The sequence below is a fragment of the Roseivirga sp. YIW32 genome (assembly GCF_057219245.1).
In genome coordinates, this window is record NZ_JBXVVG010000002.1 from 230,686 (window position 1) to 346,028 (window position 115,343).

Consider the following 115,343-nt stretch of genomic DNA (forward strand, 5'->3'; position numbering starts at 1 on the left):
GAAAGGTTTTCAAAATTGTACTCATTGGTGAAGTAACGCTCAAACATTTCCTGTGACTTGCCGTGTCCACGCAAATCGATCAACAACACATTAAAATTGCTTTTGAATGCTTTGATCTGTTTGAACCAAATAGACGAGCTACCCCCTGCACCATGGATAAAGGTGACCCACTCCTTGGAAGTTTTATGCTCATATGTCTTGAAGTACAACATTCACCTAAGAAACGGAAAACATAAAAATTAGTTCATAAAAAAAGCCCATCCAAGGATGGGCTTTAGTTTTATCTAAATCAGGTATTAATTTCCGAAGATATATCTGATACCCAATTGCATTTGCCATCTAGAGCTTTGCAATCCAGAATCGTCAATGTTATTAGTCGATGGATCATTTCCTTCAACACCGTCAAAGGTGAATGTAGGTGTTGTTCCATCAGCTTGGAAACCCTCAAAGTTCAACAATTGGAAGTTAGAAGGCACAAAGTATCTTCTACCCCAATCGCTATTCAACATGTTACCAAAGTTGTAAATGTCAGCAGTGAACTGAAGTGTGTGAGACTTACCTCCTGCGTCAATGGTAAAGTCTTGAATGAATCTCAAATCGAAGACAGAAATGAATGGAGCTCTGCTAGCATTTGTTTCAGCATACTGACCTCTTCTTTCACTCAAATAATCGTCGCTGTTAATGAAATCATTCAATGCAGCCCACTGTTCAGCGGCAGTTCCAGCATTTGCATCATCAACTAGAATGATGTCGCTTTGATCCGCAGGCACATACAATAGGTTGAACTCTCGAGTATCTTCATTGGTCAATCGACCGCTGTCATTGTAAGTGTAAGAGAATGGTCTACCAGATCTACCTTCCCAAACCAAACCGATCTGCGATGCCAAATTCTTGGTCCACTCTTTTCTGTATGACACTTGAGCAATGAATCGGTGGCCTTGTGAAAAGACTGATCTTGTCAATTGCTGATCGAAGTTCTTACCTCCTACAGTATACAAGCCCCTCCATTGTGAAGAGTTCTGTGAAGATGTTCCATCGAATACAGCAAAAGCATCACCATAGTTGTAAGAAATACTTCCTTGGAATCCACTCGTCATTGGCAATGTTAAGGTAGTAGACAGGTTGTAAGTATATCCTTCAGAGGTGTTTGAAGTCAAAATAATTCGACCATACTGAGGAGCTACTTCATCTCTTCTATCGTAAATAGGTCGATCATCTCCTGTTCCTGTCAAACTCTCAGTAGAACGCTTTAAGTTCAAGTTTTCATATCTCAAAGCTTGAATGGTTTTAGTATACAAGGCATCAACTGACCAGATCAGTCCATTACCTAAACGCTTGTCAAATGCCAAGTTCACTTTTGCTACTTGAGGGATCTTAAAGTCCTTTGCATAAAGGTCGATATTTCCAGACTGTAAATTTGGATCTCTTTGTCCTGGCTGATTGAATGGATCAGGAATGAAACGAGCATCAAAACCTCGCTCGTCAATAGAACCCAAGTTTACCCCGTTGTTATTGTATGCACCCCCAGGCCATACTAATGGAATTCGAGAAGTGAAGATACCAGCACCACCACGTAATTGGAAAGAACGGTCACCGTTCACATCCCAGTTGAAACCAAATCTTGGTGCAAATGCCCAGTAGCCATCGATGAAATCACCCACAGTCGCTCCTTGTAGATCATAACCTGCAGCTTCTAAATCAGGAATCACATTGTTATTGAATTCAGGGTTATTTGGGGTATCATCAAATAGTGGACGATCAACACGCAAACCAAGCGTCATTTTTAGGTTGTCATTCACCTGGAACTCATCTTGAACATAGATACCAAAAAGAGATGAGTTGAATCTAGCTGCAGCAGCAGATCCGTCACCAGTGATGTCGTCAACGTTCGAGAACAAACGGAAGTAATCGATAGCCGGCTGGTTGGTGATGAAATCATCAATGCTGGCAAACAAGTAACGTCCGTAGTTCTGTGCAATGAACAAGTTTTCTACTTTGTAGAATTCTGCATTGACACCAAAGGTCAAGGTGTGTCTTCCTTTGTACCACTCAAAGTTGTTGTTAAGCGTCAATACATCTTGATTCAACAAGTTAGCCGTTGAAAACTCCTCAGCACCGAGTCTTAGGAATCCACGACCATCTTCGATATTTACTGTTGGAAAATCCTCAAAAGGATCACGATCATCTCTTACCGTTACATAACCCACAGTGAATTTATTGGATTTATCAGCGCCAAGTGTCGCCGCCCACTCTGCAGAAAGCGAGTTAGTTGTTGATTGGAAGGTCTCCGATCTTTTGTAAAAATTCAGTGTTCTTGGGCTAGAACGAACACCTTCGATATTGAAGGCATCAACAAACGAATAACGTGCTGTGATCTTGTGATTTTGATTGATGTTGTAATCAAAACGAGCAGTGATCTTATCAGACTCTAAAACGACTGGGTTTCCGTCGATGGTGCCTGGGTCGTAATTGAATGTGCCTAAGTAATTCCTCAACTCGTTGAGTTTTGCAGCATCCGCATCTCCCTCGTAGTCATTAAAATTAAACGGCTGTGGTGTTTCATCTTCTTGTCTTTCGTAGTTCACGAAGAAGAACAATTTGTCCTTAATGATTGGACCACCCACACGTACACCATAGGTCTGTGCACTAAATTCTGCTAATCGCTCACGATCTACTCCTTCAGTATCAGTAGGAGTTTTACCAGCAAAGCCTTCATTTCTCCAAAATCTGTACACTGAACCTTCGATATCGTTCGATCCAGAACGGGTCACTGCGTTGATGGCACCACCAGCAAAACCTGAAACCCTTACATCAAAAGGAGCAACCTGAATTTGGAATTGCTCAATGGCATCTACTGAAATTGGTGACACACCAGTCTGTCCACCGTTGGTTCCAGAACCGGCCAATCCGAATACGTCGTTGTTAACAGCACCATCGATATAGATCGAGTTGTATCTGTTATTCTGTCCACCAATTGAGATGGAGAAGCCATCGCTTCCTTCATCAATGATCGCCTGTGGTGTAAAACGAGCAAAATCACCAATAGCCCTGGCTACTGTTGGAGTTGCATTGATCTGGGCAATGCCTACAGTAGTTTCTGCACCGGTTCTGTTTCCATCAAAAACACCACCTCTATCGGCCACTACCTCAACTCCTTCAAGTGTCACAGCATCTTCCTGCAACTCTACATTGATTCTGAAAGCCTGACCCAATGTCAAGAACACATTTTCTTGAGTGAACTCTTTGTACCCAATAAAGGTGACAGTCACCGTGTAAGGACCTCCCACTCGCATGTTCGGTATTCTGTAGAATCCGTCTGCATTCGTGACGTTTCCATAACGAGAACCGGTTGGTGTGTGGACCGCAACCACAGTTGCACCCGGTAGAGGCTCTCCGTTCGCATCTGCAACTCTTCCGTTCAAAGAAGAAGTTGTGTTCCCCTGACCGAATGCCATGTTAGTCAACATTAACATGAATGCAGCCATGAAGATCGATTGTAACAATTTTTTCATAGAATTTTTGTTAAGTAAGTTTGATTTAGATTTTAATCGGTTGCCTTTTGAGCTTTATTTCCTGCAAAAATAATTTTTAAAGTCCCTTGAGCCAATACCCACTCTGTTAACTTTCAGCGAAGAAAATTGGCTAAGATTACCTTGATGTTAACAAATGTTAATTCAATGGAAAAATAAGTAAAAAATATATCTCGTTGAAATTAAACGAGTTGAAAAAACAAGGCCTTGGTTAATCCAACCAAACCCCCACTTTTGGAAACGCTGCCAACGGTAAGCCATTCAAAGACAGCGCCTTTTTAGATTATGCGGTAATCCCTATATTGACTGCAATTTTAATTGAAGAAACGAATGAAGCATATCATCTCAACAGCTTGCCTATTGCTGATTAGTTTTCACATTACTCAAGCCCAGGTAGACCTTTCATACTATCTACCGACCAATGTGACCTACAATGAAAATATCCCAAAACCAGAAGAAGTTATTGGCCATGAAGTAGGGGAATGGCACATAACACACGACAAACTCGTGTATTATATGCGTGCTTTGGCAGAGGCCTCAGATCGCATCATGATCGAACAGATCGGAACGACCCATGAAGACAGGCCTCAATATATTCTAACGATCTCTCACCCGGACAATCTAGCCAATATCGATAAACTTCGCAGCGACCATGTTTGGCTGACCTATCCCAATGAAGCAGACAAATTTGATGTTGAAAAAATGCCTGTGGTCACTTACATGGGTTTTAGTATCCATGGCAATGAACCCAGTGGTTCGAATGCCGCCTTGGTGGCTGCATACTACTTGGCTGCTGCGCAAGGCCCGGCTGTCGAAGACGCTTTGAGAAAGAGTGTTTTGTTGTTCGATCCTTCATTCAACCCTGACGGATTGACTCGTTTCAGCACTTGGGCCAATATGCACAAGAGCGACAACATCAATCCGGATCCAAACGACAGAGAATACGACGAGGTATGGCCCGGCGGTCGTACGAATCATTATTGGTTCGATCTCAATCGCGACTGGCTACCGGTTCAACAACCTGAATCTAGGAATCGAATCGAAGTCTATCATAAATGGAAACCTAATGTGTTAACAGACCACCATGAGATGGGAACCAATTCAACCTTCTTTTTCCAACCTGGTGTACCGTCAAGAACGCATCCACTGACACCAAAACAAAATCAAGAATTAACAGGTAAAATTGGTGCTTTCCATGCAGACGCATTGGACAGCATAGGCTCACTTTACTACACAAAGGAAGGTTATGACGACTTCTACTACGGTAAAGGATCTACTTTTCCTGACATCAACGGAGGCGTGGGTATTCTCTTCGAACAAGCCAGCTCAAGAGGGCATGCGCAAGAAAGCAACCACGGCATTCTCACCTTCCCATTCACCATTAAAAACCAATTCAATGCAGTGCTCTCCACATGGAAGGCAGCAGTAAGCCTACGCGTTGAATTGCTCAAGTACCAAAGAGATTTTTATAAGAAGGCGCTACGCGAGGCAGACAACGACGATGCCCAGGCCTACATTTTCAAAGCTGAAAAAGATCCAGCACGTGCCTTCCACTTGGCTGAGATACTCAGTCGACAGGAAATCGACTTTTATCGACCCTCTCGCAACATTGAGTTGGACGGGGAAGAATACAAACCCGAAAACAGTTACATCATTCCGCTGAAGCAGCGCAACTACAAACTGGTAAAGGGCATGTTTGAAAAAAGAACACAGTTTGAAGACAGCCTCTTTTATGACATCTCCGGATGGACCTATCCGATGGCCTTCAACGTAGAATATGCTGAAATGTCAGGTAGAGATTATGGGAGAAGTCAATTGGGTGAAAAGGTAGAAGAACTTACTTTTCCTCAAGGACAAGTCTATGGTGGCAAAAGCAGTTATGCCTATGTATTCGAATGGCACGGCTACTACGCTCCTCGCGCGGCCAATAGGCTCCTGAACAAAGGGCTTCGTTTGAAAGTGGCCACATCCAAATTTAGCTTATCGAAAGAGCAAGAATTTGATCGAGGCAGCATTTTGATTCCTGTCGAGGGTCAACCATTAAGCCCTGATGAGATCTTCCAAGAAATGTTGGTGGTTTCACAGCAAGACGGAATTGACGTACACGCCATGAAGACTGGCCTGACCCAAGGTGTCTCTCTAGGAAGTAATTCATTCCTCTCTTTAAAGAAGCCGGCAGTCGCATTGGTTGTTGAAGGTGGAAGCTCCTACGATGCCGGAGAGGTCTGGCACCTGCTTGACACCCGAATGGACATGAAGGTAACCAAACTGCCGCAAGATCGCTTAGGCTCAAGCAACATTGACCGCTACAACGTCATGATCATCACCGGTGCCTTGCGTTTGTCAGATGGACAACTCAATAATTTGAAAAGATGGGTAAGAAATGGTGGAACATTAGTGGGTACAACCTCTGGAGTCGCCTGGATGGCTCGAAATGACTTAAGCAATCTGCAAATGGTCGACGTGGAAAGTCCTGATCCAAGTGAGATCACCTATGATAACCTTTCCAACTATCAAAGAGGACAGTACATTCCGGGTGGTGTGTATTTATCGAAGTTGGAACTTAGCCATCCTCTAGCCTTTGGTTACTACAGAGAAACCCTACCTACTTTTAGAAGAGGAAATGTCATGGTGGAGGCCTCAGAAGCCATGTTCGCTAGCCCTGGGGTCTACACCGAAGAACCGTTAATGAGCGGTTGGATCAGCAAGGCCAATCTTGAGGCTCTCAAGGGCACTTCTACCATAAGAGCAAGCGCTTTCGGAGGTGGAAGGGTCATTTCATTGGTGGACAACCCTAACTTCCGCGCCTTTTGGTATGGAACCAATAAACTGATGATGAATGCCATTTTCTTTGGAGACCTCATCAGTGGATCAGCAGCAAGATAAGATAACGGAGTCCAATCACGGACTCCGTTTTTCTCAAAACTCATTTTTCACTACTTTTGACAAACCCTTGTTGGATTGGACAATAGACTTTTCCTTTTAGATAAGAATTACCTCCTCAAGCAAGTTCAGGCTGATCTTAGGCTAGAACTACAAGCACTGCTCGTTGAAAGAGTCAAAGAAGGGTATTTTTTGCTCTTTAATCCATTGCGCTTGGTCGATGAGAAAACCAGCCTAATTGAAGAATTCAGGCCCATCCATTTTACTTGTTTTGACGAGCTCTACGATGCACTTAGTGGCATCTACCGATACCAAATTGGGGACAATCAGTTAGAGCTTTTATTTGATGGAAGAAGCCATTATGAGAAATACGTCGAAGACTGGAAGGATGCTTTCAACAATTACCTCAATGAGTTGATGCGGAAGAAAAACTTTGTGCTCGCTGGATTAGAATTGTCCGTATTTCATTCCCCTGAAAACCGCATCGAGCTTGCTCAAAACCGAATGAAAGTCTGTGTATTTGAACACTTCGGCCTTAAGATCTACAAGTACAAAGGCATTCAGCGCTACAGCAAACAAGCCTAATTAGAGGTCTTCGCTTCTTGCACAATTTGAACACCCGCCGAGAGCCCTAAACGGTCAGCGCCTGCTTCCACCATCTTTCTTGCCGTAGCAAGATCTTTGATGCCACCAGAAGCCTTAATGCCAACATGTGAAGGAGAATGCTTCCGCATGAGTTTGACATGATGCTCCTGAGCACCTGTGGAAGCAAAGCCTGTGGACGTCTTTACAAAATCAGCACCTGCATCTGATACGATTTTGCAGGCTTGGATGATTTCATCATCCGCTAAATAGGCTGTTTCAATGATAACTTTGAGTAATGCTTCATGGTCGTGTGTCAATTTGGCACATTTGGCGAGCTCAATTTTCGTCCAGGGCATTCCACTTTTAAAGGCTGAAATGTTCATGACAATGTCTACCTCGTTAGCGCCATCTTCCAATGCCTTTTCGATCTCTAACAATTTGACCTCTGTGCGTTGATAACCTAGTGGAAAACCAATTACAGTGACCAATTGGATGGTCTCTGTCCCAATCTCTCTGGCCGCTCTCTTCACCCAAAAAGGAGGAACACATACACCAAAAAACCCATGTTCCTTGGCTTCCGCAACAAGCCTATCGATCTGATCACCAGTTAGATCAGGCTTTAGATTAGTATGTTCTATAAAACGACTAATGTCCATGAACAAAGTCTTGTAAGTAGTGATAGTGCTTGGTGAGCTCCCCATCTTTCGTAATGGTTGCTCTCTCAAGAACCGCATCTTTGTCCTCACCGATCAAATTGGGTAAAATACTTTTCACAAACTCCTTACCGAAGTCTTCCGAAGCATTTCTTGGCAATTCACAGGGCAAATTATCAACAGCCATCACAGTCAGATTTCCCTCGTCCACAAACGGCGGTTCCACTCGATCATTGCTTGGGTTATAATCATAACATGGGTCTTCGATAGTACTCGGTTGTTTTGTCGAAGGAATAGAACCTTCAATATCACAAGTAATGTCTGCAATCACCCGGATATTAAAGTCTTGTTGAGAAGCATTCTCTTTTGTGAACAAAACAGGGGCCTTTGGATCCCAAAATGCACCGGCGATCAGAATATCAGCCTTTTGAGCAAATGGCAAAAAGCTCGACTCATAATTCTCAGGGTCATCATAAAACTCATCTCGATCAAAGCCTCCGCCATTTACCCGGCGGTTATAATCCCTTGTATTGAGTTGTGTGAAAACGGGTTCATTAAATCGTTCCGCTAAAAAATCAGCTGGACTCACTCGACGGATTCCCATACCAAACAGTACTTCCATTGCCCCTTTGGCAACCCGTCCTCCTCCAGTCAAAGCGATCTTGATATTTGGCAGCTTAACTTTTTCATAGTCAGACCGCATGTCCTCCAGATCGAAGCAGGTATGCGCCGGCCGAAGGTTGAACAGGTTGTACCGTTTGCCATAAGTCAAAATGCCATTGTAGGCACCTACAATCCCTGCATAACGACCAAAAGCGATCAATCTCCTACCCGCAGCATCAGTGAGACATTCCCAGTCGATCAAGGTGATCTTCTTCTCAAGTATGGCTTGTAACAAGTGTCGGTTATATTCTTGCTTCTTGATGGTATGTGAAAAAAAGAAATGCATTTTCCCATCAACCAGCATCTCAAGTGGCACTTCTTTCACCCCTAGGATCACATCGCAGTCCTCAACAGAATCGACCAATTTAGCCCCCGCCTTTTCGTACTCGCTATCTTCAAAACAACGAATATCGCTACGCTGGCATTTGATGGTCACTCCATCATGAAGTTTAAGAATCTCTTTTACTTGTGACGGGGTGATTGGTACTCTCCTATCTATAGGGACCTTTCCTTCTTTTATGATTCCGATTTTGATCTCTGACATATTCAAAAATAAGCATTAAGTAGTCGTTGAGTGGAAATCTCGCATCAAATCTTGCGCAAGACCTCTCACATGCTTGTCAGAATTTGACATGGCATCTTCAAGGTCTTTCGCTTTGTGTATGACTTGATAGATGGGTACTCCTTTCCATTCATTGATCTCGGACTTGCCACAGATGATCGCGAGAGATTTCCCCTCCTCGTCACAAATTTTCTTCAGGCCATCAATCACCTTTCCCTGCAACGATTGCTCGTCTAGACTTCCTTCGCCGGTAATCACCAGATCAGCCTTTCGGACCTTTTCCCTCATTTCCGTCATGTTGAGGACAAATTCAATTCCAGAAGAGATCTGTGCATGTAAAAATGACAAGGCACCAAAGCCTAAACCACCCGCTGCACCGGCCCCCTTTTCATTCTCAAACCCATTACTCAACAGTGTCGCCAAATGCATTGCCCCACGTTCCAGCTGCTCAATTACCTCTTGGCTTGCTCCCTTTTGTGCAGCATAGTATTGAGCACAACCCGTAGGACCTAGTAAAGGATTTTGCACGTCGGTCAGGATGTTAAAACGAGCTTCTTTTAATTCAGGTAATGCGCTATTCTTTTCCATAATATGGATCTTGATCAAATCGGCCCCCGTTCCCGCCAAAGCATTTCCTTGTTTATCGAAGAACGCATAACCCAACGCTTTTGCCATTCCCAAGCCGCAGTCATTTGTAGCACTCCCTCCGACAAAGAGGTTCACCTCATTAAGCCCTTGCAGTAAAGCATGTCGTATCAATTCACCTGTGCCATAGGTACTTGTCTTTAATGGGTTTCTTTTCGCCAAAGGAACTAGCTGCAAGCCTGAAGCAACAGCCATTTCAATAAAAGCCTTCTCCCCATCGGTCAAATAGTAAGCAGCGCTGCTAATGAACAATGGACCTTGTACTTCAACACTAACGCGTTCTAAATTCAATGAGGCTTCCAATACATCCAGCGTACCCTCACCCCCATCAGCCAAAGGCTGTGAAATTACCTCTGCAGTTGGTAGCTCTTGCAACAGGCCCGAGGAGATTGCTTCGATCACTTCGACACTTGTCAATGACCCCTTGAATTTATCCGGTGCAATTAGAACTTTCATTAGAACCAATAAGGCAAGCTCACCGAGACGGCGACAATTAGCAAAAAGAAAATAAGGAGAAGGTAAACGCTCGATTGGCGAAAATTCACAAGCTCAATTGGGATCATACTTTTCTGGGACTCCATTGGTCGTATTGCACTCAAGACAAGGGCAACTGACAAGGTGACAAGGGCCCCGATGGCATTCCACCAAAACCAAAAGATCTGTGGAACGAATAACCATAGGTACACATTGATTGCCACACCACTCAGCAACCCAATATTCACCGCTTGGGTATTCACCCGTTTAAAAAGCAACGCTAAAATAAAGGTGGCTAATATGGGTCCGAAGGACACCGAACCCACCTTGTTGATGGCTTCAATCACCGTATCAGCAATGTCTCCCACAAAAAAGGCAATAACAACGCAAACAACACCCCAAAAAAGGGCTGTCATACGAGAGAGCTTTGTGTATTGCTTCTCAGTCATTTCCTTGCCTCTGGCAAAGAGATCTTCAACAGAAGCTGCCGAAAGTGAATTAATGGCTGAGCTCAACGACGACATCGCTGCCGAAAAGATGGCAACGATCAATAGACCAATCACCCCATTAGGTAAAAAATCGCGAATAAAAATGGGGATAAGGCGATCAGGCTGATCAGCTGGAATCTGCGTCATTAAACCTGAATTCGAGAACGCCAATGTACCCAAGACTAGCCCCATGATGCAGTAGGCAAAGGTGATCGGGAACCTCATCAAACCATTGCATAAAAGGGTTTGTCTCATGGTCTTCATGCTACTGGCCGACAATAATCGTTGCACCTGACTTTGATCCGTACCATAGTAAGCGGAGTAAAGAAAAAAACCGCCGATCAGCATAGGCCAAAAACCAAATTCATCATTGCTGAACCCTAACTTACTGAAGTCCACCGCCACCAAACGGACCGGATCCACTTGATCAACAAAATTACCCCAGCCCCCCAGGGCACTTAATCCAAAGACAAAACAAATGATGATACCGATAAAGAGAATAATCATTTGGATCATGTCACCGTAAACCACCGCTTTCATTCCTCCTTGATAGGAATAGATCATGGTAACAATTCCAATAAGAATGATGCTTTGCCACATGGGGATACCCATTACGCTCTCGAGAATAATGGCCACTGTGTAGATCATGACTCCGGTACCAAAAGCCCTTGAGACTTGAAAAACAATGCTCAAAAGTATTCGTGTGCTAGCGCCAAAACGCCTTTCCAAGAACTCATAGACACTTACGATACCTGATTTATAGAACGTGGGAACAAGCACCACCATAAGAAATATCATCGCCAAGGGAACGGCGAACTCGTAGGTCAACCAGATCATTCCGCCACCTTGTTTTAACCCCACAAATGCAGGTGCCGAAATAAAGCTGACAGCAGATAATTGGGTTGCTGCGGTACTCATGGCCAATGGAAACCAGCCAAAGCTTCTTCCGCCTAAGTAATAATCGCTTTTACTCGTTTGGTTCTTGAAGTGGTAACCCAGATAAAGAAACCCACCGATATACAGTGTGATGATGATATAATCTAAAACATTCATTCGTCCATAATAAAATCCAGCACTACAGCTGCGGTCCATGAAAAATTATCGCCTCCATACCCATGTGGAAGCCCATCAGCAACTGCTCTTCGAGGATCGAAGTATTCGTGAAAACCTAATTTATCAACTAATTCAAGAAAATCCCATTTCACTCGATCGGCTGTTTCATCCATGGTGTATCGTTTCAAGCCTTGATAGAGCAACCAATTCATTTGCGGCCATATGGGACCTTTCCAATACCTTCTCCCATCAAAAACAGGATGTTCGGGATCAAAACTTGGCATAACACGATACGCATCAGGCGATTGGGCAATATGCAAAACCTGTTCCTCTATGAGCCTTGCCCGCTGATCATTCGGGATCTGCGCATATAGTGCCGTAAACCCTCCAATTTCCTTCATGCCAATGTGCCGTTCATTGCGCAAGTCATAAGGAGCATAAAGCCCTAATTCCTCTACCCAAAGCTTCTCATCAAATTGCCTTTTGCTTTGACCCTGCCACTCCTCGACCTGCTTGACATCCAAACCAAGGGCTGTGCCCACTTGAATCAAGGCCTCATTCGACCGAATTAAAGTGGCATTGAAAAGAGTATCCTGTACCATAAAAGGAGATTCTTTGGCAATAAAGCGACCGTCATAGTCATGGCGCTTGGCCAACTCCATCAAATACACAAAAACATCATAATCACGATCAGATGGCCGTTCAGATGGGTCAGCTTTCAAGTTGTCCACTCGCTGATAGGAAGGAAGTTCATTCTTGTCAAATGAGATCGTTTGAATCAACTCATCCCATAAAGGAGAATTGTCACGACCAGAGGCCCAAGGGTGAAAAATCGACACTAGCCCTTCGTTCTTGGGATCTCGATAGGTATAGTAATACTGATGCAGTTTGACAATTTTGGGGAATAAGGTTCTTGCAAAATTTTTAACTTCCTCCGAATCTGGGGTTTGATTAAGCATTTTTTCCAGAATAAATCCATGAACAGGGGGCTGAGTTATTCCTGATGTTGCCACATTGCCGGGAGCTCCTTTTACAAGATCAGACCGCCAGAAGGTAGGTCCTGGAAAATAGCCTTCGCTCTTAGGGTCATGAAAAATGATATGGGGAAGCATGCCATTCTCCCATTGTCCCTTGAATAAGGTGTTTAACTCCAATATGGCTCTTTTCAGGTCAAAACGAGCAAAACCCATCGCTGCGAAACCCGAATCCCAATTCCATTGATAAGGGTAAAGCCTGGAGCTCGGTACGGTATAACAACCTTCCCGGGTGTTGTCTATCAAGATCTTCTTTGCACGATCGACCATCACCTGATGTCGATTTGGTGGTACTGTACTATTTTCCATAGTGAATGTCTTAGGTTTTGAAAATACGGAGGCGATGCTGAATTAAAAATTGACTTTCTGCATTCCCTCTTTATTCCTTAACATTGCAGCATGGTTATCGAACATGTCGTGCCTTTCGTTGCCTGGATGTTTTACTACTTCCTACATAGCCTGCTGGCTACCACACAAATCAAATCACGCATTGGACTTAGCCCTCGGCACTATCGAATTGTGTACAGTTTGATCGCCACTGTTTTATTCATCTTTCTGATGCTCTATACCGCTTCCATCTATAGTTCACTAATTTACGCGCCGAGTGCGGCCACCAACTATGCAGGTCTTATGCTCACGACAGTTGGTATATTTATTTTGAAACGGTCTTTTAGAAACTATTCGCTCAAAGAATTCATTGGCCTCAAAAAGGAGGAGGAATCTGCCCTTAAAACGTCTGGAGTTCAAGCCAAAATTAGACACCCTCTGTACAGCGGAACTCTGCTGATCTTTATCGGGTATTTCATTTTTAACCCTCAGCTGTCCAGTCTTGTATTACTCCTTAGCGTAGTCGTTTATCTCCCATTCGGTATTCGGTTGGAGGAAAAGAAACTAATCGAGTTGTTCGGCGATGAATACCTAGCATACAAAAAGCGAACACCCTCTTTAATTCCTAGACTTAAACCCAAATCGGTATGAGAAAATTTACAGGAATAACTGCTCTGCTGGGTTTGTCATTAGTGGCTTGCAGTTTCCTCTCAAGGTATTTTGACATCATTCCGGATAGGGCTCGAACAACGGTCATGATCGTGGGATTCACCATCATGTTTTTATCGAGCCTGTGGCGGGTAGTGATCGACATGAACGCTGGAGAAGATAAAAGAGAGTAATTATTCCTCTTCACTACCTCCCTTGATAGCATCAAGGTCTTCCCGGTCTCTCAGTTTTTTATCGTCAACATTCTTATTTAAAAATTCATTGATGCGGTCAATCGACAATGAATTACTGATCTCTCCAAATGAGTCTACGTTAAGCTCAAGGCCGTCAAGCTCCTTCGCCACTTTAGGCTTTTGGTTTTTATCCTCTTTCTTCTTTTTTGCCATAATCAATCAAGGGATATTGTGTTGATAGCGAGTTCAATTCTCTTTTTGACCTCGACAGGACCCAATATGGAGATGATCTCCATTAAATCTGGTCCTCCAGCCTGTCCCGTCAAAGCTAGCCTAAGTGCTGGCATTACTTTGCCAAATGGTGTTCCATCTTTGGCTAAGAAAGCAGAAAACAACTCTTTTGCCTCATCCACATCAACGGAATCATGCTTAGAAAGTTCCGAGGCAAAGCCCTGCAGTTTTTCAACAGCCATGGAATCCCACTTTTTTCTAACAGTCTTGGCGTCATATGCTTCAGGGGGAGTAAAGTAAAAACTTCCCGCCTCAACCATCTCAGCAATAAATGTTACTCTTTCTTTCAGACTTGCCACCACTCGTTCGAGCTTCTCCTCTGCGTCGTCGAGAGGCAAAAGTTCTTTCAGTTCATTTACAATTTCATCGTTGGCCTTTGCCTTAAGGTATTGCTGATTGAACCATTTGGCTTTATCAATGTCAAACTTTGCGCCTGCTTTATTGATCTTCTCCAACGAGAACAAGTTGACCAACTCATTCATTGAAAACAGTTCTTGGTCACCTCCGGGATTCCAACCCAATAAGGCCAAGAAATTGATGAAAGCATCCGGCAAATAACCGGCCTCTTTAAAGCCTACGGATAATTCGTTCGTTTCAGGATCACTCCAATTCAATGGGAATATCGGGAACCCTAATTGGTCTGCAGCCCGTTTGCTTAGCTTTCCATTTCCATCGGGCTTAAGCAAAAGAGGCAAGTGTGCAAATAGTGGTGGTTCCCAGCCAAAGGAGTCGTAAAGCAACACATGCAACGGTGCAGAAGGAAGCCATTCTTCCCCACGAATAACGTGACTAATCTCCATCAAATGATCGTCGACAATATTGGCCAAATGATAAGTAGGCATCCCATCAGATTTCATTAGGATCTTGTCATCAAGGGTCGTCGTGTTGACCACCACCCATCCTCTAACTTGATCTTCAAACCTGACGTCCTCATTTTTCGGCATTTTGAATCGAATGACATAAGGCTCCTTTTTCTCCAACAGCGCGTTGACCTCCTCTTCTGACAAGGTCAATGAATTTTTCATTTGTGTGCGAGTAACTGCATTGTACTGGGGGTTCGCGATACGGTTTGCCTTTAACCGTTCCCGCATTTCATCCAGCTCTTCTGGTGTATCAAAAGCATAGTAAGCTTTTCCTTCATCAACCAAATGTTGCGCATACTTCGCATACAATTCCTTACGTTCCGACTGTCTGTACGGGCCAAAATCTCCACCTTCAGCCACTCCCTCATCGGGTCGAATCCCTGCCCATTCCAATGCTTCTCGAATGTAGTCCTCTGCTCCTTCGACAAAACGAGTTTGGTCCGTATCTTCAATTCGAAGTATAAAAGCACCTTTCTCCTTCTTTGCAAATAGATAATTGTACAGGGCGGTTCTGACTCCTCCAATATGCAATGCACCGGTTGGACTTGGTGCGAATCGTACACGTACGCTCATTCTTTCTTGTTTAGGGCGCAAATATAAAAATTGTTACGCCAAGTCTTGGTTCATTCCTTACTCAACCGCGATGCAAGAGATTTCCACATTCACATCTTTCGGCAAACGGGCTACCTCAACACATTCGCGAGCGGGCGGCTGTTGCTTGAAATACATCGCATAAGCTTCATTCACCGTATTGAATTGACCAAGATCTTTCAAAAAAATTGAACACTTCACCACATTGGCAAACGACATCCCAGCGGCCGATAATACGGCCTCAAGATTCTTCATGACTTGATGTGTTTCTTCCGTGATGTTCTCATTGATCATTTCACCGGTCAGCTGGTCAAATGGTATTTGGCCAGAAACATAGAGTGTATTTCCTGCCTTAATTGCCTGGCTATAAGGGCCTATTGGCGCAGGAGCTTGATCGCTTTTAATAACTGTTTTTGACATCTTGATTACGATTAAGATTATTCAATAGATTTGTCACAAATTACACAATATGAAAATCGCTGTTGTCGGAAATCAATTAGAATTTGATGAGTTCAGTCAAAAATTTGGATCAATGCACGAATGCCTGTGCTTTACTGACCATCACTTTTTAGATGACGAGCTCAATGTAGATTGTGTTTTTGATTTTACGATTAGCGATAGTCCTGAGCACTTTTCTTTCTATGAGGATAGGTTATCCGTACCAATATTCCTCAATACGATCAAAATGACCTTGGCTGAGTTAGCTGCCTACTATCCACTAAATACTGAGCAGGTCTATGGTTTCAATGGAATGCTGACGTTTATCAATAGAGAAGTGTTAGAAATCACGTCTCTTTCCGATAGTCCCTCATTCACCATTTTCGAAGATTTAAAAACTGCTTTTCAATTGGTTGATGATCGAGTGGGCATGGTAACCCCGAGGATCGTATGCATGATCATCAATGAAGCATTCTATACCATGCAGGAAGGAACAGCCAGCCCTGAAGATATCGACTCGGGCATGAAACTCGGAACCAATTATCCTTTCGGCCCATTCGAATGGCTCGAAAAAATAGGTGTATCGGATGTTTATGAATTACTAGAAGCGCTGTACGAAGACACAAAAGAAGAGCGCTACAAAATTGCTGCAGCGCTCAAAAAAGGTTACCTCAGCGTACAACGAATTACTCCACAGTAACTGATTTGGCTAAATTTCTAGGTTGGTCCACATTACATCCTCTCATTACGGCGATGTGATAAGACAATAATTGCAAAGGAACAACAGATACCAATGGCATGAATGACTCATTGGTATGTGGAACTTCGATGATGTGATCTGCCATTGGCGCGATCTCTGTATCACCTTCCGTAACAATGGCTATGACTTTACCTTTTCTTGCCTTTACCTCTTGGATATTGGATACAATCTTCTCGTATGAGCTATCCTTGGTAGCAATGAATACCACTGGCATGTTCTCGTCAATGAGCGCAATTGGGCCATGCTTCATCTCCGCAGCCGGATAACCCTCTGCATGGATATAAGAAATCTCTTTCAATTTTAAGGCACCTTCTAAAGCTACCGGGAAATTGTATCCTCTTCCCAAGTAAAGGAAGTTAGAAGCATCCTTAAATTTTTCAGCGATGGTTTCTATCTGAGCATTCAAATCCAAGCACTTGGCGACCTTGTCAGGAATTGCGTCCAGTTCATGAAGCAAGTTTCTGAATTTGCTCTCGGTCAAAGTCCCTTTCTTATGCGCAAGCATTAATGCCATCATGGCAAGAACAGATATTTGAGCCGTAAAAGCCTTCGTACTTGCTACTCCAATTTCCGGGCCTGCGTGGGTATAACTACCGGCATGTGTGGTTCGTGGTATCGATGATCCTACTACGTTGCAAACGCCCAAAATCGTAGCGCCTTTGGACTTTGCCAATTCAATAGCGGCCAGCGTATCCGCTGTCTCACCTGATTGAGAAATGGCGATCACTACATCTTTTTCTCCCACTACAGGGTTACGATACCTGAATTCAGAAGCGTACTCTACCTCCACAGGCAATCGACAAAACTCTTCAAATATATATTCTGCCACTAAACCGGCATGCCAAGAGGTACCACAAGCAATGATAAGAATCCGGTCAGCATTAGAGAATTTATTGATGTAGTCCGAAATACCTCCAAGATGAAGAGTCCCTTCGGAGGCTCTTAGTCTTCCTCTAAGACAGTCTCCGATAGATTTCGGTTGCTCGAAAATTTCTTTGAGCATAAAATGTTCATAGCCACCCTTCTCTATGGCTTCAAGTTCCATATTGACTGTCTGCACATAAGGAGTCATTTCGACGTCATCAATATTCTTGATGGTAAAGTCACCATCTTTGATGATGGCAATCTCCTTGTCGTCTAGGTAGACAACCTCATTGGTATATTCAATGATTGGCGTGGCATCAGAAGCCAAAAAGAACTCTCCTTTGCCCAATCCAATAACCAATGGACTTCCTTTTCTCGCAGCAATAAGTGTATTGGGTTCATCTAAGGACAGAATACCAACGGCGTAGGCACCAACGACCTTTGTAAGCGCTTGACGAACCGCTTCAGCCAATGTCGTTACACGGCTATTGAGATAAATATCCTCTATGAAATTAATGAAGACCTCGGTATCCGTTTCCGATTTAAACGTATAGCCTTTCTTCTCCAATTCAGTTTTTAACGCAGCATAGTTTTCTATGATACCATTATGAATGATAGCCAATTTGCCTGATTGACTCAGGTGTGGGTGTGCGTTGGCATCATTGGGTTCACCGTGTGTTGCCCAGCGGGTATGTCCTATACCTATAGTCGCTTTCTTGTCGCTATTTTTTGCAAACTCTACAAGATCAGCAACCTTACCCTTCTTTTTATAAACGTTTAAGTCTCCGTTTAACAAGGCTACACCAGCACTATCATAACCTCTGTATTCAAGTCGTTGCAATCCTTTGATAATGATTGGATAAGCCTCTCGATGACCAATGTACCCTACAATACCACACATAATTTTTAATTTTTTGAAAAGTAAAAAGAATAACCTAGCTATCTGAGTTGAGAATAGAAAATCTTGATCTTCACATTATCCGGTGATACTTCAAAACCGCTAGCCGAAGCATTCATGTCCGTTGGATAAAGTAAGATCTTCTCTCTTCTAAAAACATCATTGTAATAGGTTTGAGCGAAGGTTGTGATCGAATTTTTATAGGTTTTGGTCACCGGATTGTAGGTTAAACGTACTGGAAATTGACTACTTAGTACCGGTGCAGTGTCTACCTGAATCCCCCTAAATGCATTATTATCGGCAATTGTGGTATTCTCATCATCAGTAAAGTACATATACAAGGCTTCCGGTGGGTCCACACCCTCAGGTAAATCTAGAATAGGCCCTACCTCAAATTCTACCAGATTCACGATTGAATTAACCTCTTGCTCTGAAAAATCTGTTAGCCCACTAATGTCCAACTTGGCAACAACTCCGGCTCCTGAATGAACAAGTAGGTTGTTGGAGGTTGGATACTCAATGGCTGGGTCTTGAACTTGACTATATGCTGTAGTTGAACGATCGACATTCAAATTGTAGAAATGAGGCGATATCCTTCCACTCATCACAAACTCTCTGTTGTCCGTTAGTCCACTACCATCCGCAGCAGGTTCACTGTAATAAAAGACAATCTCCAGGTTTTCACCCGGTTCAATGCCAAATATATTGTCCACAGGTTCGTCCGTTTGGAAGGCTAATCCAGGAAAGAATGACCTGAAGTTGGCCAAAGACTGAAATAAAGGATTGCTGGCATCGCCTAGGGCATCAAAAACCAAATCAGACCATGCCTGATCAACGGCAAGGCTGTATGTTGAGTCAAAGTCCGTTATTAAGAGGTCGTTTTCGGCAATCAGCACATCCGAAACCGATACAGAACTACTTGTAAAATAAATAGTTGTGTCCTTTATCTCTGCGTCAACTTGATAGGCCTTAAGGTCTACATCTATGCCATCTGCATTATTTTCAAAGAGATAGTTGAACCGAACATTCAATTTGACCGAATCAAGCTGCGCCTCATTGCTTGGTCTTCTTAACCCGACTACATCGAAATTAAACGCTGAGTACGCTTTTGCGCTCATTTCTGCAAAAGGCATGCTGCGATCTCCTGTCAATAAAGTACCCGTGCCAATAGACACAATAGAATCCACCAATACGATACCACCACTTGTAGAGACTTCTGTGGTTAAGAACTCTAAGGGGGCAATATCATCTTCTCCTAGCCCAAAAGGACCAAGCTCTTCGCAAGAAAAAAGTAAAAAGAGGCCTAAGAATAAGGCCCCCAAGTTTTTGCTCTTAGCCGACAAGTTCATTATACAGATTGTAATAAGAGTCTAGGAAATTGTCATCTTTCTCAATGGTACTCACCGTTTTCTCCTGCTCTATTTCTCCTAACAATTTGTTCAAACTCTCATTGACATCTTCTTCTGCCCTGATCACAGCATCAGCATATTGTGCACCCGTTTTTATAAATCCACTAAAGTCTGCTGTTTTTAAGTTTTCCAGCATACTATCGTCAATGTCCATCATTTTCACCTTATCCAACAAGCCATTATCAAATTGGTGAGAAAACACATTATTGTAAATGGTGAAAACTGATTTTGTGTTCTGAAAAATCGGGTCGTTTTTATACGTAGTCTTTAGGTAAAGCGGAATTAAGCTTGTTACCCAATCGTTACAGTGAACGATATCTGGTGCCCATCCCAGTTTCTTCACAGTTTCCAAAACGCCCTTACAGAAAAAGATAGCGCGCTCATCGTTGTCTTCATAGAAATTATCCTCCTTATCATGAAACACATATTTACGATGGAAGTAGTCTTCATTGTCAATGAAATACACCTGAAGCTTCGCATTTGGAATGGACGCCACCTTGATGACCAATGGCTTTTCTTCATCGCCTACGGCAATATTGATCCCAGAAAGCCTCACCACTTCATGCAACCTATTCTTTCGTTCATTGATCAACCCAAAGCGTGGAACCAATATTCTGATTTCCATGCCTCGCTCTTGCATGGCCTGAGGTAATTTTCTAACAAAGTCGGATACTGCTGACGTTTCCAAGAAAGGTTGAATCTCACTTGCAACGTACAGAACTCTCAATTTTGACATATTTAATGGAATTTAATGAAACCTATACTCTTGTAAAAAGAAGCACAAAAGTAGCGTATTTTTGTCAAAAAACCTCCAATTTTAAGGAAAATCCCTTTGGTTTGCAGATTAGCACCGTTAATCTTAGTTAAAGTCCCATGCAGGTAATTCACACCGTACAAGAGATCAGAAAATATCTGCAAGACCAGCCGAAAGAGCAATCCACCGGGTTGGTCCCTACCATGGGGGCTCTTCACGAAGGCCATCTTCAATTGATCAATGCAGCGAAAGGTGCATGTGACTTAGTAGTAGCGACCATTTTTGTGAATCCTGCCCAATTCAACAATTCGAAAGACTTTGAGAACTACCCTATTCAACTAGAAGAAGACTTAGAAAAGCTAGAAAAAGCAGCCTGCGATCTTGTGTTTATTCCCCATCGTCAAGAATTGTACCCACAAGCACCTAGTCTGCAGATCAATTTTGGCAGCTTGGAGACCTCTCTCGAAGGCAAATTTAGACCGGGTCATTTTGCAGGTGTAGGGCTCATTATCTCGAAGTTCTTCAATATCATCCAACCAAGCCATGCTTTTTTCGGACAGAAAGACATTCAACAATTCTACGTTATCAAAAAGCTAACCGAGGAACTCAATTTTCCAGTACAGCTCCACATGGTGCCCACTGTTAGGGAAATTTCTGGCTTAGCCATGTCCTCGAGAAACCTAAGATTAAAACCAGAAGAGCAGGAAGAAGCCGCATTGATCTATCGTTCGTTGAAAAAGGCTCAGGAAGAATTGCAACATGAGGTAAGTATTACTGAGGTCAAAGAAAACCTGTCACGCAAATTTTCAGATTCACAAACCCTTGACCTTGAATACTTTGAGGTGGTCGATACCAACAGTTTCCAACCTTTGACTGCAATCACGTCACCTGATCAAACAGCACTGTGTTTAGCTGCAGTGATAAACGAAGTCAGACTAATAGATAACTTGCCTTTAATTGATTAAATTTGCGCCCATTTTGGTAGAACGCAATGCAAATAGAGGTATTCAAATCAAAAATTCATAGAGCGAAGGTTACCCAAGCCGAATTGCACTATGTCGGTAGCATCACATTAGACGAAGCACTGATGGAAGCGGCAAATATTTTGCCACACGAAAAAGTGCAGATCGTCAATGTCAATAATGGCGAGCGCTTTGAAACCTACGTCATCAAAGGTGATCGAAATTCTGGCACGGTGTGTCTAAATGGCCCTGCCGCTCGTAAAGTACAGGTGGGAGACATCATTATCATCGTATCTTACGGACTTATGGACTATGAGGAGGCCAAATCACATGAACCAAAGGTGGTTTTCCCTGACGATAAGAACAAAATAAACTAGTCAATTGACCCTGAACGTAAAAAGTACCCTACGCTTTTCCGTCATGATACTCATCACGACGGTGATCGTTTGGTACCTGTTCAAGGACATCGATTGGTCTGAGGTTTGGCTACTATTAGCACAATTTAATTACTGGTGGATCGCCCTGAGTATGGCTCTAGGCGTAATTAGCCATCTTTTACGTGCCTGGCGGTGGAAATTGTTGATGGATGCAGGAGGGCATAATGTTTGGTTCTGGAACAGCTTTTTTGCTGTCATGATCGGTTACTTGATGAATTCTGTCTTTCCTCGGTTAGGAGAAGTGAGCCGCTGTGGGGTGATGAATCGAAAAGAAAAAGTCCTCCTACCCTTTGCTTTGGGTACTGTGGTCACCGAAAGGATCATCGATCTCCTCATTTTGATCTTGATCTCTTTTATGACTCTTGCCCTTCAATTCAATCTGTTGAAAGACTATTACATCAAAGCAAAAGACTTTGTCTTCAACTCCCTCCAATCCAACTGGTGGCTTTTGATCATTCTTGGCCTTGTCGGCCTTTTGATCATTTGGTTTTGGAGAACCAGTCGTTTTCAGAATATTCCCATCATTAAGAAGCTGCAAGTATTCATTGATCAAGGTTTTCAAGGCGTTCGCAGCCTAAACAGCATTAAAAACAAAAAAGGGTTTTGGCTCGCCACCTTCAGTATTTGGGTGCTCTACTTCTTTATGTTGTACGTCATCACTCTTGGTTCTGAAGAAACAAAATACCTCGGTCCATTGGCCGGACTCTCGATCTTAGTAACCGGAAGTTTTGGCATGGCCTCGCCCACTCCTAACGGTATCGGGGCTTTTCATGCCTTAGTGGCAGGAGTACTCGTACTTTATGGCATAGCGTATGACACTGGAATAATTATTGCCACCATCTTGCACACATCCCAATTCGTCAGCATATTGGTGATGGGGGCCATGAGTTTACTTTTGGTCAACGTTTTGAATAAAAAAAGAAGTGCCGACAGCGCAAAAAATCAAAGATAGGAAAGAGGCAAAAACCTGGGCAGCAGAGATGCAGTCTGCAGGTAAAAAAGTCGTTTTCACAAATGGCTGCTTTGACATTCTTCATTTAGGCCACATCGACTATCTTGAAAAAGCAAGAAGTTTAGGAGATGCACTCATTGTTGGTCTAAATAGTGATGATTCGGTAAGAAGACTCAAGGGTTCTGAACGGCCCGTCAACAGCGAGCATGCGAGAGCGAGGCTTTTGGCAGCTCTTTCATTCGTCGACGCCGTTTGTCTATTCAAAGAAGACACTCCAGGCGAATTAATTGAAACCATTTTACCTGATATTCTCGTAAAAGGTGGAGACTACACCATTGAGACCATTGTGGGTGCAGAAACAGTCATACAAAATGGTGGAAAAGTAGAGACCATCACTTTAGTGGATGGTTTTTCAACAACAGGTATTATAGAAAAATTAAAAGGATAAACATGTTATTCGTACTAGTTATAGGCATAATGATCATCAGTTTTGTGGTACAACAACGACTGAAAGGCAAGTTCAAAAAGTATTCTCAAATCGGCTTGCAGAATGGACTAAGCGGAAGGGAAGTGGCGGAATTGATGTTAAAGGATAATGGCATCTATGATGTGAACATTGTTTCGGTTCAAGGAAGACTTACCGATCATTATAACCCGACGGATAAAACCGTTAACCTAAGCCCTGAAGTCTATGGAGGTCGATCTGTTATGGCAGCGGCGGTGGCGGCCCACGAATGTGGGCACGCTATTCAGCATGCCAAAGCCTACCGGCCATTAGAGGTGCGTTCTGCCCTAGTCCCAATTCAACAATTCGGGGGTAAAATGATCAACTTCATGTTCATGGCCCTACTATTAGGTGCTTTTGGTTTACAATTGATAAGCCCAACATTCGCCATTCTTGGCATTATTGGAGCCTATACCATCTTCACTCTTTTTGCTTTCATTACACTCCCGGTAGAATACGACGCCACTAAGCGAGCCCTCGCTTGGGTTGAGCAACGTAACATCACGACAGGAGAAGAGCATGCCATGGCCAAAGATGCACTCAATGCTGCCGCCAATACCTATTTAGTGGCTGCGCTGGGTTCACTTGCCATGCTGCTGTATTACGTGACCGCATTCTTAGGAAATGACTAGCATTTCAAGGTAAAATCACTACTTTTGCCTAACAAACGTTAGTTATGTTTTACCTATGAATTTTGAATTAACCGAGGAACAACTGGCGGTGCGCGATGCAGCCAGAGAATTTGCCCAAACGGAGCTTTTTCCGGGCGTTATAGAAAGAGACGAAAAACAACAATTCCCTGCCGAGCAGATCAAAAAAATGGGAGAGCTCGGTTTTATGGGAATGATGGTTGACCCTAAATATGGAGGTGGTGGAATGGACACCATATCCTACGTGTTGGCCATGGAAGAGATCTCAAAGATAGATGCCTCTGCCAGTGTCTGCATGTCGGTCAATAACAGCTTAGTATGCTGGGGACTTGAAAAGTTTGGTACTGAGGAACAAAAAAAGAAATACCTTAAGCCCCTTGCTTCAGGTGAAAAAATTGGCGCTTTCTGTTTATCTGAACCGGAGGCTGGTTCTGATGCTACTTCCCAAAAGACAACCGCTGAAGATAAAGGCGATCACTACCTCTTGAATGGAACAAAAAACTGGATCACTAACGGCAACAGTGCATCGGTTTACTTGGTCATTGCACAGACGGATCGCGAGAAAGGACACAAAGGAATCAATTGTTTGATCGTTGAAAAAGGAATGGACGGTTTCGTTGTGGGCAAAAAAGAAGATAAACTTGGCATCAGAGGTTCAGACACGCATTCATTGATGTTCACCGATGTGAAGGTTCCAAAAGAGAATCGTATTGGTGATGACGGATTTGGCTTCAAGTTCGCCATGTCGACACTCAATGGTGGACGAATTGGAATTGCTGCTCAAGCCTTAGGGATCGCTTCTGGTGCTTACGAATTAGCACTTGCTTATTCTAAAGAAAGAAAAGCCTTCGGCAAACCCATCAACCAACACCAGGCCATTCAATTCAAATTAGCCGACATGGCCACTGAAATTGATGCGGCACGCTTGCTTTGCCTAAAGGCGGCCTACTTGAAAGATCAAAAGCAAGACTTTGGAAAGGAAAGCGCCATGGCGAAGCTTTATGCTTCGAAAGTGGCAATGGACGTGACCATCGAGGCCGTTCAAGTACATGGAGGCTATGGTTATGTAAAAGAGTACCATGTTGAACGCCTTATGAGAGATGCAAAGATTACGCAGATCTACGAAGGCACATCAGAAATCCAAAAGATTGTTATCTCAAGAGAGTTAATCAAATAATTAGTATAGTTCTATATTTATGGCCATTGGTATAATTAATATTACCAATGGTCATTTTTTTTGCCCTAGTCCTAGATTAATACTAGTTTTGTAACACACTTTTTAAACTTTTAGCAACTCAACTATGGAAGATTACAATAAAATTATAGAATCCTTAGGGGTTCGATACATCAAAAGTCGTAACATGAAAGTGGTGAAACCTGTCACCATTGATAATTTTTACGATGTAGAAAATACCATCATCGTTGTCAACAACGGAGACGTTTATTTCGGAGACGATCAGGAAAAAGTGAGCGAAGGAGACATGCTCTTTATTCCCGGTGGCAAGCCGGTTCAAATCACCTTCGGATCGCTGACAGCTCACAAGATCAACAACGAGGATTTCATTTCTAACAAGAAAAAGTACCTCCAGAACGCCAGTGATACTGAGGTAAATGACTTCGACATTAATGGCTTCAGCCAGGTCATGTTCGAAGCCAAGGTGTTTGATTCGGTCAATTTCTTTTCGTCTTTGAACATCACTCCATTTGCCATCCGTTCGTCCAGTCACATTGCAGATCTGATCAGGTTGATCATAGAAGAAGATGGCTCTACAAAGGCGGGTAAAGGTCGTGTGATCAAAAACAACACCGATTACCTTGTTGTGGAGATCATTCGTTACATCCTTGATAATCGATTATTTGTAGAGCAGCTGGTAACAAACAGCACTTACTTTAAAGATCCTCGATTGATTGACATTTTCAACTACATCAAAGAGAACTTGGGTGGAGACCTGTCAAACAAGGTACTTGCCAAAGTAGCCAATGTATCTGAAGACTATGTAGGACAATATTTCAAAATGCTAACCGGCATCAACCCTCAAGATTACATTGAATACCAACGAATGGAAGCTGCGGTTGATCTTTTGAGAACAACCAAGAAAAGCATCCGTGACATTGGTCATGAGGTGGGCTATAAAGACACGGCATACTTCTGTCGAAGATTCAAGATGATGTTCGGAATTCCGGCAGGTAAAATGAGACGAAGAGAGAGCCTAATTAACGTTTAACGGCTCGTTCAACAGATGAACTAATTCAGAAACCTCGTTTAGAAAAGCGAGGTTTTTTTGTGCACCATTGCCCACAACTACTATGTCTGCACCTGCATTGAAGGCTTCTCTGGCTTTGTTCAACGTCGTTATTCCTCCACCTACGATCAGCGGACAGGCAACGGCAGCACGTAAGGCCCGAATAACTTTGGCCGAAACCGGGGCCTCTGCACCACTTCCGGCGTCCAAATACATTAAAGCCATCCCGAGCATTTCGCCGGCTAGCGCCGTGCTTGCTGCTATGCTGGGTTTGTCATTGGGGATGGGAATGGAATTGCTGATATAGGACGCACTGGTCGGCTTACCCGAATTGATCAAAAGATATCCTGTCGATAGCACCTCTAGCTTACTTCTTTTGAGGACTGGGGCCGCAATGACATGCTGGCCAATCAACAATTCCGGGTTTCTACCCGATATCAAACTCAAAAACAAAATAGCGTCTGCATTGCCATCGACCTGCATGGCATTTCGGGGAAAAATAACACATGGAATTTGTGTAGAAGACTTGATGAGATTGACGACAAAACTCATGCGGTCTGAAGTGACTAATGAGCCTCCGACAAAAAGAAAGTCTACTTTATTCTCGATTGCATGATTCAAGACCAGCCGAAGCTCTTGATCATTCAGGTCGTCCGGATCGATCAAGAATGCAATGGCTTTTCTTCCACGCTCTACCTGTTGTTTAATCTGGTCAATTACCTTAATCTTCATCACTAAGTCCTTGAAGAAACGCTTCTAACTTTGTTGACGCGAGTTTAAGTAGTGCTACTGTCGCCTTTTCGGTGACTTCATCTGTTAAAAAAGCACCATTAGTTTGGATTGGCTTGAAATTAGTCTTTTGATCATCATCGCTAAAAAAAGCCTTTTGCAAAAGACTAGCCACAACGGCCAATGACCCTGCGATCAGGGCATTTCGTACAATCTTCGACACTTCACCTTGTGCATGATCAACCTCGGCTTTTAAGGCCTTTTGATACGCTTCATTCTTTGCCAATAACTCTTCTCTATTCTTCATCATCAGAATCATTCAATGCATTCAAACTTTGCATCACTACATCGTAGATCACAGCTCTTTTAGCATACGCCAACAGTGCAAAAAGTAAATAGATCACGGCAACGATAACAAACCCTAAATAATCATTTGAAAGCAAATAATTAAGAAAACTTGCTAAACCAATCGACAATAAAAAAACAGCCATGGAAACGGCCAAGCCGATGAAAATGAAAATCACACCACGCGCAACTATCTTCTTAACTTCCGCCTCAACATCAAGCTTGATCAACTCAACCTTGGTTTCAATAAGGCCGGTCAATGAGGCTACTAACTTGTCAAAATCAAATAGTTTCAAACGGGGTTCTTTACCCGTAAAATTAATTAAAATTATTGGACGCCCACGAGCTGAGTGGTTTGTACCATTTTATTTTTGACTTCATAAAGCACAGATCGCACAAGCACCTTGTCCGTTGGGTCAAAGAGGTAATCTACTCTGGTTCCATCGCTCCTTCGAACGTCAAGCATAATCAATTTTTTTAGCCTTTGGTCACCCACTTTGTATTCACGATTTTCCAGACGGCTCTTGATCGTATCCTTCCTGTTGATCAGTGCGTTTTGAAAATTGTAGTAAACCACTTCATTGGGTGTACTAAATGCGGCAGATGTCTTGGCCAACAAATAAGACGTATCGGGAACGGATACACTTCCACCCTCCTCAATTTCATGGTAGATCAAAAAGCGTTTATCCCCATTAACACCTTCAGAGTTAAATGCCACCACACCTTGATGTCCACTACTTTCAGTTGTCGTGATCTGATAGGTATACGTTCTTCGCTGCGCATTATCTTTATTAATGTAAATCAATGTAAATGGCATCAAAAAGAAGGTGAAAATAATATAAGAGAAACCAAAGATCCTAGAGTCAAGCGTCAGCGCACCAAACTTGTAGGCTACTAATACTGGAAGTCTCCTTAAAAATGGAAAGGGTAAGAAAACCAGCACACCAATCAAATTGAAAAGCAGATGAACAAAAGCCAAACTTATGGCCGCTTCCGATTGACTGAAGGCCGCAATCAAAGCCGTAATGGTAGTCCCGATGTTCGCTCCTAAAATGAAGGGAAATGAACGTTTCAGTGTAACCCGGCCTGAAGCCACCAACGGAACGATCAATGACGTGGTAATCGAACTGGATTGTATAGCCGCTGTGATCAATGTGCCCCATCCAAATGACTTGTAAGGACTGGCAAAGATGAACTTCCGAAGTTTGAATTTAGATGTTCCAATAATCCTGTTCGAAATGGTTTTCGAAATCAATTTGATACTGACGAAAAGCAAAATCAAAGAGAGCGCCAAGGCTAGTAGAGGATTCGGCAGCCAGGTCAGGATATATTCAGCAATGCGTCCGAGGCCTACATTAAGTGCTTCCATTTCATTATTCGCGTTGAGTGCATCACCAAAAATACTGGTCAGGTAATTGGCACTCTTGCTCAAAACACCATAGTAATACTCCAAAGGAAAAAGAAGTATTACGGTGAAAATATTGAAAAAATCGTGTACTGAACCGGCAGAAATGGCCTTTCGGAATTCATTCTTATTTGTAATAAAACCTAGAGAGACCAATGTACTGGTCAATGTGGTACCAATGTTAGCTCCCATCACAACCGGTATTGCACTACCCAAGGATAAATAGCCTGTTGAAACAACGGCTACCGTCATCGCTGTAACCGTCGAACTGCTTTGAATGAGCGCTGCCGCTAATAATCCAATAAAGAGACCGATAAAAGGATTGGACGTGGCCAAGAGGATTCCCCTTGCGGTTTCCTGGCCCAACGAAGTAACGGCTTCACCTACCAAGTCGATGGATAATAAGAAAAGAAAGACCACAGGCAAAAAGGAAAGAATGGTGACATACCATTTCCTTGAATTCTGCCCGCTAACAATTTCTCTGACCACTACCCGATTAGATAAGGATTACCAAAAAATTCATAAATGCAAAAATAGCTCAATTGTCCACGCACAATTTGCTTTACATGTAAAGGCTTTGTTAACAAAAAACAACTTTAACGAATAGTAGAAATATTTTAACTCCTTATTAATCAATTTTTTACAAGATATAAGGTCTGCTACTCTTTACATCCAAATTACGACATGATTACGTGAACTTCTGTTTATTCAAAAAGAGTTTTACTTTTGTGGAGCTTACTATTGATTGTGACATCATTCAACCCATTCTGAAACTCCGATCGTGTCCTTTGAACTGATCTTAAACATTATCAAAATTCTTGGTGCACTTGGCCTCTTCATCTACGGTATGAAGGTGATGAGCGAGGGTATCCAAAAAGTAGCAGGCAACAAACTTAGGAGCGGATTGGCCTCGATGACAAATACGAGGCTTGGTGGAATTGTCACTGGTTTTATCACTACTTCGGTCATTCAGAGCTCTTCGGCCACCACCGTGATGATCGTGAGTTTTGTCAATGCCGGCTTGCTCACTTTAAGACAAGCCATTGGTGTGATCATGGGTGCCAACATTGGAACCACTGTCACTGCCTTGATCATTGTGATCTTCGGTTTTAAATTCAAAATTAGTGAATTTGCACTACCGGTCTTGGCACTAGCCATTCCTTTACTGTTTTCCAAGAAAGACAAATTCAAGTACTTCGGTGAATTTTTAGTAGGCTTTGCCATTCTCTTTATTGGCCTAGGTGCGTTAAAAGATCTAGTTCCCAACGAACTCTCTGCAGAAACACAAGCCTTCATTGGCCGGCTAGGCGAATTTGGCTTTATGTCTACGATCCTAATGGTAGTCGTTGGCACCTTGGTGACGATTGTCGTTCAATCTTCGAGTGCCGCCATTGCCATTACGCTAACCCTCTGCAACAAAGGCATTATTCCTTTCGAAATGGCTGCTGCCATAGTTTTAGGAGAAAATATTGGTACCACCATTACGGCTAATATTGCAGCGGTCGTAGGGAATACGCATGCCAAAAGAGCAGCTAGGGCACACTTGATCTTTAATGTGATTGGGATCATCTGGATGTTACTGGTCTTTACACCATTCCTTAATCTGATTGATAAAATTGTTGTTGGCTTAGGGCTGGGGTCACCTTTTGACAATGTTTCCTCCATTAAGGATGGCCTAACTGCCTTTCACATGTCCTTCAACATCATCAACACCCTATTTTTAGTGTGGCTTGTGGACCTGATCGCTAAGATCGTTACTCGAATGGTTCCTTCAAAAGAAGGTGACGACGAAGTTTTCAAATTGAAATACATCAGTTCTCCATTAGTCAAAACACCACAGCTCTCTTTACAAGAAGCTAAACTCGAAATTGCTCAATTCGGAGACATTTTGCGCGAATTAGGCAAAACTGGCAAAAAGATCTTGCAGAATAAGGATCCGAAAAAAGCCAGAGCCTACAAGACAAAAATTAATGAATTAGAACAAGTGACCGATCGTTTTGATGAAGAGGTCATCGAATTCATCATACAGATCACAAGTGAAGAGATGAGCCGTAGCAACTCTAGTGAAATTCGAAACATCATTAGCATATGTTCTACTTTCGAAGAGATCGGGGATGAATTTGTAAGACTGTCCATGAACCACGAGCGTCTCCAGAGCAAAAAAATTACACTAACGCAAACGCAGCTTACTCAATTACTCGCCCTCTATAAATTGCTGGAGGAAGCGATTGAGGTTACGGCAACCAACCTGAAACAAGACTTCGATACCTTAAACATCAAAAAGGCGCAAGATATTGAAGAGAATATCAACGCGAAGGTGATGAAGCTTCACAAGCAAAACTTGAAGGCTATTGAAGCCCAAGAATATCAGGTAAAATCAGGTGTAGTTTATAAAGATTTGATCACTACAATTGAAGTGATTGGAGACCATCTTTTGAATATTAGCGAGAGCGCTACTGGAAAGTACAGTGAGGAAGACCTAATTTAACCCAAGGCCTTAATTGCATTCCACGCCATAAAGCCAATCCCAATTTCTATAGCTTCCTCATCGACATTGAACTTCGGTGTGTGAACCCCTAATGTGGTGCCCTTAGCTTCGTTACCTGTTCCTAGGCGATAAAAACAAGAAGGTACCTTTTGGCTGTAATAGGCAAAATCCTCTGCGCCCAACCACAGGTCGAGGTCAACAATGTTTTCTTCACCCACATACGCAACCGCATTGGCCCTTGCATTAGCGGCTAATTCTTCATCATTATGTAAAAAAGGATAGCCGACATCAATGGTTACTTCGCAGCTGCCTCCCATGCCTTCAGCTATACTTGTGGCCATTTTCTTTATAAGTGAATGTGCCTTGAATCGCCAGCCTTCGTCAAGGGCCCTGAACGTACCCCCTAATTTCACCTCATCTGGAATGATGTTCTGAGCCGTTCCTCCATGAATCGTTCCAAAGGTGAGCACCGTGGGAGTCTTTGGGTCAGCATTCCTGCTGATCACTTGTTGTAGGGCCGTAATAATATGTGAAGCGATTACAATTGGATCTACTGCCTTATCAGGAAGCGCTGCATGTCCTCCCTTTCCCTTTACGGTAAGGTAGACCTCGTCAGCACTTGCCATATATTTTCCTGCTCGAAAGCCCAGTTTACCCGTTGGAATGTAGGGCATCACATGTTGGCCGAAAACCGCTTCTGTTGTCGGATTTTCTAAGGCCCCTGCTTTGATCATTAGCGAAGCTCCTCCAGGGTTCTTTTCCTCTCCCGGCTGAAAGATCAATTTGATACTGCCTTCGAATTCGTCTTTCAGTTCGTTCAGTATGAGTGCAGCACCCAAAACGCAAGAAGTATGAACATCATGCCCACATGCATGCATCACCCCCTCATTTTGAGAGCGATAAGGCACGTCATTCTCTTCTAAAATAGGAAGGGCATCCATGTCTCCCCTTAGGGCAATGACTTTCTTTCCTGGGTTCTTTCCTTCAATCAGTGCCGTGACCCCCGTTTCTGCAACGCCAACTGTGGGATTTAAGCCCATTGCTTTCAGCTGCTCAGCCACGTACTTGGCCGTTTCATATTCCTGATAGGATAATTCCGGATGGGCATGGATATGTCTTCGGAATTCAACCGTTTTTGCAAAATATTTTGAAGCAAGTACCTTAATTCTTTCCGATTCCATCGTCAACTGTAATTGGGAATTTCTCGGGAACAATGGCGGCAGAAGGGTAAGTAGCCTGGATCATTTTTAAGGTCGGTGCGGCTTCAAGTTGCTGAAAATATTGTCCGATCTTGACAAAATAGGTCGGTAACTTAAAACTAAATCGCGCTTCCTGATCAGGCATAAGGTCAAAGAGTCGATTCCTCACTTTTCCCGCTTCGATCTCGTCATTTCCTGAATAAACCAGGATCGTAAACCCATCGAATTGTCGAATGCTATCATTCCGCACATACATACTATCCACAATGGCACTTAACTCCTCGTCAATGGTAAACTCGCCAACAATGGCTTCATTAGGAACCACTTCCGTCTCCTCAGGCATTGACCTGATGGGGGCTTCTACTGATGGCCTATACTTAGATGCATCATCCGAATAGGCGTAATCCTCAACCTTTTTGACACTTTGAGGCACAGAGGGAGCCGCGCAGCTTCCCAGCAATAGGAAGCCAGACAATATCAACAGGGTATGTAGTAAGGTCTTATTCATCGATAACGATACAGCGACTGTTTTTAAGGTCCTCTTCAACTTGCTTAAACTTAACGTCTTTTTTCACCGAACCGTCTGTGTATTGAACAGAAACACGATCATTTCTTCCATACACTTTGTCGGATTTGATCGGCGCGATCTTTTCAGCAGGAGGTCTGTTCCTTGTATCTTGCCTTCCGGCCAAGGCACTTTGTGATTCTTCCTTCGACTCGTTATAGGATTGTCTTTTCGCACTTCTGGCTTCTTGAACTCGATTCGGATCTTCCGTTGGAATCATGGCTCTGGTTAAGAATGACACCGTTTCTTCATTCACCTTGGACAAGAAGGCCTTGAACATTTCAAACGCTTCAAACTTGTAGATCAGCAAGGGGTCCTTCTGCTCGTACACCGCGTTTTGAACCGATTGCTTCAAATCATCCATGTCGCGCAAATGTTCTTTCCAGGTCATGTCGATCACTCCAAGTGTAATGGCTTTTTCCATCGCCTTGATCATCTCGGCATTTTCGGTTTCAATGGTCTTCTCCAAATTCACTGCTACGCCGACCTGACGCTTGCCATCAGTAAAAGGAAGCAAGATGTTCTGCACAGTAGCTCCTCTTTCCTTCTTGATGTTCTTCATCAACGGCAGTGTAGCTTCAGCGATCTTCTTATTCTTTTCACGATACGCCGACAATAACTCTTCGAAAAGATCATTGGTCAAGCTATTCTCATCGCCTGTGGAAAAAGCATCTTCTGAGATCTTTGAGTCAAGTGATAATGTACTGATGCAATTCAGCTTAAAGGCATCGTAATCTACCCCAGCTTTGGCATTAGCTACAATTTCTTCGCAGGTATCATAAAGCATGTTCATGATGTCCAATTCAAGGCGCTCACCGTTCAAGGCATTCTTTCTGCGATCGTAGATCACCGTTCGCTGTTGGTTCATCACATCATCGTACTCCAAGAGTCGCTTTCGGATACCGAAGTTGTTTTCTTCTACTTTTTTCTGAGCCCTTTCGATGGATTTCGTGATCATGGAATGTTGGATCATCTCTCCTTCTTTCAAGCCCATTCGGTCCATTAACTTCGCAACCCGATCTGAGCCAAAAAGCCTCATCAAATTGTCTTCTAAGGAAACGAAGAATTGAGAAGAACCTGGATCTCCTTGACGCCCTGCACGTCCTCTTAACTGGCGATCGACTCGTCTAGACTCGTGCCGTTCCGTACCAATGATGGCCAACCCGCCGGCAGTTTTTGAATCAGGGTGTAATTTAATATCCGTTCCACGTCCCGCCATGTTCGTGGCAATGGTCACCGTCCCTGGCTTACCTGCCTCAGCCACCACATCGGCTTCCCGTGCATGTTGCTTTGCGTTAAGAACCTGGTGTTTGATCTTTTTAAGGTTGAGCATACGGCTCAGTACCTCAGAGATCTCTACAGATGTCGTACCAACCAAGACAGGCCTGCCGGCATCGGTCAATCTCACGATCTCGTCAACCACCGCATTGAATTTTTCTCGTACCGTTTTGAAGACCATGTCTTGGCGATCATCTCGAGCAATTGGCCTATTCGTTGGCATCACAACGGTATCCAATTCATAGATTTCCCAGAATTCTCCGGCTTCCGTCTCCGCAGTACCGGTCATGCCTGCCAACTTATGGTACATTCTGAAATAGTTCTGCAAGGTAATGGTAGCATAAGTTTGAGTAGCATCCTCCACCTTTACATTTTCCTTGGCTTCTATCGCTTGGTGTAAGCCATCGGAGTAGCGCCTTCCATCCATGACACGGCCCGTCTGCTCATCCACGATCTTGACCTTATTATCCGTGACGATGTACTCAGTGTCCTTTTCGAACATTGTATAGGCTTTCAACAACTGATTCACAGTATGAATACGCTGTGCCTTGATGCTATAGTCAGCAATGGCTTCGTCCTTCTTTTTAAGCTTCTCCTCGTCTGTTAGCGTTTCACTTTTCTCCAGTTGAGCAACGACATCACCGATATCCGTCAGAATAAAGAAATTCGGATCTTCTCCTTCACCAGTGATCAACTCCGTTCCTTTTTCTGTTAGGTTGACCGCATTTGACTTTTCGTCAATCGTAAAATACAAGGGCTCATCAGCCTTGGGCATGTTCTTTTGATTGTCTTGCAAGTAAAAATTCTCTGTCTTTTGAAGGGCCACCCGAATACCTGGTTCAGACAAGAACTTGATCAAGGGTTTGTATTTTGGCAAGCCTCTAAATGCCCTAAAGAGTGCTACTCCACCTTCTTCCTCATTTCCCTCTTTGAGCATGCGCTTGGCATCATTCAGGTATTGGCCGCAGAGTTTTCGTTGTGCGTCCACCAATTTTTGAATCCTCGGCTTCAATTCATAGAACTCATGTTCGTCTCCTTTTGGCACAGGACCTGAGATGATCAATGGCGTTCTTGCTTCATCAATTAACACGGAATCTACCTCATCGACCATCGCATAATGATGCTTTCTCTGCACCAACTCATTCTCATCGCGGGCCATGTTATCTCTCAGGTAGTCAAAGCCAAATTCGTTGTTTGTTCCGTAAGTAATATCTGCCTGATAGGCTTGTCTTCTTTCTTCCGAGTTTGGCTGGTGCTTGTCAATGCAGTCAATGGTCATTCCATGGAACTGGAATAAAGGAGCCATCCACTCAGAATCTCGCTTTGCCAAATAGTCATTCACTGTCACCACATGCACCCCTCGCCCAGATAAGGCGTTCAAGTATGCCGGCAAGGTGGCTACAAGCGTCTTCCCCTCTCCGGTAGCCATCTCAGCGATCTTCCCTTGGTGCAAGGTGATACCCCCAATAAGCTGAACATCATAGTGCAGCATCTCCCAGGTAATTTCATTACCCGCGGCCATCCATTTGTTGTGCCAAGTGGCGTTATCACCTTTGATCTCCACGTTGTTTCCCTTGGCGGCCATTTGTTTATCCAATAAGGTAGCCTGAACCACCATTTGATGATTCTCTTTGAACCTCCTGGCGGTTTCCTTTACCACGGCAAATGCCTCGGGAAGCAGGTCAAGCAAGATGACCTCTAACTGCTTATTTCTTTCCTCCTCGAGCTTGTCGATTCCCTCGAAAACCGCCTCTTTTTCTGAAATGCTCAGCGACTCGTCTTGCGAAACATTGGCATGCTGCTGTTCAAGTTCTATATCTATCTCCTTAAGGCCGCCTGCAATTCGTTGCTTGAATTCTGCGGTCTTGTTTCTCAATTCATCGTCACTGATATGTTGCAAGCGCTCAAATTCCTTATTGGTCTGCTCCACAAGAGGCATCACCTCTTTGATATCTCTGTCTGATTTGCTTCCGAAAAGCTTTGCAAGCCCTTTTGTCAGTATGCTCATGTCAAAATTTTAATGCACTAAAGTTATATGGTACATGCCGAAATACGAAGGTAAGTCCTTATTAATTAGACCCTAATTACCCCCTCAAAAACAGCTTCTGCCGGACCAATCAAGTAAATGTTGGTAAAACGATTCTTCTCTTTTTCAAATCGCACCTCTAAGTCGCCCCCAACAGCTTTCAGCAACACCCGAGTTACGTCGTGTTGACGACCAAAAGCCAAGGCAGCGGCAGTGCAGCCAGTACCACATGAGAGGGTTTCTCCCTCTACTCCTCTTTCGTATGTCCTGATCTTTAACCCTTCTGCGATGGGCTCTACCAAGTTCACATTAACACCCTCTTGTTCGAAACGAGGGCTATACCGAATGGTATGCCCTTCTTTGATCATGTCCTTTTCGGCAAGACCTTGTACAAATTGAATGTAATGCGGAGAACCCGTATCAATGAGATAATCTTCCCCAATTTGCTCAACTTCGTCGACGTCATGCATTAACAAATGCACACGATCTTGTTGAATGAAGGCATGATGGATCCCATCAATGGCCTTAAACTCAGTGGAGTCATTGATGATCCCCAATTGACGCGCGAACATTACGGCACAACGACTTCCATTTCCGCATAAGGATTGAGAGCCGTCCGGATTATAGTAGACCATTTCGAAGTCAGCCTGATCACTCCCTTCTATTAGAATAACACCATCCGCTCCGATACCAAATCTCCTGTCACACAACTTTGTGATCAAAGAGAGGTTCTCTTTTGGGAATTGATCGTCGCGATTATCGATCATGACAAAATCATTTCCTGTGCCTTGGAATTTGAAGAATTGAAAGGTCTGCATACAAAAGATTCTTTCGGTTGTTTACAATTAACGCGCCTAAAACAAAATGGTGACAAAATGGCGGTAAGACTATTTATCCTTTTTGGTAAACATCCACCTAATGCCGATAGCTCCCATGGTGTAGGTATCGAGCTCTGATAAGGCCACTGAAGCCTCTGCGTTGATGCCGAATTGAGGCAGTTTTTCAATAGGCTTTACAACAAACCCAAAGGAAGGAGATAGTGTAAAGCTCTCCTCGAAACGAATTCCAGCCCCGATACCACTGTACAAATTGAAGAATTGGTCCTTCTTAATATTGTAATTTATGTTGAGCTGAGGATTGAATGAAGCAATGTCAAGGCCCAGTCTAAACTCTCCCCAGAATCTTTTCTCCCAGTTGGTGTTGACCGCTATGGTACTGACCACATCTGAATGCAAGTAGCCAAGACCCACTTGTGCGTTGGCGAACGTGACAGTAGAAATGAATAATATAAGAAATAAAACTTTGCGCATGATTTCCTCAATTTAATCAAAACGGCCAAAACCTAAACAAAAAAACCCCATGTCAAGGAGTTGACATGGGGTTTCAATTTCATGCGAGAGAAGCTTATTTGTTAAGCTTTTCTTTGATTCTTGCTGCCTTACCTTGTCTACCTCTCAAGTAGAACAATTTAGCTCTTCTCACTTTACCTTTTCTTACCACCTCGATCTTATCGATGTTTGGTGAAAGCAAAGGGAAAATTCTTTCCACGCCGATACCACCTGAGATCTTTCTTACAGAAAAAGTCTCGCCGTTGGTTCCAGAGTTTTTTCGTTGGATCACAGTACCTTGGTACTGCTGGATTCTTTCCTTGTTACCTTCTTTGATCTTTACGTGAACATTGATTGTGTCACCCGGATTAAATGAAGGAAGTTGAGCTCTTCTTTCGTTAGCTTCTTCTTCTATAAATTTGATCAGATCGCTCATGATTTCTTATTGTCTTATCCAGTCTTTGAAAACGGACTGCAAATATAGAAATTACTTTTTGATTTACAGCCCAGTAGCAAAAAATTATTCGTCTAAAATATCAGGTCTTCTTGCCTTGGTTCTTTCCACCGCCTGACCGTGGCGCCACTCCTCAATTTTACCCGCGTGACCTGATAAAAGCACCTCTGGGACTGGCATTTCTTTGTATACTGCCGGGCGTGTGTAAACGGGCGGAGCCAGTAAATTGTCTTGAAATGAATCGGTCAAGGCCGAGGTCTCATCTGACAGCACACCAGGAATTAACCGGATCAAGGCATCAGACAATACGGCGGCGGCCAACTCCCCTCCAGAAAGCACATAATCACCTACACTGATTTCACGGGTAATGAAAGCATCTCTCACGCGTTGATCAACCCCCTTATAATGACCACAAAGAATAATGATATTCTTTTTTAAGGAGAGCCCATTGCAAATGCCTTGATTCAACTGTTCTCCATCAGGAGTCATGTAGATGACTTCATCATAACTACGTTCCGACTTAAGCTTTGTGATGCAATTATCTATGGGCTCAATCATCATGACCATCCCGGCACCACCACCGAAGGCATAATCGTCCAATTGTCGGTGCTTTCCTAAGCCAAAGTCTCGCAGATCATGCACATGCACTTCAGCCAGTCCTTTATCTTGCGCCCTTTGAAGAATAGAATGCGAAAAAGGACCTTCGAGAAGTTTTGGTAAACAAGTAATGATGTCAATTCTCATCGTCTTGTAAATATAGATCCACTAAACCTTCTGCCACCCGTAGCGATAAGACCTGATTCGGTTTATCGAGGCGAACTTTCAATTCTTCTGTGTAGGGAATAAGCAATTCTTTTCCTGAAACATGTTGCACCACAAGGGTAAGTTGAGGCCCCATCTCCAGTACATTCAGGATCTTTCCTAGTTCTTGCTCGCTTGTGGCATCGCTTACTTGAAAACCAATGAGTTCGTGCAAATAGAATTCCTCATCATCCAGTTCAGGTAGAGCAGCCAAAGGCAAAAACAGCTTGAGCCCCTTAAGTGGTGTAGCCTGCTCTATGGCATGAATGTCCTCAAACGCAACAATTGCCCTTTGGGCATTAAGACTAATCGATTCAATAAAAAAAGGAACCAGCTGTTGTCCTTGCTGGACAAAAACTGATTCCAAATTTCTATAAGCACTCGGATCATCTGAGTCAATGAAGACTTGAACTTCACCTTTTAACCCATGCGGTTTGATGATGTAACCCAATTGATAACAATCATCAATATGCATGATGTGCTATTTAGTCTTCTTTCTTAGACTCTTCTTCAGCTGGAGCTTCTTCCGTTGCCGGAGCCGCCTCTTCCGCTGCTGCTTCTGGCCCTTCTTCAGTAGCTTCCGCTGCTGGAGCTGCTACTTCTTCCACTGTTTCTTCCGAAGCTTCAGCTTCTGGTGCTGCTTCCTCTTCTACAACTGGAGCGTTTGCCGCTTCCAATTCTGCCTTCTTAGCAGCAAGTGCTTCAGCTCTCGCTGCGCTTACTTTTGCTTCGGCATCTAGCCTCGCTTTTCTAGCAGCTTCCTTGTCTTTCGCAAGTCTGTCTGCTTTGCCTGCGATCTTCGCATCCTTATCAGCAAGCCATGCTTCAAATTTCTTATCCGCTTCTTCTTGCGTCATAGCGCCTTTGATCACACCAATTTGAAGGTGTTTCTTTAACATCAACCCTCTGTACGAAAGCATTGCTTTTACCGTATCTGTTGGTTGGGCACCGTCCATTAACCATTTGAATGCTCTGTCGTTATCAATTTTGATAGCTGCAGGATCCACATTAGGGTTATATGTACCGATCTTTTCAATAAAGCGACCATCCCGTGGTGCTCTAGCGTCTGCGATGACTACATCGTACATCGCTCTTTTTTTGCGGCCTCTTCTGGCCAATCTAATTTTTACTGCCATTGTTATAAGTATGGTTAATGAGGATCACGTCCTCTCTTCTTCTAGGAACACGTCCTGAAAAAGGACTGCAAAGATAATTGAATTTTTATTTATACGCCTCGTCACCCTAAATAATTTCAAACCGACTCACCAAATGGAGAAAAGCAGTAACAGAAGATGGTTTTTCTATTCTATTTGTATAACCGCATATACAATTATTATATCTAAAACATTCCATTTACATTTGTACTACATTTAGTTCGTGGCATTTATGGACAATTATACGTATATCAGCAACGCCGACCCCAAAGCACTTGAATCCATGTATCAGCAATACACCGCTGATCCTGAGTCAGTCGATGAAGGGTGGAAAAAATTCTTTGAGGGTTTTGATTTCGCGCAGGAAAAATTCCCAATGCTCCCCAATGGACAGGCGACCGCCAGTCCAGCCAAAGGGGGCATCTCTGCCAAAGAAGTTCAGGTACAAAAGCTAATCCACGCTTATCGATCTAGAGCACACCTTCGCTCCAAAACGAACCCAGTGCGAGAACGGAAAGATAGAAAGCCCATCTTAGACCTGGAAGATTTTGGCTTAAGCAAAGGCGATCTTCAAACAGAATTCGCTGCAGGAAATGAATTGGGCATTGGCAAAGCAAGCCTCCAAAAAATCATAGATACCCTTAAGTATATCTATGAAGGAACTGTTGGTTTTGAATACCTCTATGTCCGTAATCCGGAAAAACTCGCTTGGCTTCAGCAGCGCATTGAAAAAGATGCCATGGCATTCAACCCAAGCACTGAGCAACGCAAGCGAATTTTAAGCAAGCTCAACGAAGCGGTTGTTTTTGAAAACTTTCTGCACACCAAATACCTCGGACAAAAACGTTTTTCTCTTGAGGGTGGCGAAACCACCATCCCTGCACTCGATGCCATCATTAATAAAGGTGCCGAACTTGGCGTGGAAGAGGTCATGATCGGTATGGCCCATAGGGGTCGATTAAATGTGCTGGCCAATATCATGGGGAAAACCTATGAGCAAATCTTCAATGAATTTGAGGGAGGTGCAACACCTGACCTCACGATGGGAGATGGTGACGTGAAGTACCACTTGGGTTTTTCAAGTCAGATCGAAACGCAATCAGGTAAAACAGTAGAAGTGAAACTCGCACCTAACCCTTCTCACCTCGAAGCCGTCAATCCTGTGGTTGAAGGATTTGTGAGAGCAAAAGGTGATGAAGAATACAACCGCGACCGATCTAAGGTACTCCCCATCCTGATACATGGCGATGCTGCCGTGGCCGGTCAAGGCATTGTTTATGAAGTAACACAAATGAGCCAGCTCGATGGCTACAAGACGGGCGGAACCATTCATTTTGTGATCAATAACCAGGTTGGCTTTACAACTGACTTTGATGACGCCAGATCCTCTATCTATAGCACCGATGTGGCTAAAATGATCGATGCTCCCGTATTGCACGTGAATGGCGATGATCCGGAGGCTGTTGTTTTCTGCGTTCAATTTGCCACTGAATACAGACAGAAATTTGGAGACGACATATTTGTTGACATGGTATGCTACAGGCGCCATGGCCACAACGAAAGCGATGAACCTAAGTTCACGCAACCGTCGCTCTATAATATCATATCGAAACATGCCAACCCGAGAGAGGTCTATAATAAGAAGTTGATAGAAAAAGGTGAGATCGAAGGCCAGCTTGCTAAGAAAATGGACAAAGAGTTCCGTGCGCTTCTTCAAGACCGTTTGAACATGGTCAAAGAGACGCCACTGCCATATACCTACCAACCCTTGGAAGAAGCCTGGAGAACCTTAAGACGATCTACTCCGGACGATTTTCACCAGTCCCCTGAAACTGGTGTTTCTCAAAAGGTGGTGGATCAGGTAGCCAAAGCACTGACCTCATTACCTGAAGGTTTTAAACCGATCAAACAGATCGAAAAGCAATTGAAACAGCGCAAGGACATGTTCTTCAAAGACAAATCCTTGAACTGGGCGGCCGGAGAATTACTGGCCTATGGATCCTTAATGCTAGACGATAAAAAGGTGAGAATTTCAGGACAAGATGTGCAGCGAGGCACTTTTAGCCATCGCCATGCTGTCTTGCGCGATGCCAATACGAACGAAGCCTACAACAGCTTGAATTCGCTAGAAAGCAAATATCCATTTGAGATCTACAACTCACTGCTATCTGAATTTGGTGTAATGGGATTTGAATTTGGATATGCTTTGGCCAATCCAAATGCCTTGACCATTTGGGAGGCTCAGTTTGGTGATTTTGCCAATGGAGCACAAGTAATGGTCGATCAGTTCGTATCATGTTCAGAAACCAAATGGCAGCGAATGAACGGTCTTGTTCTCTTATTGCCTCATGGATATGAAGGACAGGGGCCTGAGCATTCTAACGCTCGACCGGAACGGTACCTTCAACTCTGTGCCGAATACAATATGGTTGTTGCCAATATTACCACTCCGGCAAACCTATTCCATGCCTTTAGACGACAGTTGGCCTGGGAATTCAGAAAACCGCTGGTCATCATGTCACCAAAGTCTCTGTTGAGACACCCTAAGGTGATGTCACCAATAGCAGATTTCACAACTGGTAGGTTCAAAGAAGTCATCGCTGACGAAGTTACCGATACTAAAAAGGTGAAAAAAGTGATTCTCTGTTCTGGAAAGGTGTATTACGACCTGCTGGAAAGAAAAGAGAAAGACAAACGCAACGACGTGGCTCTGGTGAGAATTGAACAACTCCATCCGTTCCCAACAAAGCAAGTAGACGAATTACTAAGTCAATTTAATTCGCCTGAACTGGTCTGGTGTCAAGAAGAGCCGGAAAACATGGGCTATTGGAGCTACATCTTAAGAGCTTATCCAAGTAAATCATTTAAGCTCGTGTCAAGAAAAGCCAGTGCATCCCCGGCAACGGGTTATGCCAAAGTACACAACAAAGAACAAGAAGAAATCATCAATAACGCTTTCGCGTAAATCAATAAAGCTATGAGTTTGGAAATCAAAGTACCTACCGTTGGTGAATCGATCACTGAAGTAACCATCGCCCAATGGTTCAAAAAAGAAGGCGAACAGGTTGAAATGGATGAGGTCATTTGTGAGCTGGAATCAGATAAGGCCACATTCGAATTAAACGCGGAAGCGGCAGGAACGCTTCATATCAAAGCCGAAGAAGGCGATACTCTCGCTATCGGTGATGTCATCTGCGAGATCGATGAATCGGCTGCTGCCGACCAACCGAAGCAAGACCAGCCAACTAAATCAGAAGAGAGCAAAGGCCAGGACCAAAAGAGTGAAGGGCCCAAATCTACTGGGGAGATCAAAGAAATGATCGTACCAACTGTCGGCGAATCGATCACCGAAGTGACCCTCTCTACCTGGCTAAAAGAAGATGGCGATTACGTTGAACTCGACGAAGTCATCGCAGAAGTAGATTCTGACAAAGCGACTTTCGAGCTGCCTGCCGAAGCCAATGGCATCTTGCGCATTGAAGCGCAAGAAGGCGACACCCTTGAAATTGGCGCCTTGATTTGTAAGATCGAGGTGATGGAGGGCGGTGCCCCAGCTGAAACAAGCAGTAAACCAAGCACCCAGGAGAGTGCGTCAACGAGTACCTCTTCGGCGAACGAAACCTACGCGTCAGGTCACGCATCACCCGCTGCTGCCAAAATTCTAGCAGAAAAAGGTATTGACCCTAAAGAGGTGAAAGGCACCGGCGTCGATGGGCGCATCACGAAAGAAGATGCTGAAAAAGCGCAAAAAAGCAGCAAACCTGCAACCTCAGCTAAACAAGAGACGAAGGACGAGCCTCAGCAGATTCAAGCTCCAGGCAGCCGAAACGAACGCAAGGAGAAGATGTCTTCTTTAAGAAAAACGGTTTCCCGACGACTGGTTTCGGTGAAAAACGAAACTGCTATGCTGACCACATTCAACGAGGTCAACATGGCACCGATCATGGAACTGAGAAAAAAATACAAAGAGCGTTTCAAAGACAAATACGAAGTGAACTTGGGCTTTATGTCGTTCTTTACCAAAGCCGTGACCATGGCCTTAGCCGAGTGGCCTGCCGTCAATGCTCGTATTGAGGGAGATGAGATCGTGTATAGCGATTTTGCTGATGTATCCATTGCGGTTTCCGCTCCTAAAGGATTAATGGTTCCTGTGATCCGCAATGCAGAATCGATGAGTTTCGAGCAGATCGAAAAAGAAGTAGTCCGATTGGCCACAAAAGCACGAGACGGTAAACTCTCTATTGATGAAATGACTGGCGGAACATTCACCATTACCAATGGTGGTATCTTCGGATCGATGCTGTCGACGCCAATCATCAACGCTCCTCAATCGGCCATTTTGGGCATGCACAACATCGTGGAAAGACCTATGGCCGTAAATGGTGAAGTAAAAATCCTTCCCATCATGTACGTAGCCTTATCCTATGACCACAGAATTGTCGACGGCCGTGAGTCTGTCAGCTTCCTGGTACGGGTAAAAGAGCTTCTCGAAGACCCCACTAGACTTTTGTTAGGAATATAATCGCACTACTCAATACGCAATTCTAAATACGAATAAGATGAAATACGATGTAACAGTAATTGGTTCTGGTCCTGGTGGTTATGTTGCCGCTATTCGTTGTGCTCAATTGGGTATGAAAACTGCGATCATTGAAAAGTATGACACCCTGGGTGGCACATGCCTCAATGTTGGTTGTATCCCGTCGAAAGCACTACTCGATTCTTCAGAGCATTACCACAATGCCGCACATACCTTCGAAACGCACGGTATTGAGTTGAAAGACCTAAAGGTTAACTTTGACCAAATGATCGAGCGTAAGCGTGGTGTTGTCAATGACAACGTCAATGGCATTGCTTTCTTGATGAAGAAAAACAAGATCGACGTTCATACAGGCTTAGGGTCATTCATTGATAAAAACAACATCAAAATAACTGATAAAGAGGGCAAAGAGACCCAGCTTGAAACCGAAAAGGTCATCCTTGCAACGGGTTCAAAACCTGCCTCTCTCCCCTTTATTACCATTGACAAGAAAAGAGTGATCACCTCAACGGAAGCTTTGGAGCTGAAAGAAATCCCTAAGCACATGATCATAATTGGTGGAGGTGTCATTGGCATGGAGCTAGGTTCCGTTTATGGTCGATTAGGGGCAGAAGTATCCGTCGTCGAATTCATGGACGAGATCATCCCATCAATGGACAAAACCATGGGCAAAGAGCTTAAGAAATCATTGAAGAAATTAGGCTTCAATTTCTATTTAGGCCATAAGGTGACGGAAGTAAAAAGTACAGCCAAAACAGTCTCGGTCAAAGCTGAGAACAAGAAAGGCGAAACTATCGATATTAAAGGGGATTACTGCCTAGTCTCCATCGGCAGAAAGCCATATACCGAAGGTTTAGGATTGGAAAACGTTGGCATCAGCACGGATGATAGAGGAAGAATTGAGGTCAACGAACACCTCCAGACGGCGGTTGATTCTATTTACGCCATTGGTGATGTCATCAAAGGGGCCATGTTGGCACACAAAGCGGAAGAAGAAGGATCATTTGTTGCCGAAGTAATATCAGGCCAAAAGCCCCACATCGACTACAATCTCATTCCTGGCGTGGTATACACATGGCCAGAAGTCGCTTCTGTGGGTAAAACAGAAGAGCAACTGAAAGAAGCCGGCGTTGCCTACAAAACAGGATCTTTCCCTTTCAAGGCTTCGGGCAGGGCAAGAGCATCGATGGATACTGATGGTGTGGTCAAAGTACTTGCTGATAAAAGTACCGATGAGATTCTTGGGGTACATATGATTGGTCCCAGAACTGCTGACATGATAGCCGAAGCCGTTGTGGCCATGGAATACCGAGCCAGCGCCGAGGACATTGCACGGATGTCTCACGCGCACCCAACTTACACAGAAGCGTTCAAAGAAGCTTGCTTGGCCGCAACTGACAATAGAGCCTTACACATTTAGCTTCACATCGGAATTGAAACAAAAAAAGGCCACAAAGAGGCCTTTTTTTGTTTCCTAAGTAAATGACCTATAGCCCAAATTGAGTCATTTACCAATGTTTGCAGGCGATATCTTTCTGAACTTTATCATGAACAACAACTCGTAGGAACGTGTTGGCTAAATTTTAACTCATGAAATCAATAAGAAATATATCGGCAATTATTGGCCTAGCATTAGGCATCCTCATTGTGATATAGGCGATTTAGGTACAGGTCGACGGTTGACATTAGGCCATAAAAAAAGCCAATCAATTACGACTGGCTTATGCTTTTATCGTTGGTCAATCAATTATTTGCTTGTTCTTTTTCCTTCCATCGGAAAAGCATCCTCACCTAAATAAACGACCCCGGAAAACGTATCCCCGTCAAAGGCCACTTCGATGTCAGCGCCGGTCCCCATCACTTCTATAGAAGCCGTCATGTTCGTATCGACCACATCTACTCCCATTAACTCCAAGGTACCGAACTGATCGGTGGACAAAGTACCCGTATAAGCACCCGGTGAACCCGAGATCGTCATCGTACCTCCACTTCCTCCATCAGGGGTGTCCACATAATATTCCCAACTTCCTGTTGGATCATACGCTTTCTTTTTTGCTTTTGCCGTTGTGCCTGAGCCAGAAGCGGCACAACTAGCGATAAAAAATAGGGTAGCGAACATTAAGGCCGCAGTCTTCATTTGTTTGGATACTCTCTTCATGTTTGAATATACTTAGTTCGTCTGTTGAAAATACACAAATTTTCTTTTTATGACCCGGTGGACGATGGATTTTGAATGGCCGCCGCAAAGATTTCGTGATTAGGGAATTGAAGTTTTGATTGTTGGACGAATACCATAACTTTGCCCCAATTTAGACCTAAGTCAATAAGTCGATCTTCCATTTCAATTATGCCAAAAGACAACAGCATCAAGTCCGTACTCATCATAGGTAGCGGACCTATCATTATTGGTCAAGCCTGTGAGTTTGATTATTCCGGGTCTCAAGCCTCTCGCTCGTTAAGAGAAGAAGGCATTGAAGTCACCTTGATCAATTCGAATCCGGCAACCATTATGACCGATCCGGTGACGGCTGATAACGTTTACCTGAAGCCACTCACCAAAAAATCGATCGTTGAAATTCTAAAAGCACATAAGATCGATGCTGTGCTGCCAACAATGGGTGGTCAAACGGCGCTCAACCTTGCCATCGACTGCGACAAAGCCGGAATATGGGAAAAATTCGGAGTCCGCATCATTGGGGTCGACATTGACGCCATTGAAACTACCGAAGACCGAGAAAAATTCAGGCAAAAAATGATCGAGATCGGGGTCAATGTCTGTAAAGGTGAAACTGCAACCTCGTTCTTAAAGGGAAAAGAAATCGCTCAAGAAATTGGCTTTCCGCTCGTCATCCGACCTTCGTATACGCTCGGTGGCTATGGTGGTGGATTTGTGAATTCACAGGATGAATTTGATGTCGCCTTAGAAAGAGGTCTTCAAGCTTCTCCGATTCACGAAGTATTGGTTGAACAAAGTATCCTTGGCTGGAAAGAATACGAGGTAGAACTGATTAGAGACAATATTGGCAATGTCATCATCATCTGTTCTATTGAAAATTTCGATCCCATGGGCGTGCATACTGGTGATTCGATCACCGTGGCTCCGGCAATGACCTTGCCCGATACTGTTTATCAGGCCATGCGCGACCTCTCTATCAAAATGATTCACGGTATTGGTCAATTTGCTGGCGGTTGTAATGTGCAGTTCGCAGTGAACCCTGACAATGATGAGATCATCGGAATCGAGATCAACCCTCGAGTTTCTCGTTCATCAGCTTTAGCCTCTAAAGCCACAGGGTACCCTATTGCAAAAATAGCTGCTAAGCTAGCCATCGGATACAATTTAGATGAGCTCAACAACCAGATCACCAAAACCACCTCTGCCTTCTTTGAACCGGCGTTGGATTATGTCATCGTAAAAGTACCACGCTGGAACTTCGATAAATTCAAAGGTTCTGATCGAAAGCTTGGTTTACAAATGAAGTCTGTGGGTGAAGCCATGGGCATTGGCCGAAACTTCCAGGAGGCGCTTCAAAAAGCCTGTCAATCATTGGAGATCAAAAGAAACGGGCTCGGTGCAGATGGTAAAGAATTGAAAGACCAAGCAGCGCTGTTGCATAGTTTGGAAAATCCAAGTTGGAACCGCTTGTTCCATATCTACGATGCCTTTAAACTGGGTATTGCATTCAATACGATCCAGAAGAAAACGAAGATCGACAAATGGTTCTTACAACAGATCGAAGAGTTGATCGAACTGGAAAACGAGATAGAACAATTCACGATCGACACCATCGAAGAGCCCTTGCTGAGAAAAGCAAAAGAAAAAGGTTATGCTGATCGTCAGATCGCACACTTGCTAGGATGTTTGGAAAGCAAGGTCTTTAATAAGCGCCACGATTTAGGCATTCAGCGCGTCTACAAAATGGTGGATACTTGTGCCGCTGAATTTGAAGCACAAACACCTTACTATTATTCTACATTCGATCAAGAAAACGAATCCGTTCGTTCAGATAAAAAGAAAGTCATCGTTCTGGGTTCAGGACCGAACCGCATTGGCCAAGGAATTGAATTTGATTACTGCTGCGTGCATGGTTTGTATGCGGCTAAAGAGTGTGGTTATGAGACCATCATGATCAACTGTAATCCGGAGACGGTCTCTACCGACTTTGACACAGCCGACAAGCTCTATTTCGAACCCGTCTTTTGGGAGCACATTTATGACATTATCCTTCACGAAGACCCGGTCGGTGTCATTGTTCAATTGGGTGGGCAAACAGCTTTGAAACTGGCTGAAAAACTCGATCGTTATGGCATCAAGATCATCGGTACAAGCTATGAGGCCCTCGATTTGGCAGAAGACAGAGGTAGGTTCTCGACACTTTTGGCTGAAAACGACATCCCTTATCCGAAATTCGGTGTGATCGAAGATGCGGAAGAGGCCATTGACCTTTCCAAAGAACTCGGGTTTCCGCTGCTCGTCCGTCCTTCCTACGTATTGGGTGGACAAAGCATGAAGATCGTCATCAATGAGCAGGAGCTGGAAGAACATGTGGTCAACATTTTGAAAGACATTCCTGGGAATAGGGTCTTACTTGATCACTTCTTAGAAAATGCCATCGAAGCGGAAGCCGATGCCATCTGTGATGGTGAGGATGTTTATATCATTGGTATCATGGAACATGTAGAACCGGCAGGAATTCACTCTGGAGACTCTTATGCGGTATTGCCTCCCTACAGCTTGGGCGATTTCGTTATCCGCCAGATCGAGGCACATACCAAGAAAATTGCCTTGGCATTGAAAACGGTGGGGCTCATCAACATACAGTTTGCGATTAAAGATGACAAAGTTTATATCATCGAAGCGAACCCAAGAGCCTCTCGTACCGTTCCATTTATAGGTAAGGCCTATCAGGAACCTTATGTGAACTACGCGACCAAGGTCATGTTGGGAGAAAAGAAATTAAAAGATTTCGATTTCAAACCTGTGAAAAAAGGGTACGCGATCAAAGAACCAGTGTTTTCGTTCCACAAGTTCCCGAATGTAAATAAGGAATTAGGGCCAGAGATGAAGTCCACAGGAGAGGCGATCTACTATATCGACGACCTGATGGACGATTACTTCCTCGATATTTACTCAAAGAGGAACCTGTACTTAAGTAGATAAATTGCATGTTATTAAAAGTAGCACTTTTCATATTTGTTGGCATCTGGATTCTTAGAGGAGCCGCACGGTTCTTCTTAGGGAATTTGGTCAAGCAGGCACAACGGCAGCAACAAGAGTTTCAACAACAACGAAACACGAGCTACCGCCAGCCCACTGATGGGAATGTGAACGTACGTGTGTCTCCTCAGCACAAGAACAAGAAGTCTTCTGAAAACTTCAAAGGAGGTGACTACGTAGATTATGAGGAAGTAGATTGATCAATATCAGAACAATAAAGTTTAAGCCATCCCGAATGTTCGAGATGGCTTTTTTTAGCTAAAAAAAAGCCATCGTAAATTGTTTTTGTGAATTTTTTTTAAATTGATATGAATAATACAATATTTTAAATAACATACACATGAAACATCACACAAAACTTATCTGCATAAGTCTATTATTAGTTTTAATAGCATCTTGCAATGATCAAAATGAAGCTCTAAGCCCTAAGTATTTGTCAGTAGAAGGAACTCACATTGACATTATTGAGTCTGGGTATTTCAAAAATTATTTAACTACAACACATCAATTACTCAGTTTGAGAAGAATAAATGGAATCAAAGTGGCTAAAACCGATTATGATCATTTTAGAAACAAGGAGGAAGTCATTCAAGTCTTAAAGAATTATTTCATGAATGCAGAAGAAGCATTTTTATTGCTTCAACAAAACGAATATTACCTTACACAACTTCAGCTAGAATTGCCATGGCTAAATACCCTTGATCCTATAAAGAAATATGAAGTCTTCTCAACAGCTGTTCAGGCGATTAGTGAAGAATCCATAAATTATTCCGAGAATACAGATGGATATTGCGAAGAGGCAAGAAAAAGGGCATTTAGCGATTGTGATCAAGATGCATTGGTTGGTCTTGTACTATGTTTACCAACTCTACGTACTGGTTGGGGTTACTTTCTTTGCGGTGCTACCGTAGCGGCCGATGGCTTGATTTGTATTGATAGAGCAGAAAGCGAATACGAAAAATGTATTGAAGCGAGAAAAACGAAAAAATAAATTTTGAAATTAATGAAAACGTATTGGTTACTTCTCATGATCGCCTTAGTAGTGTACTTTGTTGGATCAGTTTTTCCGTTCGCCTCACAAATTAGCGATACGACGATCAACATTATCGTACTAGTACTTTTAGGGTTGTGCCTTTTCATCTTGATTATGACAAAATACGGGAAAAAGAAAAATTCGAATATCAACATTCAAATTGGGCTGCACTTTATAGCTACAGTGCTTTTTGCTTTACTTTCCCTATTTTGAAAGAAAAAAATTGTCAGAAAAAAAGCCCTCTTCGCGGATGGCTTTTTTTATGGCCCCTGGATAATTCATGGCTTCAATTTGAGTGAAACCATGAATTACATCTCAAACACCATGGCATTAATGTGCATGCCTGCGCCAACTGAAGCAAAAATCACCTTATCTCCTTTGTTTAATTCATGTCCGGTCAATTCTCCTTTTGTGATCAGGTCCAGCATGGTAGGGATGGTCGCAACGGAACTATTCCCAAGCTTTTCGATGGTCATCGGCATCAGCTCTAAGGGATCTTTATCGACGCCATAGATCTTGAATAACTTCAACAGAATGGCTTCGTCCATCTTTGCATTCGCTTGGTGAATCAACACTTTCTTGATGTCTGACAAGTCAAGGTTGGCTTTATCAATTGCACACTTGATGGCCGCAGCCACTTCAGTCAATGCATACTCATAGATCTTACGCCCTTTCATTTTGATGAATCTTCCCTTTGACTTCTCCAGATTCGGATTAAAAGAGGGGCCCATCTCCAAATAAGAGAGTTCTTGATCGGCATCTGTGCGAGAACACTGTGAGAGATACCCGTTCTCAGAATCAGAAGCCCTAAAAATAGTCGCACCGGCACCATCTGAGAAGATCATTGCATCGCGATCGTATTTGTCGACAATGTTCGAAAGCGTTTCGGCACCGATCACCATCACCGCCTTGGCATCACCACAGCGGATCATCTGTGTGGCCTGAATGGCGCCTTGCAACCAGCCCGGACAACCAAAAATGATGTCATAACAGGTTGCATTTGGGTTTTTGATGCCTAATTTATGCTTAACACGGGCGGCCAAGCTCGGCATCATGTCGATGCGGTTGTCCTCCCAATTGATGTTGCCGAAATTATGCGCAACGATGATGTAATCTAAGTCTTCTCCGCTTAAACTACTGTTCTTTAAGGCATCAGCTGCCGCCAAAGCGGCCAGATCTGAACAAGATTGCCCCGGCTCAGCATACCGCCTTTCCTTTATGCCCGTGATCTTTTCAAACTTTCTGATGATGACTGCATTCTCATCAGGAAACCGCTCCCCGTTTTCCTGATAAAACTCAGCATCCATGAAATCTTCATTCTTTACAACTCGTGGCGGCACATAGCTGCCAATTCCGTCAAAAACTACTCCAGTCATTTTTCTTATTCTTTATAGGAAACTGCGTCCCAGCAAGCCTCAGCAGCTTGCTCAATTTTTTCCTCTGTAAGGGTTTGGTTACTGTCAATATGAAGTTTTGAAAGAGAAACAATAGGTCCATACAAAAGCGCAATAATGGTAAAGAGAGGCAAGTCTCTCATCGCCTTGGCTCGCTTGGATTCAATGAAGAACTGCATGATAGGAGCAAGAATAAGGTAGGTTTCTTCTCTTGTTGTGTACTTCATGAATGGCGCGTAACGATACTGCTCAACAAAATGAAACTCCATCGGATGACTGATACAGTAATTGATCAGGTTCTTCCAGAGATGCTTAAATCGCTCTTTGAATGTCCCTTCTTCTCGGTAGTCCTTGAGCATCGCACGAATTACTCGCCGTTTGATTTCTGTAAAAAGCTCATTGATCAATTCTTCCTTGTTTTGGAAGTAGCGATAGATCGTTCCAGCTCCTACCCCAGCACGTTCTGCAATCAAAGAGATGGGCGTGCCATGAAAGCCATGCTCGCTCAATAAGTGCAAGGTAGCCTCCAGTATCACTGTTTTTTTGTCTTGTTTGGTATCGACCATTTGATTCTTCAAAACGGAATGAACGTTCATTCCGCATTAAAGTAACGCAGTGATCCGTTCTCTTTCAAGTCATTTTTAAAATAAGTTCAACACCTTATACCGAAGGATGAAAATCATTCGTGTTGGCAGTGGAAAAGATTTGACCTATTTTTGTTCTCTACTGATTTGAAAAGCGAGACATGAGTTGGTTTCAGAGAAAAGTAAAAGGCATTACCACACCCACCGATCAAAAGAAGGATGCTCCTGATGGCTTGTGGTACAAAACGCCTAATGGTTCAATCGTTCATACGCGAGAATTAAAAAACAACGCCTATGTAAGCCCTGAAGATGGCTTTCATGTGCGCATTGGATCAAAAGAGTATTTCGAGATCTTGTTTGACAATAATAAATTCACAGAGCTCGACGCCAACATGACTTCTGCCGACCCACTCAACTTTGTGGACTCTAAACCTTATCCTAAACGCATCATAGCCACTACAGAAAAAACCAAACTGAAGGATGCCGTAAGATCAGCGTATGGCAAAATGAACGGCGTGGACATCGTTATTGCTTGTATGGATTTCGCCTTCATTGGTGGCTCTATGGGATCAGTGGTCGGCGAAAAAATTGGTAGAGCCATCGACCATGCACGTAAAACCAAAACGCCTTTCTTGATGATTTCGAAATCAGGAGGAGCGCGCATGATGGAGGCGGGCTATTCGTTGATGCAGCTTGGAAAAGCCTCAGCGAAATTAGCCTTGCTTGGCCAGGAAGGCATTCCTTACATTTCTTTACTCACCGACCCAACTACAGGTGGTGTGACCGCCTCATATGCCATGCTTGGTGATTTCAACATTGCCGAACCCGGTGCATTGATCGGTTTTGCAGGACCTCGCGTCATTAGAGATACAGTGGGCAAAGACCTTCCCAAAGGCTTCCAAAGTTCGGAATTCGTCTTGGACCATGGGTTCTTGGATTTTATCGTTGACAGAAGAAACCTAAAGCATAAGCTCAGCACCTTGTTGAAGATGCTTGAATAATTGAAATTAGCTCCCAAGAAAAGGAAGAATTCTCAAATGCAAGTCACATGAGAATTCTTCTGAATTTGTTATTAATCCTTATTTAAAACCCTAGTCTTATAGAGAAACACTGCTGATCCAATAAGGCAAGGAATCAAAATTATGCTTGAAACGACAATTATGTTTACTTGAAGTGGGTCTGTTGCAGATTTGAAATAGAAAACATTCAGCAGATTCACCACACAAATGTAACTCAAGATAATTATACTAAGGGCAACCAAAGCCCTGAACCATTTTTTACTAAACAAATTAAAAAATTTCATTTTGGTATAATTTTAGTCAAAACATCCACCGTTAACTGCACCTATACCGGCACCTGCTAATCCCCCAAGAACTCCACCCACAGGACAGCCCATTATTGCTGCTTCCCTAGAAACCGGTAAAGTTGCCACTCCTCCTGAAATCTGAAAAGCTAACCCTCCAACACCTACACAACCACTAACCGTTCCCGTCTGTGCCTGAAACAACCCCTACAGCACATTTAGCCCACTTTTTTAGTTTAGACCAACCCCATTCTTCAATTTCAGATTTCTGGTAGTATATACCAGAATGACTAGATCCCTGGTGATTTGAAAATTCAAGTAAGTCAGCGTTTTGAATAATGAACCGCGTATAAATCAATTCTAAATGAGTTGTAAGAATTAATACACTTAATTCCTCTGAATTCAATCCTTCCTTAGTTCGGTCAACATAATGATAAATTAATTGCTCCATCTCAGCATAAGAATTTGCTGATACTATGATATCTTCTAAATCAAGCTCAGTTCGTTCGATAAACTGACTTAATTCTGGGGTCAATTCTGAATTTGAAGTACTACTTGAGATCAACAAATTATTATCCCCTATATCAATTGTCTCCGTCAGAAACTCATCAAAGGATTGCATGATAGCTTCTAGATCGTTTAAATACATACCTTTAGATCTTAAATCATTTGCAGCGAAGTCTAATCCTTCCTCTACCAGTTGAAAAAAATCATATTGTTCCTGAACTAAAGGCAGTTCATCTGGCTCTTGACAACTCCAAATTCCTAGAACTAGAATTACCGGTAATATGTGTGTTTTCATATTTGATTTTAATACTATTATAAATATTAATCAATGATTTTTTATAATTTTTTAAGTATATATATTGATAGTCTTATGCAGCTCAGAGAAGAGTTTTTATCACAAGAACTATAACTTATCAAATATTAGTCTTGAATTGTATTTATTCAGCCTTTGATGTTCCTGACAACTCTAACGTAAAAAATATTAACAACTTCAATTTGAATCATCGATTCAACCCGCTACGTTTGTAGCATCAAGTCATTCTTATTCCTTCTTCGGAATTTGAAGCGATTTATAAAGAAGCGTGGAGAGACAGGCTCTTTGAAGCGCTAGCAACCCATCCCGATCCATCGGGAAACGGTGCTAAATCCTGATCCCTAATGGGTGTCGAGTGGCATTCGGGAGAATATAAATTGATTATCATGAGAATCATTTTACACATTTCGTCAGATCATTTTTCAGCTAGCTGTTGCTAAGCCGTTGATCCTTTGTTGCTAAACAACTTGAGAAGTTGTCCAAGCACACCCTTTTTCTTTTTTTCATCAAACGATCTTAACATGCTTAGAACGAATGCATTCGTTGCTGATGCCCACTTTCAGGCAACAGGCGACAGATTAACGTATTACTTCCATAACCAACCCTTTGAATTAGAGTCTGGTGGCTGCCTACCGGAAATTCGGATTGGCTACCAAACCTTTGGTGAATTAAATGCCACCAGAGACAATGTGGTCTGGGTATTTCATGCCCTCACAGCCAATAGTAACCCTTTGGAATGGTGGCCAGGACTCATCGGAAACCATGACCTCATCAATCCCTCGGAACACTTTATCGTTTGTGCCAACATCATTGGTTCATGCTATGGGTCAACCGGACCACTTGATTTTAATCCGGAGACGGGAGAACGCTACCTGAATGACTTTCCATTATTGACCATTCGCGACATGGTCAAGACCCATCAGCTGTTGCAGTCGCATTTACAAATTGAGAGCATTTACCTCGGCATCGGCGGCTCCATGGGCGGACAACAGCTGATGGAATGGGCGATCGCTGAACCCCAACTCTTTCAGCGGCTGGCAATTGTGGCCTGTGGAGCAAAAAGCTCAAGTTGGGGCATAGGCATTCGAGCCGCGCAACGGATGGCGATTGAAGCCGACCCTTCCTTTTACTCTTCCTCCCCTAAGGGCGGCTGGAAAGGATTAGAGGCGGCACGCGCCATGGCGATGGTGACCTATCGATCGAAAACCTGCTTTGATGCTTCTCAAGTCGATGAGCCTAACCGCTTAGATCAATACAAAGCGGAAAGCTACCAACGCTACCAAGGAGAAAAATTAAACAAACGCTTTGATGCACGAACCTATTACACGCTCAATAAGGCCATGGACACCCACGATGTTGGGCGCAACCGAGGCGGCATTGAACAAGCACTTCGGCGCATTCAGGCAAACACCTTGGTTTTAGCGATTGAAAGCGATCTGCTTTTTAACAAGGAAGAAGTACACGCTTTAGCCGAGATGATCTCCAATGCCAACTATCAACTCATCCCCTCTGACTATGGCCACGATGGTTTTTTAATTGAAACCACCACCATTAGCCATCATTTACAACAATTTCTAACACAAGAAACGATATGAAATCACTCACTATAGGACTTTTCGGTTTTGGCTGTGTCGGTCAAGGCCTATATGAAACCATTACCAATTCAACCAATTTCTCAGGAGAGATCAAACAAATCTGCATCAAGCACCCTGAGAAAAATCGGAGCTTACCCCAACATCTGTTCACCACAGACCCGAGCGACTTGATCAAAGACCCAGAAATTGACATCATTGTCGAATTGATCGATGATGCTACCGTAGCGAAAGAGCTTGTCATTCAAGCATTGCGAAACGGAAAATCTGTCGTTTCGGCTAACAAAAAAATGATCGCCAATCATCTTGAAGAGCTCGTCAAGGTGCAAGAGGAGACCGGAAAGGCCCTTTTATATGAGGGCGCCGCATGCGGGAGTATTCCCATCATTCGCACCCTGGAAGAGTACTTTGGTCATGAACCCCTAAATGCCCTCCAGGGTATTGTGAACGGTTCGACCAATTACATTCTCACGCAAGTCTTCACGCAGCACCTACCCTATGGTCTTGCTTTGGAAAAAGCACAAGCCTTGGGATTTGCAGAATCTGATCCTCGACTTGATGTACAGGGTGAAGACGCAAAATACAAACTGGTGATTTTACTGGCCCATGCCTTTGGCCTCTTTGTTCATCCTGAGGACATTTTAACGCTAGGCATCGACCGAATCTCAGCCTATGACCTCGACTATGCACGGGCCAATGATTTGGAAATCAAATTATTTGCCACAGCCAGAAAAGTAGGCAACAAAGTCTTTGCGTTCGTTTTGCCTCAATTTGTTCATCAATCGCACAGTCTCCTTAACGTCAGAGACGAATTCAATGCCCTTAGCTTAATCGGTGAGTTTTGTGATGAACAGCGCTTTATCGGTAAAGGAGCAGGTAGTTTGCCAACCGGAGCTGCCGTCTTATCCGACGTGTCGGCCTTGAGTTATGATTATCAGTACGAATACAAAAAAAGACGCAGTCTGCCAGTCGAACAATTCTCAAACGAATCCTTGGTCGAAGCCTATGTCCGTTTCAATAATCCAAAAGCGATCGATCTTCATCTATTTGAAAGCATATCGGAAAGACGTTTTAGCTTTGAACAAAGCCATGTGATCGGCGAACTTTGCCTTGAAAAAATCGTAGAAGGAAATTGGCAAAACAATGCCGATGTGAATATCGTTTTGACGCCAAAAGAACCTCGGGAAACGCTCGGGAGATTAAGTGTTGGTTTACTTCAGGAGGATGTAATAGCGCTCCAAAAAGGCAAGAATGTACTCGAGAAAATCAGCGTTTAAGCTTATTGACATTCAACCGACCTTTTTTTGTCGTTCTCTTACTGATTTAAGCTTTTAGTAAATATATTTGTAGCCCTAAGAAAAGGCCTGATTTTCAGGTCAGTTTGTCTGAAAAAAAAGATTATTGATGTCATCTGTAATTATTACTTCAGTTGTTGCCTTCGCAGTAGTCATATTGTTGCTAGTGCTCATTCTTCTTTATGCACAATCAAAGCTTGTGCAATCTGGCGATGTAAAGATCATTGTGAACGGAGATGAAGACAACCCAATCGTAACCTCAGCAGGTTCAACCTTGTTGAATACGCTATCCTCCCAAAAGATTTTCTTGCCATCGGCTTGCGGTGGTGGAGGTACTTGTGCCATGTGCAAATGTACCATCAACGAAGGCGGTGGCGATGTACTACCGACAGAAGTTGGTCACTTGAGCCGCTCTGAGCAAAAAGAAGGCGTTCGTCTTTCCTGCCAGGTAAAAGTGAAAAATGACATGCGCATTAATATTCCGGAAGAGATCTTTGGTATCAAAAAATGGGAGTGCGAAGTGGTTTCTAACTACAATGTGGCATCGTTCATTAAAGAATTTGTTGTGCGTTTGCCTGAAGGCGAATCGCTTGACTTCGAAGCAGGAGGCTACATTCAAGTGGATGTGCCACCAGTAGTGTGCGATTTCAAAGACATGGACATCGAGCCTCATCCTGAGGATCCTGCCGGTCCAGACAAATTCAAAGAAGATTGGGATAAATTCAACTTGTGGGACCTCAAGATGGTCAATGATGAGGAGATCTTTAGAGCATACTCTATGGCCAACCACCCTGCAGAAGGTAATATCATCATGTTGAACATCCGTATTGCGACTCCACCATGGGATAGAGCCAATAACAAGTGGATGGACGTGAATCCTGGTATCTGTTCCTCTTATGTCTTTACAAGAAAACCAGGTGATAAAGTAACCATATCAGGACCTTACGGCGAATTCTTCATCAAGCCAACAGAGGCAGAAATGCTTTACATTGGGGGTGGTGCAGGAATGGCACCGATGAGATCACACTTGTTCCACCTGTTCCACACCTTGAAAACAGGTAGAAAAGTATCTTATTGGTATGGTGGTCGTTCGAAAAGAGAACTCTTCTACTTGGAGGATTTCCGTAAGATCGAAAAAGAATTCCCGAACTTTAGCTTCCATCTAGTGCTTTCTGAGCCATTGCCAGAAGATAACTGGAAAGAGAAGAAAGACATCAATGATAAAGATGGAGATGGCTTCTTAGGTTTTGTGCACCAAGCGGTGATCGACCAATACCTAAGCAAACATGACGCTCCGGAAGACATCGAATTTTATTTCTGTGGCCCTCCAATGATGAACGCAGCTGTTTTGAAGATGTGTGAAGATTGGGGTGTGCCGGATGAGAACGTATCCTTTGATGACTTTGGAGGATAAAAGGCTAAAGACCTAAAAAGTTAAAAGACCCTGTTTTCGAACTATCGGAAGCAGGGTTTTTTATTTTCAACTTCACAGAGTTGGGACTGTGAACTGAATGAAACGAGTAGCCTGCAGTTCAAACAAGCTAGTTCTCGTCAAGCCACAAGGTCTTGCCAATTCAAGCATTCAATCTATCTTTAGCATATGAATCTCAAACTTTTCTTCCAAGCACCAGCAGAGATTGAAGGGCTTCCGCAATCTGCCTTAGGCAAAAGCATTAAATCCCTTACCGACGACAGCCTGGAGATCGAAAAAATGGACCTTGCCATCGTTGGGTTAACTGAAGAAAGAGGAACACAAATTAACCTCGGCGTTGCCAAAGCGGCGCAGAAGATCAGAGAAAAACTCTATCGATTGAAAAAAAGTCATGTGCAACTCAAGTTGGCAGACCTGGGGAATCTTCAAAATGGTGAAGCTTATGATGACACCGTTGCTCGATTGACAGAGGTTTGTGAATACCTACGTGCACATAAAGTGGTGCCACTCATTATTGGAGGAACCCACGACCTTTGCCTTGGTCAGTACCTGGCATACCAACAAGCCGAGGAACTCATTTCAGTGCTAACCGTTGACGCACGAATGGATGTTGAGATACAGGGAGATCATAATGAGACCTTCTTATCAAAGCTCATCACGCACAAGCCGAATTTTCTGTTTAGCTATAACCACCTGGCGCATCAACAATACTTGGTTGAGGCCGATGCTCTCTCGGCCATTCAAAAACTTTACTTTGAAGCATTGCGGTTGGGCGAACTCCGCGACAACATACAACTCGCAGAACCGATCATTCGAATGGCCAATATGTTAACCTTTGATGTCTCGGCCATTAAAAGCGCAGATGCTCCTGGAAATGCCAAGGCAGAACCATTCGGTTTAACGGGTGAGGAAGCATGTCAGCTCATGTGGTACGCGGGGATGAATGAAAAAATGAGCAGCATCAGTCTTTCAGAGTACAACCCGAGTCTCGACGATCAACATGAAAAGACTGCCACCATTCTAGCGACAATGATCTGGTACTTCATCGAAGGCTATTATCACCGCAAAGACACCGGACAGTTCAACTCATCAAATTACACTAAGTACACGGTTAGCTTTGAGGGAAGTGACGATACCATGACCTTCTACAAAAGCAATCGGTCAGAAAAATGGTGGATGCTGGTGAATTACGGTGAGGGCATGCTCGACAGGGCGTACATTCCTTGCAGCTATGAAGATTACACTGCTGCCACTCATGGCGATTTTCCGGAACGCTGGATCAAAGCACAGGGTAAACTGATATAAGCCCGAGGCATTCTGGACTTGTTTCCTTATCTATTGGTATAAGAATCCTACACTGAGGCCTGCATAGAACCTTATAAAAACGAGAAAGCCCCACCACCGTTAGTGATAAGGGCTTTACTACTGGGTCATTAATAAATGAGATTTGTCATCTTATCGATTAACATAATGAATACCCTTTTCTGGCACCGTACCCTACTTCACAGCCGACTCCTTCAACAGACTCACTTGGCCCATCGCATTCTTTTCGTAACGAGCAACCATGCCATCCGCATAGGCTGGTTCAAAAGGAGGATCTGTTAATAAAAGAGATGAAGGAAGGTCAGCTCCCTGATGAAAAAAATACACCTCTGTGTTACCAAGCTTTGTATAGGGCATCAAATCCCCGTAACGTTTTAGCTCCGACCAAAGGGTGTCATCGACAGTGACCAAGTACCTCCTCCTTACAGGCCCTGTGTTGTTTTCATTGCGAACAGCGTGCATTTCCGTAAATCGAACCTGTAGATCATTCAAACCGGGTTCCTTGAGCGGAGACCAAAGCATCAGCGCGATCAACAGAACAACGATGAGTCCTCCGAGAGTTCTTTTTCTCATATCAAGCCCCTCGATTTAAGCTCCAAGTATTTGTTGATCGTATTGACCGTAAGGTCTTGCGGCTTGGTCAACACGGTTTGAATACCATGTGCTTTTAGCTCTTTGACAATTAGTTTCTTTTCGTACACCAATTGCTCTGCTATGCCTTTGGTATAGACTTGCTCTAGGTCATGAGCTGCCGAATGAATCAGCTCATCCACCTCCGTATTTTCGAAGAAAATGCATACCAGCAAGTGCTGCTTAGCGATCTTTTGTAACGAAGCCAATTGCCGCTGCATGGAAGATAAGGACTCAAAATTTGTATACAACAACACCAATGATCGTTGATTTACTTTTCGCCGAAGCGTGGCGTAAAGCCTGCCAAAGTCAGTTTCCTTGTATGCTGTCTTTTGTTTGTACAGATGCTCCAAGATCAAGTTGAGCTGGATGTTTCTGGAAGAAGAAGGCAAAAAGGAATTCACTTTTTGCTGAAAGGTGACCACCCCTGCCTTATCGCCTTTTTTGAGTGCGATGTTGCTTATGGCCAATGAAGCATTAATGGCATAGTCCAATAAACTGAGGCCCTCAAATGGCTGTTGCATCATACGTCCTTTATCAACCGCGCTATAGACATGTTGAGACCTCTCCTCCTGGTACTGATTGACCATTAACTGATTCTTGCGTGCTGTCGCTTTCCAGTTGACTTTGCGATAATCATCTCCACTTACATAGTTCTTGATCTGTTCGAACTCCATGTTGTTGCCAATGCGCCGGATCTTCTTCACACCAAATTCTTTGAGTTGATTGGAGATTGCCAACAGCTCGTATTTACGCATTTGTACATAGGAAGGATAAACAGCGACTTCCTGCTGAGTTCCTTCTCGGTATCGCCTTTGAACCAACCCGAGTTTGGTCCTCACCATGATATTGATCAAACCGAAATCGTAAGCGCCGCGCTTAACAGGGCGTAACGTATAATTCAAGCTTACTGGTGTAAAAGGCAGCAAGCTGACTTCAAAAGATTGGTCTCTCAGTTGAAATTGAGCAGGCATCTCGTCAATGATCTTTGCCCAAACCCGAAAAGCATATCGGCTCTCCACCAAAAGCTGAACAGGGTTTTCATCTCCATTAGAAAATTTATCAGCCATTGAACGCTCCGCACTGATCGATTTACGGGTCGCGTACATAATGATGGAATCCCCAATTAAGGCGACAACAAAAAGGTAAGTAACCAACTCTGCCGGATAAAAAAGCCATGGCAGCCCATAGGACAATAGAAAAAGCCCTATCAGCACACCAAGAGTCGCATAACAGCGCTCAGTTAAAAAATATGATTGGAAAAACCTCCTCAACGTGGCACTTCCGTTTTTGCGACCAACTGATCGATCACCTCATGCGGCGTCGCTCCTTCCATCTCTTTTTCAGGTGTCAACATGATGCGATGCTTCAATACGGAAGGGGCGATGAACTTGATGTCATCCGGGGTGACGAAATCTCTTCCTTGAATTGCCGCAAATGCCCGAGAACCATGCAATAATGCAATGGATGCACGGGGTGATGCGCCTAAGTAAATGTCTTTATTCTGTCTGGTCAAATGAACGATCTGGGCAATGTATTGCAACAACTTATCGTCCACCAAGATCTGCTTCACTGTCGATCGAAAGGCCTGCACATCGCCTGCATTGAGCACGGCCGAAACTTCGTCCACCGAAGCTCCCCACCTCGCCGACTCTCGAGTCAAAATCTCTATCTCATTCGCTAAGTTGGGATAATCGATCTCAATCTTGAATAGAAAACGATCGAGTTGCGCCTCTGGCAAACGATAGGTTCCCTCTTGCTCAATAGGGTTTTGAGTGGCCAATACAATATAGGGTGCCTCCATATCAAACTGCTGACCATCGATGGTTACCTGCCGCTCCTCCATCACCTCAAACAAAGCAGCCTGGGTTTTGGCCGGTGCTCGATTGATCTCATCAATGAGGATGATATTCGAAAATATAGGGCCTTTTTTAAACTCAAACTCTGAGGTCTTCAAGTTAAAGACACTTGTTCCCAACACATCGGAAGGCATCAGGTCTGGGGTGAATTGCAGACGCGAAAAGGGGACACTCAAGCACCTCGACACCAATTTAGCGAGGAGTGTTTTTGCCACCCCAGGCACACCTTCAAGCAAGATATGGCCATCAGCAAGAATGGCTGTTATGATGAGATCTACCATTTGTTCTTGGCCAACGATCACCTTGCCGATCTCTGCTTTTATTTTTTCTACGCCACTTTTCAGCTGGCTCAGGTCGAGCCTATTTTCGAACTCTTGGTTGCTCAGCTCTTTTTCATTTGATTCCATAAAATTCATTTAGTTTCTGTTCAAAAAGCAGTAACTGTTCATCTGCAAACTGTTGCCCACTTTCCATGTACTTAACTTGTGTCACCAACTCTTCTATCAGGCTTTCGTCTCTTCCCGACTTATGTGATAGCTCATCAATAAAGTCTTCGTTCAGCAGCTGGGTACTCAAATTATAATGACTTCGAATAAATTCTTTCCAGTACAAGACACGCTTTTGACAAAGGTTACCATGGTTGCGTTGCCGGTAATACAACCTGCCCAAGGTGCGGACAAATTCTAAGGTCAGGTTACTCAATGGGCGGATGACAGGGATGATCCGCTGTTCTCTTTTGGATTGAAAAATAAAAAACAATACGATCGTAAACAGCAAAAGGAAGGTCGCCCAACGCAAAGAGCTGTTACCTAATAGTACGCGAAGAGGGCTGCTCGATTCCAATCGACCCAAATGATAGTATTGATTTCTAATCAGTGGTTTGTCTTGTGGGATTAGTAACAGCTGGGCTTCTGTAAAGGCTGTGGTTTCATCTAATAGGGTGAAATAATTAGTAAAAGAGAGCGGAGTGGTGCTAAAAATAAGCTGCCCGTGGTTTTTATAGCGCAGGAGCACCGGTCGATCTTCTTCATTCACTGCAAGCACCTCCAAGCTATCGACCTCAACTGGCTCAAAGGCATTGGTCGCACCAATAACAGGGTATTGCACAATGCCCTCTTTGCCATCAATATTATATGTAATGCGTCTCACAGCCTCACCGCTGAGCGCTTTTTCAATTTCCTCAGCAGGCATAACCCCTAAAAACTCTTTAAACTCCGCCTTGAGTTGAAAGGTATCTGCGAGGGCTCCTCCAAAACCAAAGGCTGAGAGAAAAATGGTCTGCCCGGAAGCGACTTGTTCCAAGAGTAAGTCAGTATCCTCCCTTCCTAAGGCAATCACATTCGCAACCACCAAGGTGTTCTCCGTTATGCTGTCCTCTTCTATTAGCTCATAAAAACTCTTGAATTGATGACTAATGCCCTTTTCGAATAGGGGGCTCATCAATTCATCCAATGCCTTAGCCCCGAAAGGTTCTGTCGACGTATGGGCGAAGGTTACTGTCCAATCTTCAGGCTGCGGCTTGTTCATTTCATACACCACATAGATCACCAAAAGCACCACGAGTGCGATGATAAACTTTCGATCACCCATTCTGACCTCCTTTTCTTTTGGCTAAGATCAGATGGAACAAGTCTTTTGATTTGTTGACCAACTCTTCAGTCGCATCAAAATGACCATACCAGGTATAATCAAACAAATAGCTCAACCGCTTGAACTCAGCCTCAATTGGTCGGCCTTTCAGTTCATAAAGGTATTCGTAATTGGTTTTGCCCTGCATCAAACTGACCCATTGGGCCTCCGATGCTTGCTTAAGCGCATGCAAATAATAAAGTCTGACCACCAATCGATAATTCTGAGCAGCCAAGGCTTGATCGATCTCTTTTTCAAAGTTGATCTCATGTATGGCTTCTTCATCTACATCATAGTCAAGTGATAGTTCCTTTTTAGTAGATTGGAACAACCCTGAAACGTCGGCACCAAGGGCTTTGACTAAAAAATAAACAAAGGCAACAGCAAAAAGGAGTTTGAAAAATATATCAAGTGCACTTTGGGTTCCTTTGCTGCTGAAAAGGCCTTGAACCCACCCTAAAAAACGGCTCCATAATCGTTCAAAAAAACCCTCAGGTTCAGGCTTGACCAGTTCATATTGATAGGCCGCATCTCCCTGTAGTTCTTGCACCTGGGAACGATCAAAGCCTTTTCGTTGCTCTTGAGCGATGGCCCCAAAGCAGCAAATGAAGAGAAAAGAAAAAAAGATCAACAGTTTAATACACCTCGTCACCATCTTCCTTTGATTCATCATCCAATTGCTCAATCTGAGTCATAAGACCTCGAGATTCTTTCCGCTCTACCAAGTTGAAATACTGAAAAGCAATGGCAATAAAAATGAGCGAATTGGTCACGATCGAACCAAACGTTTCAAAAACAGAGAACAGAATATTTAACGCTTGATCACCGCTACTCATTTGTATCATATTGCTCAAATCACCACCTTCTTCAAAGGAACTAAAGGCTTTGATCCCAAAGAAAACGGCTCGAGGCAAGCCAAAGAGTTGATTGATGATGGTTGCGAGAATACCAACAACAATGATCAAACCAAAGGTACTCCACCACTTGCCTTGAATGAGTCGAAACGATCGGCCGATGGCATCAATTGGATTATTCTTCTCGAATACGATGATTGCCGGCCCCAAACTCAACGTAACCGCGATATAAATCACACTAAGCAAAAGTGCAAAGCCAAAGAGCACAACCAAAAAGGCAGAAGCCGAAGCGGAAAAGCCAATAGCAAAAGCAAGAATGAACGCAACAGCCCCAAGAATGAGTGTGGTCAGCAGGTTGTACCCGATGAGGTTGAAAAGCCTAGATCCCAGACCGCTTGTGATGTCCGAGTTCCTGATCATTTCCGGAGATGTTGATTGGTACTGGGACATGTAAGAAAATGTGATTGCCGGCATGATGGCACTCGTGATGATCCCACTGACAATCAACAAGCCATACAATTTGAACATGCTTAACAAATCACTAGCCGATAGGTCGTCCGGGGAAAAACCCAAATTCACGACGTCAAATGAGAATTGATTGATCAAAATGGTCATTAACAAAAGAATTGGCCCCGCAATAAGGAGCTGAACCTTCAAAAAAGGCCTGGCATTCTCTCGTATGAAAACAAAGGTGGCATTCAGCTTGTCACCAAATGGCCTCTTCTTATAAAACGTTTGTTGTGGTGTGTAATTCATGTTTGAATAATTTTCTTGGGTAAAGAATGATATACCAGACCATAAAGGCGAGCGAAAGCAAGATAATCAATGCCTTTAAGAAGTTGGGCATGTCGAACAGCCTTGTCACATAGGACTCGATGAAACCAGCGGTGATGAAAAGTGGAATAAGCCCCAAAACAACCTTGGCGCCCGTTAAGGCTCCTTTCTTCAGGCTTTCTAACCGACTGTAGGTTCCGGGGAAAACCCAGGAATTACCTAAAATGATTCCAGCTCCTCCTGCCATTACGATGGAGATGATCTCAATGGTGCCATGCAACCAAATGGTCAATAATGAGGTGAGCAAAAGTCCTTTTTGAAAGAAGAAATATTGAAATGAACCTAACATAACGCCATTTCTAAAAAGTAAAAAGCCAGTGAACAAAGACGAAAGGATGCCGGCGGCAAAAGCCATGAATGAGACCCTAATGTTGTTAAATGTGATGTAAAGAAACATCGGGAATTGATCCATTTTGGCATAAACACCCAAAGGCTCTCCGAGCTCAATATTCCTTAGCGTCATGTTGACATACTCATCTCCTAAAATGAGCCGAACAAAATTTTGATCTTGACTGGCAGAGAAAGCACCAATAACCGATGATAGCAAAAAGACAAGCAGCGAATAGCCAAATTCCTTTCGATGATTCCAAAAGATTTCAGGCAGTTCAAGTTTCCAGAAATTTGCAAAACGATTCCTTTGCTCTTTTTTATTCCGGTAAATGTACAAGTGGACCTTTGTGGAAAGGTTATTCAAATAAGAGGTGACATCGGCTTTCGGATAATTTGTTCTGGCATAAGCCAAGTCATCGGTCAGCTGAATAAAGAGATCAGCCAATTCATCAGGATCCTTTTGTTCCTTCCCCGTGATCAGGCTTTCGAACTTTTCCCATTTACTTATATTTGCTTTGACGAAAGCGGATTCTCTCATTTGATCTCCTTATCTCAACAATTTTATTGAATCCAGTGGCATATGCAAGCAGTAAATATCCAAACTACTCAGAACGTCCAATTAGAATATCCATTAGCGGGCGTAGGCGAACGTTTATTGGCTTTTGCCATTGACCTGGTGATCGTTGGTAGTTTTTACCTTTTTGTTTCTGCCTTACTAAATGCTACGGGTTTAGATTTTACCCTATCTATCGCTTTGATCATCGGGATTGTTGCCTACCTCTATCGATTTGTGATGGAACTTCTATTCAATGGCCAAACGGTCGGTAAAATTGCGCTCAACATTAAAGTGGTAAAGCTCGATGGCAGCAATCCCTCCATTGCCGCTTATTTTCTGCGCTGGCTGCTTGAGCCCATAGATTTTGGCATTGTGGGTTTGGCTGTTCTCACCATTATCTTAACACGAAATGGTCAACGAGTAGGTGACCTGTTGGCAGGAACAACCGTGATCAAAGTGAAGAGGGTCAGTTCAGTGAATATGCAAAACAAGGTGATCATGGAAAAAGTAGAGGAAGGGTATGAACCCACATTTGTTGACGCTGCTTCTTTGACAGATCATGAAATTCGACTGATCAAAGCCAGTTTAGCCGCTTACCGTGACGATGCACTTTCTGCTCCGATTGACACCCTAAGTACCAAAATTAAGGATAAGTATAACATCAAAAGCGAAATGCCACCTGTCAAGCTGCTCTACACGCTCATGCGAGATCATGCCTATTACGTCAGCCAATGAAAACCTTCAGCAAAGCACAATTAGCGCTTAGAAATGGACAGGATCGCGAGGAAATCTGGGTAGCCTTTCAAGGCAAGATCTATGATGTTACCCATTCAAGACTCTGGCGAAACGGCAAACACTATGAACATTGGGCCGGACAAGACCTGACGGATGAATTGCCTGATGCGCCTCATACAGAACAGGTTTTCAAAAAGTTTGAGATAGTTGGATTACTATCAGATAGTGAATCTCAAAATAGTAACTAGGACTAGATGCTGATCAACTAATACTCTAACAGCTCACAGCTAGCTGCGCTCTGCAGCATCTTCTACTGCTTGCCACACCCTGAAGACATTTTTGTAGCACATCTTTGCAATGTCTTCGTCAGAATACCCCCTTTTCAGCAACTCATAGATCAAATTCGGATAGGTAGACACATCCTTCATGCCGGTAGGAAGTGAATCTCCCACACCATCATAATCAGAGCCAAAACCGACGTAATCAGTACTTCCTGTCAGCTGAACGATGTGATCGATATGATCGGCCACATCACTAACCGTGGCCCAAGGATCGTTGAGTTCAGTGTAGCTTTCGAGGTACTCAATTGCTTTTGGGTCATCTCTCGCCAGCTCATTGTCGGCGAGCCAATTGATGACATGCTCATCGTAAGCAGCGCGTTTCGCTCGATACTCTCTATCCAAAAAGCTTGAACCAAAGTTGATCATGATAACACCATTTTCTTCTGCCAACCGTTTGATCATGTCGTCACCCATGTTTCGTTCAAAGCCAGGCGTGAACTTTCTGGCTGAGGAATGTGATGCAATTACAGGTACGTCTGTCATCTCCATCACTTGCCAAAAGGTGTCATCAGAGATATGCGACACATCCACCATGATGCCTACCCTATTCATCTCATTTACAACCTCCCTTCCATAAGCGCTTAGTCCACCGTGAGTTCTTGTGGTATCGTAAGAAGAGTCGCAAATTTCATTGTCCTTGCCGTGTGTTAAGGTGATGTAGCGAATGCCCTTCTTTTGATATTCTTCTACAAGCGAAATATCGCCTTCGACCGGTGCGCCATTTTCCATTCCCATCGGCAAGGAGATCTTACCAGCCGCAAAGTTCGCCTTCACATCCGCCGGGGAGTAGGCCATGGCAAACTGATCCGGATAGGTTGCCGCCAATTGCTTGGTCATGGTAATCAGCGAATCCGCAAATTTTTTAGCATAGCCTTCTATGTACTGGTATTGCGCAGGAATATAGATGGACATGAAAGGAGCGTCTAGTCCTCCCTGCTTAGCGCGGGGATAATCAAAATTACCATCTGCTGCATCAATGGATACATTCAACACTTTGCGCTGCATCATAAAGCCACCCCTTTCCATTCGGTAGGGCAAATCCACATGACCATCGACAATAATGTTTTCCTCTGCCAACCGTTGAGCCTTATCCATCATCTCTGCATCGCTGAGTTCTTCATTACCTGTGGTACATCCAAATACGGCAGCGGCTCCTAAAAGGAAAGTGAGTATTTTTTTCATGTCTTTCGTTAATTCTTCGCCTAAGGTATAAAGTGCAAAGCAAAGTTGAAATACACTATCCTCTTTCCTTTGGAAAGCGAAAAGGGTAAAATTCCACTTATCGAACAAAAACGCTCGTTCATCGAAGCATTCCGTTTGTTATCGAAAAAACAAAAGTCAAGCCTGTTTTAATAAACATCTTGCTCCTCAGATAACGCTCGAAATCATGAAAAAAATCGCTAGTCTAATGCTCATATTGGTAATGGGTTGTGCAGGTACAAACAAAGGGATGCAACAAATAACAGGAGTCGTTGACTTAGATGGAGTCTGGGTTGGAAATTATAATGAAGACCTTCAGTTCGTGCTCTTGGTCAATGAAACCCCAACCCAGTTAGGCGTGAAAATTATGGGGAGAACGGTCACTCCTTTAGATTATAAGAAAAGGGGTAACCAAGCGATCATGAAGTTCAAAAACGCCAAAGGCGACATTTATCATTTACTTGCCCAGGTCGACAGGAACGATCAAATGAGGGTGTCGATAACTGCCGAAACAGTGACTGACTTCCTTCCTTTGGGCATGCTGGGTGAAACTGTTTACCGTCTAACAAAAATGGAGGAGTCTGCTCAGGTGTTGAGTGCGTCACTTTCTAAGGGTCCGTCCTTTAAGTAGTCTTTAGGTTTTTGGCCTTTTTCTGAATAATAACCCCACCAATTGTAGTGGTCAAACAGGTTGCTCCCATAACGATCCACCAGAAATATTGCATATCGAGTACTCTAGTCCCTACCTCTGCCCAGAAAGCGCAATACAAGCCCACAACTGACCAGCTCATAAAGTAGTAGTGCTGATAATACCAATTGCGGGTTCTCTTTATTGCGGGATAGAGGCCTAAACCTAAGGTCAAAAGACTGATGATGACGAAACCGTGGAATAACGAGACACTACCAAAATTGTAAATGCCCAAGGCAGTCAAATTCATGAAAAGCATGCTCCAAAAATAGGCGTAGCCGATCTTCACATGGAGTGATGTTCCTTTTGGTTTGATGAGGACAATAGTACCAAACAGCATGGCCGCAATAGCAAGCAGCGTGTGTGCAAGCCCCAAAAAAGAGTTAATCAAGTGCATTTCAGCCAACCAATCCATCATTTACTTTTGAGTTTAATTTCCATGAAAGGCCACCAGGTATCACCATCCGCACTGTACGTTCCTTTTTCAATCCATTCGTCTTCTTTTAGCTCAATAGAATAGCGCAGAATACCGTGCGGGACGTCGACTTGCCATGTCAAACGGCCGTCCTCGAGCTGACCTTCAGATCGCATAACATAACCGTCTTGACTGAGCGACTGAATCCTATAGATTTTGCTGTCAATATCATACACGATCAAGGAAAATGTCTCGTGACTGATCGTTCCTTGTGGATCGGCACCTTTTGCTTCTATGGCAATGGCCAGTCCATCCAATTTGTGCTCCACCTTTTCTATCAAATTGAATGACTGCTTTTTCATTTGTTCATCCATCGACCATCCTTCGCCTTCCCAAGTGCCCACCCATTCGGATAAACCTTCCAATCCTTTCTTGTTTACGCGTTGGGTTTGGGACATTGCATTTTTGCTGATCAATAGGCCAAAGAATAAAAACAGCCATACCAGCAATACATCTTTCGTCCTATTCGTGATTCGTTCCATAACTTTTATTTTAAACTAGTTTATTTTATAAACCTTATTTTTAAATTTTTTTAGGGTTTTAAGTATTGTTGAATATTCTTCACATAGGCCTCAAAAGCTTCAATTCCTTCTGGCGTGATCTTACAGGTAGTTTTGGGCTTTTTTCCTTCAAATCCTTTCGTTACGGATAAGTATCCCGCAGTTGAAAGCTTATCGATCTGCACGCTCAGGTTGCCGGCCGTGGCTCCTGTTTGCTCTTTGATGTAGACAAAGTCTGCACGTTCTACACTGATCAGCAATGACATAATGGCCAACCTCAGTTGTGAATGTAATAATGGGTCAAGCGATTTAAACACTTTATCTTTTTTTAGCATTGAACTTCATGACATAACCTGGTACCAGATATCCTAAGGCAATACCAACTGCCATAGCCGCCATTTGATCAATTTCATTCAAATGAAAGGCGAAGATAGCCATTGCCCACAGACAAATCGCTCCAAATTGCAAGACTTTAAAGCGCATCATTGCACCGGAGACAAACGTACCTACTCCAGCGATCATGAGAATCAAAGGCGCAATCTGAAAATTCAAGTACGGCCCATTAATAATGACAATGATCATAGCGATACCCAAACTCAACCAGAGCCAAGCATATAGTTTGTCTGTATAGTGAGTCACTGTCGCCTTTTTCTCACGGCGGCTGCCGTAAATAGGCGAAACAATTACCCCTACAAACATGAGCAACCAGGCCATCGAAGGTTCATCAACAAGCTGTTGGGTTGCCAAAAAGTAATGAAGCGCACTAGCCAAAATGACTAACCAACCCCATAACAGATAAAAAAAACTATTATCTGTATATCGCTGCCTCGCTTTTCCAATCATGTTATTGATCAGTGCAAGGCTTTCTTCTGGTGTCAACTCTTTCTCTTTCATACCAATTGTTTATGCAATTATAAAGTAGTTTATTTTATAAACCTTATCGTACTCACGAAAAATTTTCCATTAGGTTTCACTATTTTTGACTCGATGTCAAGAATTCTGATCGCAGATAGCGGATTTACCAAAACGGACTGGCGCCTAATCAAACCTGATGGCAGCATCGCCCAAGCAAGAACGGCAGGAATAAACCCTTACTATCAAAGTCTTCACGAAATGGAGGAAGTCATTCAAGCGCTCTATGGTCAGATGCCTGAATCGATGGACAAGATCTATTTCTATGGGACAGGCTGCTCTTCCGGAACCAATCGAGATAAAATCGCACGTCTTCTTCAAAACTATTATCCACATGCAACAGTCGCCGTCAACCATGACCTTCTTGCTGCGGCGCGTTCACTTTGTGGAGCAGAAGCGGGTATTGCTTGCATCATTGGTACAGGAACTAACTCTTGCCTCTATGATGGTGACAAGATCACGGCAAATGTCCCTTCTTTAGGCTGGGCCATTGCCGACGAAGGCGGTGGTACATATCTGGGAAAGACATTGGTCACGGCTTATTACAGAAAAGAAATGCCCAAGCACCTGCGAGTCATATTCAAAGAGACCTTTAGCCTGACAAAGGATGCCTTTCTAACCCATGTTTATCAAGAACCCATGCCAGGACGTTTTCTTTCTACTTTTGCCAAATTCATTGGCGAGCACATCCAAGATCCTTACATGTACCAGCTGGTCGCGACAGGTTTTGATATCTTCCTCACAAAAAATGTGATGAAGTATGAGGGCTATGACATACTTCCCGTACACTTTACAGGGAGTATTGCGTATCATTTTGGCACGATTCTAAGGGCGGTCGCTCAAGAAAAAAGCATTTTTGTCAAGCATATTTCAGAGCACCCCATTTCTGGACTCACTTTATTTCATCAATAAAAACATGAGCGTTACCGAATCCTCCTCAAACCATGACCATCTTGAAAAGATGACTATCCAAGAGTTATTGGTCAACATCAACAAAGAAGATCAAACTGTTGCCCAAGCAGTAGAACGCGTCATCCCTCAGATAGCCGCTTTGGTCAAGGAGATTGTCCCGCGCATGAAACAAGGTGGTCGCATCTTTTACATTGGTGCAGGTACGAGTGGCCGATTGGGCATACTCGACGCTTCAGAATGCCCTCCTACCTATGGAGTAGAACATGGAATGGTGGTTGGCTTAATTGCAGGAGGAGATGGCGCGATTCGAAAAGCTGTAGAGTATGCAGAAGATGATGAAGAGCAAGCCTGGAAAGATCTTGACGAATTCTTGGTCAATCACAAAGACACAGTCATCGGGATCGCAGCTTCAGGTAGAACTCCTTATGTGATCGGTGGAATCAAAAAGTGCAAAGAACATGGTATCCTGACTGGATGCATCACTTGTAATCCTGATTCGGCTTTGGCTTGGGAAGCTGATTTTCCTATCGAACCGATCGTTGGTCCTGAATTTGTCACCGGTAGTACCCGAATGAAAGCGGGCACAGCACAAAAGCTGGTGCTCAATATGATCTCCACATCTGTGATGATCCGATTGGGCCGAGTAAAAGGTAATCGAATGGTCGATATGCAGCTATCCAATAACAAGTTGGTGGATAGAGGAACTAAGATGGTGATGGAAATGCTCCAAATTGACTACCCAACAGCAGCATCACTGCTGAAAAAACATGGTTCTGTGCGTGCCGTGATCGAAGCCATCAAGAACTCCTGATGCACACCATTGAGCCTTTTTATCGCTGGCTAAACCTCTACAACGTGGCTGAAGATCCCTCTTCACCTTACGACGGTAAAGAGTATAACTTCGACCTTTACTCGGAAAATATCTACGGGTACTACATCGACCCACATTGGGACTTTATGGGTTCCGAAACACTATACATCAAAATTCTCTGGGCAGATTACGCGCAAGGCTACCTTATCATTGAGTTCATTGGTGAATGGAATGATGCCATCAACAACGACATCATGCATTTCAAGCGAAACATCGTGGACCATTTCACCCCACTAGGAATCAATAAATACGTATTGATCGGGGAGAACATCCTCAATTTTCATGGCTCCGATGACTCCTATTACGAAGAATGGTTCGAAGACCTTGAGGACGGCTGGATTACAGCCATTAACTTCAGGGACTTTATTTTGGAGGAGATGCAACAGTATAACATCGACAGTTACATCAATTCGGGTGGTGACTTGGATGTGATTAACTGGCGTACCCTTACTCCGCAAGTTTTATGTGCTCGAATACACGAGATCATCAACCGTAGAATTGATCTCTTTTGATGACTTCCTGACTCACAGTCAAAAGGTAAATAACCCTCAACTCCCCTCCTTAAAAAAGGAGAGGCTTGGGGGTGGTTGTATCTTTATGAAGAATCAGGAATCAAAAGCCATCTTACCACGAAATCCAAGTATAGCCGCTGTCATAGATAAGAGTGATTAGAAGCGCATTCTACCACCCCTAACCCCTCCTGCTAGGAGGGGAATTAGTCTTACACCCGAAAAACAAATTTGATGAAATATTAACTCCCCTCCTTAGACAAGGAGGGGCCGGGGGTGGTTGTACTTTTTAACTATTTTAGAAATATGACAAAAGCACACAATAAAAAACACCTCAAAAAGAGAAGGCAATTCTTGAGAAACAACGGTACATCGGCAGAAGCTGTGCTCTGGACACTACTCTCAAATAAAAAACTTAACGGCAGAAAATTTAGAAGACAACACAGCGTGGATAACTACATTCTGGACTTTTACTGTCCATCTGAAAAACTAGCGATCGAATTGGACGGAGATCTTCATTTTACGGCTCATGGACTCATCAAGGATGAAATTAGAGACCAAAAACTAGCTGAGCACGGAATTAGAGTATTACGAATTGAAAATGATGAAGTCTTTAACGCCACGGATGCAATCTTAGAAAAAATTAGAAATGCTTTGCACCACCCCTAACCCTTCCTGTTAGGAGGGGAATTAGTCTTGCATTGCAACACACATTAATCGTCGAACATCAACTCCCCTCTTTAAAAAAGGAGGGGCTGGGGTAGGTTGTACTTTTGTGAATAACAAAATTACCTATGACGACTCGCAACCCAATACGCTAAGCACAAGACTTACGGCGCTTTGATCTCCGCTATCATCGAAATGAAATACCTTCGGTTATTATCGAGATCCAAGCATAGTGCCCGGGTCCTCTTTTTTTCTAAGAGCCGAAACCTCCGATTCCTCAACTTAAACTCTACACCAGCATCTAGGTCTACCAAACGTTGCCCTACCTTCGCATTACAATTCGCCAAGGCAGCAAAAAGCACTGGATCTGATGCTGTACTCGCCTTCGGATTCTTCATATGTTTGGCCAGAGGCCTCAATACCTCATCGGGAAAGACCCCATCATTCAACACAGGCAGGAGCAATCTTTTGAATTCATTCTTCCAGTGAACTCCATGAGCCTTTAACCGTCGATTTGTCTGATGCACCCGACGATGAGCCACCTCATGGATATAGGTGATCAAAAACTGATAGGGATTTAGGTTCTCATTAACCGTTACTTGATGTGACTTTGTCCTTGGGTCATAGCGGTAATCACCTAGTTTTGAGCTTCGTGCTTTGGACAACTTGAAGCGGAAAGGTGCTTCTTCCCACAAAGCAACACAATAGTCGATTGAGGCCTGCGGTACTTTGTCCTCTAAAAGATCACGAAAAGGATTCACTATTTCTTTCTAAATACGAGCTTGATCGGTACACCATCGAATTCGAACCGCTCCCTGATTTTATTCTCCAAAAATCGCTCATACGGTTCTTTGATATATTGCGGCAAATTACAGAAGAACGCAATGGTCGGTGTGTGAACAGGTAGCTGCGTGATGTACTTGATCTTGATGTATTTCCCTTTCAACGCAGGAGGCGGATAGCGTTCGATCTCTGGCAAGATCGCATCATTCAACGCAGAAGTCGTCACTTTCCGGATCCTGTTTTCATACACCTTTACCGCTAGTTCTATGGCCTGATAGATCCGCTTCTTATCCGTAACAGAAGTGAAAATCTTAGGAATCCAATTCAAGGTTCCCAGTTTTTCATCTAAGTCTGTTTTGAACTTTTGCATTGTGTTGGTTTCTTTTTCGATAAGATCCCATTTATTCAGCATGAGCATGACCCCCTTTTTGTACTTTAAGGCCAGACTGATGATGTTCATGTCCTGCGACTCCAATCCTCTTGTCGAATCGATCATCACCACGCAGACATCTGAATCTTGCAAGGCTTGCAACGCACGCATCACTGAGTAGAACTCAATGTCTTCGTGTACTTTCGACTTTTTCCGTATGCCTGCCGTATCTGTTAGAATAAAATCCTTTCCGAACAGCTTGTAATGGGAATTGATGGTATCGCGCGTTGTACCGGCCACATCGGTTACAATGGCTCTTTCTTTACCAAGCAAGGCATTTACAAAAGACGATTTGCCGGCATTCGGTCGGCCCAAAATCGCGATCCGCGGAATCCCTTCTTCCGGATTGCCTTTCCCCTCGTCCTCGAAATGTTTAACCACCTCGTCCAGGAGTTCTCCGGTACCAGAACCTGAAGCCGAGGAAATCGGAAAGACCTCTCCAACGCCCAGGGCATAAAATTCAGGAGCTTGATAAGACCACTCGGCCGTATCGGCTTTGTTGGCGACAACCAAGGTGGGCTTTTTCACGGCACGTACTACCCGGGCAAATTCTTTGTCTAGTGCCGTCAACCCATCGTGGCAATCTGTCATGAACAAAATAACCGAAGCCTCTTCCATGGCCTGGACCACCTGCTCTCTAATGGCTCCTTCAAAGACATCGTCAGAACCGGTCACATAGCCTCCTGTATCGATGACCGTAAAATGCTTACCAATCCATTCGGCATAACCGTAATGTCGGTCGCGTGTCACCCCAGACTCATTGTCCATAATTGCTTGCCTTCTTTCCACCATTCGGTTGAAAAAAGTCGATTTACCCACATTCGGACGTCCTACTATTGCTACAATATTTGCCATGTTAAGCTTCGAGTTACGAGCCTTAAGTTACGAGGTGTAACCAAAACCCTTTAATTTCATTTCTTTTTTGCGCCAATCTTGTTCCACCTTGACAAAGGTTTCGAGATGCACTTGTTTACCAAAGAACTTCTCTAAATCTTGGCGTGCTGCTATGCCTACTTTTTTGATCGCCTCTCCCTTATGCCCGATAATGATGCCTTTTTGACTCTTCCGCTCCACATAAATGTCGGCCATGATCCGGATGATCTTTTCATCCTCCTTAAATGAAGTGGTGACCACTTGCGTGCTGTAAGGCACCTCTTTTTTATAATTCAAAAAAATCTTTTCTCGAATGATCTCATCAACGAAGAAGCGTTCCGGTTTGTCGGTCAATTCATCTTTTGGGAAATAGGCCGGATGTTCAGGCAGTGCTTCAACGATCATGTCAAAGAGCTCCTGAGTATGCAGCTTTTCCAGCGCTGATACTTTGATCACCGCGTCGAAATCAATAAGGTCTTTCCAATAACTGATCTTATCGTCGGCTTGCGATCCTTTGGCCAGGTCTAGTTTATTCATGACCAAGATGACAGGAATGTCAAATTCTTTTAAAAAATCGATCTGCTTTTCATCTGCGTATTTTTCATAGAGATCAGTGACAAAAAGGATGACATCCGCATCTTCGTATGAGCTATTCACAAAGCTCATCATGTTCTCGTGCAGCTTGTATTCCGGCTTGAGAATTCCGGGGGTATCGGAATAGATAATTTGGAAATTTTCTCCACTCAAAATACCCATAATCCGGTGTCGAGTAGTTTGGGCTTTGGAGGTGATGATAGAGAGCCTTTCCCCCACCAGGGCATTCATTAAGGTCGATTTACCGACATTGGGTTTGCCTACGATGGCGACGTATCCAGCCTTGTGTGGTATTTCAGACATTTCTTAAATTTAGTGGCAAAGGTACTTGTTTAGATTTGATTTATCATCTACTTTTGTAGCCCATTCGGAATCGTCTGGATGTGTAGACATCGCGGGATGGAGCAGTTGGTAGCTCGTCGGGCTCATAACCCGAAGGTCGCAGGTTCGAGTCCTGCTCCCGCTACAGAGAAAGCCTGAGCATTCGCTCAGGCTTTTTTTATGACCCAAATCATCTTTTCTACTGATGGGCATCACCTGATTTTTTCGGACTGCCGTTTACCTTCATTATCAACAAGTAAAACGATTGCAGTTATTAAAAACGGAGGTTAATATGAAAAGGATTTTAGTACCCGTAGATTTTTCGAATTGTTCGAAATCTGCCTTGCACAATGCAATTCGCATTGCGGAGAGAATGCACATGGAACTCCTGCTTTACCACTCTGTGGTCGTACCTGTAGGGTTCGCAGAGGGTGCGCCCGTTGGTGGGATTGATATGGGATTTGAAGAAATGGAAGAACAATGCAAAAAAGACATGGCTGCATTGATCAAAGAGTATCCTTTGCTCGAAAAAATCCCACATAAAGAGATCATTCAATATGGCTCGCTGCAAGAATCAATCAATGACCTGATCAAAGAGCATGACGTCGCATTGATCGTCATGGGAACGCATGGTGCGAGTGGGTTGAGCGGCGCATTACTTGGTTCTAATGCCTATCACGTGATGAAGCACGTCGATCTGCCAGTTATTGCCCTTCCTGATAATGCGGACATAAGCAAAATGAAACACATCGCCCTGGCCGGTGACTATTTGAGCATTCCAAGACCAGAGTTGATCAAAATGGTGATTGATATTGCAAAAGCATTTTACGCTCAAATTCACATCATCCACATTGATAAAGGAAATGTCGTTATCAACGATCAAATCAAAATTGCCCGTTCAATGGAGCGCTATTTGAAAAACACCAATCACTCGTTCCACTTCAGGAATTTTGATGACGTTGAAGAAGGCTTGCTTGAATTTGCAAAAGAAATGAACATAGAGTTACTCGCCATGGTCGCGAAACACCACAGCTTCTTCGACAGATTGAAAAACACCAGTCACACGAAGAAAATGATGATGAACATACCAATGCCCTTGATGGTATTGCATGAATAACAGATGTTTTGGTTAGAAGAAGCCAGCGCTGAAAGCGTTGGCTTTATTTTTTTATACTCACACCAAATTGTGCTGACCAAGCTTCTCCCGGTTGAAGAATCGAAAGGCCATCTCCATTGTTGAGCGCGTCGATGTTACAGGTCATTGGCTCAATTGCCAATGTTCTTTGGTCGTCTGGAGTAAATACCTGAATAAATCCAAAGTGCTCATCTTGCCATATTTCCAATGTGCTCTCTGGAGATAAGGTTAAAAAGGTACTGGTCCTAGCTTCTGGTGTGGCCAAGGCCAGGCAATTATCCATCTGATACCCCACAATGGACTTCTTTTCTTCAAATGTCGTAAATGGACACCGATCACCTGAAGGGATCAAGTCCTCATCAACCTCCACCAGGCTCACATTGGGTAATTGCAAACTTGTGTGCTCGTAAGCCTTTAGTTGAAAATAGGGATGCCAACCAAATCCAAATGGAAAGCTGGAATCTCCGGTGTTTTGTACGTCTACTCTGATGCTCAGCCCATTATTAGCTAATCGATAGGTGATTTGAAAATCAAATGGAAAAGGAAAGGCGGCAAGTTCTGCTTGATAGCTCAATTGCAATCTTATTACATCCTCTTCAACAAGATCCTCCGTGAAATTCATATCATGAATGATCCCATGGAGCGCATTGGGCCTTCCAAAGTCGTTCTGTGGAAATGCATAGGAATTTCCCCCAAAATCATAGCGCCCTTGAGCCAGGCGATTAGGAAACGGGAAAAGCAAAGACGATTCGTAATGGTAATTGGATTGAGGTTGAATCAGGGGTATTCCATCAAGGACTAACTCTTTTATCGCAGCTCCTTTTTTTGGATCTACCTCCAACCGGCTGTTCTCACGTATTATTTGCACACTTAACTTCTTTGTTCAGACACGATGATAATTGCATTGGTGGGTGTTTATCACCACCAAGGTAATGGTAGCTCAAGGTCAGCTATTGAATCAATGATCATGTCAGGCTTGAATGGATAGTTCTTCAAATCCTCACGCTTACTCATCCCCGATAATGTCAATATGGTATTGTATCCAACTTGTACACCGCCTTGAATGTCGGTAGCCAAGGTGTCCCCAATGACCGTGGCCTCGTCGGTAGCGAGCCCAATATGCTTTCTCGCCTGACGCATCATTACCGGACTAGGCTTACCCACGGAAAATGCTGTTCTCCCCGTAGCTGCTTCTATCATTGCGACTACAGAGGCAATCCCTAAATTGTTCCATCCGGCCTTTCGAGGCGAAGGGTCCAGATTCGTCGCAATCAATTTCGATCCCTCAAGAATAAAGTCGATCGCCTTTCGAACCATTTCCAAGGTAAAATTGATTCCTTCTCCTACAACAACAAAATCAGGATCACTTTGCACCAAGCTGAACCCGTGCTCATGTAAACTGGAGATCAAACCACCTTCGCCCAACACATAAGCTGTTCCATTAGGAAACTGTTGCCCCATAAAATGAGCGGTGGCCATCGCCGAGGTGTAGACATTATCCGGCGACACCTTGATGCCCATTTTTTGCAATTTGCGCACTGCATCAATTGGGGAGCGTTGGCTGTTATTGGTCATGAAGGTAAACGGAATGTCTTCTTTTTGGAGCCTACGAATAAATTTGTCGGCACCAGGAATCATTTGATTCTCCACGTACATCACACCATCTTGATCGATCAAAAAACCTTTAGGCATAGTTCTATTTTTTGGGGAAGATCGTAGAAAGAATAGATTCTACCAATCTTGCACTCATTAAGCTATCATTTAGGGTAAATTGTTTACTTTCTTTTTGTCCTCGTTTGATACATTCCACCAATTCCATGATCTCGTGGGCATATCCTGTGCTTAGGTAAGGATGGTTGTACTGCTCAATTTCATCTCCTTTGATCACCTCAAACCTTTCGTTTTTCCAGAATAAAGGCATACGCACAAAGCCTTTTGTACCGTAAATACAGGCTTCTTTGTTGGTATGCAATGCCACGCTACCGAACAGCTGGGCCATCTCACCACCCGGAAAAGTCAATTGCATTTGGATACTTTCATCAACACCCGTTTCAGATAATTGTGCTTCGGCATTGATGGTCTGCGGAACCCAGCCCCAAAGGTCTGACATAATGGTCAGCGGATAGACACCCACATCATACAAAGCGCCACCAGCCAAGTCCGGATTGAGCAAACGCCCATCTTTTTGCAGTTTCTCCTCAGAGCGGAAACCAAAACTAGCCGTCATGTACTTCACTTTACCTATTTCGCCGGACTTCACCACCTCTATGGCCTTCTGATAACTTGGTAAAAAGCGCATCCACATCGCTTCCATCACAAACTTTCCTGTTTGCTGAGCAACTGCTTGTATCCGTTCAATTTCTTGTGATGAAATGCCCATGGGCTTTTCACAAAGCACATGTTTACCCGCTCGAAGTGATGCGATCACTTGATCACAATGAAAATTGTGGGTTGTGGAGATGTAAATGACTTCTACCTGATCATCAGATAACAGGTCCTCATAGCTGCTATAGACCTGAACATCAGGAAACTCTAAGGCGAGTGATTCCGCATTGGAGCGCGAAGCAAAGGCATAGGGCACCTCACTTTCTACAGCTGTTAAGCTTTCTAAGAACTTTCTCGCAATTCTTCCGAAACCTAAAAAACCCCATCTCATGGTTTAAAGATGGACATTCAACTTTTGCCAAAGTAGTCTAAAGTGATCTTTTTTAGCACAACAGGTCACCCAGATGAGCTTCTCTGAAAACTTTTTTTCGTTTTCCGAATTATATAATGCGATAAATAAGTAGAGTAAACTTAGCGGCACCGATCTGGGCCGCTTTTTTTGTACACAAAAAAAGCCCGATACAGTGTATCAGGCTTTTGCATTTTATTCTGATGAAGATCTTAACCGTTCATTGAGATCAAAAACTCTTCGTTATTGCGGGTACCTTTCATACGGTCTAACAAGAATTCCATCGCCTCTACAGAGTTCATGTCATTCATGAATTTACGCAGGATCCACACACGTTGAAGCTCTTCTTTGCTCATCAACAGATCCTCTCGTCTTGTACCTGAAGCCGGAACATCGATAGCAGGATACACACGCTTGTTCGATAGCTTTCTATCCAACTGTAACTCCATGTTACCCGTGCCTTTGAATTCTTCAAAGATCACTTCGTCCATTTTTGAGCCAGTCTCGATCAATGCAGTGGCGATAATCGATAATGAACCGCCATTTTCTACATTACGAGCTGCACCAAAGAAACGCTTCGGCTTGTGTAATGCATTCGCGTCAACACCACCGGAAAGGATCTTTCCAGAAGAAGGCACCACTGTATTGTATGCTCTTGCCAGTCTTGTGATAGAATCCAATAAGATCACGACATCATGACCACACTCTACCATTCTTTTCGCTTTCTCAAGCACAATATTAGAAACCTTCACGTGTCGGTCAGCTTGCTCGTCGAAGGTTGAACTGATCACTTCTGCCTTTACGCTTCTTGCCATATCGGTAACCTCCTCCGGTCTTTCATCGATCAATAAGATGATCAAGTAGATCTCGGGGTGATTTTCAGCGATGGCATTGGCAACGTCTTTCAATAATACCGTTTTACCTGTTTTTGGCTGTGCTACGATCATTCCTCGTTGTCCTTTACCAATTGGAGCGAACATATCGAGAATTCGAGTCGACATGTTGCTTGGCTTGGTCGTCAACTTGATCTGCTCATTAGGGAAAAGAGGCGTAAGGTATTCGAATGCTACCCTGTCTCTGATCTCTTCTGTGGTCTTTCCGTTAACAGACTCGACTCTCAAAAGAGCGAAATACTTTTCACCCTCTTTCGGAGGTCTGATCTGACCTTTTACTGTATCGCCTGTTTTTAAACCGAAAAGTTTGATCTGAGAAGGGGACACATAAATATCGTCAGGAGAAGCTAAGTAGTTGTAGTCAGAAGACCTCAAGAAACCATAACCGTCTTGCATGATCTCTAAAACACCTTCGTTTTCGATCAAACCATCAAAATCTTTGATGTTTTGGTTGTATTGTTGCTTTTGCTGCTTTCTGTCTCGATCACCATTTCTACGCTCATTGCGCTCACCGCGCTCACGTTTCTGATTGGCCTTTTCAGCGCCATTATCATTGTCATCTGACTTGGTTTCCTCTTGCGGTTGAACATCCGCCTTGACCTCAGCAGGTTTTTTGACATTCTCTCTTTTCTTCCGAACAGGTTTTTCACCCTTGTCATCTGAATCAGCATCTTCTCGTTTTGGTCGAGGCGCTCTTTTTTGTTCTACCTTTTCTTGCTTTGGCTCTCCAGGCGTCTTTTCATCTGCTTTCTTTGAAGGCAGTTGATCTTCAGGTGTAATGGCCTGTTGATCGAGGATAGCATAAATAAGTTCTTGTTTCGCGAGTTTTTTGTAGTTCTTTACATTTAAGGATTCTGCGATTTCCTTCAACTCAGACAGAAGTCTGATCTTTAATTCGTCAATGGTATACATACGATAATTGAATAAGGGTTCTCCCGGTGGAGAAGGCGAGTAAAAATATTTTAAAAATGATTTTCTAGGTATAGAAGATGATGTGAGAAATGCTTCTGTATCATCTAGGATACTGCAATGATAGACCAAACATTTGAATTAGCCAACAAAAGGAGCTTAATTTTACCTTATTCGCCTCGTTTCGGACATTATTTACCCGAATTCCTTTACTTTGTGCACCAAATTTTTGACGCATGCTTCAGGTTCAAAACATCATTCAACACAAAGCGCAGTACGCAGCAGCACTAGGAAAGCGCAACATTAAAAATGCAGCGGAACTTCTCGACGAGGTGATCGCTCTTGATGAAGAGCGAAAAAAGACGCAACAGCGTTTAGACAGTACCCTAGCCGAAGCCAATGTACTGGCAAAGCAAATTGGCGGTCTGATGAAAGAGGGTAAAAAAGAGGAGGCAGAAACGGTCAAAACAAAAACAGCAGACCTCAAAAAAGTAAGCAAAGAATTAGGTGAGGCGTTGACCTCCATTCAGGCTTCACTTCAAAAAGCACTTTACGATCTTCCAAATATTCCCCACGACAGTGTTCCGATGGGCAATTCTGATGAGGACAATGAGGAGGTAGAGCGCGTGGGAGAACTTCCTCAACTATCCAAAGACGCCAAACCTCACTGGGAATTGATCAAGCAATATGACCTCATTGACTTCGATTTAGGCATTAAGATCACAGGGGCCGGTTTTCCTGTGTACAAAGGCAAAGGCGCCAGGTTGCAACGCGCTTTGGTAAACTTTTTTCTGGACGAGGCCATGAATGCTGGCTACGCAGAAGTTCAACCTCCAGTTGTTGTTAATGAAGCCTCCGGCTATGCAACGGGTCAATTGCCAGATAAAGAAGGACAGATGTACCACGCACAGGCCGATAATCTTTATTTGATTCCAACGGCTGAAGTCCCCATTACAAACTTATACAGAGACGTTATTCTTAAAGAAGAAGAGCTTCCAATAAAGCATGTTGGTTTTACCCCTTGCTTCAGAAGAGAAGCCGGCAGTTGGGGAGCTCATGTCAGAGGACTGAATCGTCTCCATCAATTTGATAAAGTGGAAATTGTGCAGGTAAGAAAAGCGGAAGACTCTTATCAGGCCTTGGAAGACATGTGCCAGCATGTGGCAGGTCTCCTCCAAAAACTTGAGCTGCCTTACCGAAAATTAAGACTATGCGGCGGAGATCTAGGCTTTACCTCTGCCCTCACCTTCGACTTCGAAGTGTTTTCTGCCGCTCAAGAAAAATGGCTGGAAGTTAGCTCCGTATCAAACTTTGAAACCTACCAGGCCAACAGGTTGATGCTTCGTTATAAAAACGAACAGAAGAAAAACACCCTATTGCATACACTCAACGGGAGTGCATTGGCCTTGCCGAGAATAATTGCCTGTCTATTGGAAAATAACCAAGATGAATCGGGCATTGCGATTCCTAAAGTTCTACACAAATACACCGGATTTGAGCGTATCTAAGTTGCACTAAGAAAAAAGCCATTTCGATGACAAACAACATAAGAAAAGGAAAAGCAAAGGATCTTGAAGCTGTTTTCGACCTGATCATGGAACTGGCCATTTATGAGAAAGCACCTCATGAAGTCGCCAATTCTGTTGAACGCATGCATGAAGACTGCTTTGGCGAACGGCCCGTGTTTGATTTTTTTGTTGCCGAAGAAAACGGCCACGTCGTCGGAACAGCCATCTATTACTACCGTTATTCGACCTGGAAGGGAAAAGCTCTTTACTTGGAAGACCTTGTGGTCAATGAAAAACATCGAGGGAAAGGCTATGGTAAGGCCCTTTTAGATGCCATTGTGCATCAAGCGAAAACCGCAAATTGTAAACAAGTACGATGGCAAGTACTCGATTGGAATGAATCTGCTATCGAATTCTACAAAGGCATCGGTGCCGACCTAGACTCAGAATGGATCAACTGCACGTTAGATGAGCAGCAAATTGCAGCTTATTAAACAGTCTCAAGCAAGGTCCTGAATGCCGCTATTTGGTCTGGCCATTTCAACAACGCCTTTTGTTGAAGCTCTGGCGCAAACGCCGACATATAGAGTTGAACATTACCCATGCCTTCTGCAAAGTATTGAACAGAATAAGAACTCGACACGGGATCTTCAGTATTCATCACCTTAAAAAATTTGAAAAACTCAAACTGATTGGTGTCCATCACTTCGGGAATGTGGACATTCTTCATCCAAATAAGCCACTCCTTTTCAATCTTCTTATCTACGGCAACGGTTACGTTATATAAAATCATCCCCTTAAATTTAGGGCAAAATTAACCCTTTGGTGAAAAACAAAACCCAGACCGACCGGTTTTTGACGATTATGCTTAAAAAGATCGATGAACTTCCCTTTGTGAATGAGCGGAATGCCTTTTTACTGCTACTCGCCATGCACATTGCTGGAGTAATTGGTCTTTCTTTTGTAGCAAGTAGATCTCTCTTCCAGAGTTTAACCCCATTCAACCTGCTTGCAACTGCGGCCCTTTTGCTACATTTTGAAAAAGTAAAAAACGGCAAGTACTTCCTGTTTATCCTATCTACATTTTTACTGGGCTACGGATTTGAGGTGATTGGCGTCAAAACTGGAGTGATCTTCGGTGAATATACCTACGGGGCAACGCTTGGCCTAAAGATGCTCGATGTTCCTTTGACCATTGGAATCAATTGGATCGTTCTGATTTATATCACCCGAGGGGTAGCAACACAAGTGACCAAGTCGAAGTGGTTGATCGTTCTACTGGCAAGTACTCTGATGGTCTTGCTCGATTTATTGATTGAACCGGTTGCGGTTCATTTCGATTTTTGGCAATGGGATGGAGGCCATATTCCAATTAAAAATTATTTTGGTTGGTTCATTTTAAGTTGTCTTATTCAAACCGTTGGCTTAATAATATACCCTGAATCAAACAATAAGCTCTATTTAAGACTTTTAGTGTTGGAATTTATATTCTTCGCAGCGCTCAATATTTTATTGATAACGCAAACAATCTAAAAAACAAGCAGTTACACTACTATACAAATGGGAATTTTGTGGATAATCATAGGTTTCGTTTTCATGGAAATCTTTTCTTGGGCCATTCATAAATACGTTATGCATGGCCCTTTATGGAAAATTCACAAAACACATCATGTTCACACCAAAGGTTTCTTTGAATTGAACGATGTATTTACTGTTTTTTTTGGAAGCATAGCGGTCGTATTGATCATACTAGGAATTGATCAACTCGACTTCAGGTTCTGGATCGGCGCAGGAATTTCACTTTATGGAATTTCTTATTTCATTTTACATGATGTGTTGATCCATAAGAGGTTTAAGTGGTTAGGTCGGCCTAAGAGTAATTTCCTTAAAGGAATTGCAAAGGCTCACCAGGCACATCACAGAACAAATACAAAGAATGATGCAGTGTCGTTCGGTTTGTTTTGGGTGCCAAGAGAATATTTTAGACAGAAGGAGTAAGCAAAGTGGCAAATTATTCAATAAAAGATCTAGAGCACCTTTCAGGAATCAAGGCGCATACCCTACGTATTTGGGAGCAGAGGTACAACCTCATTAACCCAAAGCGAACGGATACTAATATTCGATATTATGATCAGGACGATCTTAAACTTGTCTTGAACATCTCCTTATTGAAGGATAATGGCTATAAAATTTCTAAAATAGCCCAAATGGATAAATCCACACTTCATGACGAAGTGTTGAAAGTATCTGAACGTGCAACAAGCTTTGCAGACCAAATCTATGGCCTAACATTGTCCATGATCGATTTGGATGAAGCGAGATTTGAAAAAATCATTGCTACCAATACGCTGAAGATAGGATTCGAAAGAACCATGTTGAACATTATCTACCCTTTCTTGAACAAGATTGGGATCATGTGGCTGACAGATTCGATCAATCCGGCGCAAGAACATTTCATTTCTAACCTGATCAGGCAAAAAGTAATCGCAGCAATTGACGGTCAATACAATGATCATGAACTGCTTGAGAATTCGAAAAAATACATGTTATTTCTACCAGAAGGTGATTTGCATGAGTTGAGTCTATTATTTGCAAATTATTTGATTCAAGCAAGAAAGAATAAGGTCGTTTATTTGGGTCAAAACATGCCTTTCTTCGATTTAAGGGCTGCCCATATTGTGTACGAACCGGATTTCTTGTTGACAGTGATCACGAGCAAGCCAAAAGATTCATCTGCAGCAGAGTATCTCGCCATGCTAGCAGAGCAGTTCCCGAATACGCAAATCTTGGCGTCCGGCTCTCAAGTAATCGGAGAGGATCTCGATCTTCCAGAAAATGTCATGACCATTTCCAACCCAAACCAACTGGTTAGTTTTGTTGAAGAACAAAATAGAGTCAGCACGCGTGCCTAGATGAAAAACAGCACTCTGTACTGATAATCAGCCTTTTAAGTCTTTCATCCTTGTTTAACTTCTTTTTGTATTTATTAAAACTATAACGCATAGCTAAAATTTAAATGTAGCTACATTTTTTAGATTTTGCGTTTAACTTATCAGCCCTTATCCTCTCTTATTCAAGTATTTATAATCGAAAGATGAGTTTTTGTTTAACTTTTGTAAAAAAAGATTACACAAGTTTTCCTTGACATTCGTTTAACCTTTTCACATATTTGTTAAACAAACTTATTTATCATGACTGCATTAGAATTTAGTTACACGCTTACCCAAATGACAAAATCATTGCAGCCGTTCGCAATGAAGCTCACAAAAGATTCAGAAGAGGCTAACGATCTGTTGCAAGAGACCCTTCTGAAAGCTTATACCAACAGAGAGAAATTCTCTGAAGGAACGAATTTAAAAGCTTGGTTATATACCATTATGAAAAACACCTTCATCACTAATTACCAACGTATGGTGAGAAGAGGAACCTTCATCGATACTACCGATAACTTACACTTCATCAATTCATCTGATTCTAAGATCGAGAATAGAGCTTATGGGGATTTTGCTCTTAAAGATATTAACGAAGCCATTGATGATCTGGACGATGTATACAAAACACCTTTCATGATGTACTTCAGAGGATTCAAGTACCATGAAATTGCTGACCGTTTGGAGATTCCAATTGGAACAGTGAAGAATAGAATTCACATTGCCAGAAAGCAATTAAAGGACAGATTAAAAGTTTACAGAGGCTAAATTCTTAGCTTAGCATTTATGATGAGTAAAAAAGCCCTAGTGATAGGGTCTGGCTTCGCAGGCTTGTCTGCAGCCAGCTCCTTGGCACAAAAAGGATTTCAAACAACGATCCTCGAAAAAAATAGCTCCATTGGAGGCAGAGCCCGACAGTTTTCTGATTCGGGCTTTACTTTTGATATGGGGCCAAGTTGGTATTGGATGCCCGATGTCTTCGAAAGCTATTTCAACCGCTTCGGTAAGTCTGTAAGCGATTATTATCAGCTCAAACGCTTAGACCCCTCCTACCAGGTCGTTTACGGCATCAACGATGGCATGCCTATTCCGGCAGACATGAAAGAATTAGAAGGCCTGTTTGAATCGCTTGAAAAGGGTGCCGGCCTTCAGCTTCGAGAATTTCTTAAGCAAGCCGCCTATAAATATGAGGTAGGCATCAACAAATTAGTCTATAAACCCGGCCGCTCCCTGAGTGAGTTTGCCAGCCTCAAACTCTTGATCGATGTGATCCGTATGGACGTTTTCCAAAGCATGTCAAAACATGTCAGGAAGTTTTTCACACATCCTAAACTCATTCAATTGATGGAGTTTCCAGTCCTTTTCCTAGGTGCACTCCCTCAGAATACTCCCGCCCTTTACAGTCTCATGAACTATGCCGACATGTCATTGGGCACCTGGTATCCAGAAGGTGGAATGCACAAAATTGTGGAAGGCATGGGGAAATTGGCTGAAGAATTAGGTGTTCAAATTCTTACGGACCATGCCGTCGAAAAGATCGTTTCAGCAAATGGCCGTGTCACCAAAGTGATCACAAACCAAGGCGAATTTACCGCAGATGTGGTCATCGCAGGAGCAGACTATCATCATGTTGAAACCCAATTACTTGAGCCTGAGGACCGCAATTACTCAGATAACTATTGGGAAAAAAGAGTGATGGCACCTTCCTCGCTATTGTATTATGTGGGCCTAGACAAGCGAATAGAGGGCTTATTGCACCATAACTTATTCTTTGATACGGACTTTGCCCCACATGCGCACCATATTTACACCGACCCTCAATGGCCGGAAGACCCATTATTCTACGCTTCATTAACATCAAAAACAGACCCAACGGTGGCGCCTAAAGGGCATGAAAACCTTTTCTTATTAATACCTGTAGCGCCAGGCTTAGAAGAAAATGAAGAAATCAGGACGCGTTATTTTGACATGATCATGACACGTATGGAGCGATTTACAGGTCAGTCCTTAAAAGATCATGTGGTTTATTACAGAAGTTATGCGCATAAAGACTTCAAAGATGACTACAACTCCTTTAAAGGAAATGCTTATGGTCTGGCCAATACGCTCAAACAGACGGCCATCTTAAAGCCATCATTGAAATCGAAAAAGCTCAATAACCTTTACTTCACAGGACAATTAACCACCCCAGGACCAGGTGTTCCACCAAGCTTGATCTCCGGGATCGTTGTGGCCGATGAAATTGAAAAAGAGCATGGCTAAACCCTTCGCAACAGAATTAGTTATTTTTAGATGATGGAACTTTTTGATCAAACGACCTATGAGTGTAGCAAACTCATCACGCAACGCTACAGCACCTCATTTACTTTAGGAATAAAAACGCTAGACAAGAAATTCCATCTCCCCATCTACGCCATTTATGGTTTTGTGCGCTATGCTGATGAAATCGTGGATACATTCTACGAAAATGATCAAGTAGCCTTACTTAAAAGGTTTAAACAAGACACTTATCAAGCCATTGAAGAGCGCATCAGTTTAAACCCAGTATTGCACTCCTTTCAATTAGTCGTCAATCAATACCAAATCCCTCATGACCTGATCGAGGCCTTTTTACATAGCATGGAAATGGACCTGGAAGATCGAACCTATGATGACAGTCAATACAACGAATACATCTATGGTTCTGCGGAAGTTGTGGGTTTGATGTGCCTGAAAGTATTTTGTGAAGGAAATACTGCTTACTATGAAGAACTTGTTCCTCCTGCAAGAAGGTTAGGAGCAGCCTTTCAAAAGGTCAACTTTATTCGAGACATCAAAAGTGATTACGAAGATCGCGGAAGAGTGTATTTTCCAGGAGTAGACTTCAATGATTTTTCTATCTCGGCAAAGGAGATGATTGAGGCAGATATTCAACAAGACTTTAATGAGGCCCTAGAGGGAATAAAAAAATTGCCACAAGGAGCTAAAATGGGCGTTTTCCTCGCCTATCGGTATTATTTGAAGCTATTCAAGAAAATCAAAAACTGCCCTCCCGGCAAAATCAAAGAAGAGCGCATCCGCATTCCGGACCTTCGAAAAATACTCATTCTGCTGACCAGTTACATTCGGCACAGTTTGAAAGCCATTTAATCGCGCTTTCTATTAAACACCGTGGAGTTCACCACAAACCTTTTGGCGGCCGAAACATATTGTCTTTTTTGAAGTTTTTAAAGAGTGTTTAACCTAGCCGTTCAAATCGACCAAAACTCTGGCTTTTGCTTTGGGGTAGTCTATGCCATTGAAATGGCGGAAGATATCCTAGCAGAGGAAAGCAGTTTATATTGTTTAGGCGACATCGTGCACAATGATGAAGAGGTTCGACGACTAGAGCAGAAAGGATTGAAGATCATCACCCATGATGAGCTCAAAACCCTTCACAATGTAAAGGTGCTTATTCGAGCTCATGGTGAACCTCCATCCACTTACCAATTGGCACTTGAAAATAACTTGGAACTTATCGATGCCTCTTGTCCTGTTGTTTTGAAACTGCAGAATCGAATCAAAAATTCGTACGACAAGGAAGAGGACATCTACATTTATGGCAAACACGGACATGCTGAGGTTGTGGGTCTGCTTGGTCAAACCGATAACAGCGCAGTGGTTTTTCAAGACCTCGAAGAGCTTGACCTGACCAAATTACCTAAAGAAATAACCCTCTACAGTCAGACCACTAAAAGCACAGACAAATTCTATGAGATCAATGAGGTGCTCAGCGCCAATGGAATTTCTGTCAAAACCAATGACACTATTTGTCGGCAAGTGAGTAACCGAGATAAAGAACTCAGAGACTTCGCGAAAAACTTTGATGTTGTTATTTTTGTCAGTGGCACAAAATCGTCAAATGGTAAAGTCTTGTACCAAGTCTGTAAAGAGCAAAATGAGCGCACCTACTTTGTTTCTTCTATAGAAGATGTAAGAACGGAATGGTTCGGAATCAACGAGAGTGTGGGCATTTGTGGTGCTACCTCGACCCCGATGTGGCTAATGGAAGAGGTGCAGAGTCACCTTCAAAAACTTTAATCCGTATTTTAGCGCAATGGCAGCAATTAGATCAAATACTGGTATTTGGTACGCCTTAATCATTCACTTGTTGTGGTGGAGTAGTCTTACGCTTGGACTTTCTATCGACTTCGATTGGGGGTCGCCTGTGGTTTATGTGTTAATCCTCATTCAAACCCACTTGTACACCGGCTTATTCATTACTGCACACGACGCCATGCATGGCACAGTATCTTCAAACAAGCGCGTCAATAAAGCCATTGGCACTGTCTCTGCCCTTCTGTTTTCTTACAACTTCTACAATAAGTTGAACAAAAAGCATCACGAACACCATCGATACGTAGCAACAGATAAAGACCCTGATTATCATGAAGGAAGCTTCTGGCCGTGGTACTTCAGCTTCGTACGCCAATACGTGAGCATTTGGCAAATCTTATTAATGGCTGTTTCCTACAATATTCTTAAGATTTGGCTGCCAAATGAAAACCTCATCTTCCTCTGGATGCTGCCTGCCATATTATCAACATTTCAACTCTTTTACTTCGGCACCTACTTACCGCATAGAGGGGAGCACAGCACGGAGAATACACAGAAATCAAGAAGTCAAAAACTCAATCATGCCTGGGCCTTTCTGAGTTGCTATTTCTTTGGCTACCATTACGAGCATCATATTTCTCCCGGCACTCCGTGGTGGCAGTTGCATAAAAAGAAAGAGGAATACGACAAAAAAGGGTACCCTGTGTAAGCGCAGTAATTTTTACCCCGCCGTCTTTTCGTCACTATCGATGGCGCCATCCACCAATTGAATTGTTCGACTACCATAGCTGGCATTATCCTTAGAATGCGTCACTTGAACGATGGTCATTCCTTCTTTATTGAGTTTCTGGAAAAGCTCCATGATCTCCTGTGCTTGATCGGAATGCAGATTCCCTGTAGGCTCATCCGCAAGCAACAATTTTGGGCCACCGATCAATGCTCGAGCAACACCGACGAGTTGTTGCTGCCCCCCTGAAAGCTGCTCCGGAAAAAGGTCTTTTTTTGCCACCATTTGGAATCTATCCAACATCTCAGCTACCATGCTCTTCCGCTCCTTAGACTTGACTCCCTTGTAGAGTAAAGGGGTTTCGATGTTCTCATAAACCGTCAATTCATCGATCAAATGGTAGGCTTGAAACACATGGCCGATGTGATGCTTGTGCATGTCCGCACGTTTTCTTTCTTTCATGCGGTGAATCGGCTCTCCATAGAAAAAATACTCTCCTTGCGAGGGCTCATCAAGCATCCCAATTATGTTCATGAGTGTTGACTTTCCCGCACCACTAGGGCCCATAATGGTAACGAACTCTCCTTGTTCGATATCCAAGTCAATTCCTTTTAAAATAAAGGTTCGCTGATACTTTGAATCGACGAACTTATCTATGTCTCGTAATTTGATCATTTCCTAAAGTTAAAATTTGACTTATTGCCTTACCCAATAGTTATGCCAACGTCGAATATATTGATTTTCAATCAGTAGAAAGACATTCCCTCCACAGATTGTGCTCGAAAATGGACAACATTGTTCGTATTTGACACTATTCAAATCGTAAGGCCCGAACAGGGTTTGATCGTGCTGCGCGATAGGTCTTGTACGAAACTGTAGCTAAAGCCACCGTTAGTGAGATCAGACCCGAGAATAAAAAGGTCAGCACAGAGAGATCCACAGAAAAAGCAAAATTCTGAAGCCACCAGGTACTCAAGTAGTAAGCACTAGGCGCAGAAATCACAAAGGCAATGAGCACTAAGATCATAAAATCCTTGGTCAGCAAGAAGACAACCTGAGGGATGGTGGCCCCGAGTACTTTCCTAACCCCTACTTCTTTGATGCGCTGCTCTGCCGAGAATGAAGCCAATCCGAATAAGCCTAAACAAGCAATGAGAACCGCTAAGAGCGCGAAGTAAATGATGATGCTACTGAGCTCCTCCTCAGACTGATACATGGCGTTAAGTTCATCTTCCAAAAAAGCATACTCAAAAGGTTGAGCTGGTGCAAACTCATTCCAGGTAGCTTCGATGCGGTCAAGGGTCGCTTGATCAAAATCGCTTGCTAGTCTGACAAAAACGTGTTGAAAGCCGGGAAAGAAATAAGCGTAGAAACAAGATTCTGTTTTTCGCTGCAAGGGTTCGAAATTGATATTATCAATCAATCCGATCACTCGCTTACGCTGCCAGTTTCCTTGAAAATCCTGAATTTCGATCACCCGCCCCACGGCATCATCGGCCATATTTAGTTCCTCTGCCGCCTTCTTGTTGATGATGATCGCACTCGTCGAATCACTGGGCTGATCAGGATCAAAATACCTGCCCTCCAAGAGCTCAATTCCCATGGTCTGTAAATAGTCAAAGTCTACATTGATCCCAGCCAAATTCAATCCACTGGTTTCTTCTGCGATGGTCTCTGACTTGACAAACATGATGGGGCGCAAGCCTCCCGGTTTGCTGAAAGTGGCGGTAACACTTTCGATACTAGGATCACCAAGGAGCTCGGTTTTAAATGTGTTCAACTGTGGCGTGATGGCTTGATTGGTATTCGCGATCATCAAGACATTCTCCTTTTGAAAACCAAGCGGCTTATTCTTCATAAAACTGAGCTGATCGAAAACTACGCTGGTTCCTATGATCATGACGATCGAAATGACGAACTGGAACACGACCAAGGCTTTCCTGAAAAGACCAGAACTCCCCATACCAGGGATCAATTTCCCCTTGAGCACAACCACTGGTTTAAATGCCGATAAGAATAGGGCTGGGTAAATGCCAGATCCTAGACCAATAAGCGCGACAACCACAACCAAAGCCACTATAATAGTGGGTTCTAAAAGCATGGCTCTGCCTAGGGGCTTATTAAGTAATGCGCCAAAAGGCTCAGCGATCAATACGACCAGCATAACGGAAAGAACAGCGGAAACAAGAGCCAAAACCAAGGATTCTCCCAAAAATTGGCCAATTAGCTGTTTTCGGTATGCCCCTAAGACCTTACGAATGCCCACTTCTTGTGCTCGCTTGGCAGAACGCGCTGTCGCCAAATTCATGTAATTGATACTGGCGATGATCAAGATGAATAGAGCAACCGCTGCGAGAATATATACCACATCAATACTTCCATTGGGAACGATCTCATTCCTCAAATTGGAGTATAGGTGTATGTCGGTCAAGCTAGTTAAGGAAGGATTGAACATGTTTGCGCGTTCCTTGTCTATATGGCGCTCTTCTAGCTCATTGAATTTGTCTTCAATTATGTATTGGCTATCCTCATTTAATACTTTGATGTAACTATAGAAACCATCTCCCCGCCAATTATTATCCATTGCCGCCCCGTTGTTATTTTGACGGTTTCTTATGGTTTCGAGACTGAACAACATGCTAAACTGTATGTGTGAATTTTTAGGGGGATCTTCCATCAATCCCCTTACCTCATAATTCACATCACCCTGCCCCTTAACTGTTATCTTCTTCCCTATTACGGACTCCGTACCGAAATACTTCAAAGCCGCTGATTTAGTCAAAACGATGGTATTAGGGTCAATGAGTGCCCTTTGTTTATCCCCCGCTATCCAATTGAAATCAAAAAACTCTAAGAAATTCTTTTCAGCAAAAAAGTGGTCTTCCTCTCGGAAAAGTTCGGTGTCTACCTCAATGATGACTTGTTGGCCCCCACCCGTTAATCGAGTAAAATCCGTTACCTCTGGTAATTCCTCATACAAGGCAACAGGTAAGGCTGGAGGGCATGTGGGATAACGATAGTTGCCATTGGACAGCTGTAATTCGTTGTTGATCCGTAAGATCCGTTCAGCGTCACGATGAAAACGATCATAGCTCAATTCATACTGAATCACGAGAACGATCAGTAAAAAACTCGTCATTCCGACCGTCAGGCCAAAGATATTAACACTCGCATAAGCAAGGTTTTTGGTGATGGTGCGGATAGCAATGGTGAAGTAATTCTTAAACATGCCCAAACGATTATTAGATCAAGCTAAGCATATTTAAGATGGTAAAAAAGTAGTCTAATGAAGCCCAAGCGAGGGGATTAGTTGTCTTATGAATGAATCAATTCGCTCCCAATTCTTATCTTTAACTAAAATGAACAGCATGTCCAAGGCACTATTTTCAATCCTATTCGTCTTTTTTATCATCAGCCTTAACGCACAAGAGCGAATACAACAAGGAAAAATGTACAAAGGAGGGGACTTTGTTTATGCTCCACTCACAGGCACCTATTTCACTATACCCGAACACTGGAGGGGCTATGCCACACAAGAAACAGAAATGATGACCCTGAGCTCGGACACTTCAAATGCCACGCTTAGGATCTTCTCTGTAAAAGACAATCTAGTGTCTATCAAGAAGCGAATCAATGCTGGTTTTCAGATCACACCAGGCGTAGTGATCCGTCCCATCGGTGAACCCAATTTTCAAGACAATATTCTGTCTACCGAGGTGTCCATGAGTAATGACAAGAATATTAGTGGCTACTATTTTGTAAAGTGCGGAGAGTATGGGAATTGTATAGGTTTTCTATTCGGTACTCAAACAAAAACCCATGGTCTCTATTTCGATGGTCTCTACGAAATGCTGCACAAAGTAGCGCTAAAAGAGCCTACGATAGTGGAGCCTGGTGCCGATTATAATTGGTCAAAGGAACTTTCCGGCAAACACTTGTTTCATTATGAGTCATCCAGTTCCGGAACGCTTGGCAACCAACTCTGGCTTTGCGCTGATGGCACCTTCACCGCAAACCTCAAGAGAAAAGGCATGTTCAACAAGGGCAATCAGAAAAAGATCAAAGGTAATCACAGCGGGAACTATCGATTAGAGGGAATTGGCAAAGAGGGTGTCTTGGTATTGACCTTTGATTCAATGAACGGCTACGAAATGGTATTAAAAGGAGTCTGGAAAGACAATGAGGTCTATTTTAACGGGGTCAAATACTTCAAAGCCATTCATCAACGCTGTGATTAACGTTCACCTTCTTCCCAGAACTTCATCCTCTTCTTTTCGAACTATACTTCTCCATGGTTTTCTCTTCCTCATGCCCTTATTCGTCAAAGCACAAGAGGCACTACCCTATGACTTAAATAAGCCAACAGAAATCCTGACCTTACCCAAATACCTGGAGGAAATATCCGGGCTGAGCTACTACCACGAAGACGCCTTAGCTATGCTCAATGATGAGCATGGAGACATGTACATTTATGACCTAAAACAAAAAAAGGTTATTGACAAAATTCCTTTTAAAGGAAAGGGTGACTTTGAAGGCATTGAACGCGTCAGGGATCAAGTTTTCGCAGTGAAGAGTAATGGAACTCTTTATAAATTCCAAGTGGGCAAAGAAGGGGTAGTTGAAAAAATAAAAACGCCATTTGAACATGCCAACGATATCGAAGGACTCGCCTATGACCCATTCAATGATTTGCTCCTCTTTGCCCTAAAGGGTAGCGGAGACGTAGGTGCTTTTGACGTAAAAGGAAAAGGAATCTATGCTTATGACTTATCTACTGCATTGTTTATTGAAGAACCAACCGCTGTCATTCTCAACAAAGAGATCGAAGAATTACAAGATGACAACTTTCACTTTAGACCTTCGGGACTAGCTATCCACCCCATCAGTAAAGAACTCTATGTGCTATCTGCCTCAGACCCTGCTTTGGTCGTATTTGATCAGACCGGTCGCCTGAAAAATCTAATTCCTTTGAATAAAAAGCTCTATCCTCAACCTGAAGGAATCACCTTTGCTCCCTCAGGCCGCCTTTACATTTCCAATGAACGAAAAGGTGGCGGAAAGCTATTGGTTTTTGAACAACAAAGAGACAGCAAGAACTAGCGATCGGTTTCAGGAAAAAGGTAACCTCAACACAAATTCAGAGCCCTTACCTTTATCTGAAATCAATTCTATTTGACCACTATGCATTTCGATAAATTGCTTTACAATGACCAAACCTAAGCCAGTGCCTTCAATATCTCCTACATTAGATGCTCTACTAAAGGACTCAAATAGTTCTGTTTGATCTTTCTTCGGTATACCTATCCCCTCGTCTTTGATCCGCACCACTACCTGATCTTCGAGATACTCTATCATTACCACAGGATCGCCTGCCCCTTCTGAATACTTCAACGCGTTATTGATTAAATTCGAAATGGCATGTGAGATCAGCTGACTATCAAGGGAAACTTGTACTTCCTTCCCCTTCACAACCAATTGGACGTTCCTATCAGGGTAAGGGACTTTGATCTCAACTATGGATTGTTTGATGATATTAACAAGTGATGTGAAGTCCTTATTAAGTTTTGTTTTCCCTACATCAAGTCTACCCAGTGTAAATACATCTTTCAGCAAAGAGTTAAGCCGCTCCAGCTCGCTTCTGATCCTGCCAACATGCTTGGAGAGTTTCTGATCAGTAGGGCCATCTGCATTGTCGATGTACATACTGATGAGCTCATTACTCGATTGTATGGTCGTTAGCGGTGTTCTGAATTCATGCGAAGCCATTGAAATAAAGCTCGATTTCAACTTGTTGAGCTGACGCTCTTTTTCAAGGGCTTCAATACGTTCTGAAATATCCCTTGTAGAAGACTGCAGCAGGTTCACCTCTCCCTTGCTATTCATAATGGCGGTAAGAGACGTTTCTACCCACAACCATTTCATCGCCTTATTTCGAATCTCATAGGTCATCTTCACATCTTTCCCATGGTTGACGGCAGTTTGCTCTACCGTATCAACAATTACTTTTTGATGTTCAGGACGAATCAGCTCCAGTGGATTGGTTCCCTGTAATTCTTCCTCGCTGAAGCCAATAAGTCGTTTACAGGAAGGTGAGATGAACAGCAATTCTCCGTTAATCTTGTGCAACCCGATAACATCACCGGAATTTTCTGAAACTAGCTTATACTTCTCTTCTTGAAGCTTTAACTTTTCTTCTGTTTTTAGCTTTTCGGTGATATCCAGTTTATTGGATCGTATGTAGATGGGTTGTTGCTGTTCGTCGAGAATCACTCCTCCTCGTGATTCTATCCAACGATATTCCCCATTCTTATGACGCCACCTAAATACTGCTGACCCTTCCTTCATTTTAGCCTCAACGGCGTCATTTATTCCATCTCTCATCAATTCCTGATCATCCGGATGAATAAACTCCAGTGTATTCTTACCGATAATGTCCATTGGGTCATAGCCCAGCGTTTCCTTAACAGAGGGCGTGATGAACACGTAATTGCCCTTTAAATCCATCAATGAAACTACATCCTGAGAGTTTTCTGTAATGAGCTTATAGCGTTCTTCACTCTCCCTGAGCTTTTCTTCGGCCAAAATTCTCTCCGTTACATTCCGGGTTGAGGTTTGCAGGTACATTACTTCGCCTGCATCGTTCAAAATGGCACCTCCGGTAGATTCCAACCAGACCATGTAACCATCCTTATGCATGGCTTCATAGACTATGGTGATACTACTTTGTTGCTTTTTGATCACTTTGAGCATGGCATCACTTACCTCATGCAAGTGCCTTTCAGTAATGATATCTCGCAACCTTAAATTCAAAATATCAGCCGGTTCATAGCCTAAAATATCTTTGGAAGAAGGACTAATGAACACGAACTCTCCATCGACAGACTGCAAGCAAATACAATCCTTCGAGTGCTCTGAAATTAATTTATACTTCGCTTCACTCTCTCTTAATTTCGACTCCGCCACCTTTAATGAGGTGATGTTCGAAACAGAGCCGACCACACGAACGGGCTGCTTGTCAGCATTATAAAGGAGTTTACCTTTGATCAAGGCATAGATGATCTTACCGCTATTGGCAAAGAGGCGAGACTCTGTCGTGAAATCTGAGGCTCCTTCTTCAATCTTGCCTTTGTAAACTTCAATAAAGTTTTTGTAATCATCCGGATGAAGATACCTGACTAGCAAATCCTTATCTAATGGATTCTGAATAGGCTCTAGGTCCATAATTTCCCAAAACTGGGGAGACAAGTAGGATGTATTTCGAAGAAAATCATACTCCCAGATGACATCATTAGTGCCCTCAACCGCTAATTGATACCGCTCATTGGACTGCTGAAGCTCCTTCTCCAGTTCCTTTCTAACGGTAATGTCCTGCAAAATGGTAATGTAGCAGGGCGTTTCATTAAAATCGAGTGGCATGGTGGATGCACTCACCCAGAACTCTTCCTTCTTTTTGTTCATTAGGACCAGTTCATGGTTTTGAACATGGCCTTCACTTTGTAGACGATTGATGTAGCTTTTTCTTCCTGAGAAGCTCTGGTAGAACTGAATTAATTTCTGACCAAGGAAATCCGTAGGGTCCATCCCAAAAACCTTGAATAAGACCTCATTAGCAAAAATGATCTTACCAGATTTCTTTTCTGATATAAACACCGGGTCTGGAAGCGCATCGACAATGCTTTTGAGTCTTTGCTGGCTCAACTCCAGATTCATTCGGTTACGACGAATCGTATCAATGTCGATGGTAATTCCATCCAACCTGACGGGCTTTTTATTGACATAAGCGACGCTCAGTCGGTCCCTAAAGTAATGGTAACTCCCATCCTTTCTTTGCACCCGGTAGGCGTAAGTCCCTCTACCATTGCTCAACGTATTGACAAACTCTTCAAGCACGCGATCCCTGTCTTCTGTATGAATCTGCTGTTGCCATTCCTCAATGGTTCTTGGCAAAATGCCAAAAGGATGACTTTCATCAACGGGGTGCTTGGGCTTGTTATGATAGGTGATCTGATACGGCTCATGTGAGAGATCAATGGACCAAATGGTCTCTGTCAAATTTTGGACAACCTCCTCTAACTGAGAGAAATTACCGTTGGCATCTACAATTTTGTCTAATGTGTCCTTAAAAGTGCTGTCCATCCCTGATTCCCTCATTAAAAGCCTTATTTGAGTATTTTTAAATTACAATTTTCGTACTTTTCGCCAACGTATCTAGTAAAACAGAGATTCACCTAAAACAAATTTTTTATACAAATGGAATCTTCATATCGCAATAGCCCAAGAATTCTTATTGTGGAGGACGAGCCATTCATCGCTGAAAATCTTCAGGAAATGCTCAGCATTTTTGGTCATGAAAATACAGAGATAGCAAATTCTGCGAATCAAGCCATCAAAGCCATTAAAACATCAAGACCAGACCTCGTGCTGCTCGATGTAAAAATTAAAGGAGACCAAGACGGCATTGAATTGGGAGGAATTATCAAAGAACAATACCAGCTTCCTTTTGTCTACATCACCTCTTACTCAGATAAAGAAACGGTAAATCGAGCAAAACATACCCAACCACTTGGTTTTATTGTAAAGCCTTTTACCAAAGATGATGTTTACGCAGCGATCGAGGTGGCCCTATTCAACAAGAACAGAATTGCCGTTAAGGGAAGTACGAACATCCTCGCTTCTTCAAACCCCACTACCTACAACAACGATTCGATCTTTATCAAAAAGAAAGGAATGCTGGAAAAGGTGAAGTATGAAGAACTCTTATGGATTGAGGCAGCAGGCAATCATATCACCGTCAAAGTAGAAGACGGAAGGGAATACACGATCAGAAAGTCCCTCAAAGAAATTACTGACAAGCTTCCTAAGGATAGGTTCTTAAGGGTGCATAAATCATTTGTTGTGCTTGTGGATGCAGTGACGGCCATTGACACCAGCTTCGTTTATCTCGGTGACAAACAAATTCCGATTGGAAGATCGTACTACAATGCCTTTACTGCGACCCTGAATACGATTAGCGCCAGTTAGATTTACTGAACTTGTAAAGAATGGTTTGTTGAGCGTCTGCTTTTTCACTTAAGGTAAAATAGCCAGAGGCGTCTGATGTCCATGCAATGGCCTCGCCTTGTGGCTCGGGTTGATACGGCAGCCGTTGACCAGGGCGCTTTAATAGCTCTTCCATGCTTTCTTGCTCAGCCTTTTTCCAATAGTAGACATTGAGGTAATTCTTGATCAAAACTTCTGTTCCATCAGCACTGATATCACCAGCGGTCATGTAGGTAAAGGGTAAATCCGAAACCCAAATGGCCGTGTCCATGGAGGTGGTTTTTTGTGGATAGTCCAATCGATAAAGCCTGACATTTTCTTCTCTCTTGGTAACCAAATAGAGGTGTTTTGTAGAAGGATCAATCATGAGGACCTCGGCATCTCTTGCACCGTCCTCATAAACGAAATCTATGCGCTCGACCTGATCAAGATCAACTTGCACAGGAGCATCGATTCCGTTCAAATCAGTTGCTGAGGGTTCTAGTACTCTATAAATGGATAGAGAAGATCGAATGGCCTGGTTGTCGCCAATATCCCCCACGTATAGATATTGTTGTTCATTCACAGGACCCGGCCCAATGGCCAGGTCTTCCCAATCTATATTTTTGGCTTGCTTAAGGACATACCTTCCTTTCTCCATCCCCTTCTGATCGATCAAAAAAAGCGCAGGTTCTCCTCCACTGTCGTTGTGAGCCCAAAGGTGAGCGGGGTATGATCGGCTAGCAGCCAATCCGGAGGCTTCGTCCAACGCAGGGACCTTAAGAATAGCGAGTGTATCTCCAACACCAAATAGATCGGATGGAACTGTACGGTCTTGTTGTAACTTGGTACTTGCTCTTTGTTCTTGACAAGCGAATAAAAAGAAAAGAAGAATGACCGTCGCAGATTGGGTCAAAACTTGTCGGACAACGAAACAAGACACGGTAAAGCGCTTTATCCTATTTGAGGGAAGCACGAACTTCTGCGACTTTTTTCTTCGTCACCATCTTCTCGGCTTCATTTCCCCACGAATTCATCACGTAATTAAGCACATCTGCGATGGCCTGATCATCAAGTCCTGATGCAGGCATTACTTGGTTGTATTTGGTGCCATTCACCACAATTTCACCTTGTAACCCATCAATGAGCGATTTAATGGCTCTATCGGTGTCTTCCATCAAATAACCTGATTTCGCCAGTGGAGGAAATACTCCAGCGATACCTTGGCCACTGTCCATATGGCAGGCCAAGCAAATGCCTTGGTACTCACCTTTTCCTCTCTCCATACTTGCTTTTAGTGCGTCATCTTGCGTGGTAAATGCTGTTGATACCACAAATAATAGAAGTAATGCGAACGTCAATTGTATTCTTTTCATGGAGTCTAATTCTTCTGTTAATTTAAGTCTATTTCTACTTGATTCTTAATCAAGTCATCAAACTCTTCTCTTTTTCTGATCAAATGGGCAGCTCCTTTGTAAATGAGTACCTCTGCAGGTCTCAATCTTGAATTATAATTGGAAGCCATGCTAAAAGCATAAGCTCCTGCATTCTTGAAGGCCAGAATGTCGCCTTCCTTTACTTCGTCAATCTTTCGGTCCAGGCCAAAGGTGTCCGTCTCACAAATATAGCCTACTACTGTATACACCCGCTTTGTACCATTTGGGTTGGAAACATTAAAGATCTCATGATAAGCGTCATACATCATCGGACGAATCAGGTGATTCAATCCTGAATTCACGCCAACAAAAGCCGTTGCCGGGGTCGTTTTGATCACATTGGTTTTAACAAAAAAGTGGCCCGACTCGCTTACCAAGAACTTACCGGGCTCGAACCACATCTCTAGTTCTTTGCCATAACCCTTACAAAACGCTTTGAAGGCTCCGCTGAGCTTCTGACCGACCTCTTCAATGTCTGTTGTGATGTCTCCCTCTTTGTAGGCCACTTTAAACCCACTGCCAAAATCAATAAAGGCTAATTCCTCAAAATGCCTCGCCGCATCAAACAAGATCTCGGCGGCTCTTAAAAAGACTTCGGCATCCAAAATATCTGAACCGGTATGCATGTGCAAGCCCGTCACCTGAATACCATAGGTTTTAACGATACGTTCGATATGAGCCAGTTGGTAAATTGAAATACCAAACTTGGAGTCGGCATGGCCGGTAGATATCTTTTTATTTCCTCCCGCCATGATGTGCGGATTTAATCGGATGCAAATGGGTACAGTGCCATGGTAAGCATTTCCAAATTGCTCCAACAAGGAGATATTGTCCAAGTTGATCATAACGCCAAGAGCTACCCCTTCTTGAACCTCTGCAAAGTCAACGCAATTTGGCGTATAAAGTATTTGATCTGGTCGAAACCCTGCTCTTAAGCCCAATTTAACCTCTTCGATAGAAACGCAATCGAGCTCTGAACCAAAACTCTTTAAGAGCTTTAAAATGGAAATATTGGACAAAGATTTACAAGCATATTTCACTTTCATGTTCACCCCCTCAAAAGCCGATTTCAACTTGTTCAGCTGCTGTTCGATCTTGTTGGCGTCATACACATAGAGTGGCGCTTTATACTGCTTGACCAACTCAAGAACATCTATTCCTTGAATTGAATACTTGTTATCTACTAGTTCCATCCCGTGAATTTAGGACGCCAAATATACGCCTAACACAAATAAAAAAGGGGAAGTACATCAATTTACTTCCACCAATCACAATGAATAGGAATGGTTTACTCTACGACAATTCGTTTAGTGAGCGCTTTTCCATTCTGAATCAATTTTAAAACAAAGGTTCCTTTACCCTCAGTAGTCAAATCGATACCTTGTTCCAAATATCCACCATTGGGTGTTTTCACCTTATTGTAGATCTCATTCCCTTTTTCATCGACAATGATCATCTGTATAGGAGATTCATTTTCCGTGCTTAGCTCAATGTCGAAGCGACCGTCACTTGGGTTTGGATAGAAACTAATATCATTCAAGCTCAAGGCTTCCATTTGATCAGTGCCCACCAGCTGTTTGTCTTCCTCTCTTGCGGTACGCACATAGGCTTTTGCCCGTTGAATCACTTTCACCGTCTCATCCTCTCGATTCGTCCAAAAACCAAAATCTTCTTCATCCCATCCATCAAAACCAAATTGAAAGTTTCCAAACTTATCTCTCAAGGCCTCTTGCAAGGAGTCTAGGTCAGTAATCTCTTCTCCATTAAAAAAGAATTTCCCATTGTCGTTCTTGAATTGAAATCGCTGCATCAGACTATCCATATCCATGAAGTGTTGATCGTCGAAATCAAAAAAGAAATTACGATCACCAAAACCTCGCATCATTTCTTGCATCCGCTGCCTAAGCGACTCCATTTCTGATTGAAAGGCATCATCATCCCAGAATTGTCCGCCAGGACCACTATGAAGAAAGAATTTTGGGCGTTGAGTCGATCCAAAACCTTGAGCTTGCCATCCTAAATCAATGCCATATTCTTCTAGATGAGGATCGTTGTACATGTCATCATATGAGTCATAGGATTTTTCAAAGGTTGTTTCATCATTGCCCTTTTTGATGATCACTTTCAACTGCACCTTACCGTCCGCGGCAGTCGATATGCTCACCGATTTACTCTCTTGTGTTCCTTGTGCCTGCAGGCTGGTTTGTGAAAAAAACGTGACTATCGCAACAATCGATAGCGCCTGTAACAATGTAAAAATTGTGACTTTTGACCTGTTCATCTGTTTGAGTTTTAAATTCATCGTAAATCTATTTTGACATACTGATAAGCCATGTTAAAGGGTGGTTAAAGGATGTTAATAATTGTTAAGCAAGCCCATGAGCGCATGTTTTTCACGTACTTTTGATCAATGGGTAAACTGAGAATTAGATATTTGATTGGCTTAATGAGCATGGCGCTATTAGGGCTAATCATTTTTCAATTCTATTGGATCACGGAGGTAACTGCCGCAAATAATGACCGGTTCAACCAAACGGTTCAAAATGCCTTAAATGCCGTGACCAATAAATTGGCCATGCAAAACGATTACAACTTTTTACAACAAGACGTCAATCGTGCCATTCCTTATAGACAAGCTCGTTTAGAATCGATTAGAGACACGCTAAAAACCATTGACGAGCGCAGTGAGCAACCTCGTCCTCCGTCCATTGAAAACCAAATGGACTACTTCAACAGCATTTTTAGCGTTTCAGTTGATGAAGCTACTGGCCAGCTGTTTTTCAATGTCGACTTCGAAGCCTTCATGAATCAACCTCCTCCTGGCTTTGGGCCTGCGAATAGCCGGAATCAGCAACCGAGACAAGTTGACCTGGAAAATCAAATGAACCGAAGAATGAACATGCTCAAACAAAGTTGGGCAACGCATTTGGTAGGAAGTGAAAATATTTTCGAACGCATTGATGTTTCACAACTGGATGCCTTTCTGGAACAAGAACTCAAGAATAGAGGAATCGAATTAGCCTATCATTACGGGATCATCAAAAAGAATGAACAAGCCGTTCGTTACCAAAACACCTCAAACAAAGAAGGAGCAGACGCTTTGCTGAATTCCTCGCTGGAAGCCAATCTCTTTCCCATGGACCTTGTCCAGAAGGATTTTGTGCTGAGCATCAATTTCCCAAAGAAAAACAACTACCTGATCATGCAAGCAATTGTTCCCCTGTCTGCTTCAGGCTTTCTCATGTTGGTTGTTATCGGTTGTTTTGGCTATGCCGTTAAGGTCATTCTTCGTCAAAAAAAGATCTCAGATGTAAAAAATGACTTCATCAATAACATGACACACGAATTCAAAACACCCATTGCGACGGTTTCCTTAGCTACCGAGGCGCTACAAGACAAAGATCTTCGACAAAATGAAAGCATAGTCGACCGGTACATCAATGTCATTCGTGAAGAGAACAAACGCCTGGGTGCTCAGGTGGAAAAAGTGCTTCAAATTGCTTCCTTAGACAAAAAAGATTTCAATCTTAAAATTGAAGAAACGGACGTACACGAGATCATAGAAAGTGCTTTATCCAATATCAAGCTGAGCATAGAAAAAAAGGGTGGTTCATTGACCAGCCAGCTCAATGCCAAGCGATCGCTTATCGAAGCAGATAAGGTGCATTTGACTAACATCATTTACAATTTGGCTGACAACGCGAATAAGTACTCTCAGGAAAATCCTGAGATTCACATCCGCACCGAAAACATCTCCACAGGTATCATTATCCGAATTTCGGATAAGGGCATTGGCATGTCGAAAGAGGCGCTTGAAAAGATTTTCGATAAATTTTTTCGTGTATCCACTGGGAATCGCCACGATGTGAAAGGCTTTGGACTTGGACTATCGTACGTTAAAGACATTGTCGAAATGCATAAAGGCGAGGTAAGCGTGAAAAGCGAACTTGGAAAAGGCAGTACATTTAAAATCTATTTACCTTATCATCATGGCTAGTTTTAAAATCCTTTTAGTAGAAGACGACCTCAACCTAGGTCAGATCTTGAATGAATACCTCAGTGTAAAAGGGTATGAAACGAAGCTATGCAGAGATGGAGAAGAAGGGCTGCATGCATTCAAGCAAGAGGCTTTTGACCTTTGCTTGTTCGATGTGATGCTTCCAAAGAAAGATGGATTTTCAATGGCCAAGGAGATCAGAAAAACTGATTCGGTCACACCAATCATTTTTCTCACTGCGAAATCCATGAAAGAGGATACGATTGAAGGGTTCAAATTGGGTGGTGATGACTATATCACAAAACCTTTTAGCATGGAAGAACTGTTGCTGAGGATTCAAGCAATACTGAGAAGAACGGCAGAACATAATCCGCAGATTTCAGACCAAAAGATCTTTGAATTTGGCAGGTTTCATTACGACTATGACAAGCAATTATTGACCATTGACGGAGAAAGCACAAAGCTGACCTCAAAGGAATCTGAATTGCTGAGACTACTTTGCCTTCACCTCAATCAACCCCTAGACCGTTCAACAGCACTAAAAATCATCTGGAGAGACGATAGCTATTTCAATGCCAGGAGCATGGATGTTTATATTGCCAAACTCAGAAAGCACCTCAAAGCAGATGAAAGCGTGCAGATCATGACCTTACACGGTTCTGGTTTCAAGCTGATCACGGATGCCCAGTCAGAATAATTGGCACTTTGCTACATCATCAGATTTTAGTATATTATTTGGCTTCGTTGTCAACAAAGATTTAACTCTTAGGCCGTAGCGTCTGATATTTTTATCATTATTTTTGGCTGCTTAATTCGACAATCTATGATTCAGATCATTCCCTCTATAACGATTATTGATGGAAAACTTACTCGCTTAAAGCAAGGGGACTATTCGAGCGAAACCGTTTATAAAGATAGCCCTGTTGACATTGCTCGGCAGTTTGAAGAATACGGCGTAACCAAAATCCATCTCATCGACCTTGATGGCGCGAAAAAAGGTTCTCCAGTGAATTACCATATACTTGAGACTATAGCAGGTTACACTAATCTGAAGATCGATTTTGGAGGGGGCATCTCTACCGATGGCGACATCAACAAAGCCTATGAATATGGTGCTACTTCTGTAACGGCATCTTCCATTGCCGTATTAAAAAAGGAACTCTTCTCTTCTTGGTTATTGTCTTATGGCCGTGAAAAAGTAACGCTAGCCGCCGATGTGAAAGATGGAAAGATCGCCATCCGAGGATGGCAAAAGAGCACCAACACCAATATTGACGATCACCTGGATTACTACTACATGCGCGGAATCAAAATGGTGAAGAGTACTGACATTGCTAAAGATGGAATTCTTGAAGGACCAGCTTTCGATCACTACGATCGTTTGGTTAAAAAATATCCGGAAATCCACTTCATGGCCAGCGGTGGTGTGCGAAATGTCGATGATATCAAAAAATTGGAAGAAATTGGTGTGAAGAGTGTCATCTTTGGCAAAGCCTACTACGAAGGGAATCTGACCTTAAAGGACATAGAGGGCTTATTGAAATAATCAGAAGTTAAAGTTTACCCTAAGATTGACATTGGTGCCGAGTTCATCGGCATAATAACGAAAACGATTCAGATAGCTTCTGTACCTAGTATTCAAGACATTGTCGACACTCAGAAAAAAGTCCAGGCGCTGGGCTTGATTTTTTAATGGAAGCGAGAATCCAGCATTCAAATTAAGTAAAAGGTAGTCGTCTGGAACATCTAGGATATCAAAGACACTAGGATCGTCGGCAAAAAGATCTTGGTCATTCTGTTGCGCATCTCTGATCTCTGCTACTGTCACCACCCTTGGCGCATTTACCTGTTCGAAAACGTATTGTGCATTTACGCCAAGAAAAAGGTTTTCTACTCTTCTGGAAGGAAAGGTTTTTTCTAGTCCTAACTCTAGTTGTCCCGGAGGAATGCCGATCAACGGATCTTGCGTTTGCTGATCCATGGCCCTGATCAAGGCCATCTTTGCTGAAAACAGTAAATCTTTATTGACTTGATAGCTATAGTCCATATCCGCGCCTATGAAATAAGCATTGGTTTGCTGGTAGCGAAACACAGGAAAAGCTCCTCGGATCGTCAACGCTACTTCTTCCGGCCGAAGGTATATATAGTCGTAGATGTAATTGTAATAGGCTGCCAATTCAAATCGAGACCTATTTTTCTCTCTTGAGAGAGTAGTGATCCATTTGATCGCACGTTCACTTCTCAGGCTATCATTTCCCTCTTCAATGGAAGCCGCTCCATGATGGAGGCCTTCGCTAAACAGTTCATTTACATGTGGTGCGCGCCAAGCTGTACCAAGGTTGGTTCTAAGGTTCCATTCATCCGACAAGAACAAAACCGCGCCCAAAGAGCCAGTGAAATTACTGAAATTAAATGTTGGCTTCAGCAGCTGGTTATTTTCGTCGAATCGCTTGATAAGGTAATGCTTAAAATCATACCGTACGCCTGCCTCGAGTTCATAGCCCAGCTGAATGTACCTGATGATTCCGTGAGCCCCTGCTGTCCAATTTTCAAAATCAGGAATTAAGGGACGGACACCCGTTTCCGGGTTATTCTCATTGTTTTGATACATGAAACTAGCCCCAAAGTCTCCTCGCCAATCATTGACGGCCGGTACTTCTAGGTCCAGTTCTACAATATGCGTGTAGAGGTCTAAAGACAAACTTGGGATCTCCGACCGACCACCACGTCGTATATCAAATTCCCTTCGTTGATTATGCTGAAACCCATATTGTGCCGAAACTTCGCCAAGCCCTTCTACATCCAAATGACCATTGATCTTTGCCAGTTGATGCCTGACCTTCTGGTAAGGATTGTTGATGTCGTAGCTAAAAGGATTAACGACCAAAGGCCTTTCCGCACCAACGGCGTTTTCGAGGTCAGTCAAGTTACCGAAATGGGAACTCCTTAAAATGGCATATTCTGCATCAAAGGCACTGTAATACAGTTCAATGCCTGCGTCTTCTTTGTGATAGCCTAAGCCCATCGAATAATTCAACTCCTCCATGCCCGTATTGGTCAACCGATAGTCGGGTGCCTGGGCATCTCCTGCTTTCTTATATGTTCCTTGAACTCTCCATCCAAAACCGTTGCTTCCCCCTTCTAAAATGCCTGAACTCGAATAAAGCCTATTGTTGGTAGCACCAATGGCGCTGATCTTCCCTGAGATCGGCCCTGATCTAGGCAAATCATCCGGGTTGACCAAGATTACTCCACCAATCGCATCAGATCCATATTTTACAGCTGCCGCACCTTTGACCAACTCTAAATTATTGGCCATAAACGGATCGATCTCAGGTGCATGCTCTTGACCCCACTGCTGTCCCTCTTGTCTGATCCCATTATTAAGAATCAAAATGCGATTGCTGTGCATCCCGTGTATGATCGGTTTCGTGATGGTAGGCCCAGTCTGCAACATATTCACTCCAGTAAATGCTGTTAACACTTCCCCCAAGCTTTTTGCAGGTAGTTTGCTGAGCTCAAATTCATCCAGTTGACCCACCTTTAAGCTGGCAATGGCCTTTGCTTTATTGGCTTCCACGGTCACTTCTGCCAGCTCTTTAGAATCTACTTGCAATATGATCTCAATCGTATTCGCTTGAATGGAAAGATCGATTGACTGCTCGAAGGTTTGAAAACCCAAGTACCTGATACGTACGCGAATTTGCGCAGAGCAAAGGTTTTCAAAACTAAATTCTCCCTGGTCGTTGGCCACGGTTGATTCATGCAGATCGAGGAGCTCAATGGTGGCGAGTGGCAAGGAACTGTTGTCTGCCCCGGAAAGCACCTTGCCTTGAAAAACCACGTTGCACTGCCCCATCAATAGTGACGTGGAAAACAATAGGGCAAAGAAAATGAGGGCACTTCTCATAGAATTGCAACATTATTGCAATTAATCGGTAAATCAAACGAGTACTTGATAAAGGGTTAGTCGTCTGCGTTGTCTACTTTGCGGTATTTGTAGAACAAGTAATACAGAAAATTATAGGAGAGTTTTTTCGCCTCCGCTTTCGGCTGCGCTTCATTATCATTTTCCTCTCTTGGAATAAACCCTGTATTGAATCTAGCAGTTGGTTGAGCGGTAGAAGATTTGATCTCGCTTAATTGATCCTTAGCCAGTCCGAACGCAGGCCTGGCATGGGCAGAATCCATTTCATTTTCTAAAATAATGGGTCTCTGCTCTCTTTCTTCAGGAATTATTGGATCACCTTCTTGCGCTTGAATTGAGAAAGCGATAAGGGACAAAACAAATATGAAACTTAGTTTTTTAGCCATTCTTCCTCTTTGGGAAGTCAAAGGTAATAAATCTTCGGTTATTAAACGATTGCAATTATATTTTGTTCAATTTATTCATCACATGCCTTAACAAACGTGTTTTCATTATGTCACAAAATAATCCGATCATCACTTGGGAAGATTTCAATAAAATCGACCTGCGCGTTGGCACCATTGTTCAAGCGGAAGTTTTTCCTGAAGCAAAAAAAGCAGCATTTATTCTCTATGTGGACTTAGGAAAAGAGATTGGAATTTGTAAATCAAGCGCACAGATTACCGACCTTTACACTGTCGACTCATTGCTTGGAAAACAAGTAGTTTGTGTGACTAATTTTCCAACAAAACAAATTGGGCCCATGCGATCTGAAGTGTTAGTTACTGGTTTTCCTGACAAGGATGGAAAAATTGTACTTTGCACTTCAGATAAAACCGTTGAGAACGGCGTTAAACTTCTATAATTACACAAGATGCAGATCAAATTGTCCAAAGCCCTCAATGGAAATGCTATTATTCAAGACCGACTAGGCCTGAGCTCACAGGATATTGCTCAAGTCCTAGCGTTTAGTCGAATTTATAGCCTTGGAGCAGGTACCTTATTGGTTATCCATCAGGCAGACATTGAATCGCTTCAAAAGGAGTCCTTAACATTGATCGAACACGAAGGCCTGCGTCATCTGGTAGTGATCGGCAAGAAAACTGATCTCGTTACCCTCGATACGGCAGTCATTTATTTTGAAACGGAAGAGGCCTTCATTGCTTCCGGTTTATTTGAAGAGCATCAAGACAGTTATTTCATATTAAAAGGGAATCAGATCTTTCGTTTTGAAAAAGCGTTGCGTGCCTTTTCCAGACGATCCCATAAAACGGAGCTCAGGGTCAATCTCGGGCAGATCAGTCAAAACATTGAGGCGTTCAAACGAAAATTGAATACCACTACCAAGCTCATGGTGATGGTAAAAGCCTTTGCTTATGGCGCTGGGGGAGTGGAAGTATCCAAATGGCTACAGCACAAAATGGTGGATTACTTAGCTGTTGCTTTCATTGACGAAGGCATTGAGCTAAGAAAGAACGGCATCGAGTCACCAATTATGGTGATGAGCCCGGGGATGGATGATGCTCCGCTTTTGTTAGCCTATGACCTTGAGCCTGAGATCTACGACCTTCATCAATTGGCCAATTATTCAGCTTTTTTTCAGCAGCAAGGTCGGAGGCTACATGTACACATCATGCTCAACACCGGAATGAACCGACTGGGATTTGATGAGGAGCAAATCGAAGCGCTGATCCACTTTATCCATTCAAATGATGGCATAGAAGTCAAAAGTCTGATGACCCATCTAGCCGCGGCCGATGACCCCAATGAAAAAGCTTTTACCTCTGCTCAGAATGAACAATTTCTGCGCATGGTTAAGCGGATGAAAACAGCTCTTTCCATTAGCCCTTTATTGCATAGCTTGAACTCCTCAGGCATCAGAAATTACCCTCAATACCAATTCGACATGGTGAGATTAGGCATAGGCATGCATGGAATTGGCAATGATGAAAGCACCGAATTACGTTTTCCGGCTTCCTTAAAAACCACCATTACACAAATAAGAAACGTGCGCAAAGGAGAAACTATCGGTTATGGGCGGATGGGGAAAGCTGATAAGGAATTGACGATCGCTACCATACCTGTTGGCTATGCCGATGGGTATTTAAGATGCTACGGAAATGGCAAAGCATATGTCACCGTTAATGGCAAAAAAGCCAAAACAATCGGAAACATTTGCATGGACATGACCATGCTTGATATTACAGGAATTGAGGCACAAGTAAATGATGAAGTCACCCTTTTCGGAGAATCCCCTACCATAGAAGAACTTGCAACTTGGTCTCAAACCATCCCTTATGAGGTCATCACAGGCATAAGTTCGAGAGTGCAAAGAACCTTCGTTCGCTAGCCACCACAGCCCATGTTCTTCTTGAGATCGACTCCTGAAGGAAACCCGCCAAAATCAAAGCCCTCTTCTTGTGGTTCTTCTGCTCTAGTCGTGGACTTGCCTTTTGGCATTTTTGAAGTCTGAGGCTTCTTTGGTTTTGGCTTTTCCATATCTTGATAACGGTTTCGGCCCATTTTTGATTCAAACAATCAGTGAAGATTCTACACAAACAATTCGAACAAATCGACAACAGTCAGTTGATCGTTTTTAGAGTGGCTTTTGGGCTTCTCCTCATGGCAGAATCATTCGGTGCCATCCTTACAGGTTGGGTCCGCCGTGCATTCATAGAACCAAGCGTTAATTTCACAACAATTGGGCTGGAATGGTTGCAACCCCTAGATGGCAACGGCATGTATGTTTACTTTGCTATCATGGGGGTCTGCGGTATAATGGTCGCTCTAGGCTATCACTACCACTGGAGCCTTGGCTTTTTCACGTTGCTCTGGACAGGAGCTTATTCCATGCAAAAGTCCTTTTATAACAACCATTATTACTTACTCATACTGCTCTGTCTTCTCATGCTACTAGTTCCGGCCAACAGCTATTTTAGCCTAGGCTCAAAACGGAAGCCGAGCATCACATCACTCCATTGCAGGAGGTGGCATATCAACATTTTCATTCTTTTGTTGTGGATCGTCTATACCTCCGCTGCATTGCAAAAAATCTATCCCGGTTGGTTGGACAACGAGTTCATCAGCATTTCTTTTCGAGCTAAATCTTCATACCGGCTCGTTGGTGAATTTCTGCAAGAGCATTTTCTTCAGCAATTGATCGTCTATGGTGGGATCCTTTTTGATGGGACAATAATCGTTTTTTTACTGATCCCTCAAACAAGAAAAGCGGCTTTCATGGTCTCTCTTATCTTTCACCTCTTCAATTCAGTGGTGTTCCAAATTGGGATATTTCCTTACCTGATGATCGCATTATGTGTTCTATTTTTCAACCCTGCTACAATAAGGCACATTTTCTTAAAGCAAAAACCTGCTGTCCCTGACCCACAACCTGTCCATTCCTTAACCCTGCCGCAAAAGCTTTTAACAGCCGGATTGATTCTGTTTTTTGCCCATCAGATCTATTTACCGCTAAGACACCATCATTTCAAAGGAAATGTGTTTTATACCGAAGAGGGCCATCGCCTTTCATGGCGCATGATGCTGCGATTCAAAACAGGTAGGCTCAATTACGAGGTAACCGACTTGGCAAGCGATTCCACCTGGGTTGTTTATCCCAAGGATTTCCTGACATCCAAACAAACAAGCGCTATGGCGGGGAAGCCGGATATGATCTGGCAGTTTGCTCAGCACCTCAAGAAGGAATATGCCATACAAGGAAAAAAAGTAAGCATTAAAGCGCATGCGAAAGCACGCTTGAATCTAGGGGAAGAATATACACTGATCGACCCACAAATCGACCTCGCTGCAACAAATTGGAATCGTTTTCAGCATTCGGACTGGATATTGAGTCCTAATTAAAAAGTAGCCTTGGTTTTGTTCTTGGTGCGACGTAACTTGCGTCTTTAAAATTAATCTAAATAAAGATTGAGAAATTTAAGCCAGCTAAAGATCAATCAAACGGCTAGAAT

112 protein-coding genes, 1 tRNA gene and 1 riboswitch (2 of these 114 only partly in view) are annotated in these 115,343 nt (G+C 43.2%); of the genes, 53 read left to right on the forward strand and 60 right to left on the reverse strand.

The genetic code is table 11. From position 1 onward, the window contains the following. On the reverse strand, positions 1 to 212 hold the beginning of the coding sequence (locus AC2D6U_RS09795) for an alpha/beta fold hydrolase (RefSeq protein WP_484720800.1). The gene continues 574 nt to the left of window position 1, outside the view; the window shows 212 of its 786 coding nt (coding positions 1-212); it begins with the start codon at positions 210 to 212; the stop codon falls past the left edge of the window. Positions 213 to 296: 84 nt separating this feature from the next. Further along, entirely contained in the window at positions 297 to 3,512 is a 3,216-nt protein-coding gene (locus AC2D6U_RS09800; RefSeq protein ID WP_484720801.1) for a TonB-dependent receptor, read from the reverse strand. A 348-nt stretch (positions 3,513 to 3,860) separates the two neighbouring features. Between AC2D6U_RS09800 and AC2D6U_RS09805 the strand changes: the two genes are divergently transcribed. Both AC2D6U_RS09805 and AC2D6U_RS09810 read left to right on the forward strand, forming a co-directional pair. Beyond that, positions 3,861 to 6,416 (forward strand): M14 family zinc carboxypeptidase, encoded by a 2,556-nt coding sequence (locus tag AC2D6U_RS09805; protein WP_484720802.1) that lies wholly within the window; start codon positions 3,861 to 3,863, stop codon positions 6,414 to 6,416. 75 nt (positions 6,417 to 6,491) lie between these two features. Next, entirely contained in the window at positions 6,492 to 6,998 is a 507-nt protein-coding gene (locus AC2D6U_RS09810; RefSeq protein ID WP_484720803.1) for a hypothetical protein, read from the forward strand. Here the strand turns inward: AC2D6U_RS09810 and deoC are convergent. The 5 genes from deoC to AC2D6U_RS09835 are packed head-to-tail and all read right to left on the reverse strand — an operon-like array spanning position 6,995 to position 12,879. Next, the gene (gene deoC / locus AC2D6U_RS09815) at positions 6,995 to 7,654 is read right to left on the reverse strand and encodes a deoxyribose-phosphate aldolase (protein ID WP_484720804.1); all 660 of its coding nucleotides are present in this window, start codon (positions 7,652 to 7,654) and stop codon (positions 6,995 to 6,997) included. The genes AC2D6U_RS09810 and deoC overlap by 4 nt on opposite strands. Beyond that, positions 7,644 to 8,858 carry an NAD(P)-dependent oxidoreductase gene (locus tag AC2D6U_RS09820; protein WP_484720805.1) on the reverse strand — a complete coding sequence of 405 codons (1,215 nt, stop codon included), beginning with the start codon at positions 8,856 to 8,858 and terminating at the stop codon, positions 7,644 to 7,646. The genes deoC and AC2D6U_RS09820 overlap by 11 nt, the downstream gene beginning before the upstream one ends. 15 nt (positions 8,859 to 8,873) lie before the next feature. Beyond that, the gene (locus tag AC2D6U_RS09825; RefSeq protein WP_484720806.1) at positions 8,874 to 9,977 is read right to left on the reverse strand and encodes a glycerate kinase; all 1,104 of its coding nucleotides are present in this window, start codon (positions 9,975 to 9,977) and stop codon (positions 8,874 to 8,876) included. Beyond that, positions 9,977 to 11,536 (reverse strand): sodium:solute symporter family protein, encoded by a 1,560-nt coding sequence (locus tag AC2D6U_RS09830; RefSeq protein WP_484720807.1) that lies wholly within the window; start codon positions 11,534 to 11,536, stop codon positions 9,977 to 9,979. Before AC2D6U_RS09830 ends, AC2D6U_RS09825 begins: the two co-directional genes overlap by 1 nt. After that, on the reverse strand, positions 11,533 to 12,879 hold the full coding sequence (locus AC2D6U_RS09835; protein ID WP_484720808.1) for an MGH1-like glycoside hydrolase domain-containing protein: 1,347 nt from the start codon (positions 12,877 to 12,879) through the stop codon (positions 11,533 to 11,535). The genes AC2D6U_RS09830 and AC2D6U_RS09835 overlap by 4 nt, the downstream gene beginning before the upstream one ends. Before the next feature lie 90 nt (positions 12,880 to 12,969). On the opposite strand from AC2D6U_RS09835, the gene AC2D6U_RS09840 reads away from it, so the two are divergent. Both AC2D6U_RS09840 and AC2D6U_RS09845 read left to right on the forward strand, forming a co-directional pair. After that, positions 12,970 to 13,548: a methyltransferase family protein gene (locus AC2D6U_RS09840; protein WP_484720809.1), complete on the forward strand. Its 579-nt coding sequence runs from the start codon at positions 12,970 to 12,972 to the stop codon at positions 13,546 to 13,548. Beyond that, a complete protein-coding gene (locus tag AC2D6U_RS09845) occupies positions 13,545 to 13,739 on the forward strand; it encodes a hypothetical protein (protein ID WP_484720810.1) in 195 nt (64 codons plus the stop codon). Before AC2D6U_RS09840 ends, AC2D6U_RS09845 begins: the two co-directional genes overlap by 4 nt. Here the strand turns inward: AC2D6U_RS09845 and AC2D6U_RS09850 are convergent, their stop codons facing one another. From AC2D6U_RS09850 to AC2D6U_RS09860, 3 genes are read right to left on the reverse strand one after another with little or no spacing between them, the layout of a single operon-like run. Then, positions 13,740 to 13,952, reverse strand: coding sequence for a hypothetical protein (locus tag AC2D6U_RS09850; RefSeq protein ID WP_484720811.1), 213 nt, complete (start codon positions 13,950 to 13,952; stop codon positions 13,740 to 13,742). A 2-nt stretch (positions 13,953 to 13,954) separates the two neighbouring features. After that, positions 13,955 to 15,466: a glutamate--tRNA ligase gene (gene gltX / locus AC2D6U_RS09855; RefSeq protein WP_484720812.1), complete on the reverse strand. Its 1,512-nt coding sequence runs from the start codon at positions 15,464 to 15,466 to the stop codon at positions 13,955 to 13,957. 57 nt (positions 15,467 to 15,523) lie between these two features. Continuing rightward, a complete protein-coding gene (locus tag AC2D6U_RS09860) occupies positions 15,524 to 15,904 on the reverse strand; it encodes a RidA family protein (RefSeq protein WP_484720813.1) in 381 nt (126 codons plus the stop codon). Positions 15,905 to 15,953: 49 nt separating this feature from the next. Here AC2D6U_RS09860 and AC2D6U_RS09865 point away from each other — a divergent pair, with 49 nt between their 5' ends. Next, a complete protein-coding gene (locus tag AC2D6U_RS09865; RefSeq protein ID WP_484720814.1) occupies positions 15,954 to 16,622 on the forward strand; it encodes a 3-hydroxyacyl-CoA dehydrogenase family protein in 669 nt (222 codons plus the stop codon). Here the strand turns inward: AC2D6U_RS09865 and glmS are convergent. From glmS to AC2D6U_RS09880, 3 genes are read right to left on the reverse strand one after another with little or no spacing between them, the layout of a single operon-like run. Beyond that, entirely contained in the window at positions 16,609 to 18,447 is a 1,839-nt protein-coding gene (gene glmS, locus AC2D6U_RS09870) for a glutamine--fructose-6-phosphate transaminase (isomerizing) (protein WP_484720815.1), read from the reverse strand. The two genes, AC2D6U_RS09865 and glmS, sit on opposite strands and share 14 nt — an antisense overlap. Positions 18,448 to 18,485: 38 nt before the next feature. After that, positions 18,486 to 19,793, reverse strand: coding sequence for a DUF4270 family protein (locus AC2D6U_RS09875; protein WP_484720816.1), 1,308 nt, complete (start codon positions 19,791 to 19,793; stop codon positions 18,486 to 18,488). Further along, entirely contained in the window at positions 19,777 to 20,589 is an 813-nt protein-coding gene (locus AC2D6U_RS09880) for a glycogen/starch synthase (protein WP_484720817.1), read from the reverse strand. The genes AC2D6U_RS09875 and AC2D6U_RS09880 overlap by 17 nt, the downstream gene beginning before the upstream one ends. A 137-nt stretch (positions 20,590 to 20,726) precedes the next feature. Here AC2D6U_RS09880 and panC point away from each other — a divergent pair, with 137 nt between their 5' ends. The 7 genes from panC (at position 20,727) to AC2D6U_RS09915 (ending at position 26,338) form a co-directional block, all read left to right on the forward strand. Beyond that, entirely contained in the window at positions 20,727 to 21,572 is an 846-nt protein-coding gene (gene panC / locus AC2D6U_RS09885) for a pantoate--beta-alanine ligase (RefSeq protein WP_484720818.1), read from the forward strand. A gap of 26 nt (positions 21,573 to 21,598) precedes the next feature. After that, positions 21,599 to 21,946, forward strand: coding sequence for an aspartate 1-decarboxylase (panD, locus tag AC2D6U_RS09890; RefSeq protein ID WP_484720819.1), 348 nt, complete (start codon positions 21,599 to 21,601; stop codon positions 21,944 to 21,946). Positions 21,947 to 21,989: 43 nt separating this feature from the next. Next, a complete protein-coding gene (locus AC2D6U_RS09895) occupies positions 21,990 to 22,958 on the forward strand; it encodes a lysylphosphatidylglycerol synthase transmembrane domain-containing protein (protein ID WP_484720820.1) in 969 nt (322 codons plus the stop codon). Between the two features lie 28 nt (positions 22,959 to 22,986). Next, positions 22,987 to 23,406 (forward strand): D-glycero-beta-D-manno-heptose 1-phosphate adenylyltransferase, encoded by a 420-nt coding sequence (gene rfaE2 / locus AC2D6U_RS09900; RefSeq protein ID WP_484721763.1) that lies wholly within the window; start codon positions 22,987 to 22,989, stop codon positions 23,404 to 23,406. A gap of 2 nt (positions 23,407 to 23,408) precedes the next feature. Next, a complete protein-coding gene (locus AC2D6U_RS09905; protein ID WP_484720821.1) occupies positions 23,409 to 24,095 on the forward strand; it encodes a zinc metallopeptidase in 687 nt (228 codons plus the stop codon). A 55-nt stretch (positions 24,096 to 24,150) separates the two neighbouring features. Continuing rightward, a complete protein-coding gene (locus AC2D6U_RS09910) occupies positions 24,151 to 25,290 on the forward strand; it encodes an acyl-CoA dehydrogenase (RefSeq protein WP_484720822.1) in 1,140 nt (379 codons plus the stop codon). A gap of 124 nt (positions 25,291 to 25,414) precedes the next feature. Further along, entirely contained in the window at positions 25,415 to 26,338 is a 924-nt protein-coding gene (locus tag AC2D6U_RS09915; RefSeq protein ID WP_484720823.1) for a helix-turn-helix domain-containing protein, read from the forward strand. Here the strand turns inward: AC2D6U_RS09915 and AC2D6U_RS09920 are convergent. From AC2D6U_RS09920 to AC2D6U_RS09935, 4 genes are read right to left on the reverse strand one after another with little or no spacing between them, the layout of a single operon-like run. Further along, the gene (locus tag AC2D6U_RS09920; protein ID WP_484720824.1) at positions 26,324 to 27,088 is read right to left on the reverse strand and encodes a phosphoglycerol geranylgeranyltransferase; all 765 of its coding nucleotides are present in this window, start codon (positions 27,086 to 27,088) and stop codon (positions 26,324 to 26,326) included. The genes AC2D6U_RS09915 and AC2D6U_RS09920 overlap by 15 nt on opposite strands. Next, positions 27,078 to 27,395 carry a hypothetical protein gene (locus AC2D6U_RS09925; protein ID WP_484720825.1) on the reverse strand — a complete coding sequence of 106 codons (318 nt, stop codon included), beginning with the start codon at positions 27,393 to 27,395 and terminating at the stop codon, positions 27,078 to 27,080. Before AC2D6U_RS09925 ends, AC2D6U_RS09920 begins: the two co-directional genes overlap by 11 nt. Then, positions 27,382 to 27,726: a phage holin family protein gene (locus tag AC2D6U_RS09930; protein WP_484720826.1), complete on the reverse strand. Its 345-nt coding sequence runs from the start codon at positions 27,724 to 27,726 to the stop codon at positions 27,382 to 27,384. Before AC2D6U_RS09930 ends, AC2D6U_RS09925 begins: the two co-directional genes overlap by 14 nt. A gap of 32 nt (positions 27,727 to 27,758) precedes the next feature. Next, positions 27,759 to 29,324 carry a Na/Pi symporter gene (locus AC2D6U_RS09935; protein WP_484720827.1) on the reverse strand — a complete coding sequence of 522 codons (1,566 nt, stop codon included), beginning with the start codon at positions 29,322 to 29,324 and terminating at the stop codon, positions 27,759 to 27,761. A 292-nt stretch (positions 29,325 to 29,616) separates the two neighbouring features. Between AC2D6U_RS09935 and AC2D6U_RS09940 the strand changes: the two genes are divergently transcribed. Next, a complete protein-coding gene (locus AC2D6U_RS09940) occupies positions 29,617 to 31,323 on the forward strand; it encodes a Na/Pi cotransporter family protein (protein WP_484720828.1) in 1,707 nt (568 codons plus the stop codon). Here AC2D6U_RS09940 and AC2D6U_RS09945 read toward each other — a convergent pair. The 9 genes from AC2D6U_RS09945 to AC2D6U_RS09985 form a co-directional block, all read right to left on the reverse strand. Then, positions 31,320 to 32,504, reverse strand: coding sequence for a M20 metallopeptidase family protein (locus tag AC2D6U_RS09945; RefSeq protein WP_484720829.1), 1,185 nt, complete (start codon positions 32,502 to 32,504; stop codon positions 31,320 to 31,322). The genes AC2D6U_RS09940 and AC2D6U_RS09945 overlap by 4 nt on opposite strands. After that, positions 32,485 to 33,030, reverse strand: a complete 546-nt coding sequence (locus tag AC2D6U_RS09950; RefSeq protein WP_484720830.1) for a hypothetical protein — start codon at positions 33,028 to 33,030, stop codon at positions 32,485 to 32,487. Before AC2D6U_RS09950 ends, AC2D6U_RS09945 begins: the two co-directional genes overlap by 20 nt. After that, entirely contained in the window at positions 33,023 to 36,373 is a 3,351-nt protein-coding gene (gene secA, locus AC2D6U_RS09955) for a preprotein translocase subunit SecA (RefSeq protein WP_484720831.1), read from the reverse strand. Before secA ends, AC2D6U_RS09950 begins: the two co-directional genes overlap by 8 nt. Before the next feature lie 65 nt (positions 36,374 to 36,438). Beyond that, on the reverse strand, positions 36,439 to 37,209 hold the full coding sequence (gene dapF, locus AC2D6U_RS09960) for a diaminopimelate epimerase (RefSeq protein ID WP_484720832.1): 771 nt from the start codon (positions 37,207 to 37,209) through the stop codon (positions 36,439 to 36,441). A gap of 69 nt (positions 37,210 to 37,278) precedes the next feature. Then, positions 37,279 to 37,701: a hypothetical protein gene (locus AC2D6U_RS09965; RefSeq protein WP_484720833.1), complete on the reverse strand. Its 423-nt coding sequence runs from the start codon at positions 37,699 to 37,701 to the stop codon at positions 37,279 to 37,281. Between the two features lie 94 nt (positions 37,702 to 37,795). After that, positions 37,796 to 38,155, reverse strand: a complete 360-nt coding sequence (gene rplS, locus AC2D6U_RS09970; RefSeq protein WP_484720834.1) for a 50S ribosomal protein L19 — start codon at positions 38,153 to 38,155, stop codon at positions 37,796 to 37,798. An 84-nt stretch (positions 38,156 to 38,239) separates the two neighbouring features. Then, on the reverse strand, positions 38,240 to 38,917 hold the full coding sequence (gene trmD, locus AC2D6U_RS09975) for a tRNA (guanosine(37)-N1)-methyltransferase TrmD (RefSeq protein WP_484720835.1): 678 nt from the start codon (positions 38,915 to 38,917) through the stop codon (positions 38,240 to 38,242). Further along, positions 38,907 to 39,449 carry a ribosome maturation factor RimM gene (gene rimM / locus AC2D6U_RS09980; RefSeq protein WP_484720836.1) on the reverse strand — a complete coding sequence of 181 codons (543 nt, stop codon included), beginning with the start codon at positions 39,447 to 39,449 and terminating at the stop codon, positions 38,907 to 38,909. The genes trmD and rimM overlap by 11 nt, the downstream gene beginning before the upstream one ends. A gap of 10 nt (positions 39,450 to 39,459) precedes the next feature. Then, positions 39,460 to 40,110 (reverse strand): 30S ribosomal protein S16, encoded by a 651-nt coding sequence (locus AC2D6U_RS09985; RefSeq protein ID WP_484720837.1) that lies wholly within the window; start codon positions 40,108 to 40,110, stop codon positions 39,460 to 39,462. A gap of 250 nt (positions 40,111 to 40,360) precedes the next feature. On the opposite strand from AC2D6U_RS09985, the gene AC2D6U_RS09990 reads away from it, so the two are divergent. The 3 genes from AC2D6U_RS09990 to lpdA are packed head-to-tail and all read left to right on the forward strand — an operon-like array spanning position 40,361 to position 46,088. Beyond that, complete coding sequence (locus AC2D6U_RS09990; protein ID WP_484720838.1) at positions 40,361 to 43,093, forward strand: 2-oxoglutarate dehydrogenase E1 component; 2,733 nt, start codon at positions 40,361 to 40,363, stop codon at positions 43,091 to 43,093. Positions 43,094 to 43,105: 12 nt separating this feature from the next. After that, positions 43,106 to 44,650, forward strand: coding sequence for a 2-oxoglutarate dehydrogenase complex dihydrolipoyllysine-residue succinyltransferase (gene odhB, locus AC2D6U_RS09995; protein ID WP_484720839.1), 1,545 nt, complete (start codon positions 43,106 to 43,108; stop codon positions 44,648 to 44,650). 37 nt (positions 44,651 to 44,687) lie between these two features. Then, positions 44,688 to 46,088 (forward strand): dihydrolipoyl dehydrogenase, encoded by a 1,401-nt coding sequence (lpdA, locus tag AC2D6U_RS10000; protein WP_484720840.1) that lies wholly within the window; start codon positions 44,688 to 44,690, stop codon positions 46,086 to 46,088. Between the two features lie 327 nt (positions 46,089 to 46,415). Here lpdA and AC2D6U_RS10005 read toward each other — a convergent pair whose 3' ends face one another. After that, the gene (locus tag AC2D6U_RS10005; protein ID WP_484720841.1) at positions 46,416 to 46,826 is read right to left on the reverse strand and encodes a hypothetical protein; all 411 of its coding nucleotides are present in this window, start codon (positions 46,824 to 46,826) and stop codon (positions 46,416 to 46,418) included. Between the two features lie 189 nt (positions 46,827 to 47,015). Between AC2D6U_RS10005 and carB the strand changes: the two genes are divergently transcribed. The 3 genes from carB to AC2D6U_RS10020 all read left to right on the forward strand — a co-directional run bounded on the left by carB (position 47,016) and on the right by AC2D6U_RS10020 (position 50,877). Next, complete coding sequence (gene carB / locus AC2D6U_RS10010; RefSeq protein ID WP_484720842.1) at positions 47,016 to 49,829, forward strand: carbamoyl-phosphate synthase large subunit; 2,814 nt, start codon at positions 47,016 to 47,018, stop codon at positions 49,827 to 49,829. Positions 49,830 to 49,834: 5 nt separating this feature from the next. Further along, positions 49,835 to 50,086 (forward strand): DUF4834 family protein, encoded by a 252-nt coding sequence (locus AC2D6U_RS10015; protein WP_484720843.1) that lies wholly within the window; start codon positions 49,835 to 49,837, stop codon positions 50,084 to 50,086. Between the two features lie 140 nt (positions 50,087 to 50,226). Next, positions 50,227 to 50,877, forward strand: coding sequence for a hypothetical protein (locus tag AC2D6U_RS10020; protein WP_484720844.1), 651 nt, complete (start codon positions 50,227 to 50,229; stop codon positions 50,875 to 50,877). Between the two features lie 350 nt (positions 50,878 to 51,227). Here AC2D6U_RS10020 and AC2D6U_RS10025 read toward each other — a convergent pair whose 3' ends face one another. Together AC2D6U_RS10025 and AC2D6U_RS10030 are read right to left on the reverse strand one after the other, a co-directional pair. After that, on the reverse strand, positions 51,228 to 52,295 hold the full coding sequence (locus AC2D6U_RS10025; RefSeq protein ID WP_484720845.1) for a 3-oxoacyl-ACP synthase III family protein: 1,068 nt from the start codon (positions 52,293 to 52,295) through the stop codon (positions 51,228 to 51,230). Between the two features lie 5 nt (positions 52,296 to 52,300). Next, on the reverse strand, positions 52,301 to 52,909 hold the full coding sequence (locus AC2D6U_RS10030; protein ID WP_484720846.1) for a TetR/AcrR family transcriptional regulator: 609 nt from the start codon (positions 52,907 to 52,909) through the stop codon (positions 52,301 to 52,303). Between the two features lie 149 nt (positions 52,910 to 53,058). Here AC2D6U_RS10030 and accD point away from each other — a divergent pair, with 149 nt between their 5' ends. Further along, on the forward strand, positions 53,059 to 53,898 hold the full coding sequence (accD, locus tag AC2D6U_RS10035) for an acetyl-CoA carboxylase, carboxyltransferase subunit beta (RefSeq protein WP_484720847.1): 840 nt from the start codon (positions 53,059 to 53,061) through the stop codon (positions 53,896 to 53,898). 477 nt (positions 53,899 to 54,375) lie between these two features. Here accD and AC2D6U_RS10040 read toward each other — a convergent pair whose 3' ends face one another. Then, entirely contained in the window at positions 54,376 to 55,002 is a 627-nt protein-coding gene (locus tag AC2D6U_RS10040; protein WP_484720848.1) for a hypothetical protein, read from the reverse strand. 271 nt (positions 55,003 to 55,273) lie between these two features. Beyond that, a riboswitch (SAM riboswitch) is annotated at positions 55,274 to 55,399 on the forward strand. 142 nt (positions 55,400 to 55,541) lie between these two features. Here AC2D6U_RS10040 and AC2D6U_RS10045 point away from each other — a divergent pair. The 4 genes from AC2D6U_RS10045 to AC2D6U_RS10060 all read left to right on the forward strand — a co-directional run bounded on the left by AC2D6U_RS10045 (position 55,542) and on the right by AC2D6U_RS10060 (position 60,644). Continuing rightward, on the forward strand, positions 55,542 to 56,615 hold the full coding sequence (locus AC2D6U_RS10045; protein ID WP_484720849.1) for a homoserine O-acetyltransferase family protein: 1,074 nt from the start codon (positions 55,542 to 55,544) through the stop codon (positions 56,613 to 56,615). Further along, positions 56,612 to 57,889: a homoserine dehydrogenase gene (locus AC2D6U_RS10050; protein ID WP_484720850.1), complete on the forward strand. Its 1,278-nt coding sequence runs from the start codon at positions 56,612 to 56,614 to the stop codon at positions 57,887 to 57,889. The genes AC2D6U_RS10045 and AC2D6U_RS10050 overlap by 4 nt, the downstream gene beginning before the upstream one ends. Positions 57,890 to 58,016: 127 nt before the next feature. After that, complete coding sequence (nqrF, locus tag AC2D6U_RS10055) at positions 58,017 to 59,321, forward strand: NADH:ubiquinone reductase (Na(+)-transporting) subunit F (RefSeq protein ID WP_484720851.1); 1,305 nt, start codon at positions 58,017 to 58,019, stop codon at positions 59,319 to 59,321. A 186-nt stretch (positions 59,322 to 59,507) separates the two neighbouring features. Then, positions 59,508 to 60,644, forward strand: a complete 1,137-nt coding sequence (locus AC2D6U_RS10060; RefSeq protein WP_484720852.1) for a formimidoylglutamase — start codon at positions 59,508 to 59,510, stop codon at positions 60,642 to 60,644. 192 nt (positions 60,645 to 60,836) lie between these two features. Here AC2D6U_RS10060 and AC2D6U_RS10065 read toward each other — a convergent pair whose 3' ends face one another. The 7 genes from AC2D6U_RS10065 to AC2D6U_RS10095 form a co-directional block, all read right to left on the reverse strand. Further along, entirely contained in the window at positions 60,837 to 61,235 is a 399-nt protein-coding gene (locus AC2D6U_RS10065; RefSeq protein ID WP_484720853.1) for a hypothetical protein, read from the reverse strand. Then, positions 61,232 to 62,488, reverse strand: a complete 1,257-nt coding sequence (locus AC2D6U_RS10070; RefSeq protein WP_484720854.1) for a DUF58 domain-containing protein — start codon at positions 62,486 to 62,488, stop codon at positions 61,232 to 61,234. The genes AC2D6U_RS10065 and AC2D6U_RS10070 overlap by 4 nt, the downstream gene beginning before the upstream one ends. Before the next feature lie 74 nt (positions 62,489 to 62,562). Continuing rightward, the gene (locus AC2D6U_RS10075) at positions 62,563 to 63,558 is read right to left on the reverse strand and encodes an AAA family ATPase (protein WP_484720855.1); all 996 of its coding nucleotides are present in this window, start codon (positions 63,556 to 63,558) and stop codon (positions 62,563 to 62,565) included. Next, positions 63,545 to 64,741: a DUF4350 domain-containing protein gene (locus AC2D6U_RS10080; RefSeq protein ID WP_484720856.1), complete on the reverse strand. Its 1,197-nt coding sequence runs from the start codon at positions 64,739 to 64,741 to the stop codon at positions 63,545 to 63,547. Before AC2D6U_RS10080 ends, AC2D6U_RS10075 begins: the two co-directional genes overlap by 14 nt. Beyond that, the gene (locus AC2D6U_RS10085) at positions 64,734 to 65,435 is read right to left on the reverse strand and encodes a DUF4129 domain-containing protein (RefSeq protein WP_484720857.1); all 702 of its coding nucleotides are present in this window, start codon (positions 65,433 to 65,435) and stop codon (positions 64,734 to 64,736) included. Before AC2D6U_RS10085 ends, AC2D6U_RS10080 begins: the two co-directional genes overlap by 8 nt. Continuing rightward, a complete protein-coding gene (locus AC2D6U_RS10090; RefSeq protein ID WP_484720858.1) occupies positions 65,416 to 66,390 on the reverse strand; it encodes a DUF7847 domain-containing protein in 975 nt (324 codons plus the stop codon). The genes AC2D6U_RS10085 and AC2D6U_RS10090 overlap by 20 nt, the downstream gene beginning before the upstream one ends. Beyond that, positions 66,359 to 67,336 carry a stage II sporulation protein M gene (locus AC2D6U_RS10095; protein ID WP_484720859.1) on the reverse strand — a complete coding sequence of 326 codons (978 nt, stop codon included), beginning with the start codon at positions 67,334 to 67,336 and terminating at the stop codon, positions 66,359 to 66,361. Before AC2D6U_RS10095 ends, AC2D6U_RS10090 begins: the two co-directional genes overlap by 32 nt. Positions 67,337 to 67,378: 42 nt before the next feature. On the opposite strand from AC2D6U_RS10095, the gene AC2D6U_RS10100 reads away from it, so the two are divergent. Both AC2D6U_RS10100 and AC2D6U_RS10105 read left to right on the forward strand, forming a co-directional pair. Further along, complete coding sequence (locus tag AC2D6U_RS10100) at positions 67,379 to 68,089, forward strand: RDD family protein (protein WP_484720860.1); 711 nt, start codon at positions 67,379 to 67,381, stop codon at positions 68,087 to 68,089. Next, positions 68,086 to 68,337: a cytochrome b5 domain-containing protein gene (locus tag AC2D6U_RS10105; protein WP_484720861.1), complete on the forward strand. Its 252-nt coding sequence runs from the start codon at positions 68,086 to 68,088 to the stop codon at positions 68,335 to 68,337. Before AC2D6U_RS10100 ends, AC2D6U_RS10105 begins: the two co-directional genes overlap by 4 nt. A gap of 39 nt (positions 68,338 to 68,376) precedes the next feature. On the opposite strand, the gene AC2D6U_RS10110 is transcribed toward AC2D6U_RS10105, so the two are convergent. Then, entirely contained in the window at positions 68,377 to 69,612 is a 1,236-nt protein-coding gene (locus AC2D6U_RS10110; RefSeq protein ID WP_484720862.1) for a dipeptidase, read from the reverse strand. A gap of 205 nt (positions 69,613 to 69,817) precedes the next feature. On the opposite strand from AC2D6U_RS10110, the gene AC2D6U_RS10115 reads away from it, so the two are divergent. Beyond that, a complete protein-coding gene (locus tag AC2D6U_RS10115) occupies positions 69,818 to 70,261 on the forward strand; it encodes a hypothetical protein (RefSeq protein ID WP_484720863.1) in 444 nt (147 codons plus the stop codon). Here AC2D6U_RS10115 and AC2D6U_RS10120 read toward each other — a convergent pair. Genes AC2D6U_RS10120 through AC2D6U_RS10135 form a run of 4 tightly spaced genes read right to left on the reverse strand, consistent with a single transcriptional unit; the run spans position 70,254 to position 72,187 of the window. Then, positions 70,254 to 70,736, reverse strand: a complete 483-nt coding sequence (locus AC2D6U_RS10120; protein ID WP_484720864.1) for a DUF2306 domain-containing protein — start codon at positions 70,734 to 70,736, stop codon at positions 70,254 to 70,256. The two genes, AC2D6U_RS10115 and AC2D6U_RS10120, sit on opposite strands and share 8 nt — an antisense overlap. Beyond that, positions 70,733 to 71,275, reverse strand: coding sequence for a hypothetical protein (locus tag AC2D6U_RS10125; protein WP_484720865.1), 543 nt, complete (start codon positions 71,273 to 71,275; stop codon positions 70,733 to 70,735). Before AC2D6U_RS10125 ends, AC2D6U_RS10120 begins: the two co-directional genes overlap by 4 nt. A gap of 50 nt (positions 71,276 to 71,325) precedes the next feature. Next, complete coding sequence (locus AC2D6U_RS10130) at positions 71,326 to 71,628, reverse strand: winged helix-turn-helix domain-containing protein (RefSeq protein ID WP_484720866.1); 303 nt, start codon at positions 71,626 to 71,628, stop codon at positions 71,326 to 71,328. Next, positions 71,612 to 72,187: a hypothetical protein gene (locus AC2D6U_RS10135; protein WP_484720867.1), complete on the reverse strand. Its 576-nt coding sequence runs from the start codon at positions 72,185 to 72,187 to the stop codon at positions 71,612 to 71,614. Before AC2D6U_RS10135 ends, AC2D6U_RS10130 begins: the two co-directional genes overlap by 17 nt. A 93-nt stretch (positions 72,188 to 72,280) precedes the next feature. On the opposite strand from AC2D6U_RS10135, the gene AC2D6U_RS10140 reads away from it, so the two are divergent. The 4 genes from AC2D6U_RS10140 to AC2D6U_RS10155 all read left to right on the forward strand — a co-directional run bounded on the left by AC2D6U_RS10140 (position 72,281) and on the right by AC2D6U_RS10155 (position 75,166). Further along, positions 72,281 to 73,117 (forward strand): N-acetylglucosamine kinase, encoded by an 837-nt coding sequence (locus AC2D6U_RS10140; RefSeq protein WP_484720868.1) that lies wholly within the window; start codon positions 72,281 to 72,283, stop codon positions 73,115 to 73,117. A gap of 4 nt (positions 73,118 to 73,121) precedes the next feature. Further along, on the forward strand, positions 73,122 to 73,928 hold the full coding sequence (murQ, locus tag AC2D6U_RS10145) for an N-acetylmuramic acid 6-phosphate etherase (RefSeq protein ID WP_484720869.1): 807 nt from the start codon (positions 73,122 to 73,124) through the stop codon (positions 73,926 to 73,928). Continuing rightward, on the forward strand, positions 73,928 to 74,500 hold the full coding sequence (locus AC2D6U_RS10150; protein ID WP_484720870.1) for a hypothetical protein: 573 nt from the start codon (positions 73,928 to 73,930) through the stop codon (positions 74,498 to 74,500). The genes murQ and AC2D6U_RS10150 overlap by 1 nt, the downstream gene beginning before the upstream one ends. A gap of 303 nt (positions 74,501 to 74,803) precedes the next feature. Further along, a complete protein-coding gene (locus AC2D6U_RS10155) occupies positions 74,804 to 75,166 on the forward strand; it encodes an endonuclease domain-containing protein (protein ID WP_484720871.1) in 363 nt (120 codons plus the stop codon). A gap of 161 nt (positions 75,167 to 75,327) precedes the next feature. Here the strand turns inward: AC2D6U_RS10155 and AC2D6U_RS10160 are convergent, their stop codons facing one another. Genes AC2D6U_RS10160 through era form a run of 3 tightly spaced genes read right to left on the reverse strand, consistent with a single transcriptional unit; the run spans position 75,328 to position 78,146 of the window. Further along, positions 75,328 to 75,924, reverse strand: coding sequence for a transcription elongation protein SprT (locus AC2D6U_RS10160; protein WP_484720872.1), 597 nt, complete (start codon positions 75,922 to 75,924; stop codon positions 75,328 to 75,330). Next, on the reverse strand, positions 75,924 to 77,231 hold the full coding sequence (gene der / locus AC2D6U_RS10165) for a ribosome biogenesis GTPase Der (protein WP_484720873.1): 1,308 nt from the start codon (positions 77,229 to 77,231) through the stop codon (positions 75,924 to 75,926). Before der ends, AC2D6U_RS10160 begins: the two co-directional genes overlap by 1 nt. A 27-nt stretch (positions 77,232 to 77,258) precedes the next feature. Beyond that, positions 77,259 to 78,146 (reverse strand): GTPase Era, encoded by an 888-nt coding sequence (gene era, locus AC2D6U_RS10170; protein ID WP_484720874.1) that lies wholly within the window; start codon positions 78,144 to 78,146, stop codon positions 77,259 to 77,261. Between the two features lie 90 nt (positions 78,147 to 78,236). On the opposite strand from era, the gene AC2D6U_RS10175 reads away from it, so the two are divergent. Both AC2D6U_RS10175 and AC2D6U_RS10180 read left to right on the forward strand, forming a co-directional pair. Further along, positions 78,237 to 78,309, forward strand: a tRNA-Met gene (locus AC2D6U_RS10175). Between the two features lie 147 nt (positions 78,310 to 78,456). Further along, the gene (locus AC2D6U_RS10180) at positions 78,457 to 79,281 is read left to right on the forward strand and encodes a universal stress protein (protein ID WP_484720875.1); all 825 of its coding nucleotides are present in this window, start codon (positions 78,457 to 78,459) and stop codon (positions 79,279 to 79,281) included. Positions 79,282 to 79,324: 43 nt separating this feature from the next. Here the strand turns inward: AC2D6U_RS10180 and AC2D6U_RS10185 are convergent, their stop codons facing one another. From AC2D6U_RS10185 to rho, 4 genes are all read right to left on the reverse strand, one after another. Then, positions 79,325 to 80,167 carry an aldose epimerase family protein gene (locus AC2D6U_RS10185; RefSeq protein ID WP_484720876.1) on the reverse strand — a complete coding sequence of 281 codons (843 nt, stop codon included), beginning with the start codon at positions 80,165 to 80,167 and terminating at the stop codon, positions 79,325 to 79,327. Between the two features lie 50 nt (positions 80,168 to 80,217). Continuing rightward, positions 80,218 to 80,991 (reverse strand): HAD-IIA family hydrolase, encoded by a 774-nt coding sequence (locus tag AC2D6U_RS10190; protein WP_484720877.1) that lies wholly within the window; start codon positions 80,989 to 80,991, stop codon positions 80,218 to 80,220. Positions 80,992 to 80,995: 4 nt separating this feature from the next. Further along, positions 80,996 to 81,955 carry a Gfo/Idh/MocA family protein gene (locus AC2D6U_RS10195; RefSeq protein WP_484720878.1) on the reverse strand — a complete coding sequence of 320 codons (960 nt, stop codon included), beginning with the start codon at positions 81,953 to 81,955 and terminating at the stop codon, positions 80,996 to 80,998. Positions 81,956 to 82,185: 230 nt separating this feature from the next. Further along, positions 82,186 to 83,778 carry a transcription termination factor Rho gene (gene rho / locus AC2D6U_RS10200; RefSeq protein WP_484720879.1) on the reverse strand — a complete coding sequence of 531 codons (1,593 nt, stop codon included), beginning with the start codon at positions 83,776 to 83,778 and terminating at the stop codon, positions 82,186 to 82,188. Between the two features lie 233 nt (positions 83,779 to 84,011). Here rho and serS point away from each other — a divergent pair, with 233 nt between their 5' ends. Then, positions 84,012 to 85,283 (forward strand): serine--tRNA ligase, encoded by a 1,272-nt coding sequence (gene serS, locus AC2D6U_RS10205; protein WP_484720880.1) that lies wholly within the window; start codon positions 84,012 to 84,014, stop codon positions 85,281 to 85,283. Between the two features lie 26 nt (positions 85,284 to 85,309). Then, positions 85,310 to 85,777, forward strand: coding sequence for a GNAT family N-acetyltransferase (locus tag AC2D6U_RS10210; protein WP_484720881.1), 468 nt, complete (start codon positions 85,310 to 85,312; stop codon positions 85,775 to 85,777). Here the strand turns inward: AC2D6U_RS10210 and AC2D6U_RS10215 are convergent. Continuing rightward, positions 85,774 to 86,076, reverse strand: a complete 303-nt coding sequence (locus AC2D6U_RS10215; RefSeq protein WP_484720882.1) for a DUF4286 family protein — start codon at positions 86,074 to 86,076, stop codon at positions 85,774 to 85,776. The two genes, AC2D6U_RS10210 and AC2D6U_RS10215, sit on opposite strands and share 4 nt — an antisense overlap. A gap of 32 nt (positions 86,077 to 86,108) precedes the next feature. Here AC2D6U_RS10215 and AC2D6U_RS10220 point away from each other — a divergent pair, with 32 nt between their 5' ends. The 8 genes from AC2D6U_RS10220 to AC2D6U_RS10255 all read left to right on the forward strand — a co-directional run bounded on the left by AC2D6U_RS10220 (position 86,109) and on the right by AC2D6U_RS10255 (position 92,996). After that, entirely contained in the window at positions 86,109 to 86,816 is a 708-nt protein-coding gene (locus AC2D6U_RS10220; RefSeq protein WP_484720883.1) for a carotenoid biosynthesis protein, read from the forward strand. Positions 86,817 to 86,879: 63 nt separating this feature from the next. Further along, positions 86,880 to 87,281, forward strand: coding sequence for a sterol desaturase family protein (locus AC2D6U_RS10225; RefSeq protein WP_484720884.1), 402 nt, complete (start codon positions 86,880 to 86,882; stop codon positions 87,279 to 87,281). 5 nt (positions 87,282 to 87,286) lie between these two features. Continuing rightward, positions 87,287 to 88,195 (forward strand): MerR family transcriptional regulator, encoded by a 909-nt coding sequence (locus tag AC2D6U_RS10230; RefSeq protein WP_484720885.1) that lies wholly within the window; start codon positions 87,287 to 87,289, stop codon positions 88,193 to 88,195. Between the two features lie 279 nt (positions 88,196 to 88,474). Continuing rightward, positions 88,475 to 88,981, forward strand: coding sequence for an RNA polymerase sigma factor (locus AC2D6U_RS10235; protein WP_484720886.1), 507 nt, complete (start codon positions 88,475 to 88,477; stop codon positions 88,979 to 88,981). A gap of 21 nt (positions 88,982 to 89,002) precedes the next feature. Then, a complete protein-coding gene (locus AC2D6U_RS10240; protein ID WP_484721764.1) occupies positions 89,003 to 90,475 on the forward strand; it encodes a phytoene desaturase family protein in 1,473 nt (490 codons plus the stop codon). Positions 90,476 to 90,505: 30 nt separating this feature from the next. Beyond that, complete coding sequence (locus tag AC2D6U_RS10245; protein ID WP_484720887.1) at positions 90,506 to 91,342, forward strand: phytoene/squalene synthase family protein; 837 nt, start codon at positions 90,506 to 90,508, stop codon at positions 91,340 to 91,342. An 84-nt stretch (positions 91,343 to 91,426) separates the two neighbouring features. After that, on the forward strand, positions 91,427 to 92,272 hold the full coding sequence (locus AC2D6U_RS10250; RefSeq protein WP_484720888.1) for a 4-hydroxy-3-methylbut-2-enyl diphosphate reductase: 846 nt from the start codon (positions 91,427 to 91,429) through the stop codon (positions 92,270 to 92,272). A 16-nt stretch (positions 92,273 to 92,288) separates the two neighbouring features. Next, positions 92,289 to 92,996: a fatty acid desaturase gene (locus AC2D6U_RS10255; protein ID WP_484720889.1), complete on the forward strand. Its 708-nt coding sequence runs from the start codon at positions 92,289 to 92,291 to the stop codon at positions 92,994 to 92,996. 12 nt (positions 92,997 to 93,008) lie between these two features. Here the strand turns inward: AC2D6U_RS10255 and AC2D6U_RS10260 are convergent, their stop codons facing one another. Further along, complete coding sequence (locus AC2D6U_RS10260; RefSeq protein ID WP_484720890.1) at positions 93,009 to 93,689, reverse strand: ABC transporter ATP-binding protein; 681 nt, start codon at positions 93,687 to 93,689, stop codon at positions 93,009 to 93,011. A 136-nt stretch (positions 93,690 to 93,825) separates the two neighbouring features. Beyond that, complete coding sequence (locus AC2D6U_RS10265; protein WP_484720891.1) at positions 93,826 to 96,243, reverse strand: ABC transporter permease; 2,418 nt, start codon at positions 96,241 to 96,243, stop codon at positions 93,826 to 93,828. A 139-nt stretch (positions 96,244 to 96,382) separates the two neighbouring features. On the opposite strand from AC2D6U_RS10265, the gene AC2D6U_RS10270 reads away from it, so the two are divergent. Next, positions 96,383 to 97,252 (forward strand): hypothetical protein, encoded by an 870-nt coding sequence (locus AC2D6U_RS10270; RefSeq protein ID WP_484720892.1) that lies wholly within the window; start codon positions 96,383 to 96,385, stop codon positions 97,250 to 97,252. Positions 97,253 to 97,322: 70 nt separating this feature from the next. Then, positions 97,323 to 98,114 carry an SdiA-regulated domain-containing protein gene (locus tag AC2D6U_RS10275; RefSeq protein ID WP_484720893.1) on the forward strand — a complete coding sequence of 264 codons (792 nt, stop codon included), beginning with the start codon at positions 97,323 to 97,325 and terminating at the stop codon, positions 98,112 to 98,114. 9 nt (positions 98,115 to 98,123) lie between these two features. On the opposite strand, the gene AC2D6U_RS10280 is transcribed toward AC2D6U_RS10275, so the two are convergent. Further along, positions 98,124 to 101,150, reverse strand: a complete 3,027-nt coding sequence (locus tag AC2D6U_RS10280; RefSeq protein WP_484720894.1) for a PAS domain-containing sensor histidine kinase — start codon at positions 101,148 to 101,150, stop codon at positions 98,124 to 98,126. Between the two features lie 114 nt (positions 101,151 to 101,264). Here AC2D6U_RS10280 and AC2D6U_RS10285 point away from each other — a divergent pair, with 114 nt between their 5' ends. Then, positions 101,265 to 102,035 carry a response regulator gene (locus AC2D6U_RS10285; protein ID WP_484720895.1) on the forward strand — a complete coding sequence of 257 codons (771 nt, stop codon included), beginning with the start codon at positions 101,265 to 101,267 and terminating at the stop codon, positions 102,033 to 102,035. Here the strand turns inward: AC2D6U_RS10285 and AC2D6U_RS10290 are convergent. The 4 genes from AC2D6U_RS10290 to AC2D6U_RS10305 all read right to left on the reverse strand — a co-directional run bounded on the left by AC2D6U_RS10290 (position 102,022) and on the right by AC2D6U_RS10305 (position 105,770). Next, on the reverse strand, positions 102,022 to 102,948 hold the full coding sequence (locus AC2D6U_RS10290) for a hypothetical protein (protein ID WP_484720896.1): 927 nt from the start codon (positions 102,946 to 102,948) through the stop codon (positions 102,022 to 102,024). The two genes, AC2D6U_RS10285 and AC2D6U_RS10290, sit on opposite strands and share 14 nt — an antisense overlap. Before the next feature lie 43 nt (positions 102,949 to 102,991). Continuing rightward, entirely contained in the window at positions 102,992 to 103,408 is a 417-nt protein-coding gene (locus AC2D6U_RS10295) for a c-type cytochrome (RefSeq protein WP_484720897.1), read from the reverse strand. A gap of 17 nt (positions 103,409 to 103,425) precedes the next feature. Next, a complete protein-coding gene (gene lysA / locus AC2D6U_RS10300) occupies positions 103,426 to 104,661 on the reverse strand; it encodes a diaminopimelate decarboxylase (RefSeq protein WP_484720898.1) in 1,236 nt (411 codons plus the stop codon). A 95-nt stretch (positions 104,662 to 104,756) separates the two neighbouring features. Then, complete coding sequence (locus AC2D6U_RS10305) at positions 104,757 to 105,770, reverse strand: T9SS type A sorting domain-containing protein (protein WP_484720899.1); 1,014 nt, start codon at positions 105,768 to 105,770, stop codon at positions 104,757 to 104,759. Between the two features lie 108 nt (positions 105,771 to 105,878). On the opposite strand from AC2D6U_RS10305, the gene AC2D6U_RS10310 reads away from it, so the two are divergent. From AC2D6U_RS10310 to AC2D6U_RS10320, 3 genes are all read left to right on the forward strand, one after another. After that, a complete protein-coding gene (locus tag AC2D6U_RS10310; RefSeq protein ID WP_484720900.1) occupies positions 105,879 to 107,465 on the forward strand; it encodes a sensor histidine kinase in 1,587 nt (528 codons plus the stop codon). Beyond that, positions 107,458 to 108,162 carry a response regulator transcription factor gene (locus AC2D6U_RS10315; protein WP_484720901.1) on the forward strand — a complete coding sequence of 235 codons (705 nt, stop codon included), beginning with the start codon at positions 107,458 to 107,460 and terminating at the stop codon, positions 108,160 to 108,162. The genes AC2D6U_RS10310 and AC2D6U_RS10315 overlap by 8 nt, the downstream gene beginning before the upstream one ends. Positions 108,163 to 108,288: 126 nt before the next feature. Continuing rightward, a complete protein-coding gene (locus AC2D6U_RS10320) occupies positions 108,289 to 109,011 on the forward strand; it encodes a 1-(5-phosphoribosyl)-5-[(5-phosphoribosylamino)methylideneamino]imidazole-4-carboxamide isomerase (RefSeq protein ID WP_484720902.1) in 723 nt (240 codons plus the stop codon). On the opposite strand, the gene AC2D6U_RS10325 is transcribed toward AC2D6U_RS10320, so the two are convergent. Together AC2D6U_RS10325 and AC2D6U_RS10330 are read right to left on the reverse strand one after the other, a co-directional pair. Beyond that, the gene (locus AC2D6U_RS10325) at positions 109,012 to 111,375 is read right to left on the reverse strand and encodes a TonB-dependent receptor (protein WP_484720903.1); all 2,364 of its coding nucleotides are present in this window, start codon (positions 111,373 to 111,375) and stop codon (positions 109,012 to 109,014) included. Between the two features lie 56 nt (positions 111,376 to 111,431). Beyond that, on the reverse strand, positions 111,432 to 111,779 hold the full coding sequence (locus AC2D6U_RS10330) for a hypothetical protein (protein WP_484720904.1): 348 nt from the start codon (positions 111,777 to 111,779) through the stop codon (positions 111,432 to 111,434). A gap of 107 nt (positions 111,780 to 111,886) precedes the next feature. Between AC2D6U_RS10330 and AC2D6U_RS10335 the strand changes: the two genes are divergently transcribed. Both AC2D6U_RS10335 and alr read left to right on the forward strand, forming a co-directional pair. Beyond that, on the forward strand, positions 111,887 to 112,237 hold the full coding sequence (locus AC2D6U_RS10335) for a tRNA-binding protein (RefSeq protein WP_484720905.1): 351 nt from the start codon (positions 111,887 to 111,889) through the stop codon (positions 112,235 to 112,237). A gap of 9 nt (positions 112,238 to 112,246) precedes the next feature. After that, positions 112,247 to 113,722, forward strand: a complete 1,476-nt coding sequence (gene alr, locus AC2D6U_RS10340) for an alanine racemase (RefSeq protein WP_484720906.1) — start codon at positions 112,247 to 112,249, stop codon at positions 113,720 to 113,722. Here alr and AC2D6U_RS10345 read toward each other — a convergent pair. Next, entirely contained in the window at positions 113,719 to 113,871 is a 153-nt protein-coding gene (locus AC2D6U_RS10345; protein ID WP_484720907.1) for a hypothetical protein, read from the reverse strand. The two genes, alr and AC2D6U_RS10345, sit on opposite strands and share 4 nt — an antisense overlap. A 42-nt stretch (positions 113,872 to 113,913) precedes the next feature. Here AC2D6U_RS10345 and AC2D6U_RS10350 point away from each other — a divergent pair, with 42 nt between their 5' ends. Continuing rightward, complete coding sequence (locus AC2D6U_RS10350; protein WP_484720908.1) at positions 113,914 to 115,233, forward strand: HTTM domain-containing protein; 1,320 nt, start codon at positions 113,914 to 113,916, stop codon at positions 115,231 to 115,233. A gap of 66 nt (positions 115,234 to 115,299) precedes the next feature. Beyond that, on the forward strand, positions 115,300 to 115,343 hold the 5' portion of the coding sequence (locus AC2D6U_RS10355; protein WP_484720909.1) for a FeoA family protein. It continues 178 nt past the right edge of the window; 44 of the gene's 222 nt are visible here — the first part of the coding sequence; it begins with the start codon at positions 115,300 to 115,302; the stop codon falls past the right edge of the window.

Coding starts and splice junctions, on each gene's coding strand:
- AC2D6U_RS09800 (WP_484720801.1), bottom strand. CDS start 3,512: ATGAAAAAATTGTTACAATCGATCTTCATGGCTGCATTCATGTTAATG.
- AC2D6U_RS09805 (WP_484720802.1), top strand. CDS start 3,861: ATGAAGCATATCATCTCAACAGCTTGCCTATTGCTGATTAGTTTTCAC.
- deoC (WP_484720804.1), bottom strand. CDS start 7,654: ATGGACATTAGTCGTTTTATAGAACATACTAATCTAAAGCCTGATCTA.
- AC2D6U_RS09820 (WP_484720805.1), bottom strand. CDS start 8,858: ATGTCAGAGATCAAAATCGGAATCATAAAAGAAGGAAAGGTCCCTATA.
- AC2D6U_RS09825 (WP_484720806.1), bottom strand. CDS start 9,977: ATGAAAGTTCTAATTGCACCGGATAAATTCAAGGGGTCATTGACAAGT.
- AC2D6U_RS09830 (WP_484720807.1), bottom strand. CDS start 11,536: ATGAATGTTTTAGATTATATCATCATCACACTGTATATCGGTGGGTTT.
- AC2D6U_RS09835 (WP_484720808.1), bottom strand. CDS start 12,879: ATGGAAAATAGTACAGTACCACCAAATCGACATCAGGTGATGGTCGAT.
- AC2D6U_RS09840 (WP_484720809.1), top strand. CDS start 12,970: ATGGTTATCGAACATGTCGTGCCTTTCGTTGCCTGGATGTTTTACTAC.
- AC2D6U_RS09845 (WP_484720810.1), top strand. CDS start 13,545: ATGAGAAAATTTACAGGAATAACTGCTCTGCTGGGTTTGTCATTAGTG.
- AC2D6U_RS09850 (WP_484720811.1), bottom strand. CDS start 13,952: ATGGCAAAAAAGAAGAAAGAGGATAAAAACCAAAAGCCTAAAGTGGCG.
- gltX (WP_484720812.1), bottom strand. CDS start 15,466: ATGAGCGTACGTGTACGATTCGCACCAAGTCCAACCGGTGCATTGCAT.
- AC2D6U_RS09860 (WP_484720813.1), bottom strand. CDS start 15,904: ATGTCAAAAACAGTTATTAAAAGCGATCAAGCTCCTGCGCCAATAGGC.
- AC2D6U_RS09865 (WP_484720814.1), top strand. CDS start 15,954: ATGAAAATCGCTGTTGTCGGAAATCAATTAGAATTTGATGAGTTCAGT.
- glmS (WP_484720815.1), bottom strand. CDS start 18,447: ATGTGTGGTATTGTAGGGTACATTGGTCATCGAGAGGCTTATCCAATC.
- AC2D6U_RS09875 (WP_484720816.1), bottom strand. CDS start 19,793: ATGAACTTGTCGGCTAAGAGCAAAAACTTGGGGGCCTTATTCTTAGGC.
- AC2D6U_RS09880 (WP_484720817.1), bottom strand. CDS start 20,589: ATGTCAAAATTGAGAGTTCTGTACGTTGCAAGTGAGATTCAACCTTTC.
- panC (WP_484720818.1), top strand. CDS start 20,727: ATGCAGGTAATTCACACCGTACAAGAGATCAGAAAATATCTGCAAGAC.
- panD (WP_484720819.1), top strand. CDS start 21,599: ATGCAAATAGAGGTATTCAAATCAAAAATTCATAGAGCGAAGGTTACC.
- AC2D6U_RS09895 (WP_484720820.1), top strand. CDS start 21,990: ATGATACTCATCACGACGGTGATCGTTTGGTACCTGTTCAAGGACATC.
- rfaE2 (WP_484721763.1), top strand. CDS start 22,987: ATGCAGTCTGCAGGTAAAAAAGTCGTTTTCACAAATGGCTGCTTTGAC.
- AC2D6U_RS09905 (WP_484720821.1), top strand. CDS start 23,409: ATGTTATTCGTACTAGTTATAGGCATAATGATCATCAGTTTTGTGGTA.
- AC2D6U_RS09910 (WP_484720822.1), top strand. CDS start 24,151: ATGAATTTTGAATTAACCGAGGAACAACTGGCGGTGCGCGATGCAGCC.
- AC2D6U_RS09915 (WP_484720823.1), top strand. CDS start 25,415: ATGGAAGATTACAATAAAATTATAGAATCCTTAGGGGTTCGATACATC.
- AC2D6U_RS09920 (WP_484720824.1), bottom strand. CDS start 27,088: ATGAAGATTAAGGTAATTGACCAGATTAAACAACAGGTAGAGCGTGGA.
- AC2D6U_RS09925 (WP_484720825.1), bottom strand. CDS start 27,395: ATGATGAAGAATAGAGAAGAGTTATTGGCAAAGAATGAAGCGTATCAA.
- AC2D6U_RS09945 (WP_484720829.1), bottom strand. CDS start 32,504: ATGGAATCGGAAAGAATTAAGGTACTTGCTTCAAAATATTTTGCAAAA.
- AC2D6U_RS09950 (WP_484720830.1), bottom strand. CDS start 33,030: ATGAATAAGACCTTACTACATACCCTGTTGATATTGTCTGGCTTCCTA.
- secA (WP_484720831.1), bottom strand. CDS start 36,373: ATGAGCATACTGACAAAAGGGCTTGCAAAGCTTTTCGGAAGCAAATCA.
- dapF (WP_484720832.1), bottom strand. CDS start 37,209: ATGCAGACCTTTCAATTCTTCAAATTCCAAGGCACAGGAAATGATTTT.
- AC2D6U_RS09965 (WP_484720833.1), bottom strand. CDS start 37,701: ATGCGCAAAGTTTTATTTCTTATATTATTCATTTCTACTGTCACGTTC.
- rplS (WP_484720834.1), bottom strand. CDS start 38,155: ATGAGCGATCTGATCAAATTTATAGAAGAAGAAGCTAACGAAAGAAGA.
- trmD (WP_484720835.1), bottom strand. CDS start 38,917: ATGAGAATTGACATCATTACTTGTTTACCAAAACTTCTCGAAGGTCCT.
- rimM (WP_484720836.1), bottom strand. CDS start 39,449: ATGCATATTGATGATTGTTATCAATTGGGTTACATCATCAAACCGCAT.
- AC2D6U_RS09985 (WP_484720837.1), bottom strand. CDS start 40,110: ATGGCAGTAAAAATTAGATTGGCCAGAAGAGGCCGCAAAAAAAGAGCG.
- AC2D6U_RS09990 (WP_484720838.1), top strand. CDS start 40,361: ATGGACAATTATACGTATATCAGCAACGCCGACCCCAAAGCACTTGAA.
- odhB (WP_484720839.1), top strand. CDS start 43,106: ATGAGTTTGGAAATCAAAGTACCTACCGTTGGTGAATCGATCACTGAA.
- lpdA (WP_484720840.1), top strand. CDS start 44,688: ATGAAATACGATGTAACAGTAATTGGTTCTGGTCCTGGTGGTTATGTT.
- AC2D6U_RS10005 (WP_484720841.1), bottom strand. CDS start 46,826: ATGAAGAGAGTATCCAAACAAATGAAGACTGCGGCCTTAATGTTCGCT.
- carB (WP_484720842.1), top strand. CDS start 47,016: ATGCCAAAAGACAACAGCATCAAGTCCGTACTCATCATAGGTAGCGGA.
- AC2D6U_RS10015 (WP_484720843.1), top strand. CDS start 49,835: ATGTTATTAAAAGTAGCACTTTTCATATTTGTTGGCATCTGGATTCTT.
- AC2D6U_RS10020 (WP_484720844.1), top strand. CDS start 50,227: ATGAAACATCACACAAAACTTATCTGCATAAGTCTATTATTAGTTTTA.
- AC2D6U_RS10025 (WP_484720845.1), bottom strand. CDS start 52,295: ATGACTGGAGTAGTTTTTGACGGAATTGGCAGCTATGTGCCGCCACGA.
- AC2D6U_RS10030 (WP_484720846.1), bottom strand. CDS start 52,909: ATGAACGTTCATTCCGTTTTGAAGAATCAAATGGTCGATACCAAACAA.
- accD (WP_484720847.1), top strand. CDS start 53,059: ATGAGTTGGTTTCAGAGAAAAGTAAAAGGCATTACCACACCCACCGAT.
- AC2D6U_RS10040 (WP_484720848.1), bottom strand. CDS start 55,002: ATGAAAACACACATATTACCGGTAATTCTAGTTCTAGGAATTTGGAGT.
- AC2D6U_RS10045 (WP_484720849.1), top strand. CDS start 55,542: ATGCTTAGAACGAATGCATTCGTTGCTGATGCCCACTTTCAGGCAACA.
- AC2D6U_RS10050 (WP_484720850.1), top strand. CDS start 56,612: ATGAAATCACTCACTATAGGACTTTTCGGTTTTGGCTGTGTCGGTCAA.
- nqrF (WP_484720851.1), top strand. CDS start 58,017: ATGTCATCTGTAATTATTACTTCAGTTGTTGCCTTCGCAGTAGTCATA.
- AC2D6U_RS10060 (WP_484720852.1), top strand. CDS start 59,508: ATGAATCTCAAACTTTTCTTCCAAGCACCAGCAGAGATTGAAGGGCTT.
- AC2D6U_RS10065 (WP_484720853.1), bottom strand. CDS start 61,235: ATGAGAAAAAGAACTCTCGGAGGACTCATCGTTGTTCTGTTGATCGCG.
- AC2D6U_RS10075 (WP_484720855.1), bottom strand. CDS start 63,558: ATGGAATCAAATGAAAAAGAGCTGAGCAACCAAGAGTTCGAAAATAGG.
- AC2D6U_RS10080 (WP_484720856.1), bottom strand. CDS start 64,741: ATGGGTGATCGAAAGTTTATCATCGCACTCGTGGTGCTTTTGGTGATC.
- AC2D6U_RS10085 (WP_484720857.1), bottom strand. CDS start 65,435: ATGGTGACGAGGTGTATTAAACTGTTGATCTTTTTTTCTTTTCTCTTC.
- AC2D6U_RS10090 (WP_484720858.1), bottom strand. CDS start 66,390: ATGAATTACACACCACAACAAACGTTTTATAAGAAGAGGCCATTTGGT.
- AC2D6U_RS10095 (WP_484720859.1), bottom strand. CDS start 67,336: ATGAGAGAATCCGCTTTCGTCAAAGCAAATATAAGTAAATGGGAAAAG.
- AC2D6U_RS10100 (WP_484720860.1), top strand. CDS start 67,379: ATGCAAGCAGTAAATATCCAAACTACTCAGAACGTCCAATTAGAATAT.
- AC2D6U_RS10105 (WP_484720861.1), top strand. CDS start 68,086: ATGAAAACCTTCAGCAAAGCACAATTAGCGCTTAGAAATGGACAGGAT.
- AC2D6U_RS10110 (WP_484720862.1), bottom strand. CDS start 69,612: ATGAAAAAAATACTCACTTTCCTTTTAGGAGCCGCTGCCGTATTTGGA.
- AC2D6U_RS10115 (WP_484720863.1), top strand. CDS start 69,818: ATGAAAAAAATCGCTAGTCTAATGCTCATATTGGTAATGGGTTGTGCA.
- AC2D6U_RS10120 (WP_484720864.1), bottom strand. CDS start 70,736: ATGATGGATTGGTTGGCTGAAATGCACTTGATTAACTCTTTTTTGGGG.
- AC2D6U_RS10125 (WP_484720865.1), bottom strand. CDS start 71,275: ATGGAACGAATCACGAATAGGACGAAAGATGTATTGCTGGTATGGCTG.
- AC2D6U_RS10130 (WP_484720866.1), bottom strand. CDS start 71,628: ATGCTAAAAAAAGATAAAGTGTTTAAATCGCTTGACCCATTATTACAT.
- AC2D6U_RS10135 (WP_484720867.1), bottom strand. CDS start 72,187: ATGAAAGAGAAAGAGTTGACACCAGAAGAAAGCCTTGCACTGATCAAT.
- AC2D6U_RS10140 (WP_484720868.1), top strand. CDS start 72,281: ATGTCAAGAATTCTGATCGCAGATAGCGGATTTACCAAAACGGACTGG.
- murQ (WP_484720869.1), top strand. CDS start 73,122: ATGAGCGTTACCGAATCCTCCTCAAACCATGACCATCTTGAAAAGATG.
- AC2D6U_RS10150 (WP_484720870.1), top strand. CDS start 73,928: ATGCACACCATTGAGCCTTTTTATCGCTGGCTAAACCTCTACAACGTG.
- AC2D6U_RS10155 (WP_484720871.1), top strand. CDS start 74,804: ATGACAAAAGCACACAATAAAAAACACCTCAAAAAGAGAAGGCAATTC.
- der (WP_484720873.1), bottom strand. CDS start 77,231: ATGGCAAATATTGTAGCAATAGTAGGACGTCCGAATGTGGGTAAATCG.
- era (WP_484720874.1), bottom strand. CDS start 78,146: ATGTCTGAAATACCACACAAGGCTGGATACGTCGCCATCGTAGGCAAA.
- AC2D6U_RS10180 (WP_484720875.1), top strand. CDS start 78,457: ATGAAAAGGATTTTAGTACCCGTAGATTTTTCGAATTGTTCGAAATCT.
- AC2D6U_RS10190 (WP_484720877.1), bottom strand. CDS start 80,991: ATGCCTAAAGGTTTTTTGATCGATCAAGATGGTGTGATGTACGTGGAG.
- AC2D6U_RS10195 (WP_484720878.1), bottom strand. CDS start 81,955: ATGAGATGGGGTTTTTTAGGTTTCGGAAGAATTGCGAGAAAGTTCTTA.
- rho (WP_484720879.1), bottom strand. CDS start 83,778: ATGTATACCATTGACGAATTAAAGATCAGACTTCTGTCTGAGTTGAAG.
- serS (WP_484720880.1), top strand. CDS start 84,012: ATGCTTCAGGTTCAAAACATCATTCAACACAAAGCGCAGTACGCAGCA.
- AC2D6U_RS10210 (WP_484720881.1), top strand. CDS start 85,310: ATGACAAACAACATAAGAAAAGGAAAAGCAAAGGATCTTGAAGCTGTT.
- AC2D6U_RS10215 (WP_484720882.1), bottom strand. CDS start 86,076: ATGATTTTATATAACGTAACCGTTGCCGTAGATAAGAAGATTGAAAAG.
- AC2D6U_RS10225 (WP_484720884.1), top strand. CDS start 86,880: ATGGAAATCTTTTCTTGGGCCATTCATAAATACGTTATGCATGGCCCT.
- AC2D6U_RS10235 (WP_484720886.1), top strand. CDS start 88,475: ATGACTGCATTAGAATTTAGTTACACGCTTACCCAAATGACAAAATCA.
- AC2D6U_RS10240 (WP_484721764.1), top strand. CDS start 89,003: ATGAGTAAAAAAGCCCTAGTGATAGGGTCTGGCTTCGCAGGCTTGTCT.
- AC2D6U_RS10245 (WP_484720887.1), top strand. CDS start 90,506: ATGATGGAACTTTTTGATCAAACGACCTATGAGTGTAGCAAACTCATC.
- AC2D6U_RS10255 (WP_484720889.1), top strand. CDS start 92,289: ATGGCAGCAATTAGATCAAATACTGGTATTTGGTACGCCTTAATCATT.
- AC2D6U_RS10260 (WP_484720890.1), bottom strand. CDS start 93,689: ATGATCAAATTACGAGACATAGATAAGTTCGTCGATTCAAAGTATCAG.
- AC2D6U_RS10265 (WP_484720891.1), bottom strand. CDS start 96,243: ATGTTTAAGAATTACTTCACCATTGCTATCCGCACCATCACCAAAAAC.
- AC2D6U_RS10270 (WP_484720892.1), top strand. CDS start 96,383: ATGTCCAAGGCACTATTTTCAATCCTATTCGTCTTTTTTATCATCAGC.
- AC2D6U_RS10275 (WP_484720893.1), top strand. CDS start 97,323: ATGCCCTTATTCGTCAAAGCACAAGAGGCACTACCCTATGACTTAAAT.
- AC2D6U_RS10280 (WP_484720894.1), bottom strand. CDS start 101,150: ATGGACAGCACTTTTAAGGACACATTAGACAAAATTGTAGATGCCAAC.
- AC2D6U_RS10285 (WP_484720895.1), top strand. CDS start 101,265: ATGGAATCTTCATATCGCAATAGCCCAAGAATTCTTATTGTGGAGGAC.
- AC2D6U_RS10295 (WP_484720897.1), bottom strand. CDS start 103,408: ATGAAAAGAATACAATTGACGTTCGCATTACTTCTATTATTTGTGGTA.
- lysA (WP_484720898.1), bottom strand. CDS start 104,661: ATGGAACTAGTAGATAACAAGTATTCAATTCAAGGAATAGATGTTCTT.
- AC2D6U_RS10305 (WP_484720899.1), bottom strand. CDS start 105,770: ATGAATTTAAAACTCAAACAGATGAACAGGTCAAAAGTCACAATTTTT.
- AC2D6U_RS10310 (WP_484720900.1), top strand. CDS start 105,879: ATGGGTAAACTGAGAATTAGATATTTGATTGGCTTAATGAGCATGGCG.
- AC2D6U_RS10315 (WP_484720901.1), top strand. CDS start 107,458: ATGGCTAGTTTTAAAATCCTTTTAGTAGAAGACGACCTCAACCTAGGT.
- AC2D6U_RS10320 (WP_484720902.1), top strand. CDS start 108,289: ATGATTCAGATCATTCCCTCTATAACGATTATTGATGGAAAACTTACT.
- AC2D6U_RS10325 (WP_484720903.1), bottom strand. CDS start 111,375: ATGAGAAGTGCCCTCATTTTCTTTGCCCTATTGTTTTCCACGTCACTA.
- AC2D6U_RS10330 (WP_484720904.1), bottom strand. CDS start 111,779: ATGGCTAAAAAACTAAGTTTCATATTTGTTTTGTCCCTTATCGCTTTC.
- AC2D6U_RS10335 (WP_484720905.1), top strand. CDS start 111,887: ATGTCACAAAATAATCCGATCATCACTTGGGAAGATTTCAATAAAATC.
- alr (WP_484720906.1), top strand. CDS start 112,247: ATGCAGATCAAATTGTCCAAAGCCCTCAATGGAAATGCTATTATTCAA.
- AC2D6U_RS10345 (WP_484720907.1), bottom strand. CDS start 113,871: ATGGAAAAGCCAAAACCAAAGAAGCCTCAGACTTCAAAAATGCCAAAA.